We start from the raw sequence: 115,343 nt of genomic DNA on the forward strand, positions 1-115,343 counted from the left end.
CGTCATGCACAGAGCAGACAGACAAGCAAGGCTGATACTGTTGGAAAAGTAGCCCACGCGCGGCAACCGGCAGCACAAACACTGCGCATCCCAAGTACTTTGAAGGCAGCGACCCGAGTGAACATCGACACACGCATCAAATTCCGTCATCTGGTGTGTTTTCTCGAAGTGGCGCGTCAGGGAAGCCTGGCCCGTGCGGCAGACAAATTGGCAATCAGCCAACCAGCGCTTTCCAAGACGCTCAAGGAGTTGGAAACGTTGTTGGCTGCCGTGTTGTTCGAACGAAGCAAGAAAGGGACGACGCTGACGGAAGCCGGCGTAGCTTTTCTGCGATATGCGGGGCCGAGCGTGCAAGCGCTGCGCGAGGGGGTCAATAGCTTGCGCGCAGGTGTCCACGAGCCCGTTGCCCTTAGCGTCGGTGTGCTCTCCACGGTTGAAAGCATGTTGATTCCGGAGGTTGTCTGTCGATTGCATGCTCGACATCCGGCCCTGGTGGTCAGTGTGGTGACTGGCCCCAGTGCATACTTGCTATCGCAACTGCGCGTCGGTGAGCTGGACCTGGTGGTAGGCAGAATGACCGATAGCCCATTGATTCATGGGTTGGCGTTCGAACACCTCTACAGCGAATCCATGACCCTGGTGGTGTGTAACGACCATCCTGTGCTCGCAAATCCACAGGGGCATAAGAGCCTCGAAGACTATCCATGGGTCCTTCCTTTGGCGGGGACGACGATCCGTAAATTCGCCGACGCCCTGTTTGTGCAACACGGCATTAGCCCATCGCGCCAACGCCTGGAAACCTTATCGGTCGCGCTGAGTCGGCGCTACGTACAATGCAGCCAGGCCATTTGGGTAGCGCCTTTCGATGCTGTCAGGCAGGACTTGAGACAAGGCACTTTGGTGGAGCTGGAATTAGGGACGCGCGAACCAGGCGGTTCCGTGGGGCTATGCACAAATCCCGCGTTACCGATAACACCGCAGGCGCAGTGGTGCATGGAGGCACTGCGCGAAGTCGGTCAGGAATACCTCGAAGGAAAATATCCATAACCATTTGGGTATGGATCAAGTCGTTTTTTTCAATTTTGGGTTGGGTCGCGCAAGAGGAAACTGGACTACCAGTCGCTGCCAACGCAGCACTTGCCTCTGACGAACCATAACAATAGGAAAAATCGACATGTCTGATGCGCATGACAGCCGCTTCGTCATTCGTGACCGTAATTGGCACCCCAAAGCCCTGACGCCTGACTACAAGACTTCGATCCTGCGTTCGCCGCGCCAGGCCTTGGTGAGTATTCCCCAGTCTCTATCGGAAACCAGCGGGCCGGATTTTTCCCATCTGAAAATGGGCCAGCACGATAACGATCTGCTGCTCAATTTCAATCACGGAGGCCTGCCCATCGGCGAACGCATCATCGTCGCGGGCCGGGTCTGTGATCAATTCGGTAAACCAATTCCCCATACGTTGGTGGAAATGTGGCAGGCCAATGCGGGTGGCCGTTACCGGCATAAGAAAGACAGTTACCTGGCGCCGCTTGATCCCAATTTCGGCGGGGTCGGCCGTGCGCTGACTGACCGTGACGGCAACTACAGCTTCCGCACGGTCAAGCCCGGCCCCTACCCATGGCGCAACGGCCCCAATGACTGGCGGCCAGCCCACATCCACGTCTCCATCAGCGGCCCATCCATTTCCGCGCGTTTGATTACTCAGTTGTATTTCGAAGGTGATCCGCTCATTCCCATGTGCCCGATTGTCAAGACGATCGCGAATCAGGAGGCGGTGCAAAGTTTGATCGCCAAACTTGATATGAGCATGGCCAATCCGATGGATTGCCTGGCTTATCGCTTTGATATTGTTCTGCGCGGACAGCGCAAGACCCACTTCGAAAACCGCTGAGGAGGCATGCGAATGTCCGTTCAACTTCTGCCTGAAACCCCTTCGCAAACGGCCGGTCCTTATGTGCATATAGGCTTGGCGCTAGAGGCGGCTGGTAATCCGTCGCGGGAACAGGAAATCTGGAATGAAATGGCCAAGCGTGGCGCGCCAGGTGAGCACATCGTACTGATGGGCCACGTTTATGACGGTAACGGCCATTTGATTCGTGATGCATTTCTGGAGTTCTGGCAGGCAAATCCAGAAGGCGTCTATGACCCCGAATACGATCTGGAAAAGCCCTTCAATTGTTTTGGCCGCACGGCCACCGCCGATGACGGAGAATGGATAATCAAGACCGTCAAACCCGGCATAGTGAAAAACACCGCAGGGCTTCCCATGGCCCCGCATATCAACGTTGCCCTGTTTGCTCGTGGGATCAACATTCACTTGCAGACCCGCCTGTATTTCGACGACGAAGCCGAGGCGAACGCCGTGGACCCCATCCTGGGTCTGATCGAGCAACCGCCACGTCGCCAGTCCCTGATGGCCAGGCGTGCCACGCTGGATGGCAAGTTGGTTTATCGGTTCGATATTCATGTGCAAGGTGAATCGGAAACGGTGTTCTTCGATTTTTAATCGCTACTTGCACAGTGCCGGGCATAAGCGCTCGGGATCGATGAAGTTGTCTAGACGCCGGCCTCCCCTAAAACCAGACCCGTCAGGGTCTGGTTTTTTATCGAATTGAGCTTTAAAGACTGACGTTTTTTTGATCGCCATAACAACTCAGGCAACCAACCGCTCCCCCGCCCTTGTCCCTGTACTCACCTACAGTAATACTCTGCGAAGTTCACAATCCCCACGCCTAAGACCATCCAGCTTCCTCACCGAGACGCCCATCATCGCCAGCCCCAGCCTCTCTAGACTGTTTCTTGACCTGTTCTGGCAACTCAGCATCCTGCTGGTGCCGGCCTTTTTCGTCACGCTGCTGCCACTCCACCTGGCTTTATCGGTGGTGCTGTTCTTCGGCCTGCTGATGGGACTTGCCGCGCGTCTGGGCTGGCTATCGATCGGTCGAGGCTGTGCCCGGCTAATGATCGGTGCCGTGTTCGGCCTGGGCTTCAGCCTGGGCAGGGCCCTGCCCGAGTGGTGGGGTATCCTGGTCGCAATCGTCAGCATCATCGGTGGACTCGCGTGCGTCAGTGCATGGGAGCGGCGTCTGGGCCTGGTCGTGGTTTCCGTCAAAGGGCCGAGTGCCTGGGGTGGAAACGAGCCGCTGCTGACCCCGGAAGGCGAGCCGATCCGGGTGTTCAACCACAGTGAAATCGCGATGGGCGGCCCCACCTATTGCGATTATCTGTTTCCCGATGGTGTGCTCCTGCAAGGCCTCGGTTCCTCAGCAGTGTTCTCCAGCGATGGACGTTATTTTGCTGCGCCAGTACCGTCCCGGCAGAATTGGGGCCTGGTGGTCCTTGATCGTCAACAGCGCCAGCTGTACCGCTGTGCCGATAGCGAGCTCTGGGAGCTGGACACGTTTGATCTCGACGTATTGCGCGGTCGCCACAGCCCATTGGTGGACGACAGCGTTCGCGAAACCCGACTCGGTGAGCTGTTGCAAACGGCCAGCGTTTCCAATCTGGTGCCTGTCGCCGATCTCTGGCTGGAACCCGACGGGTATCCGGAGAATATCCCGCACACTTTCGAACGACATTCCGCTGATGGTCTGCAACGCCTGCAAGGCAACATTTCATTGCCCTCGACCTTCCGTGATCTGGCACAGCCACTGGAGCCCCTGCGTTCGCCGCGCTACACCGTCAGCATCAACGGGCAACCATCGGACCTGCTGATGGCGGCCGATGCGCCGTTGGTATGGAGCACTGATCAGCGCGCCCTGGCGTGCCTGGCCCAGGAACATGCCAGTCAGGCAGATGGCGACCAATATTGGTTATGGCACGTTGATGATGGCTGGCGCGTACTGCCCGCGCCTTGGGTGAAGAGCGCCACTGAACCCTCTTTCTATTGGCATGAATTATTGAGCCTCGAGGCGAACCATGTGCGTATCGGGTCGTACCTCGATTATCCGCGACCAAGCTCTGGCCGTTATGGCTACCGCCTGGACAGTATCCATAGCGATACCGAAACCCAGGCCGGTCATGACGCCCAAGGCCGCGTGCAAGTCGCTGAATTCAAATTGACCCGCACCGCCATTGTCATGCCGTTGGACAGCAGGGGCCGGCGAGGTGACTCATACCTCGAGACGCAGCCGATGCAGGGTGGGGTGTGCGCGCAGTTGGCCTGGCTTGCCGACAATAGCGCTGGGCTTGGCGGTTATCGCTGCCAGATCGGTGACTGGCACTTGCCAGGAAGTTGGTTGCTGGACCATCGAGTCTCTGACTGCGGGCGTTATCTGGCGCTGCTACCGTTTGAAGACTCAACGACAGTGACAACCCATGCAGTGATTGCAGATGTGCAAGAACGACGCCTGCTACCAGGGCCCGCTATGTGGGTAGAACGGATACTCGATTTTCGGGATGGCCGGCTGAGTCTCGCGGTGATTGCCGGTCGTCTTGGGCAAGACCTGGAAAGCAGCGCGCTGCAACGCTTCAACATCCCTGCGCCGCAGCCGGGCAGCGACCCTTCGTTCTTTCACGCCTGCGAACAATCCCGACTGTTCTACAACACCGTGGACCTGCAGGTGACAGGCTCACAACTGCACCGCGTTGCCCCTTGGCGCCTGGTGGATCGTGCGCAAGTGGCCAACGCCGACGGTGACTTCATCCTCCCCGCGCCCGGTCATCAGGATGCCGCCTGGTTATTCGGCAGCGAAACGGAATATGCCGACAGTTGGGTACGTGCGCAGACGCCCCGGCTTGGAGGCTGCCTGCTGACGGCGTCAGGCTGCGCTTTGGTCGACCTGGCACCCTCGATGATCTGGTCGGCCGATGGCCGCTATCTGGCGCTGACCTGTATGGCAACGGATGTGACAGAGGTGTGTGGCAGCTATCGTGGCTGGCAGTTGCTACTACTCGATGTTCAGGAGCACACGTTGCGGGTGCATTCGCAATGGCTGGGCAACCGGCCAGTGTTTGAACGTTTCGACGACGAACAGCTGCATGTACGCTGTTTTGAGCGTGATTGGGAAGCAGAAGGCGCTGACGACCCAGGTTCAATCCAGTCGTTCTCACTGGACCTTTTGTTGCAGTTGCCCGCTGAGCAGCTGGTTTGCCAGGATGGTTTCTGGCTCAGGTCTTCGCAGGTGAACTTGGCGCCCCTCTGGCGAGCACTGACTTTACCTGCCATTGACTATTTCCAACCTGAGAGCCTGTAACATGCCCGTCACCGATGCCCGCGCCGGAGCCCACCTTGCCTGACACCCGCCCTCCCGTCCTCGACGAAATCGACCGCCAACTGATCGCGGCGCTGCAAATCAATGCCCGGGAAAGCGTCGCCATGCTCGCCCGGCAGCTAGGCATCGCCCGCACGACCGTGACCTCGCGGTTGGCGCGGCTGGAAAAAACCAAGGTGATTACTGGATACGGCGTGCGCCTGGGGCAGCGGGTGATAGACGGCGGCTTGCAGGCTTATGTCGGCATCAAGGTTCAACCGCGCTCCGGCAAGGACGTACTGCGGCGCTTGAGCGCCATGGCCCAGGTCCAGCAATTGTGCGCGGTCAGCGGTGAGTTCGATTACGTCGCCTGGTTGCGCACAGACTCGCCGGAGCAGTTGGACCAGTTGCTGGACCAGATCGGCAGCGTGGACGGTGTGGAGAAGACCACCACTTCGATCATCCTCAGCAGCAAGATCGATCGGGGCCAGCCGGTCTAGGGCCTGAGACTTACCTTGTGGGAGCGAGCTTGCTCGCGATGGCGTTGATTCAGCCACATCTTCATGACTGACAGGCCGCTATCGCGAGCAAGCTCGCTCCCACAGAGAACCTGCTTCGTCATTACGACTCATCAATACGTCAAAGTGACTTAAAACCACTCAAAACGACGACATATTGTGTCTTATTAACGTGTTACACCCTCCCTAGAATGGCTGGCATCTTTCCTATACTCAGACGCGAACGTCGTGTCGAGTCGCCCATCAAGGTCAGTCATGAACAAGAACAATCGCCACCCAGCAGACGGTAAGAAACCCATCACCATTTTCGGGCCGGACTTTCCCTTCGCCTTTGACGACTGGATCGAGCATCCGGCTGGCCTGGGCAGTATTCCGGCCCACAATCACGGTGCGGAAGTAGCGATTGTCGGTGCCGGTATCGCTGGCCTGGTGGCGGCGTACGAATTAATGAAGTTGGGCCTCAAGCCCGTGGTCTATGAGGCGTCGAAAATGGGCGGGCGCCTGCGCTCGCAAGCGTTCAATGGCGCCGAAGGCGTAATTGCCGAACTAGGCGGCATGCGTTTTCCGGTGTCGTCCACCGCCTTCTATCACTATGTCGACAAGCTGGGCCTGGAGACAAAACCGTTCCCCAACCCACTGACCCCGGCCTCCGGCAGCACCGTCATCGATCTGGAGGGCCAGACCTACTACGCACAGAAATTGGCCGACCTTCCTGCATTGTTCCAAGAGGTTGCCGACGCCTGGGCCGATGCGCTGGAGGACGGTTCGCGTTTTGGTGAGATCCAGCAAGCGATTCGCGACCGCGACGTGCCACGGCTCAAGGCGCTGTGGAACACCCTGGTACCGCTGTGGGACGACCGCACGTTCTACGACTTCGTCGCCACCTCCAAGGCGTTCGCCAAACTCTCGTTCCAGCACCGCGAAGTGTTCGGCCAGGTCGGGTTCGGCACCGGCGGCTGGGATTCGGACTTCCCCAATTCGATGCTGGAGATCTTCCGCGTCGTGATGACCAACTGCGACGATCATCAACACCTGGTGGTCGGCGGCGTCGAACAGGTCCCCCACGGCATCTGGAACCACGTGCCGGAGCGCTGCGCGCACTGGCCGGAAGGTACCAGCCTGAATTCGTTGCACCTGGGCGCCCCGCGCAGCGGCGTGAAGCGCATCGCCCGCGCCGCCGATGGCCGGTTCAGTGTGACGGACGTCTGGGATAACACCCGTGAGTACGCCGCAGTGCTGGTCACCTGCCAGAGCTGGCTGCTGACCACCCAGATCGAATGTGAAGAGGCGCTGTTCTCGCAAAAAATGTGGATGGCCCTGGACCGCACCCGCTACATGCAATCGTCGAAGACGTTCGTAATGGTCGACCGGCCATTCTGGAAGGACAAGGACCCGGAAACCGGCCGCGACCTGATGAGCATGACCCTCACCGACCGCCTTACTCGCGGCACCTATCTGTTCGACAATGGCGACGACAAGCCCGGGGTGATTTGCCTGTCGTACTCCTGGATGAGCGATGCGTTGAAAATGCTGCCGCATCCGGTGGAAAAACGCGTGAAGCTGGCCCTCGACGCCCTGAAAAAAATCTACCCCAAGGTGGACATCGCCGCACGGATCATCGGCGATCCAATCACCGTGTCCTGGGAAGCCGACCCGCATTTCCTCGGTGCATTCAAGGGCGCCCTGCCTGGCCACTATCGCTACAACCAGCGCATGTACGCGCATTTCATGCAGGACGGCATGCCCGCCGAACAACGCGGGATCTTTATTGCCGGCGATGACGTCTCATGGACACCGGCCTGGGTCGAAGGCGCGGTACAGACCTCGCTCAATGCCGTGTGGGGAATCATGAAGCACTTCGGCGGTGAAACTCACGCCGAGAACCCGGGTCCAGGTGATGTGTTCCACGAGATCGGTCCGATCGCCCTGCCCGAATAAAAGGAGTTTTTGATGCGTGTAGCCCTTTACCAATGCCCACCGCTGCCACTGGATCCGGCCGGCAACCTGCAACGCCTGCACCAAGTGGCGCTGGAGGCCAGGGGCGCCGATGTGCTGGTGCTACCCGAGATGTTCATGACAGGCTACAACATCGGCGTCGATGCAGTGAATGTATTGGCCGAGGTCTACAACGGCGAATGGGCGCAGCAGATCGGCCGAATTGCCAAGGCGGCCAGTCTGGCAATTGTCTATGGCTACCCCGAACGCGACGAAGACGGACAGATCTACAACTCGGTGCAACTGATCGATGCCCAGGGCGAACGCCTCGCCAACTACCGCAAGAGCCACCTGTTCGGCGACCTCGATCACGCGATGTTCAGCGCCGGCGACGACTCATTGCCCATCGTGGAACTCAACGGCTGGAAACTCGGTTTCCTAATCTGCTACGACCTGGAGTTCCCGGAAAACGCTCGACGCCTGGCCCTGGCCGGTGCCGAGTTGATCCTGGTACCAACCGCCAACATGCAACCCTACGAGTTCATCGCCGACATCACCGTGCGCGCGCGGGCCATCGAGAACCAATGTTTCGTGGCTTACGCCAATTATTGCGGTCACGAAGGTGAATTGCAGTATTGCGGCCAAAGCAGCATCGCCGCACCGGATGGCAGTCGTCACGCGCTTGCAGGGCTGGACGAGGCCTTGATCGTGGGTGAGCTGGATCGACAGCTGATGGAAGATTCACGTGCGGCCTATAACTACCTGCACGACCGTCGGCCTGAGCTTTACGGCGACTTGCACAAGCACTGACCCTGGCGAATCCGCTAGCATGAGCACTTCTCTGTTTTGGAAACGCTCATGCCGGCCGCCGACTCCCTCCATCCTCATGCTGAAACCCTGGCCAACGGCCTGCGGGTGACAGTGCGTCATATGCCCGGCCTCAAGCGCTGCGCGGCGGTGCTGCGGGTAGCGGCCGGAAGTCATGATGTACCCCTGGCCTGGTCAGGCTTGGCGCACTTTCTCGAGCATCTTTTCTTCCTGGGCACCGAGCAATTTCCCACAGGGGAAAATTTGATGGCCTACGTGCAGAGGCACGGTGGCCAGGTCAATGCGCGCACCAGCGAACGCACCACGGATTTCTTCTTCGAATTGCCACCTACGGCCTTTGCCGGCGGATTGGAGCGGTTGTCGGACATGCTTGCACATCCGTGCCTGGATGAGGCCGATCAGTTGCGCGAACGAGAAGTGCTGCACGCAGAATTCATCGCCTGGTCCCAAGACGCGGCAGCCCAGCGACAGGTTGCCCTGCTCGACGGACTGTCGGCGGCCCATCCGCTGAGAGGTTTTCATGCGGGTAATCGCGACAGCCTTGCGGTGTCGCAGCCCGAATTCCAAACGGCATTGCACGACTTCTATCGACGGTTTTACCAGAGCGCTCAAATGACCCTGAGCCTGGCCGGCCCGCAAAGCGCCGAAACCTTGAAGGCATTGGCCGAGCGATTCGGTGACAACATTGCGCAGGGCGAAGCGGTTGTCAGGGATTTGCCACCCACGCTGATGGAAGCGTCCCCGGCCGTTTATCAACAGCCCCGCGAAGGTTGTCTCGATCTGCTATTGGCTTTCGAAGATTTACCCGTCGCCTCGCCACAAGCCATGGATTTTCTCTGCACGTGGCTGAACTCCAGCAAACCGGGCGGCCTGCTCGCCACGTTGCGCCAGCGCGGCCTGGCTGACAGCCTCAAGGCCACGCCGCTGTATGAGTTTGCCGGGCAGGCGTTGTTGCACATCGAGTTCAAGCTCGACAACGATCAAGCGTCGAACCAAATCCAGCCGTTGCTGCACGATTGGCTGGGTTTTTTCGCCGCCCAGGACGACTGGGCGTTATTGCGCGAGGAATTCACCGCGCTGCTGCAACGTCGATATGAAATGGGAACAGCGCTGCAACTGGCCCGTTGGGACAGTGAGAAACGCAACGGGCCCTTGTCGGAAAATGATCTGGCGAGGCTCAGGGAAATCCTCAAGCAATTGCACCCTGTGGATAACGTCACCGGGCAGTGGCAACTACCCGCGCCCAACCCGTTCCTGCAAACGCCAAGCGAACCACCCCGCGCCGGCTTGATACGCGGGCAGACCAGCGCCCACCGCGGCCTACGAACCTTTGCCCAGGACCGCTCCCGAGGCCGACGGGAACGCTCGCCGATGCAATTTAGCCAGACGCTGGTAGACAACACCCCGCAGGGCGCGGTGTATCTGCGCTGGCGGTTGGCGGCGCCAGCACCGCTCGACCTTCAAACCAGGCTCGACCGGCATCTGCAAGATCTGCGTGAAGAGGCGTGTCAGGCCGGTGTAGACGTCACTTTCGAGCCCTGCGGCAATCATCAATGGCTGCTGAAACTGGTCGGCCTGCAGGCGCCCATACCGTTGGTGCTCGAGCACATCCTGGCGAAACTGGGCCAACCGCTGCCGACGGTCCAGGCCAGGAACGCAATCGCATTGATGCCGATCCGACACCTGCTGAGGGAGTTGCCGAATTATCGTCAGCAACACTTGCAGCCCTCGGCATCGCCACTGGCCGACAACCTGTGGACGACAGCCCAGTGGGACGGCCTGGCCATCGGCCTGTCAGCGGCCACCCAAGGCGCAATCAGCCCAACCCTGGCCCAGGTGCCCGGCATCGCCGCCCAGGAAGTCGAGCCGACGACACCCTCCCGGCAACGTATCTGGCACATGCTCCAACCTCCTGGCGATGAACAGGCCGTGTTGCTGTTTTGCCCCACGCCAACCCCGGCCTTGTCCGATGAAGCGGCGTGGCGGTTGCTGGCGCAGCTGTGCCAGACGCCGTTTTACCAGCGCCTGCGGGTCGAATTGCAGTTGGGCTATGCAGTGTTCAGTGGCTTGAAACAGCTCGATGGGCAAACCGGTGTGTTGTTTGGTGTTCAATCGCCCAGCGCTTCGGCGGGACAGTTGATCGCCCACGTCGAACAATTCCTGAACGAATTACCAGAGCTGATCCAGCAGATCGACGATGCGACCCTGAGCAGCCAGCAGCAGGCCCTCGCCGCCCAGCTTCAAACCACCACCCTGCCGTGCGCCCAGGCTGCAGAACTGCTCTGGCAGGGCAAGCTGGCCGGCCGCCCGTCGGATTATCTCCAGCAGTTATCCGACGCTATCTTGCTACTGGGGCGCGAACAGCTATTGCATGCCGCCAGGCAGTTGGGTGACGCTGAAGGTGGACGGCATTGCCTGGCCAACGGGGCTTGCCCGGGATCCCCCTGGCAAGCGGCAGGATGATCATTGCAGCCACTGCAATGAGCTTTCTTTGAGAATCGCGGCGAACGAACAGGTCAGATTTAGTAACATAGCCACCTAAGCATCTGAACATCTCCGAACGGAGGTGGACTATATGTATAGATCGCACCGTACCATCTAATCAAAGCATCCCAACCAAAGGAGTATTCCCATGTCCTGGTCCAAACCCGCATATATCGACCTGCGTATCGGTTTCGAAGTCACCATGTACTTCGCCAGCCGTTGATTGCTGCAGGCGCTTAAACACGCAGCACAACGCCTCGGTCTACCGGGGCGTTTTTTATTACGGTTTGCAGAGGGAGCGGCCATGTTCGTCCAGATTCTAGGTTCCGCCGCCGGCGGCGGTTTCCCCCAGTGGAACTGCAACTGCGCCAATTGCGCAGGTTTTCGCAATGGCAGCCTGCGGGCCGAGGCGCGCACCCAATCGTCCATCGCCATTTCCGATGACGGTGTGAACTGGGTGTTGTGCAACGCTTCTCCGGACATTCGCGCCCAACTCCAGAGCTTCGCCCCGATGCAGCCTGGCCGGGCGCTACGGGACACCGGCATTGGCGCCATCATCCTGATGGACAGCCAGATCGACCACACCACCGGCCTGCTCAGCTTGCGTGAGGGTTGCCCACATCAAGTCTGGTGCACCGACATGGTCCACGAAGACCTGAGCAGCGGTTTCCCGCTATTCAACATGCTGACCCACTGGAACGGCGGGCTGAGCTGGAACCGCATCGAGCTCGACCAGAGCTTCATCATCCCGGCCTGTCCGAACCTGCGTTTCACGCCGCTGCCATTGCGCAGCGCCGCCCCACCCTATTCCCCGCATCGTTTCGACCCGCACCCGGGCGACAACATCGGCCTGATCGTCGAAGACCTGCGCACCGGCGGCAAACTGTTCTACGCTCCGGGCCTGGGCAAGGTGGACGGACCGTTGCTGGAGATCATGGCCGACAGCGATTGCCTGTTGGTGGACGGCACGATGTGGGACGACGATGAAATGCAGCGTCGTGGCGTCGGTACCCGCACCGGTCGGGAGATGGGCCATCTGGCACAAAACGGTCCCGGCGGGATGATCGAAGTGCTGGAGCAGTTGCCCTTGCCGCGCAAGATCCTCATTCATATCAACAACACCAACCCGATCCTCGACGAAGACTCGCCCGAGCGGGCTGAACTTGTACGCCGAAAGATTGAAGTGTCTTACGACGGAATGAGTATTGAGTTGTAGGAAGAGCGGAACGAGTCTGGGGGCGAGCTTGCGGTGGGTCAGCCAGGATGATGCCTGAAAGGACACTATCGCGAGCAAGCTCGCTCCCACAGAGGTCCGAGTCGTACTGGATATCTGATTCACAGCAAAACCAGTGTGGGAGCGAGCTTGCTCGCGATGGGGCCTGCCCTGACACCACCGACCCCACGGGCATTTCCCGGAGAACCTAAATGACTGACACCCCCCTGTCCCCCACCGAGTTCGAAGCGGCCCTGCGCGCCAAGGGCGCGTATTACCACATCCATCACCCCTATCACGTGGCGATGTATGAAGGCCGCGCGACTCGCGAGCAGATCCAGGGTTGGGTCGCGAACCGGTTTTACTATCAGGTGAACATCCCGCTCAAGGATGCCGCGATCCTGGCCAACTGCCCGGATCGGGAAATCCGCCGTGAGTGGATTCAGCGTCTACTCGACCATGACGGTGCGCCTGGTGAAGACGGTGGCATCGAAGCCTGGCTACGACTGGGCCAAGCCGTGGGCCTGGACCCCGATCAACTGCGCTCCCAGGAATTGGTGCTGCCGGGTGTGCGTTTCGCGGTGGACGCCTATGTCAACTTCGCCCGCCGGGCCTGCTGGCAGGAAGCCGCCAGCAGCTCACTGACCGAACTCTTCGCGCCGCAGATCCACCAGTCGCGCCTGGACAGCTGGCCGCAGCATTACCCGTGGATCGACCCGGCCGGCTACCAATACTTCCGCACTCGTCTGAGCCAGGCCCGGCGTGATGTGGAGCACGGCCTGGCGATTACCTTGCAGCATTACACCACCCGCCAAGGGCAGGAGCGCATGCTGGAAATTCTCCAGTTCAAACTGGACATCCTGTGGAGCATGCTCGACGCCATGAGCATGGCCTATGAATTGAACCGCCCGCCCTACCACAGCGTGACCGCGCAACGGGTGTGGCACAAAGGGATCGCCTTATGAGTTTCGACCGCAGCAAAACCCCGCGCTGGCGCCCCGGCTATCGCTTCCAGTACGAACCGGCACAGAAGGGCCATGTGCTGCTCTATCCTGAAGGCATGATCAAGCTGAACGACAGCGCTGCGCTGATCGGCGGTCTGATCGACGGCGAACGGGATGTCGCGGCCATCATCGACGAGTTGGCCAAGCAATTCCCGGGCGTACCGGAACTCGGTGACGACATCGAGCAATTCATGGAGGTCGCCCGTGCACAGCACTGGATCGAACTTGCCTGACGCTAACGGGCTACCGCCCAAGCCTGAAGTCGGCCTGCCGCTGTGGTTGCTGGCGGAGTTGACCTATCGTTGCCCGCTGCAATGCCCGTATTGCTCCAACCCGTTGGATTTTGCCGAGCAAGGCAAGGAGCTGAGCACCGAGCAGTGGTTCAAGGTCTTTCGCGAAGCCCGAGAGATGGGTGCCGCGCAACTGGGTTTTTCCGGCGGCGAACCGTTGGTGCGCCAGGACCTCGCCGACCTGATCGGCGAGGCACGCAGGCTGGGCTTCTATACCAACCTGATCACCTCCGGCATCGGCTTGACCGAACAGAAAATCAGCGACTTCAAGAAGGCCGGCCTGGACCATATCCAGATCAGTTTCCAGGCCAGCGACGAGCAAGTTAACAACCTGCTGGCCGGCTCGAAAAAAGCCTTCGCGCAAAAACTGGAAATGGCCCGGGCAGTCAAAGCCCACGGTTATCCGATGGTGCTGAACTTCGTGACCCATCGGCACAACATCGACAAGATCGACCGCATCATCGAGTTGTGCATCGCCCTTGAGGCGGATTTCGTCGAACTTGCCACCTGCCAGTTTTACGGCTGGGCGCAACTCAACCGAGTGGGGCTGCTGCCGACCAAGGAACAACTGGTCCGCGCCGAGCGTGTCACCAACGAATACCGCGCCAAACTGGAAGCCGAAGGGCATCCGTGCAAGCTGATTTTCGTGACCCCGGACTATTACGAAGAACGCCCGAAAGCCTGCATGAACGGCTGGGGCAGCATATTCCTGACCGTGACGCCGGACGGCACTGCCCTGCCCTGTCATGGCGCCCGACAAATGCCCGTGCAATTTCCTAACGTGCGCGACCACAGCATGCAGCACATCTGGTACGACTCGTTCGGCTTCAACCGCTTTCGCGGTTACGACTGGATGCCCGAGCCCTGCCGCTCCTGCGATGAAAAAGAAAAGGACTTCGGCGGCTGTCGCTGCCAGGCGTTCATGCTCACGGGCGACGCCAGCAACGCCGACCCGGTGTGCAGCAAGTCGCAACACCACGGTATGATTCTTAAGGCTCGCGAAGAAGCCGAGCACGCCACCCAAACCATTGAGCAACTGGCCTTTCGCAATGAACGAAACTCGCGCCTCATCGCCAAAGGCTGATCCGTTCAGCGCCGCCCAGGCCGTTGCTGCCGGCACCGACTTCGCCGAACTGCAGGTCGGCCCCCTAGGCTTGTTCTGGAATGAATACCGTCCCGAAGACGGCGCCTGCCGGATCTGGCATTGGCAGGATGCCAAGGCCCGTTGCCTGACCCCGGATGGGTTCAGCGCCCGCAGCCGGGTCTACGAATACGGCGGCGGGTCGTTCTGCCTGAGCGATGACGGCGTGCTGTTCGTCAATGAGTCCGACCAGCAGCTGTATCACCAGTCACTGGCCGATTCGCGCCCGGTGAGACTGACCTCGGGAGACTGTCGATACGGTGACCTTCATTTCGTCTGCGGCCAGCTGCTGGCGGTGGAGGAACAGGGTAATCAACATCGGCTGGTGTCGATCGGACTGACGGATCATCAACGGCATCTGCTGGCTGAAGGCGCGGACTTCTATGCTTCACCGACCGTGAGCCCCGATGGTCAGCGGCTCGCCTGGATTGAGTGGAGCCGTCCCCATCAGCCATGGACTGCAACGCGGCTGATGCTGGTCGAGCGCGTAGCTTCGGGGTGGGGTGAGCCGCGCTATGTGGCGGGCAACGGTGAAGAAGAGTCCATCCAACAGCCGCGCTTCGATGGCGCCAATCGCCTTTATTGCCTGACTGATCGCGGTGGCTACTGGCAGCCCTGGGTCGAGTCGGGCCACGGCCTGGAACCGCTGCCCGCCACTGAAGCCGATCATGCCCCGGCACCGTGGCAATTGGGTGGCAGCACTTGGCTGCCATTGGATGAACACGCTTACCTGGCGAGTTGGACCGCGGCGGGTTTCGGCCGTCTGGGCTTATGCCGCAGCAACGGTGGCAACGAGGACTTTACCGGGACCTACAGCCGCTTTCGCAGCCTGGCGCTGGATGAGCAGTTCATTTACGCCGTCGCTGCCTCGCCAACCAGTCCGTCGGCGGTGATTGCGATTGAGCGGCAAAGTCATGAAGTGAGGGTGCTGGCCGGTGGCGTCGCACCGTTGCCCGTCGAGCAAATCAGTCGTCCGCAAACCCTGCGATATCCCTCGGCTTCAGGTGAAGCCCATGGGTTCTTTTATCCAGCCATGAGTGCTGAAGAGAAACCTCCATTGGTGGTGTTCATTCACGGTGGCCCCACCTCAGCCTGTTATCCCCTGTTCGATCCGCGCATCCAGTACTGGACCCAGCGCGGCTTTGCCGTCGCCGACCTCAACTACCGTGGCAGCAGCGGCTATGGTCGGGCTTATCGACAAGCGCTGCATTTGAACTGGGGCGTAGTGGATGTCGAAGATGCCTGCGCAGTGGTAGCGTACCTGGATGAGCAAAACCTGGTCGATGGCCGTCGTGCATTCATTCGCGGCGGCAGTGCCGGTGGATATACGACCCTTTGCGCCTTGGCGTTCCATGACATCTTCCGCGCCGGCGCAAGCCTTTATGGCGTGAGCGACCCGATCGCCCTGGGCCGTGCCACACACAAATTCGAAGCGGATTACCTGGACTGGTTGATTGGCGACCCGCAACGAGATGCCCAACGCTACCGCGCCCGTACGCCACTGCTGCATGCCGATCAAATCCGCGTACCGGTGATCTTTTTCCAGGGCGAACTGGACGCCGTAGTCGTACCGCAGCAGACCCGAGACATGGTCGCCGCTCTAGAAGACAGCGGGGTGATGGTCCAAGCACACTATTACTCGGAAGAGCGCCACGGCTTTCGCAAGGCGGCTAACCAGGCGCATGCGCTGGAGCACGAGTGGTTGTTTTATCGTAGGGTGATGGGTAGCGAGCTGTAGAAAGCCGCAAAAACGGTGGGAGCGAGCTTGCTCGCGATAGCGTCGGTTCAGTCAACATCTCAGTAAACTGATTGACCGCTATCGCGAGCAAGCTCGCTCCCACAGGGTTTTGACTATTCAACTAATCTAGCGCCAGGCCCTTAGCGCTTGGCGATGATGTACACCGCATGCACGATGCCCGGGATGTAACCCAGCAGTGTCAGCAGGATATTCAGCCAGAAAGCCCCGCCAAAACCGACTTGCAGGAACACACCCAACGGCGGCAGCAGAATGGCGATGATGATTCGAATGATATCCATGGATGACTCCTGATTGGCGATGGCTACGTTGCCATATAGCTCATTGACCCACGACCGCTCGTCAGGGTTCAGTGAAAAACATTCAGGATGGGCGGCCGAACGGCCAAATCCACTCACGACAAAAAACGCAGGCAAAAGAAAACCCCGCCGAAGCGGGGTTTTGCAGACTGTTTCCCTGACATCCATTTCACTCCGCCTTCCTGGCAGAATCCTACGTGTCCGTGTTGTTGCTTTGCGCATCCTGCGCGACGTCCATGTGAAGTAGATTAGCCCTGGATCCAATCTGCCGATAGAGGGAAAACGCCAGCACATTGTGTAAGCGTTTGCTTACACAATGTCAGCTTTTAGAACTGTCCGGGCTCCAACAGGAACAGCGACTCGCTGCCCGCTTTCACCGAAGCACTCAAGGAATGAATGCGCGGCAGCAAACGAGCGAAGTAGAACCGCGCCGTGCCCAGTTTGCTCGCGTAGAAATCATCCTGGCTTTCTTTGCCCAAGGCCGCCTTGGCCATCAGCGCCCACATGTAGGCGTAAGCGGTGTAACCAAACGCCTGGAGATACTCCACCGAAGCCGCACCGATTTCATTCGGGTTGGTCTTCGCCCGATCCAGCAGCCATTCAGTCAGCTCGTCCAACGTACCGACCGCATCGTTCAGCGGTTTGGTGAACTCCGCCAGGTCGCTGCTTGCGGTGGCGGTGAAGTGACGGATTTCATCGGCGAACAGTTTGTAGAACGCACCGCCGCTGCCGACGATCTTGCGCCCCACCAGGTCCAGCGCCTGGATGCCGTTGGTGCCTTCGTAGATTTGCGTGATACGCACATCGCGCACCAGTTGCTCCTGACCCCATTCACGAATGTAGCCGTGGCCGCCGAAAATCTGTTGGCCGTGGACCGTAGTTTCCAGGCCCAAGTCAGTCAGGAAGGCCTTCGCCACTGGCGTCAGCAATGCCACCAAGTCTTCGGCGCGTTTGCGGGTGGTCGGCTCCTCGCTGAACTTGGCGGTGTCCAGTTGCATCGCAACGTAGGTGGAAAAGGCCCGGCCACCCTCGTTCGACGCTTTCATGGTCAGCAACATCCGGCGCACATCCGGGTGGACGATGATCGGGTCGGCAACCTTGTCCTTGTTCTGCGCGCCGGTTGGCGAACGGCTTTGCAGGCGGTCACGGGCGTATTCGATGGCGTTCTGGTAGGAGCGCTCACCGGAGGCCAGGCCTTGGATACCGACGCCCAGACGTTCGTAGTTCATCATGGTGAACATTGCCGCCAGGCCTTTGTTCGGCTCGCCTACCAGGTAACCCACGGCTTCGTCGAAGTTCATCACGCAAGTGGCGGATGCCTGGATACCCATCTTGTGCTCGATCGAGCCGCAGTTGGCCGGGTTGCGCGCGCCCAGGCTGCCATCGGCGTTGACCATGAACTTGGGCACCAGGAACAAGGAAATGCCTTTCGGGCCAGCTGGCGCATCCGGCAGTTTCGCCAATACCAAGTGAATGATGTTCTCGGTGAGGTCGTGTTCGCCACCGGTGATGAAAATCTTGGTGCCGCTGACTTTGTAGGAACCGTCGGCCTGGGGTTCAGCCTTGGTGCGAATGATCCCCAAGTCCGTACCGGCGTGAGGTTCGGTCAGGCACATCGAGCCGGCCCAGACACCAGCGTACATGTTCGGCAAATACGCAGCTTTCAGCTCTTCGCTGGCATGGGCATTGATCGACAGGCAAGCCCCAGCGGTCAACATCGGGTACAGACCGAAGGAAAGGCTGGCGGAGTTGACCATTTCCTCGACCTGGGCCGAAACGGCCTTGGGCATGCCCATGCCGCCGTATGCCGGATCACCACCGACACCAACCCAACCGCCTTCAGCGTAAGTCTTGTATGCCTGTGGGAAACCTGCCGGCGTGGTGACGGCTCCGTCAGCCCAGTGGCAACCTTCTTCGTCAGCCGCACGACTGAGGGGGGCGATGCTTTTGCTGGTGACTTTGCCGGCCTCCTCGAGAATCGCCTCGACGGTTTCAGCGTCGACGGTCTCGGCCAGGGCCGGCAGCTCGGCCCAGAGTTTGGCGACCTCGAACACTTCATTGAGGACGAAGCGCATATCGCGCAGGGGCGCTTTGTAGTCAGCCATGGCAAACCTCGCAGGATCTAAACAGTTGGTTCGTAAGAAAACGGTTTTTGCAGTGGTCGGAGTGTACCTCAACAACTTTTGCGACACATAGGGTCAACCAATGACCGTTTTGTTATTTTTGGTCACAAAGGAAGATTAGGTGATTTATCGTGGCGAGGGAGCTTGCTCCGCCGGGATGCGCAGCAGCCCCTCTTTGTGAATGCTGCGCACTCAAGCGGGAGCAAGCTCCCTCGCCACGGTTCAATTGTCAGAGCGCAAACAACTCCGCCGGCAGCTTCATCAGACAATCGCTTCCCGCCTCGACAGCGGCGCGGTGAGCGGCCGTGCGCGGCAGCAGGCGCTTGAAGTAGAACTCGCAAGTCGCCAGTTTGCCCCGGCAGAAATCCCCATCCCCGTTACCGCTGTCGAGTTGCGCCTGGGCCACCAACGCCATACGCAGCCACAGGTAGGCCAGGATGATGTAACCGCTGTACATCAGATAATCCACGGAAGCGGCGCCCACTTCATCCGGGTTCTTCATAGCGGCCATGCCGACGTGGGTAGTCAGTTCGCCCCACTGCTGGTTGAGCCCGTCGAGTTGCGCGATGTAGTCCTTCAGTTGCGGATGTTGCCCGTTGGCAGCGCAGAACTTATGGACGATTTTAGTGAAGCCTCGCAGCAACTTGCCCTGGCTGCCCAGCACCTTGCGTCCCAATAGATCCAGGGCCTGGATGCCGTTGGTACCTTCATAGATCGGCGCGATGCGGCAGTCGCGCACCAACTGTTCCATGCCCCATTCGCGAATGAAACCATGGCCGCCAAACACCTGCATGCCGTGGTTGGTCACCTCCAGCCCGGTGTCGGTCATGAAGGCCTTGCAGATCGGGGTGAGGAACGCCAGCAGGTCCTCGGCGTCCTGGCGAGCGGTTTCGTCTTGACTCAGGTGTGCGGTGTCCAACAGTTGCGCGGTGAAATACGTCAGCGCCCGGTTGCCCTCATTGAAGGCCTTCATGGTCAGCAACATCCTGCGTACATCCGGATGAACGATGATCGGGTCGGCGGCTTTTTCCGGCGCCTTGGGGCCGGTCAGCGCGCGCATCTGCAAACGGTCGTTGGCATATTTGATCGCGCCCTGGAAACTCGCTTCCCCCAGACACAAGCCTTGCATGCCGGTGCCGAGTCGGGCGTGATTCATCATGGTGAACATGCAATTAAGGCCTTTGTTCGGCTCGCCGATCAAAAAACCCTGGGCTCCATCGAAGTTCAGCACGCAGGTGGCCGACGCCTTGATCCCCATTTTGTGCTCGATCGAGCCGCAGGAAACGCCATTGCGCACCCCCGCCTCGCCAGTGGCATCGGGCAGGAATTTAGGCACGATGAACAGCGAGATGCCTTTGGTCCCGGCGGGAGCGTCCGGCAACTTGGCCAGCACCAAATGGATGATGTTATCGCTCATGTCGTGCTCGCCGGCAGAGATGAAAATCTTGCTGCCGGAGATTGCGTAGCTGCCGTCGGCCTGGGGCACGGCGCGGGTCTTGATGATGCCCAGGTCCGTGCCGCAGTGGGCTTCGGTCAGGCACATGGTGCCGGTCCACTGGCCGGCGGTGAGTTTACTCAGGTAGGTCTGTTTCTGTTCTTCGGTGCCGTGGGCATGAATGGCCGACATCGCGCCGTGGGTCAGGCCCGGGTACATGCCCCAGGAAGTGTTGCTGGAGCCAACCATCTCGCTGATGACCAGCCCCAGGGAGCTGGGCAGGCCCTGGCCACCATATGTCGGATCCGCCGCCAGCCCATGCCAGCCACCCTCCACGTATTGTGCGAAAGCCTGTTTGAAGCCCGTAGGCGTAGTCACTACGCCATTGTCGAAATGGCAGCCCTCTTCGTCACCCGAGCGATTGAGTGGCGCCAGCACATTCTCACAAAATTTGGCGCCCTCCTCGAGGATCGCGCTGACCATGTCCGGGCTGGCATCGCTGGCCCCCAGCTCGGCATAACGGCCATGGAAATCGAAGACGTGATCGATCAGAAAGCGCATGTCGCGCAGCGGGGCTTTGTACTCGGGCATGGTGGTTTTCTCCGGTAGCAGATCGTTTCAACCTACTGCCGGCTACCGAGGCCCACAATCACAGTCCAGGCGCTGAATGCGCCGTCATCACTCAACCCGCGGCGGCGTCCATGCGCACCGCGCCGCGCCGGTTCTGCCCATAGGCAATCACACAGTTGCGCCCCGCGCCCTTGGCGTTATAGAGGGCCTGGTCAGCGGACTTGAGCACTTCTTCAGGCGTGCGTTGCTCGAGGCGCTCGGCCACGCCAATGCTGACGGTCACCGATACGCTGGATGCAGCAGACCCGGAGCGACGCTGACGGCCTTGTTGATCGTCCTGGGGACGGCTGTCGGGATTGCGCAACTGAATACTGTACGTTTCGATAGACTGGCGGATGACTTCCAGATGGGGCATGCACTCATCAATGGTTTTGCCTGCAAACACCAGGGCAAACTCCTCGCCGCCGTAGCGATACGCCCTACCACCACCGCCGATCTTCGATAGTTTGCTGGCCACCAGGCGCAGCACCTGGTCGCCCACATCGTGGCCGTGGGTGTCGTTGAATTTCTTGAAGTGGTCTACGTCGCTCATCGCCAGCACATAATTGCGCCCCAGGCGCTGCATGCGCTCATTCAGCGCCCGACGTCCCGGCAAGCCGGTGAGTTCGTCACGGAAGGCCATTTGATAGGCCTCATGGGCGACCGCCGCGGCGATCATCAGCATCACCTGGCTGCACATGATGTTCAGGGTGAACGGCAGGATGAAGGTTTTCGGCAACATCCAGAACAACCCCAGCAACCCCACCAATTGCGCCGCGTGCAATGGCCGAGGGTGACGCCAGTATTGCCAGGCCAACAATAGGAATGCAGCGGCGAACATCGGATACGACAACTGGATCAGGCTCATCCAGGCTCCATGCAACGCGGGCCAGCGGATCTCCGAAAGCCAAAGCAGCAACGCCTGGGGAAAACTTTGCTCCAGGGCCAGCGCCACACTGCCAAACACCAGCAGCACGGCGAACCGCGCCACCATGTCCTGGAACAGGTGGGTGCGCTCCTGCCACGCTGCGAACAACCCGAACAACAGTGGCAACAACAGGCAGACGAGGTGGAACACCACCGCAGCGTCTTCGCGCACCTTGCCGTTATCGCGGTAGAAGTCAGTCTGGGTGTCCAGCAGGAAGTAGGCGATGTACACCGTGACCATCAGAAACAGTTCACGCTGACGTCGGTAGACGGCGCAATACGCCCCCCCCAGCAACAACACCAACGTAGGAAGGACGTTGAACAGCGAGGTGAAGAAAACGTTGAGATCCTTGACGTACGCAGCCGCGAGCCCCGCCAGCAACAGCAGCAAGGACGGTAGGAAATGGCTGAAACGTACAGCGGAAGAACGCGGCAAGGGTAAAGCTCCGACCGGGCTGAGCAAAGATGGCATTGTGCCTGCAACTGAAGCAGTAAGGCACGCGAGATGTGACAGATGTCACACTGCCATCGCTGTAACGGCAGAGGGGGCGGTTTTCTTAGGGTTGAGTTGGATGAATATTGTTTCAGGATCGCCTTTGATGCCCTGTGGGAGTGAGCTTGCTCCCACAGGGGGGCTTCGCCGAGCATGAAAAAGCCGCTGCTCCCAAGGAAGCAGCGGCTTTTCAGAAGAAACGCGTAAGGCTTAGTAGCCCAGCGCGAAGTCCTCTTCTTTCATGTCCATCAGGTTGTTGGCGCCCGACAGCATGGTTGCCACGTGAGTGCGGGTACGCGGCAGGATGCGCTGGAAGTAGAAGCGCGCGGTCTGCAGCTTGGCGGTGTAGAAGGCTTCCTCAGTAGTGCCGGCAGCAAGTTTTTCCGCAGCCAGGCGTGCCATGTCGGCCCAGAAGTAAGCCAGGCAGGCATAACCGGAGTACATCAGGTAGTCCACCGACGCCGCGCCGACTTCTTCACGATCTTTCATCGCCGCCATACCGACCTTCATGGTCAGCTCGCCCCATTCCTTGTTCAACGCAGCCAGAGGTCCTACGAACTCTTTGATCGCTTCATTGCCTTCGTTGCCTTGGCAGAACTTGTGGACAATCTTGGTGAAGCCCTTGAGCGCTTCGCCCTGGGTCATCAGCACTTTACGGCCCAGCAGGTCGAGAGCCTGGATGCCGGTGGTGCCTTCGTACAGCATCGAGATACGGCTGTCGCGCACGTTCTGTTCCATGCCCCACTCGGCGATGAAGCCGTGGCCGCCGTAGATCTGCACGCCATGGTTGGCCGATTCGAAGCCGACTTCGGTCATGAACGCCTTGGCGATCGGCGTCATGAACGCCAACAGCGCATCAGCTTTTTTCTTCTCTTCTTCGTCCACACCGTACTTGACGATGTCGACTTGCTTGGCAGTGAAGTAGACCATCGCCCGGTTACCTTCGGCGAACGCTTTCATGGTCAGCAGCATGCGACGCACGTCAGGGTGCACGATGATCGGGTCGGCCGCCTTGTCCGGCGCTTTCGGGCCAGTCAGGGAGCGCATTTGCAGGCGGTCACGCGCATATTTCAGGCCGCCTTGGAAACCGATCTCGGCGTGGGCCAGGCCTTGCAGCGCGGTGCCCAGGCGTGCGGTGTTCATGAAGGTGAACATGCAGTTCAGGCCTTTGTTCGCTGGGCCGATCAGGAAACCAGTGGCCGCGTCGAAGTTCATCACGCAAGTGGCGTTACCGTGGATACCCATCTTGTGTTCCAGGGAACCGCAGCTAACCGCGTTGCGCTGACCGATGGAGCCGTCGGCGTTAGGCAGGAATTTTGGAACGATGAACAGCGAAATACCCTTGGTACCGGCTGGTGCGTCCGGCAGGCGCGCCAGAACGATGTGGACGATGTTGTCGGCCATGTCGTGTTCGCCGGCCGAAATGAAGATCTTGGTACCACTGACCTTGTAAGTACCGTCGGCCTGTGGCTCGGCCTTGGTGCGCAACATGCCCAGGTCGGTGCCGCAGTGCGGTTCGGTCAGGCACATGGTGCCGGTCCATTCGCCGGAAACCAGCTTGGTCAGGTAGGCCTCTTGCTGCTCGGGCGTGCCGTGTTCGGAAATGGTGTTCATCGCACCATGGGACAGGCCTGGGTACATGCCCCACGACCAGTTGGCTTCGCCGACCATTTCGCTGACCGCCAGGCCCAGGGATTCGGGCAGGCCTTGACCGCCGTGCTCGACGTCGTGGGCCAGGCTTGGCCAGCCACCTTCGACGAATTGTTTGTAGGCTTCCTTGAAACCGGTCGGGGTTTTCACGCCGGACTCGCTCCAGGTGCAGCCTTCGAGGTCGCCCACGCGGTTCAGCGGAGCCAGCACCTGCTCACAAAACTTGGCGCCTTCTTCGAGAATGGCGTCAACCATGTCCGGAGTTGCATCCTGGCAAGCCGGAAGGCTCTGATAATGCGCTTCATAGCCAAGCAGTTCGTCACGAACGAAGCGAATATCACGCAAGGGGGCCTTGTAGTCAGGCATAGCGATAAACCTCTGCTGATGTAACCGGGAATGAGCGACCGCGTGGATTTGTTGTAGCGGTCAAACAGTTGTTTGAAACATACGTTTACGCCCAAATCTTGTCAAGCGCCGATCTTTTGCCATTCGTCATCAGCTAGAGAAAAAAGTCGGACACGGGAAATCCATCGCAGTGAAGGATCCGCGACGCGCGTAAGAAAAGATTAGTTGAGCAAGAAGACGTTAGAGACAAAAACGCCGCGAATAATCGCGGCGTTCTCGCAAAGACGGGAAGACAGATCAGGCGAAGGTATCGATCAACGTCCCGAGCATTTCGTCGGATGCCTTGGCGACATTAACGCCCAGTTGCACCTGGAACTTGCCTTGGGCCATCTCGACCATGTTGCTGGCCAGGTCCGATTGCTGGCTACGGTCTACTGAACGCAGGCGATCTACCTGGACTTCGGACGACTGGCTGGTGACCGATCGCTCGATCGTATTGTTGGCGATCTCGCTGGACGCTTGATCGACACGGTTCTGCCCTGTCTGAATAGTGCTCAGACCGGCATAGAACGCGGTGCTTCCTGAGATTTCCATGGCAGGGCTCGTCTTCTTGAAGGGTCGACAGTGGCCATTGAATCAGAAGCCTGCGGAAAAGGCCCGACAAAAACACTAATGGCACAGTGCCTTGTCATAGCCAAAACCTTCACCGGACTGATTAATCCAGCAGATCCAGGTGCAGATGCTCCGCCACCCTATCGGCGGTGACACCCTTGATCCTCGGTACTCGTCCCAGGCACGGCGCCGGGAGGCGTTCGGCCAGGGTGGCGAGGTTTTCTTCCAGGCGTGACGTCTTGGGGTCGATGATGTTCGCCACCCAACCGGCCAGTTGCAGGCCGTCCCGGGCGATGGCCTCGGCGGTCAGCAACGCATGGCTGATGCAACCCAGGCGCACGCCCACCACCAGGATCACCGGCAGGCCCAGCGCTATCGCCAGGTCCGAGAGGTTGTCCTGGTCGGCCAACGGTACACGCCAACCGCCCGCGCCCTCGATCAGTGTGAAATCGGCCTCCTGGGCCAGCACATTACGCATCGGGCCCAGCAACGATTGCACTGTCAGCGCCACGCCGGCTTCCCGGGCGGCCAGGTGAGGCGCAATGGCCGGCTCGAACGCCACGGGATTGACCTGCGCATACTCAAGCGGCACCGAGCACTCGGCCAACAGCGCCAAGGCGTCGGCGTTGCGCAGGCCCTTGGGCGTTACTTCGCAACCAGAAGCCACGGGTTTGCCCGCTGCGGTGCTCATGCCGGCCTGTCGCGCGGCATGCAGCAGACCGGCCGCAACGGTGGTCTTGCCCACATCGGTGTCGGTGCCGGTAATGAAATAGGCCTGGCTCATAGCGGTTTCTCCAAGACGGCGTAGACCACCTGATAGGTCGCGGGCAACCCCTGCGCCTGCCGAAACTGTTCGTAGGCTTCAACCAACGCCAGGATCCTCGCCCTGCCCGTCAACCCACCGGGCCGGCCAGGGTTCAGATTGTGGGCGCCCAAGGCCTTCAGCTCGTGGGTCAGACTGCGCACATCGGAGTAATGCAACACATGGGGACGATTTTCAAGACTGACAACATGCAACCCGCTGGCTGTGCACAATTGTTGATAGGTTTCGAATGCGCGGAAACGGTTGACGTGCACCAGGCCATCCACCTGACGCCAACTGTCGCGCAACTCGTACAAAGTGCCCACGCAAAGGCTGGTGAAAGCAAACACTCCACCGGGTTTCAATACACGATGGGCCTCGTTCAGTACCCCGGCAAAATCCGCGCACCACTGCACCGCCAGGCTGGAGAACACCAAATCGCAACTCGACGCCTGCAAGGGCAGCCGCTCGGCGTCACCGGCTACAAAATGCGCAGCTCCACCCTGGGGACGAGCGTGGTTGAGCATGCCTTCGGCGATATCCAGCGCTAGGCCGTTTGCCTCACCAAAGCACGCGCCCAAGGCCCGGGTGAAATAACCCGTACCGCAGCCCAGGTCCATCCAGCGTTCCGGTACGAGTGAAGGCGGCACCCGCTGCAGCAATTGCTGGCCGACATCGCGCTGCAGTTCGGCCACGCTGTCATAACTGGTTGCAGCCCGGGAAAACGAGGCCGCCACCTGGCGCTTGTCGGGCAAGGCGCCGGGGAATTTGGGAAGAGACAAATCAGTCATCACCGGACTCATGCAAAAAAGCCTGGATCGCCCCCGCCACACCGTGCGGGTCCTCCAGAAGGAATCCGTGGCCGGCCTGTTCGATCAGGCCGATTTCGACATCCGGCAGCAATACCAGCAACTCACCCGCCGCCTCGGCCGGAACCAGGGCATCGAGCCCGGCAAACAGATGCAGTTGCGGGCCACGAAAGCTTTGCAATGCTTGGCGGGTGTCCAGTTGCGCCAGCAGTTCGAGCCCGGCCATCAAGACCTCTGGCGAAGTACTCGGCGCACCGGCCAGCAGCAACCGTGACAACCCGCGCGGATCGCCGCAGCCCTGGGCGCACAGCAGACTGAAACGCTTGAGGGTCTGGCGAGGGTCGGCGGCACACCCGGCGAGAAAACCATCGAAGGTTTCACCGACCATTGCGTGCGGCCATTGCTCATGGGCGACGAACGAGGGATTGCTCGCCAAGGTCAGCAAGCCGCAGCAGCGCTCGCCCCGACGCGCCGCCAGCGCCGAAGCCAACATGCCACCCAGGGACCAACCGCCCAGCCAGGCATCCTGAGGCACAACGGCATCCAACTCTTCGAGCCATTCATCGGGGTCACTCGATGTCAGGGCCGGCAACGGCTCGATTTCCACCCGCAGATGTTCGTCGAGACCTTGCAACGCCGCCGCCAGCGGCTCCAGCGGTGAAACACCCAGGCCCCAACCGGGCAGCAGTATCAGTCGATCACGCATGGCTTGGCTCCGGTCCCAGTTGGGCAAAACACTCGGCCAGTGCATTCAACAATAGTTGCACCTGGGCTTCGCTGTGGGCGGCGGTCAGGGTCACGCGCAAACGGGCACTGCCGGCCGGTACGGTGGGCGGGCGAATCGCGGTGACCATCAGCCCGCGCTCACGCAGCATCTGCGACAAACGCATCGCCCGCCCCGCATCACCGATCAGGATCGGCTGGATCGGCGTGAAGCTGTCCATCAATTGCAGGCCGATCTGTTCGGCGCCATGACGGAACTGACGGATCAGCACCTGCAAATGCTCACGCCGCCAATGCTCGCTGCGCAACAGCTCAAGGCTCTTGAGCGTCGCACAGGCCAGGGCCGGCGGTTGGCTGGTGGTGTAGATGTAGGGGCGGGCGAACTGGATCAGGCTCTCGATCAGTTCTTCACTGCCGGCGACAAAAGCGCCGGCGGTGCCGAAGGCCTTGCCCAAGGTGCCAACCAGCACCGGCACGTCATCCTGGCTCAAGCCAAAATGCTCGACGATACCGCCGCCATTGGCCCCCAGTGGACCGAAGCCATGGGCATCGTCGACCATCAGCCAGGCGCCCTTGGCCTTGGCCGCACGGGCCAGTGCCGGCAGGTCGGCGATGTCGCCGTCCATGCTGAATACGCCATCGGTGACCACCAAAGTATTGCCGGTGGCTTTCTCCAGGCGGTTGGCCAGGCTTTGGGCATCGTTGTGCAGATAACGATTGAAGCGCGCACCGGACAACAACCCGGCATCGAGCAACGAAGCATGGTTCAGACGATCTTCCAGCACCGTATCGCCCTGCCCCACCAGCGCAGTGACGGCACCGAGGTTGGCCATGTAGCCGGTGGTGAACAGCAGCGCCCGCGGGCGACCGGTCAGGTCGGCCAAGGCTTCTTCCAAGGCATGATGTGGAGCGCTGTGACCGATCACCAGATGAGACGCGCCGCCACCGACGCCCCACCGAGCGGCCCCAGCGCGCCAGGCTTCGATCACTTGCGGGTGATTGGCCAAGCCCAGGTAATCGTTATTGCAGAATGCCAGCAACGGCTGGCCGTCCACCACCACTTCCGGGCCCTGCGGGCTTTCGAGCAACGGGCGCTGGCGATAGAGGTTTTCGGCACGACGGGCAGCCAGGCGTGCGGCGAGATCAAAGGGCATGCAGGCCTCAACTGTTTAAAGACTGGCCAAAGCCCCTTGTGGGAGAGCTTGCTCGCGATAGCGGTGTGCCAGTCAACACAAATGTTGAGGGTTCCATCGCTATCGCGAGCAGGCTCGCTCCCACAGTGCCTTGCATTCCAGTCAGGACATCGGTGAGTGATCAAACAGCCGCGTTATAGAACTGTTCGCTGCTCTTCTGCTCCACCAGCGCCTGTTCAATCGCGGCCTGGTGCACTTCATCGGCATGCTCTTCCCGGGCTTCGGGCTGGATACCCAGGCGGGCGAACAGCTGCATGTCCTTGTCAGCCTGCGGGTTGGCGGTGGTCAGCAGTTTGTCGCCGTAGAAAATCGAGTTGGCACCGGCGAAAAATGCCAGGGCCTGCATCTGTTCGTTCATCGCTTCGCGGCCGGCGGACAGGCGCACGTGGGACTTGGGCATCAGGATCCGCGCCACGGCGAGCATGCGAATGAAATCGAACGGATCGACGTCTTCGGCATTCTCCAGCGGCGTGCCGGCGACTTTGACCAGCATGTTGATCGGTACCGACTCCGGATGCTCCGGCAGGTTCGCCAGCTGGATCAACAGGTTGGCGCGGTCGTCCAGGGATTCGCCCATGCCCAGGATGCCACCGGAGCAGATTTTCATCCCCGAATCACGCACGTAGGCCAGGGTTTGCAAACGCTCGCTGTAGGTACGGGTGGTGATGATGCTGCCGTAGAACTCCGGCGAGGTGTCGAGGTTGTGGTTGTAGTAGTCCAGACCGGCCTGGGCCAGCGCCGCAGTTTGCTCCTGGTCGAGGCGACCCAGGGTCATGCAGGTTTCCAGCCCCATAGCCTTCACACCTTTGACCATCTCCAGCACATACGGCATGTCCTTGGCCGAAGGATGCTTCCAGGCGGCGCCCATGCAGAAACGGGTCGAACCGATGGCCTTGGCCCGCGCGGCCTCTTCGAGGACCTTCTGCACTTCCAGCAACTTTTCTTTTTCCAGCCCGGTGTTGTAGTGACCGGACTGCGGACAATATTTGCAATCTTCCGGGCAGGCGCCGGTCTTGATCGACAGCAGCGTGGAAACCTGGACGCGGTTGGCGTCGAAGTGCGCGCGGTGCACGGTCTGCGCCTGGAACAACAGGTCATTGAATGGCTGAACGAAGAGTGCTTTGACTTCGGCCAAAGACCAGTCATGACGCAGGTTGGCAGTGGTGCTGGCGCTCATGGGCATTTCCTTGATTATGCTTGGCTGGCGCCTGGGGTACGCAATACCCACAGGCGCGACACGGATGTTCGGCATATTTAAGGAAGAGCCATGCGCTGTCAACCACGATACGAAGGACCGGTTTACATCTGGTTAAAAAACAAACAATCATGCTTGCTGTGCGGCGAAACCACCGATACACCGCAACCTATCTGCACGCCATGCGAAAGCGAGCTGCCGTGGCTTGGCGATCAATGCAGCGTCTGCGCCCTGCCGCTGCCCATGGCCGGGCTGCGTTGTGGGCAATGCGCCACGCGGCCGCCGGCCTTCGAGCGGGTCCTGGCGCCCTGGGCCTACGACTTCCCGGTGGACAGCCTGATTACCCGCTTCAAGCACCAGGCGAAATGGCCCCTTGGCCGGTTGCTGGGCGAACTGCTGGCGCAGTCGCTGCAACATCATTTCGACGAAGGGCTGGAGCGACCCGACGCGCTGGTACCGGTACCACTGGCTGCCCGACGCTTGCGCCAGCGGGGGTTCAACCAGGCGACGCTGCTCGCCCGCTGGCTCAGCGGGCAGTTGGGAATCCCCTGCGAGGAACACCTGCTGCGGCGCATCCAGGACACCCCCGCCCAGCAGGCACTCGATGCCAAGGCCCGGCATACAAACTTGCGCCAGGCCTTTGCCATGCTGCCTGGCGTGTTACTGCACAACCGTCACCTGGCACTGGTGGACGACGTGCTCACCACAGGTGCCACCGCCCAGGCGCTGGCGCGCCTGTTGCTCGACGCCGGCGCGGCACGTGTCGATGTGTATTGCCTGGCGCGCACGCCGAAACCCGGTGAGCCGGCTTGACGTGCCGCGCTCCAGGCGCCAACGTCCGTCCATCAATCACTGCGCGCAGTTCTCCGACATGTCATTGCCCACGCTTCTGACCCAGCACATCGTTCGGCGCCCACAACGCATTGCGCTGCTGCAGCACATCGCCGAACAAGGCTCGATCACCCGCGCCGCCAAGAGTGCGGGCCTAAGCTACAAGGCGGCGTGGGACGCCATCGACGAGCTGAACAACCTGGCGGACCAACCATTGGTGGTGCGCAGCGTCGGCGGCAAGGGCGGTGGCGGCGCCAAGCTGTCTGACGAAGGACAACGCGTGCTGCGTCTGTATCTGCGCCTGCAAGCCTTGCAGTCACAGTTGCTGGAAGCCAGCGAAGACGTCGGGGACCTGGGCCTGCTCAGTCGCCTGATGCTGCGCACCAGCGCCCGCAATCAACTGCATGGCAAAGTGCTGGGCATCGAAGCCCAGGGCCACAACGACCGGGTCCGCCTGGAACTGGCCCGGGGCCTGGCCATCGAAGCTCAGATCACCCACGACAGCACACTGCGCCTGGAACTGACGATCGGCACCGAAGTGGTGGCCCTGATCAAGGCCGGCTGGCTGCAATTGCACCCTGTCGGGCCAGCGGAGCAATCGGAAATCAATACACTACGCGGCGTGATCGAGCAGGTTGCCGCCGCCGAAGACGGCCCCAGTGAAGTGCGTATCAGCCTGCCCAATGGCCAGACGCTCTGCGCCCTGGCCGACCCGCTTCAGCTGCAAGAGCAGAACCTGGCAGCCGGTTCACCGGTGCAAGTGGGGTTTTCGCCAACAAATGTGCTGCTCGGCACACCGCTGTAGCGCGCTGCAACAATAGTTTCATCGGCTCGCTTTAAGGTGACTGCCAAAACCAGCAGGGAGCCTTGAGATGAGCCTATTAGAAGAAAACCAATCCACCGACCTGGAAAAGATCGTCGGCCTGAGCCGCCGCAGTTTCATCAGCGCTGGCGCCCTGTGCGGTGCGGCGATGTTTTTGGGCGGTAACCTGCTGAGCCGCAGCGTCCTGGCCGCCGCCGTGAGCGAAGGCAACAGCAAGCTGCTGGGCTTTGCCAGCATTGCCGCCGCCACGAGCGACACCATCACCTTGCCGCCGGGCTACAAGTCCTCGGTGCTGATCAGTTGGGGCCAGCCGCTACAGAAAAATGCACCGGCGTTCGACCCCAGTGGCAACGGCACCGCCCGCGCACAGGAAATGCAGTTCGGCGACAACAATGACGGCATGAGCCTGTTCCCATTCCCCGGCGACAACGACCGGGCACTGATGGCGATCAACAACGAATACACCAACTATCGCTACCTTTTTGCCCACGGCGGCCAGCCGCAGTCGGCCGAAGACGTGCACAAGGCCCAGGCCAGCGAAGGGGTATCGGTAATCGAGGTCCAGCGTCGTCGTGGTCAGTGGCAGTTCGTCCAGGAATCGCGCTACAACCGCCGGATCCACGGCAATACGCCGATTCGCCTGCGCGGCCCGGCCGCCGGCCACGACCTGCTGAAAACCAGCGCCGACAAGAGCGGCAAGAAAGTGCTCGGTACTTTCCAGAACTGCGCCAACGGCATGACGCCGTGGGGCACTTACCTGACTTGCGAAGAAAACTTCACCGACTGCTTCGGCAGCAGCAAATCCGATTTGCAGTTCGATGAAGCGCAAAAGCGCTATGGCGCCACCGTCACCAGTCGCGAGATCAACTGGCACTTGTACGATCCTCGCTTCGACCTGGCGAAGAACCCCAACGAACTCAATCGCCATGGTTGGGTGGTGGAAATCGACCCGTTCGATCCGCAATCCACCCCGGTGAAACGCACCGCCCTGGGTCGTTTCAAACACGAAAACGCTGCCCTGGCGCAGACCAATGACGGTCGCGCAGTGGTGTACATGGGCGACGATGAGCGCGGCGAGTTCATCTACAAGTTCGTCAGCCGCGAGCGCATCAATCCGCGCAATGCCAAGGCCAACCGCAACCTGCTGGACCATGGCACCTTGTACGTGGCGCGCTTCGATGCCGGCGACGGCAACCCGGACCACCCCAAAGGCAAGGGCCAGTGGATCGAGCTGACCCACGGCAAGAACGGCCTCGACGCCAGCAGCGGTTTCGCCGACCAGGCCGAAGTGCTGATCCATGCGCGCCTCGCCGCCAGCGCCGTGGGTGCCACCCGCATGGACCGCCCGGAATGGATCGTGGTCAGCCCGAAAGACGGACAGGTCTATTGCACCCTCACCAACAACTCCAAGCGCGGCGAAGACGGCCAGCCGGTGGACGGGCCGAACCCTCGGGCCAAGAACGTCTATGGCCAGATCCTGCGCTGGAGAACCGAGCGCGACGATCACGCTTCCAAGACTTTCTCCTGGGATCTGTTCGTGGTCGCCGGCAACCCGACGGTTCACGCCGGCACACCGAAAGCCGGTTCGTCCAACATCAACGCGCAGAACATGTTCAACAGCCCCGATGGCCTGGGCTTCGACAAGGCCGGGCGGCTGTGGATCCTCACCGACGGCGACTCCAGCAATGCCGGGGACTTCGCCGGCATGGGCAACAACCAGATGCTCTGTGCCGACCCCAACAGCGGCGAAATCCGCCGTTTCATGGTCGGGCCGGTGGGTTGCGAAGTGACCGGGATCAGTTTTGCACCGGACCAGAAGACCTTGTTCGTCGGGATCCAGCATCCGGGGGAAAACGGCGGCTCGACCTTCCCTGAGCACCTGCCCAACGGCAAGCCGCGGTCTTCGGTGATGGTCATTAGCCGTGAGGATGGCGGAGTGATCGGCGCCTGATTTGGCCTCATCGCGAGCAAGCTCGCCCCCACAGGGATAGGCGGTACGCCGAAGATCCATTGTGGGAGCGAGCTTGCTCGCGATAGCGTCAGCACAGCCGCCACCTATCTGCCTCTGTCTGCGCTACCATGCTGGGCCGGACGCGGCAGCTTTGCCGCTGCGCAGGAGTCAGCATGTCCCATCCGTTTGAAACCCTCACACCCGACCTGGTACTCGACGCCGTTGAAAGCATTGGCTTCCTCAGCGACGCCCGGGTGCTGGCCCTAAACAGCTACGAGAACCGCGTCTATCAGGTGGGCATCGAAGATGCCGAACCGCTGATCGCCAAGTTCTATCGCCCCCAGCGCTGGACCAATGAAGCGATTCTGGAGGAGCACAGCTTCACCTTCGAATTGGCCGAATACGAGGTGCCGGTGGTGGCGCCGCTGATCCACAACGGCGCCAGCCTGCATGAACACGCCGGGTTTCGTTTCACCCTGTTTCCCCGCCGCGGCGGCCGTGCACCGGAGCCGGGCAACCTCGATCAACTCTATCGCCTGGGACAATTGCTCGGGCGCCTGCACGCGGTCGGCGCGACCCGCCCGTTCGAGCATCGCGAAGCCCTGGGCGTGAAAAACTTCGGCCACGACTCGCTGGCCACCGTGCTGGAAAGCGGTTTCGTGCCCCGCAGCCTGCTGCCGGCCTACGAATCGGTCGCCAGAGACCTGCTCAAGCGCGTCGAAGAGGTCTACGCTGCCACGCCCCACAAGAACATCCGCATGCACGGCGACTGCCACCCCGGCAACATGATGTGCCGCGACGAGGTGTTCCACATCGTCGACCTGGACGACTGTCGCATGGGGCCGGCGGTGCAGGACCTGTGGATGATGCTCGCCGGTGATCGCCAGGAATGCCTGGGGCAGTTGTCGGAGTTGATGGACGGCTACCGTGAATTCCACGACTTCGATCCGCGGGAGCTGGCACTGATCGAACCACTGCGTGCCCTGCGCCTGATGCATTACAGCGCCTGGCTGGCGCGGCGCTGGGACGATCCGGCGTTCCCGCGCAGCTTCCCATGGTTCGGCAGCGAACGTTACTGGGGCGACCAGGTATTGGCGTTGCGCGAGCAGTTGGCGGCGCTCAATGAAGAGCCGTTGAAGTTGTTCTGACAGGGCTTGGTCCCAACAATACCCTGGCCCCTGTGGGAGCGAGCCTGCTCGCGATAGCAATTGAACATTCGACACCTCTGTCGGCAGGCATACCGCTATCGCGAGCAAGCTCGCTCCCACAAGGGATTTGCGATTGGAACCCTCACAAAGGCTCCAGCACAACCTGACAAATCTCCTTACAATCACTCTTTTGTTAGCTGCCTAAGCAAGGATTCTGCATGCAAGCCGCCAACCCGCGTCGCGGGTATATCCTGGGCCTGAGTGCCTACATCATCTGGGGTCTGTTCCCGATCTATTTCAAAGCCATCGCCAGCGTGCCGTCCGTGGAAATCATCATCCACCGGGTGCTGTGGTCGGCGCTGTTCGGCGCGGCATTGCTGATGGTCTGGAAACACCCGGGCTGGTGGCGTGAACTGCGGGACAACCCACGTCGGCTGGCGATTCTGGCCCTGAGTGGCACGCTGATCGCGGCCAACTGGCTGACCTACGTGTGGGCGGTGAACAACGAGCGCATGCTTGAGGCGAGCCTGGGTTATTACATCAACCCGCTGGTGAACGTACTGCTGGGCATGTTGATCCTGGGTGAGCGGCTGCGGCGCATGCAGTGGCTGGCGGTGGGGCTGGCAGCGGTCGGTGTGGCGCAGCAGGTCTGGCAAGTGGGCAGCCTGCCGTGGGTGTCTCTGGTGCTGGCGCTGACCTTCGGTTTCTATGGGCTGATCCGCAAGCAGGCGCCCGTCAAGGCCTTGCCGGGCCTGGTGGTGGAAACCTGGATGCTGGTACCGATTGCCATTGCCTGGTTGCTGTTCAACCCGACGGCCACCAGTGCCCAACCAGCATTCTGGACCACCTCCGAAGCCTGGTGGCTGGTAGCGGCCGGCCCTGTGACGCTGGTTCCGCTGGTGTGTTTCAACGCCGCGGCGCGGCATCTGCCCTACACCACGTTGGGATTTCTCCAGTACATCGCGCCGACGCTGGTGCTGTTGCTTGCCGTGACGCTGTTCGGTGAGCACCTGTCGTCCAGCACGCTGGTGGCGTTCCTGTTTATCTGGGCTGGGCTTGCGGTGTACAGCGTCGACGCCGTGATCAGCATGCGTCGGCGCGCCTGATCAAATATTGCACAACTCTCCACAGGCCACGCCTGACGTGGCCTGCACTGATCTTTCCCAAGGTTATCCACAGCGTGATCCCCGCCGTTTGTGCACAAGCCCTTGAAAACTGATGGTTTTTTGATCATTCCCCGTCGAAGCCCGGCAGGCTTGGGCTGGCGCCGGGTCTCTACAGGTTATCCACAGGCAGGCACAACTTTTCCTTGGATAACCCGCCTCACGCTTCGTCGCTGAGTTTGAGCTCTACCATCAATTCATCGGCCAGGGTTTCCAGGCGCTCCTGCAGGGTGTCCAGCGACAGGGTCAACGGCACGCCCAAGATCGCTTCGGCATGGAACAGCAACTCACTGCTCATCGGTGCCGGGCGAACATGGGTCACCAGTCGCTCGACGTTTACGCCCTGCTCGCTCAACAACCGGGTAATGTCGCGCACGATGCCAGGGCGATCATTGCCCACCAGTTCCATGGCGATGGGTTTCCAGCTGCAGGATTCTTCAAGGGCGCTTTCGGCGATCAACACGCGGATACCCTGGGTCGACAGCCCCTGCAAGGCTTCGATCAGTTCTCCCTGGGACTCGGCCGGGACGCTGAGGCGCAGGATCCCGGCAAATTGCCCAGCCAGGTGCGACATGCGGCTTTCCAGCCAGTTACCGCCGTGCGCGGCGATGCAGTCGGCAATGCGCTCGACCTGCCCGGGCTGGTCCGGGGCGAAAACAGTGATGACGAGGTGGTCCATGGCGCAGCCCTCTTGTTGTGGAAGAAACAGTATAGGCAGGTGATCGCGAGCAGACTGTGGGCCTGAGGATTTATACCTCACCCCTGTAGGAGCAAAGCTTGCTCGCGATACAGGCACCTCGGTTCCAGTGGGATCGAGTTACTGTCATCGCGAGCAAGCTTTGCTCCCACAGGATGACAACAGATACATCGTGTACAAACATCAAGATTTATCTGGAACAATCTGTTGGTTTTTTGAGAACATCCCATGCCTCGTCGTGACTGTACTGCTTTAGTCGGTCGCGGAACGACGCAATTAGTCTAATTTTCACAAGCCCAATTGATCATGTAGTATGCCGCAGCGAGCACTACATAACGTTGAAGCGATGTCTGCTTAAGGCCAGTCGCATCCCTGAAAAGCCCCGTCAGCAAGGCTTAACACCCAGCCGCCAGCGATGGCATGTACTGGTTCCGGGGTTTGTGGTTTAAATGTCCCGAGGCTTCATTGTCAAAATCGAAGAGCTGAAAAGCGAAATAGCTGAGCAGAGTGAGGCAAGCAATGACTGAACACGTTCAAGTCGGTGGCCTTAAGGTCGCCAAAGTCCTGTTCGACTTCGTGAATAACGAAGCCATTCCCGGAACCGGCCTCACCGCCGACGCGTTCTGGGCCGGTGCTGACAAGGTCATCCATGACCTGGCGCCGAAGAACAAAGCCCTACTCGCCAAACGCGACGATTTCCAGGCGCGGATCGACGCCTGGCACCAGGCTCGTGCCGGCCAGGCCCACGACGCCGTGGCTTACAAAGCCTTCCTGCAAGACATTGGATACCTGCTGCCAGAAGCGGCGGATTTCCAGGCCACGACGCAAAATGTCGATGACGAAATTGCCCGCATGGCCGGCCCGCAGCTGGTGGTGCCGGTGATGAACGCCCGCTTCGCCCTCAACGCCTCGAACGCCCGTTGGGGTTCGCTGTATGACGCACTGTACGGCACCGACGCCATCAGCGAAGCCGACGGCGCGCAGAAAGGCAAAGGCTACAACAAGGTTCGCGGCGACAAGGTCATCGCCTTTGCCCGCGCCTTCCTCGACGAAGCGGCACCGCTGGCGGCCGGCTCCCATGTCGATGCCACCGGTTACAAGATCGTCGACGGCAAACTGGTAATCGCCCTCAAGGGCGGCAGCAACAGCGGCCTGCGTGACGATGCCCAACTGATTGGCTTCCAGGGCGACGCCGCGGCCCCCACCGCCGTGCTGCTGAAGCACAACGGCCTGCACTTCGAAATCCAGATCGACGCCAGCACTCCGGTTGGCCAGACCGACGCCGCCGGCGTCAAAGACATCCTGATGGAGGCCGCGCTGACCACCATCATGGACTGCGAAGACTCGGTGGCTGCCGTCGATGCCGATGACAAAGTGGTGATCTACCGCAATTGGCTCGGCCTGATGAAAGGCGACCTGGCTGAAGAAGTCGCCAAAGGCGGCCAGACCTTCACCCGCACCATGAACGCCGACCGCGTCTACACCACTGTCGACGGTTCGAGCGTGACCCTGCACGGCCGTTCGCTGTTGTTCGTACGTAACGTCGGCCACCTGATGACCATCGACGCGATCCTGGACCAGCATGGCAACGAAGTGCCGGAAGGCATCCTCGATGGCCTGATCACCAGCCTGGCGGCGATCCACAGCCTCAACGGCAACACGTCGCGGCGCAACAGCCGCACCGGTTCGGTGTACATCGTCAAGCCGAAGATGCACGGTCCGGAAGAAGCGGCGTTCACCAACGAGCTGTTCGGTCGCGTTGAAGACGTGCTGAACCTGCCGCGCAACACCCTCAAGGTCGGGATCATGGACGAGGAGCGCCGGACTACGGTCAACCTCAAGGCCTGCATCAAGGCCGCCAGCGAGCGCGTGGTGTTCATCAACACCGGTTTCCTCGACCGCACCGGCGACGAAATCCACACCTCCATGGAAGCCGGCCCGATGGTGCGCAAGGCTGACATGAAAGCCGAGAAGTGGATCGCCGCGTACGAAAACTGGAACGTCGACATCGGCCTGAGCACCGGACTGCAAGGTCGCGCACAGATCGGCAAGGGCATGTGGGCCATGCCGGACCTGATGGCGGCGATGCTCGAACAGAAAATCGCCCATCCAATGGCCGGCGCCAACACCGCGTGGGTACCGTCGCCGACCGCTGCTGCCCTGCACGCGCTGCATTACCACAAGGTCGATGTGTTCGCTCGCCAGGCCGAACTGGCCAAGCGGGCACGCGCTTCGGTGGACGACATCCTGACCATCCCGCTGGCCGTCAATCCGAGCTGGACGCCGGAGCAGATCAAGAATGAACTGGACAACAACGCCCAGGGCATCCTTGGCTACGTGGTGCGCTGGATCGACCAGGGCGTTGGCTGCTCCAAGGTGCCGGACATCAACGACATCGGCCTGATGGAAGACCGTGCGACGCTGCGTATCTCCAGCCAGCACATCGCCAACTGGCTGCGCCACGGCATCGTCACCCAAGACCAAGTGATGGAAAGCCTCAAGCGCATGGCGCCGGTGGTGGACCGCCAGAATGCCAGCGACCCGTTGTACCGTCCGCTGGCGCCGGACTTCGACAGCAACATCGCTTTCCAGGCGGCGGTCGAACTGGTGATTGAAGGCACGAAGCAGCCTAACGGCTACACCGAGCCGGTGCTGCACCGTCGTCGTCGCGAGTTCAAGGCCGCCAATGGTTTGTGATTGAGCGGCAGTGATGCAATGAAAAAAGCCCTGGTCGAAAGATCAGGGCTTTTTCATTACAAGTGAAGGTATTTGCCAAGCACTGCTTTTGTGGCGGGGGATCTATCCCCGCTGGCTGCGCAGCAACCCAAAAGAGCTGAACTCAGTCAATCTGACACACCGAGCCGGTAGCTTCAGGGTTGCAACGCAACCCAGCGGGGGGGCGACGTTTCGATAAATCCCCTCGCCACTAGGCCCCGATTCGGCAAGTGATTTTAGAGATCCACCCCCAACTCATGCTTGACCAAGCCCAGCAACTTTTCGGTATCGATAGGCTTGAGCAAGAAATCCACCACGCTCAGGTGCATGGCTTCGATGGCGTCCTTCACGTCGGCGTCGCCGGACACGATGATGATCGGCAGCGCTGCCCGCTCCGACTCGCGTACCAGGCGAACCAGTTCAAGGCCATCGACGTTACCCATGCGCAGATCGGTGATCAGCAGCCCTATCGACGGCTTGGTTTCCAGCATCTTGAGTGCCGTCTCGCCACTGGCCGCGGTCATGCAGTGAATCCCGTCCAGCGCCAGAATCTCCGACAGCAACTCGCGAGCGTCCTTGTCGTCATCGACGATCAAGACGCGCTGCGGCGGCAGGTCAGGTTCCAGCATGACGGCACTCAGCGCCTCGCGCTCGTCGTCACTCAAAATATCGTGGTCGGACATGATGCTCTCTAAGTTCTTTAAATCGATCCCCTGGCACAGTGGTCAGACATCGTTCGGCAGCGCTTCAATGTGCACTTCGTCGGATTTTTTTCCAAGAACATTTAATGAAGATTTCTCTGACACCTGGCCTGGGATTTTTCCGTAAGTTCGGCCCCTATTCGGCGACCTAGACTTACGTCCAATGGGCACCCCACGCTGAGGGGCCGACCATGGAGAACAGTTCCGACCACAACAATTCGAAAAAGCTGCGTAACAGTTATGAAAAAAGCGGACGCTTTCATCCAGGCAGGGAAAACCGCGGTGTTGCAAAACATCCAGGGGACACTGCAGTTTCTCCAGCGTTTCCCTCCGTTCAATCAAATGGAAAATGCCCACCTGGCCTACCTGGTGGAGCAATGCCTGCTGCGTTTTTATGCGCCCGGCGAAAGCATCATCAAACCGGCCGACGGGCCAGTGGAGCACTTTTACATCGTCAAGCAGGGCCGGGTGGTGGGCGAACGTCCGCATACGGCCAAGGGCGGGACCGAGACCACCTTCGAAATCACCACCGGCGAATGTTTCCCCCTTGCTGCGCTGCTGGGCGAGCGGGCCACCCGTACCGAGCACCGGGCCGGCGAAGACACGTTCTGCCTGCAATTGAACAAGCAGGCCTTCATCAAGCTGTTCGCCCTGTCCGGCCCGTTTCGCGACTTCGCCCTGCGCGGAGTGAGCAGCCTGCTCGACCAGGTCAACCAGCAGGTCCAGCAAAAGTCCGCGCAAACCCTGGGCACGCAATACTCCCTCAATACACGCTTGGGTGAACTGGCGATGCGTCATCCGGTGAGTTGCAGCCCGGACACACCGCTGCGCGAAGCCGTGAAGTTGATGCACGAGCAACAGGTTGGCAGCATCGTGGTGGTGAATGAGCACAAAGCCCCGCTGGGGATTTTCACTCTGCGCGACCTCAGGCATGTAGTGGCCGACGGTTCTGGGGACTTTTCCCAGCCCATCGCGGCGCACATGACCCAGACACCTTTTTACCTCTCGCCGGACCACAGCGCCTTCGACGCCGCCATCGCCATGACCGAACGGCACATCGCCCATGTCTGCCTGGTCAAGGATCAGCGCCTGTGTGGCGTGGTGTCGGAGCGCGATCTGTTTTCCCTGCAACGGGTTGACCTGGTGCACCTGGCCCGGACCATTCGCAGCGCACCAAAAGTGGAAAACCTGGTGGCCCTGCGCGGCGAAATCGGCCAACTGGTGGAGCGCATGCTGGCCCACGGCGCGTCGTCGACCCAGATCACCCATATCATCACCCTGCTCAACGACCACACCGTGTGCCGAGTCATCGAGTTGACCCTGGCCGACAAGGGCGACCCGGGCGTTGCGTTCAGTTGGTTGTGCTTTGGCAGTGAAGGCCGGCGCGAGCAGACCCTGCACACCGACCAGGACAACGGCATTCTGTTCGAAGCGCGGGACGCGGCCCATGCGGCGCAGATCCGCGGGTTGCTGCTGCCCATCGCCCAGCAGATCAACCAGAGCCTGGCCTTGTGTGGCTTCACCTTGTGCAAGGGCAACATCATGGCCAGCAACCCCGAGCTGTGCCTGTCCCGCGCCGAATGGGCCCGGCGCTTTGCGGCATTCATTCGTGAAGCCACACCGGAAAACCTGCTGGGTTCGAGCATCTATTTCGACTTGCGGGTGGTCTGGGGCGATGAGCAGGGCTGCGAACAACTGCGCCAACAGGTGCTTGCACAAGTAGCCGATAACCGTTTGTTCCAGCGCATGCTGGCCGAGAACGCGCTGCGCCATCGCCCGCCGGTAGGACGCTTCAGGGATTTCGTTCTGAGCCGCAAGAATGGTGAAAAAGCGACCCTCGACTTGAAGGTGCAGGGCCTCACGCCCTTCGTCGACGGCGCCCGTTTGCTCGCGCTGGCCAATGGCATCGAAGCCATCAATACTTTGGAGCGCTTGCGGCAACTGGTCGTCAAGGAAGTGATCGAACCGCTCGATGGCGCGGCTTATGAAGAGGCCTACCACTTCATCCAGCAGACCCGCATGCAACAACATCAATTGCAAACCCGCGAGAACCTGCCCTATTCCAATCGTGTCGACCCTGACAGCCTCAATCACCTGGACCGGCGTATCCTGCGCGAATCCCTGCGCCAGGCCCAACGCCTGCAAAGCAGCCTGGCGGTGAGGTACCAGTTGTGAGCATTTTTTCCTGGCTACGCCCGGCCCAGCCGATGTTGCCGCCGATGTTGCAGCAGCGCCTGGAACGCCTGCCCGCCCCCTCGCCACTGGATGAACGCAGTTTGCGGGAACAGCGCTGGGTGGTGCTGGACCTGGAAACCACCGGCTTGAACCTGAACAAGGACCAGGTGCTGTCCATCGGTGCAGTGGTGATCGAAGACGGCGCTATCGATTTCAGCCAGCAGTTCGAACGCACCTTGCAATGCGACAAGCAGAAGCTCGGGCCGAGCGTGTTGATCCACGGCCTGGCGCCCAGCGCCATTGCCGCCGGCAGCGACCCGGCCGAGGCGCTGCTGGCGTTCATGGAATTCGTCGGCGACAGTCCGCTGCTGGCCTTTCATGCGCCATTCGACTCCCACATGCTCGGGCGGGCCTTGAAGGATTACCTGGGGTATCGCTTGCAGCATGCGTTCCTGGACGTGGCCGACCTGGCGCCGATGCTTTGCCCCCAGGCCAATCTGCGCAAGGCCGGCCTGGATGAGTGGATCGACTGGTTCAAGCTGCAAGTCTTCGACCGCCACAACGCCAGTGCCGACGCCTTGGCCACCGCCGAACTGGCGTTGATCCTGTTCAGCCGTGCCCGCCAACAGCAGATCCAGAGCCCGCTTGACCTGCAACAGCGGTTGGGCCAGTGGAAACGGCGGCAGCAGGCACCTTCGCTTTAGAAGACTTGAGAACACAAAGCCCTCCTGCGGGAGCGAGCTTGCTCGCGATAGCGGTGAATCAGTGGCATTGATGTTGATTGATACTCCGCTATCGCGAGCAAGCTCGCTCCCACATGGGGCTGCGTTGCTTGTCACACTCCCCCGCCACGGCTGCTCCGACCAGTGCCAATTGCTTTCTTTCCCTCGCCTCTGCCACAATCGCGAACAATTCTCGTTACTTAAAACGTCGGTGATGCTCCGTGTCGTCAGTCCCTAGCCCTCACAGCGATCTGGTTGGTGCGTTATACCGTGACCATCGCGGTTGGCTATTGGCATGGTTGCGACGCAATGTCGCCTGTGCGCAACGGGCCGAGGACTTGAGCCAGGACACCTTCGTGCGCCTGCTGGGCCGGGAGGAGTTCAAAGCGCCCCGCGAGCCCCGGGCGTTCCTGGTGGCAATCGCCAAGGGGTTGCTGTTCGATTATTTCCGGCGTGCGGCGGTGGAGCAGGCTTACCTCAGCGAGCTGATGCTGATTCCCGAGGCCGAACAGCCATCCGTGGAAGAACAGCAGATCATCCTCGAAGACCTCAAGCATATCGATCGCCTGCTCGGCCAACTGTCGAGCAAAGCCCGCGCGGCGTTCCTGTATAACCGCCTCGACGGCCTCGGCCACGCCGAAATCGCCGAGCGCCTGGGGGTTTCGGTGCCACGGGTACGGCAGTATCTGGCCCAGGGCATTCGGCAGTGCTATATCGCGCTTTACGGTGAGCCAACATGAGCCCGGCCCATGGCAAACCGGTCTCGGCCAGCGTGCTGGATGCGGCCATAGCCTGGCAGTTGTCGCTGGACTCAGGCAGCGGCAGCGCCCAGGAGCGCGAAGCCTTCGCCCGCTGGCATGCTGCGGACGAAGAACATGCCCGGGCCTGGCGGCAGTTGGGCATGCTCGACCAGCGTTTCAGCGTTGCCAGTGGACCGGCGAGGGCCGCGTTGCTGCAATCACGGGTGAGTATTCGCCGCCGGGTCCGCAAAGTGGGCAGCGGCCTGGCCAGTCTTGTCGCGGTCATCGGCCTGGCGCTGTTTGCCGGGGAGCGTTACCTGCCGCTGGATTACTGGCTGGCCGACCAACGTACCGCCACTGGCGAGCAACGCACCCTGCGCCTGGCAGACGGCACGCTGATCAACCTCAACACCCACAGTGCCCTGGACGTGCGTTTCGATGACAAGCAGCGCCGCATCGTCCTGCAGGAAGGCGAGATCCTGGTGGAAACCGGTCACAACGACCCGCGCCCGTTTATCGTCGAGACCCGCGAAGGCAGCATGCGCGCCCTCGGCACCCGGTTCCTGGTCAAGCGCGAGGACCAAGGCACGCGTCTGAGCGTGTTGAAATCCGCGGTAGCGGCGCATCCACAGACAACGGATGTCGAACAGATCCTGCGCGAAGGCCAGCAGGTGCTGATGCGCCGCGACGGTCTCGGGCCGACGATGGCCCTGAGCCCCGGCGCCGATGCCTGGACTCGCGGCATGCTGGTGGTGGACAACGCCCGCCTCGAAGATCTGGTCCATGAACTGGGGCGCTACCGGCACGGCTATTTGGGCGTAGAGCCACAGGTGGCGGACCTGCGCATCACCGGCAGCTTTCCGTTGCATGACACCGACCTGGCCCTGACCGCGCTGCTGCCGACCTTGCCGGTGCAGGTCGAACATCACACGCGGTGGTGGGTGGTGGTGGGCCCGCGGACCGATACCAAGCCTTGAGGAACCTCGTGTCAGTGATGACGCCATCGCGAGCAAGCTCGCTCTCACAGTAGAGCGCGGCGTACACAAGGCGGGGTTCACTGAAGATCAAATGTGCGAGCGAGCTTGCTCGCGATGGGGCCAACCGCCTCAGCACAAAAACCAGGCTGGACTACCCGCCAGAAAACTGAATCTAAATTATTTTCATCCAGCCTCTATCACTTTTCAATTTTCATCCGGCACTCAGGCAATTGAGAAATATTTCCATTCAGGAGCCGCCGTATGTCCCGCCCGCTAGACACCCTGTTGCGCCCCAGCCTGTTGGCCGTTGCCATTGCCTTTGCCGTTCCTCTCGCCAGCGGCCCGCTGCAGGCCGCCGAACAGGCCACGAGTATGCGCACCTACAACCTGCCCGCCGCGCCATTGGCCAGCACCCTGAACCAGATCGCCAGCCAGGCCGGCCTCGCCCTGAGCCTGAATCCGTCCCTGGCCTCGGGCAAAACTTCAGCGCCGGTCCAAGGCCAGTTCGATGCCACCGGGGCACTGCGTGAGGCCCTGCGTGGTACCGGCCTGCAACTGGAACAAAGCAGCGCCGGCACCTACAGCCTGGTGGCCGTGCCTGAAGGCGTGATGGTCCTGCCGGAAACCAGCGTGATTGGCGCCGGCTTCGGCGAAACCGCGTGGGGCCCGACCGAAGGCTATGTCGCCACCCGCACCGCCGCCGGCACCAAGACCGATACGCCGATTGTCGAACTGCCACGCTCGGTGTCCGTGGTGACACGCCAGCAGATGGAAGATCGCTCCGTGCTCAACCTCAACGACGCCCTGCGCTACACCGCTGGCGTGCAGAGCAGCGGCTACGGCTCGGACTCGCGCAACGACTGGCTGCTGGTGCGTGGCTTCATACCGACCCAGTTCCTCGATGGCCTGCCACTGCCCAAGGGCAACTACATCACGCCGAAGATCGAACCCTGGAACCTTGAACGCATCGCCGTGCTGCGCGGCCCGGCCTCTTCGGTCTACGGCCAGACGCCCCCGGGCGGCATGCTCGATATGGTTAGCCGTCGCCCACAAGCCGAGAGCAGCCACGAAGTCGAGTTGCAGGCCGGCAGCTACGAACACAAGCAGATCAACTTCGACAGCACTGGCAAGGTCGATGACGAAGGCCAGTTCCTTTATCGGGTCAGCGGCACCGTGCGCGACAGCAATTCCCAGGTCGATCACATCCCGGACAAACGCTACAACCTCGCCCCGAGCCTGACCTGGAACATCAACGACGACACGCGCCTGACGTTCCTGTCCCAGTACACCCGCGACGACACTGGCATCACCGGGCAATTCCTGCCATTGCAGGGCACCAAACTGGCCTCGGCGGCGGGCAGGATTTCCCATCACAAGAACCTGGGCGACCCGGACTGGGAATTCTATGACCGCACCTACTACGCCCTAGGCTATGCCTTTGAACATCGCCTGAACGACACCTGGCAGTTCCGCCAGAACCTGCGCTACACCAAGAGCGACCTGGAAACCCAAGGCATCTCCGCCGGTGGGCAATTCTGGCCGGCGGGTCCTGACGAAGCGGTGAGCGCCGATGGCACGGTCAAGCGCAGTGCCAGTGTCGTTGACGAGGACATCAGTCAGTTCGCCGTGGACAACAACTTCCAGGCCGACTTCCAGACTGGCGCGTTGAGCCACACCCTGTTGCTGGGCCTGGATCACCAGCGCGCCAACAGCAATTCGCGCTGGGATTGGGGTTCGACTGGCGTACCGACCAGCAACATCCACAACCCGGTCTACGGACAGGACTTCTCCAACGTCCAGTACTTCACCATGTACGACTACAACCAGAAGACCCACCAGACCGGCCTGTACGTTCAGGACCAGATCGCCCTGGACAATTGGCGCCTGGCATTGGGCGGTCGTGAAGACTGGATTCACACCGGCACCGTTTTCCACAACCTGAACGATGCAACCAACACCCAACGCGACAAGAAATTCAGCGGCAACGCGGCGCTGAGCTACGTCTTCGATAATGGTGTGACGCCATACATTTCCTTCGCCCAGTCTTTCCAGGCAGCAGCGGGTTCAACCGTCAACAGCACCGATGCGTTCAAACCCACCGAAGGTGAACAATACGAAGCCGGCATCAAGTACCAACCACCCGGCACCAAGACACTGCTGACCGCCGCAGTGTTCGACCTGACCCAGAAGAACAACTCCGTGACTGAAAACAACGTCACCCGCCAGGTGGGTGAAGTTCAGGTGCGCGGCCTGGAGCTGGAAGCCTCCGGCGATGTAACCGACAACCTCAAGCTGATCGGCTCCTACACCTACAACGATAGCGAAATCACCAAAGGCACGACGGCTGAAAAAGGCAAGCGCATGGCTCAGGTGCCGCGTAACCAGGCTACCGCGTGGGCCGATTACACCTGGCACAACGGCCCGCTCGACGGTTTTGGCGTCGGCGCCGGTGTGCGTTATGTCGGCGACACCTACGGCAACACCACCAACACCGACTGGGGCCATGTCGGCTCCTACACCGTTTACGACGCGTCGGCCCATTACGACCTGGGTCGCCTGAACAATTCGCTCAAAGGTGTTTCGGTGGCGGTGGATGCGAAGAACATTTTCAACAAAGACTACCTGTCCACCTGCGATGGCTTTTATTGCTACTACGGCGATCAGCGCAACGTCGTCGCCAGTGTGAATTACAAGTGGTAGGCGGTTAGCGCGCGGGAGCAAGGCTTGCCCGCGACGGAGGCGACTCGGTTTCTAAAGGGCCGCATCGCCTGTTTCGCGGGCAAGCCTTGTTTCCACGGATAAATCCCCTCGCCACAGGTGCCCTTTTGCATCCGGATCAATCATGAAAAGCAAAACCATCCGCCGCTGGTCCTTTGTCCACACCTGGACCAGCCTGATCTGCACAGTGTTTCTGCTGATGCTGGCGATCACCGGGCTACCGTTGATCTTCCATCATGAAATCGAACACCTGCTCGGCGATGCTCCCGAGTTTCGGCAAATGCCGACTGACACGCCGCAGTTGGACCTGCAACAACTGGTGGAAAAAGCCAAGGCCCATCGCCCGGGTGAGGTGGTCCAGTATTTTGGCTGGGACGAGGACGAACCCAACGGCGTCATCACCATCATGGCGCCAACACCCGGCACCGAGCCCAATTCGTCCCACACCTTCATGCTCGACGCACGCACCGGCGAGGCCCTGGCAATGCCCTCGGCCAACGGCGGTTTCATGATGGTCATGCTGCGCTTGCACGTGGACATGTTCGCCGGGTTGCCGGGTAAATTGTTGCTGGCGTTCATGGGCCTGCTGTTCGTGATTGCCCTCGTCTCCGGGGTGGTCCTGTACCTGCCGTTCATGCGCCGCTTGAGGTTCGCCACGGTACGCCAAGACAAATCCTCGCGCCTGCGCTGGCTCGACCTGCACAACCTGATCGGCGTGGTGACGCTGGTCTGGGCGCTGACCGTCGGCGTGACCGGCGTCATCGCCGCGTGCGCCGACCTGATCATCGCCGCCTGGCGCAACGACAGCCTCAGCGCCATGGTCGAACCCTACCGCAACTCCCCGCCGCTGACGCAACTGGCACCGGCAAGCCGCTTGCTCGACATCGCCAAGGAGGTCGCTCCGGGCATGGCGCCGAGTTTCATCGCCTTCCCCGGCACCCTGTTTTCCAGTGAGCACCACTACGGCGTATTCATGAAAGGCAGCACCCACCTGACTTCGCATTTGCTGACCCCGGTACTGATCGACGCCAGCACCCTGGACGTCACCGCCGTGGCCGAACGGCCTTGGTACATGGACGTCATGAGCCTGTCGTTGCCGCTGCATTTCGGCGACTACGGTGGCCGGCCGATGCAGATTTTCTGGGCGACCCTCGACGTGCTGACCATCATCGTCCTTGGCAGTGGCGTTTACCTGTGGCTGGTGCGGCGTAAAGCGGCCAAGCGTGCAACCGTCGGTGCGGAGGTCGCCTCGTGAGGCCCCGGCAATCGAGTTTCTGGAAAGTGTTTGGCGTGCCCATGGTGATCGGGGTCCTTTGCGCGGCAGGGCTGTTCAGTGCCTTGTTGGGTGACGGTCTGTGGGACGCCGTCAGTTGGCTGGGGTTGGGTATCCCCTCTGTGGTGGCGGTGTGGGGCTTGATCCCGCGCCGCTGAGTCATTCGGGCGGGCATTGGCCAGACACACGCCCTCCTCTGCTCGTCATACGATAACCGCCGACACCGCCGGTTAATTCAAACCCCACAACCTTCGACATATTTATTGACAAATTAATCCTTGCACTTCTATAAAGGCCAACGTTGTACGACAACTTACAACATGACATGCGGCACCAACTCCAAAAATAATTGATGGTGAAGTGATGAAAATCAGAGGCATCCGCTGGTGGATGGTCGGCCTGGTCACGGCCGGCCTGATGGTCAACTACCTGGCTCGCAATACCCTCTCGGTGGCCGCTCCGACCCTGATGAGCGAAATGAACATCTCCACCGAGCAGTATTCCCACATCGTCGTGGCCTGGCAGATCTGCTACGCATTGATGCAACCGGTGGCCGGCTACATCATCGATGCCATCGGTACCAAGATGGGTTTCGCCATTTTCGCCTTCGCCTGGTCCATCGCCTGTGCCGCAGCAGCCATGGCCTCGGGCTGGCAAGGCCTGGCGTTTTTCCGTGGTTTGCTCGGCCTGACGGAAGCCGCCGGGCTGCCGGCTGCAGTAAAGACCTCTACCGAATGGTTCCCGGCCAAGGAACGCTCGGTGGCCATCGGCTGGTTCAACATCGGTTCCTCGATCGGCGCCGTACTGGCTCCGCCACTCGTGGTCTGGGCGATCCTGAACAGTGGCTGGGAGCTGGCGTTCCTGATCGTTGGCGGCCTGGGTGTGGCCTGGACGTTCCTCTGGCTGATCTTTTACAAGCATCCACGCGACCAAAAGCTCTTGGGCGACACCGAGCGCGATTACATCCTCTGCGGCCAGGAAGCCCACTTCCAAGATCCGACGCCGAAGAAAGGCAGCTGGAAACGCATCATCGCCAGCCGCAACTTCTACGCCATCGCCAGTGCCCGGATTCTCTCCGAGCCGGCTTGGCAAACGTTCAACGCCTGGATCCCGCTGTACCTGATGACCGAGCGGCACATGAACATCAAGGAGATCGCGATGTTCGCCTGGCTGCCGTTCCTGGCTGCCGACCTGGGTTGCGTGTTGGGCGGTTACCTGAGCCCGTTCTTCCACAAGTATTGCAAGGTGTCGCTGTTCACCTCGCGCAAAATGGTCCTGCTGTTCGGTGCCTCCTGCATGATCGGCCCGGCGTGCATAGGCCTGGTCGCCAGCCCGTACACGGCGATCGCCCTGCTGTGCATCGGCGGTTTTGCCCACCAGACCCTGTCCGGCGCGCTGTACGCCATCACGTCCGATTCCTTCGGCAAGAATGAAGTCGCCACTGCCACCGGCATGGGCGGGATGTTCGGCTATCTGGGCGCGGCGGCCTTCACCCTGTTGTTTGGCGTGATGGTGACCAAGATCGGCTACAGCCCACTGTTCGTGCTGTTGGCGATCTTCGATGTGGTCGCGGCCTTTATCGTCTGGACCGTCGCCCGGGAACTCAAGCAACAACCGACGACATCGGCACCAGCGCCGCAGGCCCTTCAACCAGCCGCCTGATGCATGGCGCGACCGGGACTCATCGCCCAGGTCGCGCCTGCCTTGTACACGGCTGAACGCGCTATGCTGCGCAACAAGTCCCACTGATCGAGACGCTGCCATGTCCACCCCCAGCATGACGCTGTTCCACAACCCCGCTTCCCCTTTCGTTCGCAAGGTCCTGGTGCTGCTGCACGAAACCGGTCAGCAAGACCGCGTGGCGTTGCAGCTCAGCCAGCTCACGCCGGTCAAGCCGGACCGGGTCCTGATCGATGACAACCCATTGAGCAAGATCCCGGCCCTGCGCCTGGCCAACGGCAGCGTGATCCATGACAGTCGCGTCATCCTCGACTACCTCGACCACCAGCACGTCGGCAACCCGCTGATCCCCCGGGATGGCGCAGCCCGCTGGCGGCGCTTGACCCTGGCCTCCCTGGCCGATGGGATCATGGATGCAGCCGTGATGATCCGTTACGAAACCGCCCTGCGCCCTGCGGAAAAACACTGGGACGAATGGCTCGATGCCCAACGGGACAAGATTCGCCGCGCCCTGGCCATGCTCGAAGCCGAGGCGATTGCCGAACTGGCCTGTCATTTCGACGTGGCGTCCATCAGCGTGGCCTGCGCCCTGGGCTACCTGGACCTGCGCCATCCTGACCTGGAATGGCGCAAGGCCAATCCGCAACTGGCGGCGTGGTTTGCCGAAGTCAGTTTGCGGCCTTCGATGGTTGAGACGGTGCCCAGGGTTTAGCTTGCATTGACCGTTCCGCCCTCATCGCGAGCAAGCTCGCTCCCACATTGGGTTGCTTTGTCTGGACGACCGGGATCCCCTTTGGGAGCGAGCTTGCTCGCGATGAGCGGCACACTGGCTCCAAAGGAAACAACTCAGCAACCTGCATCACTAACACTTCTCGCCATTGCCGATCCTCACGCAACCCCAACGACCGGCTCATTTCACCTCTCCCAGATCAAAGCTCATGGCAGCGGCCGGCTTGGACCCAACCCCGTACCAATCCAACTTACGGGTCAGCACCATGAACACGCCCAACAGGCTGAACAGCAACAGCGAGCCCATCAACAGCGCGTAATCCTCAGCGCTCAACAAGCCATAGAGCAAGCCGTACAACCCCGCCAACCCCACCGAGAACCCCAGGCCGTGGCTCACGCTGCGCAGCACATGGCAGACATAAAACCCGATCAGCAACACACAGGCACTGGCCGACACCAGGTACGCCGGGGCAAAGCCGATGTGCTCCGACAGCGACAACAGCAGCAGGTAGAAGAACGCCAACGCCACGCCCACCAAGGCGTACTGGACCGGGTGCACCGCCAGGCTCTTGAGCACTTCGAAGAGGAAGAAACCGGCGAAGGTCAGCGCGACGAACAGCAGCGCGTATTTGATCGCCCGGTCGCTCTTGAGGTATTGGTCCACCGGGTCGATGAAGCTCACACCGAAGGCGCGACTGCGGAACGCTTCACAACTGTCGCTTGGTTCGCAGGCTTGCAACGTTTCCAGCAGGTTGGTGGAGAAAAACGACGTCTGCCAGTCAGCACTGAAGCCCTGCTCATTAATGTCGCGATTGGTGGGTAGGTAGTTGCCGATGAAGCTGGGGTGCGGCCAGTCGGCGGACAAGTGCACCTTGGTGGATTTGCCCACCGGCAGAATCTGCAGCTCGCCGGTGCCCTGCAGGCGCAGGTCGAAGCCGAAGGTCAGCTCCGGGCTGCCCTGGGCAGTGATCATCGGCAGCGGCACATGCACACCCTGCCCCAGCCAGCCAAGTCGCGAACCGGGCAAAAAGTCGACGGTCTGCTGGTTCAGTGTCAGGGTCAGCGCATTCTCGATGCCACGAATATCGCTGATACCTACGCTCAGGTACGGTTCGTCGAAGCGGTAATCGGCAAAATCCTTGGCCGCCACACCGTAGCGCTCAGGCACCTTGAAGCGGCCATCGATCCGGTTATCGGCGTGGAACAACCGCGCTTCGTAGATCCCCCGGGCACGGGTTTCAGTGCGGACCTGGCCGTCGAGCTCGAACTCTTCCGGCAAAAAATACAACTCGCCCGTCCGCTCGACGGTTTCCAGGAAACGCACACCGGTCTTCTCGTTGGTATTCCAGACCTTCACCTCCTTGCGAAACGGCACCACGATCATCGGCCCGATCAGTTGCTGGCTGTAGCTGGAGCTGCGGGCGATGTCCTGCAACACACCGTCGCGCAGCTCCTGGCGCTCGTCGATGAGGCCATTGATCATCAACAGCGGGATCATCAGTAACAGAATCAGTAGGGCAATCATGCCCAGTTTTATGGCGAGGCTGCGGTTCATGTGGGGCTCTCCCTGTTCGTATGGGGGAGAGTCTGGGGGGGCTGTGTGAGGCGTTTATGGGGAGAGTGTGGAGATTGTGTGGAAACTGACAGCCAAAAACTGTGGGAGCGAGCTCGCGAGGGCGGTAGATCAGTGCCAGCTATGCTGGCTGACACTGCGCTATCGCGAGCAAGCTCGCTCCCACAAAGGGTAGGCGTTATCGAATAGCAGATGCGGTTTCAGGGCAACCGCAACACCACTTCAACCCCTCCCTCGACATTGCCAATCTGGAATGCCCCTCCATGCAACTGCACCACTTCCTCCACAAAGTTGAGCCCCAGGCCGGTACTCTTGCGGCCGCTGTCCGGGCGCGGCAGGGAGTAGAAGCGTTCGCTCAGGCGCGGCAGGGCGTAGTCAGGAATCGCTTCGGCCTGATTGAACAAGTGGATCTGCACACAATCGCCGATGCGCTCGGCACTGACGCGCAGCAGTCCGTTAACGGGGGTGAAGTCCAGGGCATTGTCCAGCAGATTGCCCAAGGCCTGATGCAACAGAAACGCCTCGCCCGTCAGCACCAGGTCGGCGGCGATGTGTTGCTCGATCCGCAACTGCCGACTCTCGATCCAGCCACCACGAGCCTCCAGCAGCTCCTCCATCAACGCCGCCAGCGGCACCGCGACTTTTTCCTCCAGCCCCTGGCGCTGCTCGATCTGGGCCAGGTTGAGCAACCGTTCGATCAGTCGCTGCATGCGCACGCTTTCACTGTCGATATTGCTGACAAAGCGCTGGTGCTGGGCCGCAGGCATATCGCTCTGCAGCAGCTCGGCGGCACCGCGAATCGCCGCCAGCGGGCTCTTGAGTTCGTGGGTCAACGTATGCACGTAGCGCTCAACGTAAGCCTTGCCTTCGAGCTGGGTGCGCATGTGTTCCACCGCACCCGCCAATTGCTCGAACTCGCCGCCGCGATAATGCGGCACTTCCACCCGACGGCCCTGGCTGACCGCCTGGGCGTAGCTCGTCAAGCGCCGCAATGCCGCGCTGAGCCACCACGACAGCAAGCCGCCCAGCAGCAAGCCCAAGGCGACCAACCCGGCGCCATACGCCAGCAGACGCCGCTCCGTGCGATCGATATAAGGCTGCAGCGAGCTGTTGGGCTTGGCCACGGTGACCACACCGATGATCCGGCCGTTGTCGCGGATCGGCGCGCCGACGTGCATCACCGAAGACGTCGGGTCGTCGGCAACGCTGCGGGTCGAACGAGCGCCGTAGTGGCCGCGCAACGTCAGGTAGACGTCGTTCCAACGCGAATAATCCTGACCCACCGCCGCGCCGCTGGAGTCGAGCACCACGATGCCCTTGGCGTCCGTGACATAGATGCGGTGGCTGACCTGGTTCTTCGGCAAGCCCCAGATCGTCGCCGCCGGCTGGCGCTCGCCGTAGGCCTTGAGCAACTGCGGCCAACGATTCTGGTTGAGGGTGCCGGCCTTGAAATCGTCCCGCAGGATCTCGGCCATCAGGTTGGCCGTGTCCACCAGGGTTTCTTCGGTGGACTGGCGCACGCCAGGGCGGATTTCCTCCATGACCGTGTTGAGCACGAAATAGCCGGTCAAACCGATGAACAGCACATACACCAGGAAAATCCGGATTCCCAGCGACATCAGCTGTGCCCCGGGCTGTAGCTGTAGCCCAGGCCCCGATGGGTCTGGATCGGCTCGGCCTCGGCCCGGACCAGGCGCAACTTGGCGCGCACGCTCTTGATGTGGCTGTCGATGCTGCGTTCATAGCCTGCATCACTGGCCACGCCCAGGGCGTCGAGCAGTTGTTCGCGGCTGAAGACCCGTTCGGGTTGTTCCAACAGACAGTTGAGCAGGCGGAATTCATGGCGGGTGAGGTTCAGCGGTTTGCCGCGATAGCTGATTTGCACGCGATCGGCATCGACCTGAAACAGCGCCATGCCTGGCTCCATCACCGGTCGCGGCGCCACGCGCTTGAGAATCGCCCGGACCCTGGCCGCCACCTCGCGGGGGCTGAAAGGCTTGACCACATAATCGTCGGCACCGATTTCCAGGCCCACGACCCGGTCGATCTCAGCATCCCGGGCTGTAAGAAAGATGACCGGAACGTCGCTGAAACGTCTGAGACTTTTACAAGTCTCGAATCCGCTGATATCCGGCAGGCCCACATCGAGGATGATCAGGTCCGCCGGGGTGCTTTTCTGGTGATCGAGGGCGGCCGCGCCGAGGCTCAGCCAAGTGGTGTCGAATCCCTCCCCTTGCAGGGCAAACACCAGCGTATCGGCGATGGCGGCTTCGTCTTCGACAATCAGGATATGAGGCATGGCTTGCGAGCCCGGCAGTAAAGTTGCCGGAACGGTGCCCCAAGCCTCGGGGCACGTCAATCGGCAGTCGAGTTTGTCGGTGGCTGGCCGTCATTCCTAACAGTTCTGATAGTAGGCAAGCGCTGAAAAACAGCTGATGCTGAGGGCTGGATTTCTTGGATCTTACGTGGAGTTCAGCCGATGCCTATCGCTCCTAACGAATCCACATTGTGCCGTTATCACTACGACCCGCTCGATCGTTTGACCGATTGCGCGCCCATCGACGAGGCCGCCATTCAGCATTTTTATTGCAAAAACCGATTGGCCACTGAAATACAGGGTGCGGTGCAACGTAGTGTTTTCCAGTACGACGACCAGCTATTGGCGCAGCAACAGCGACAGAGGACCGTCGTAAATACCACCCTGCTGGCCACCGATCTGCAACGCTCGGTGTTACACACGCTCAATGCTCAAGTACACCAGCCACTGGTTTATACGCCCTACGGCCATCTACCGGCAGAAAGCGGCCTGACCAGCCTGCTGGGGTTTAATGGCGAGCGCCGTGCTCCGGTGACTGGGCACTATCTATTGGGCAATGGTTATCGGGCGTTTAACCCAGTATTGATGCGATTCAACAGCCCGGACAGTTTGAGTCCGTTTGGTAAGGGCGGGTTGAACGCTTATGTATATTGCGGGGGGGATCCGGTCAATTTTGAAGATCAAACGGGTCATATGCCCTTTGGAAGGCCTGCTCCTATAGCCCGGCCTCTCAAGGTCAATACAGGAATACCTCGTATCCCAAGAGTTACACAGAACTATCAACCTCGACCACCTGGAGCATCAAGCACCAGCACCAGCACCAGCACCAGCACCAGCACCACACCGAGAGTGAGGCCTGGAAGCTCTAAACCATCCAACGCAGCTAACGAAAGAATGTTGCAAGTACCCACTGGAAGTTCTCAACCACCCATCGACACATCGAACCCATATCCACTCTACCCGGAAGCAGCTGTCGATGCCTGGAAGTCGCAAGACGCATTTAATATTCAGGTTTTTAATCGGGAAACACACGAACTCTTAAAAATCATACCAATCACCCACACCCAGAGAGTCGATTATGACAACCAGCTCTACAGCGACCGTATGAATATACACGAGCTATCAAATAAAATACGCCACGACCTAGGGAAAAAAGATAATTTTCTCTATATGCTTTCGTTAGAAAATATACGCCCCATAACGGACTTTATGTCCGGACTTAGCAGACAATAGAGAAAGGTAAGCCTGAAGTACCCGCCTATTTTTACCCAAGCGACACGCGCCCCTGGAAGACATCATGGCTCCGCCATGAATTTAACAACGCTAAAGTTCCGACGCTATAAGCCCTAGCGGGCGCTGGAAATTTTACACTCAAGTAAGGTCGGAAATAGACACTGATAGTGATGATCTCCGGCCGGGTAAATTTCTACTGTGTCCCAAAAATCAGCCCCTTATTCGGAACATCGGAACATCGGAACAAAGAACCATCCGGACATGGCGTCCAAGCGCAACGCTGCTGGACGCCTTAGCGCTCATCCCTCAGCAATCCGGCTTATCCGCCGTAAACCTCCGGGCCGGGTTCACCGCTGCGCCGAACTCACGCAATGCCTTGGCACCAATCAACAACGGGTAATTGAAACTACTGCGGTCGGTCAGGTTGACCTCGACCGTGCGCTTGACGTTGCCCAGGCACAACTCCAGATCGACCACCGGACGCTTGGTGGGGGCGATTTTTTCGTCGTCGTCCTCATCCTCTTCGGAACGGGTCTTGATCTTGCTGATACGCGCGATCTTGTGCTCGTAGACCTTGTTGCTCGCATCCTTAGTCGCCAGGCGGAACCGTACCCAGTCATCACCGTCGCGGGTGAAGGTTTCGATGTCCTTGGCCGACAGCGAGGCGGTCAGCGCGCCAGTGTCCATCTTGGCCTTGAGCACCTCGCCGCCGATTTCCGGCAACGCGATGTATTCGTAGCGCCCGTACAGGGTCGGCTCGGCGGCCAGCACTGGAAGGGCCACCAGGGAAAGCAGGGCGAGAAAGGATTTCATGCAAGAGGGCTTCCTGTGTGGGTGGGATTTTAGACCGTGGCCGATGGATTCGTTCGGTTGATCGCGCACCTGTGGCCTGGGATTGCTCCCTGGCCACAAAAGCGGGTCCAGCCTACCCGAACCAACGTGAAACTTTCGTCCACGCGATTTGGCCTGCCGCCCGAAGCTGCTTATCATGGCCCGCCCATCTGTTTGCAAGAGTCATGTATGCGCCGCCTGCTCACCGGCTGTTTCGTCACCCTGCTGCTGTTACTCAACACCCTGGTGCTGTTCGGCCCGCTGATGGTGTTTGCGCTACTCAAACTGGTCCTGCCCGGGCGCTTTCGCGACTACGCCTCGTGGGCGGTGATGTGGATCGCCGAGACCTGGGCCGAGATCGACAAACTGATCTTTGCCCTGTGCATCCCCACCCGCTGGGACATCCGCGGCGGCGCCGACCTGCGCGGCGACACGTCCTACCTGGTGATCAGCAATCACCAATCCTGGGTCGACATCCCCGCCCTGGTCCAGGCCCTCAACCGGCGCACGCCATTCTTCAAGTTCTTCCTCAAGAAAGAACTGATCTGGGTACCCTTCCTGGGACTCGCCTGGTGGGCGCTGGACTATCCGTTCATGAAGCGCTACACCAAGCCCTTCCTGGCGAAGAACCCGGAACTGGCTGGCAAGGACCTGGAAATCACCAGGGCCGCCTGCGAGCTGTTCAAGCGCCAACCGGTCACCGTGGTGAACTACCTCGAAGGCACGCGCTTCACCACCGCCAAAAGCCAACAGCAACAGTCACCCTTCACCCACCTGCTCAAGCCCAAGGCCGGCGGCGTGGCGTTCGTGCTGGCGGCGATGGGTGAACAACTGGACGCGGTGCTGGACGTCACGGTGGTGTACCCGCAAGAGCGGATTCCCGGGTTCTGGGATTTGATCAGCGGCGCGGTACCCCGGGTCATCATCGACATCCAGACCCGGGAGTTGGACCCGGCGCTGTGGCGGGGCGATTACGAAAATGATCCGGTGTTTCGCCAGTTTGTACAGGATTGGGTTAATCAGCTTTGGATGGAGAAGGATCGGCGTATTGCGGCTTTGCGCAGCGAAGGTAAGGACACCTAACAGTTCTGATAGTAGGCCGCGGTTGGAAAACCTCCGATATTGAACGTCTGGTTTAGGACCTCGTACGGAGCCCGGTATGCCTGCTATCCTTCGTAAGACCGTATTGTGTCGCTACCACTACGATCCGCTGGATCGCCTGGTCGATTGCACACCCTCTGCTGAGGTCGGCATTCAGCGTTTTTATTGCAAGAGTCGATTGGCTACCGAGATACAGGGCGCGGTGCAACGTAGCGTCTTCCAACACGACGACCAGTTATTGGCCCAACTGCGCCACGAGGGTTCAAAGGTCGAAACCACCCTGCTAGCGACCGATCAACAGCGTTCGGTATTGTCTGCGCTTGACGCCACCCGGCCTCATCCCATCGCCTATACACCCTACGGCCATCGTCCGGCGGAAAATGGTTTGCTCAGTTTGCTTGGGTTTAACGGCGAACGGCCGGATCCGGTGACGGGGCATTATTTGTTGGGGAATGGGTATCGGGCTTTTAATCCGGTGTTGATGCGGTTTAACAGCCCGGACAGTTGGAGTCCGTTTGGGGAGAGGGGATTGAATGCGTATGGCTATGGTATAGGGGACCCTATTAATCGGAGCGATCCGACAGGGCACACTCCAGTTCGACCCTTTCTTAAGCCTCAAACTCAACAACCGTTTACACCCCGGGCAACTACCTCCACTTCTAGCAGAGCGCGGCGTATACGCCCCCCACTAGCAGAAAAAAGAGCCATGGTCCAAATCGCAAAAGATAAGGAGGCGGCATTAGGGGAGCACAAATACTTTACCGTTAACCGTCCCTTAGACGACGTGATAGAAGCTTGGAATCAATATGAATTCCTTAGAATGTTACGTGGATTTGATAAACATCAGAAAATTTTCAATAAGTGGGCTTTTCCACAACCTGATGGGACCGAATTAATTAACACCATAGCTTTCGATACAAGGATCGACCTTGCGAGACTTTTAAGAGATACAGAAAATCTCGAAAAGTTAAACGATGCTTTATCCAGTCGAGGATCACCTACAGTAAATTTGACTACATCGATGGAGATCATCGACGCAGAAATAGCTCGTTACAGACATTTACAACGATTTACCGGAATCCAATTTATACAAGACATCCGTCAACCTCAAGCGCGTTAAACATCAGAAAGTTATACGCAAGACTACAAAAAAACCGAGCCGCCCAGGTCCCCGACAAACAGCTCCTACCTTTTCGGGGCCTTGATCGGCATATCTGAACACCCCCATCAGCAGTCCGGCTTATCCGCCGTAAACCGCCGCGCCGGGTTCACCGCCGCGCACCCTGGTGCTGTTCGGTCCGCTGATGGTGTTCGCGCTGCTCAAACTGGTCCTGCCCGGGCGGTTTCGCGACTACGCCTCGTGGGCGGTGATGTGGATCGCCGAGACCTGGGCCGAGATCGACAAACTGATCTTTGCCCTGTGCATCCCCACCCGCTGGGACATTCGCGGCGGCGGTAACTTGCGGCGCGACACCTCCTACCTGGTGATCAGCAATCACCAATCCTGGGTCGACATCCCCGCCCTGGTCCAGGCCCTCAACCGGCGCACGCCATTCTTCAAGTTTTTCCTCAAGAAAGAACTGATCTGGGTGCCCTTCCTGGGACTGGCCTGGTGGGCGCTGGATTACCCATTCATGAAACGCTATACCAAGGCGTTCCTGGCGAAGAACCCGGAGCTGGCCGGCAAGGATCTGGAAATCACCAGGGCCGCCTGCGAGCTGTTCAAGCGCCAACCGGTCACCGTGGTGAACTACCTCGAAGGCACGCGCTTCACCGCCGCCAAAAGCCAACAGCAACAGTCACCCTTCACCCACCTGCTCAAGCCCAAGGCCGGCGGCGTGGCGTTCGTGCTGGCGGCGATGGGTGAACAACTGGACGCGGTACTGGACGTGACCGTGGTCTATCCGCAAGACCGTACTCCCGGGTTCTGGGACTTGATCAGCGGCGCGGTACCCCGGGTCATCATCGACATCCAGACCCGCGAGCTGGACCCGGCGCTGTGGCAGGGCGATTACGAAAACGATCCGGTGTTTCGCCAGTTTGTACAGGATTGGGTCAATCAGCTGTGGACTGAGAAGGATCGGCGTATTGCGGCTTTGCGCAGCGAGCGTGGCTGATCAGATACCTGCGCCCCAAATACCCCCCAGGCTCTGCAGCAACGAACTACCCACACCCTGCTGGCCTAGGTACTGGAGGATAACCGGGGCAAACTGCCCGATCATGCCGCTGTCCATGCCCAGCGCACTGAAGGCAGTGGTCAGGTCGTTGGTGTCCTTGACGTTCCCCAGCAATCCGTCGAGTAACGCGTTTTTATCCGATCCGCCACCGAGCAAACCGCCCAGGCCATTGAGCCCGCCGATGGCGCTGTTGCCGGCGATCTGATCAAGGCCCGGCACGCTTTTGCTCAATTCGGAAAACTGCGGCTCGCTGAGCCGGTTCTTTGCCAGCCCCAGCATCGCACCGGCACCGCCGATGGCCTGTTCCGGCGTGATCTTGAGTTCCGACCCCAGGGTATTGAGCAACCCGGCGGCTTTCGGCGCGGCGGCCACGGCGCCCTCTGCCTGCTCGCCTTGATTACCTTGCATCGCCGACACCATATTGGCCGCATCACTGAGGCTGAACTGCGCGAAGGCCGGGCCGGCTGCCAGCGATAGCAGGCAGGACAGTGCAAAACCGCGTGAAACCTTCATTCCGAACACCCTCTTGAACCTGAAAAAACCGCCCATGAGGGGCGGCGCAAAATCGAGCGTTGGACTGGGGTGGACGAGGATTGTTCCACCATGCGACTGACTTCTGAATCCGATCCGTTTTCACGAAACACTGGGTGTGTTATCGCCAAGTGCGATTAAATCACGGTCAGTTGATTCCAAATCAACATAGACAACTGTCAGCACTGACAGTAGCCCTCACCCAGACATAGCCGCAAACATGTCGCCGATAGAAAAAATCGGGGGATAGGCAAATGCGAAACAACTTAATGACTGGCGGCGGCGCCGGAATATTCCTGCTGATGATCGGCCATGTCCACGCCGGTGAAATAACCTGTCCGGCCGTGACACAAATTCATCACAACACCGAATCGGTGGAAGTTCAGGATCATCGCGAGTGGCAGAGCCAGAGCCTGGTAGAAGTGGTCGACCCAGCGCGGTGGCAATTCAACGGAGCCGAGTTCGCGGTCCATGAACCTGACGGTGACGGCCAGGCGCCGACCAGGGCGACCATTACTTGCAAGTACGGTGAACTGAATCTCACACTGGAATATCTCCAGGTCCAAGAAACGACATCATTGCCGTGGGCGGACAATCGTTGCGAAAGCCCGGACCCCCATATGTGCAGACTCATCAATGCCGACTATTTCAGCTTGAGTTTCTGACCCTGAAAAACCATGGATCTACCTGCGCCCACGCGCCTCTGTTCAAAGGCCCCTGCCCTTGGCTGATCAGGTACCGTACAGTGCGGCTACTTCCAGCAGAGCTTGCCTATGAATGTAAAGATCGGCGGAGCGACCCTCGCGGTCATCCTGACGGGCATGCTCATTGCCCTGGGCGTCAACGAATGCCAGCGTGGCCCTTTGAACCCAGAGCTTGCCGACGGTACCAGCGAAGAACAAAAGACTTGGCTGACCATCGAGCACCGCATCAAGCGCTCCGATCCGGCCCTGACCGAGGTGAGCCGCGAGCAGCAAGCGCTGACCGTGCTTTACCGTCCAAGTGCTTGCGCGGATGACTGCGAGCCCTGGGTTCCGCACATGCTGCGTGTTGTCGGCCACGGCCTGGCAGCGCTCAATGGCGCGCCAGGGGGCAAGCAATACACGCAAGTGACGGTCAAGGCGCGACTGCTGGCCGATGATGACGTGGAACTGGTCTACGACATGCAGGGCTTCGACGCGATCAAGACGCAGCAGTATGGCTACGTCACCTTTGCCAGCATGCCCCGCAACCTGAACTTCAGCGGCGACGCCCTGGCCCAAGCGCGGGACTATTGCCAAGGCCCTAGCGCCCAGGGTTTCTACCCTGAATTCTGCGAGCGGGTCAGGACCGCTACTGCACATAACTAACCGTGGCGAGGGGATTTTTGATCGTTCCCACGCTCTGCGTGGGAATGCATCCCGTGACGCTCTGCGTCACCTTCCAGAAGCGGAACGCGGAGCGTCCCTGGCGACATTTCCACGCAGGAGCGTGGGAACGATCGATGAACTCAATCTTCCTGGCACACCGAGTTGCCTGGTTTGGGGCCGCTACGCAGCCCAGCGGGGCGGTGCGACCTTTCGCTGAATCCCCTCGCCACAATCGGCGGTGTTCCGGCCCGAATATTCGCGACCAAAAATCTTACAACTACTTGGGAAATCACCCGCAGTGGCGAGCCTTGCGCCGTCCAATGTGCGCTGCCTATAGTTCTTCCCGTCGTCCACATGGCGACTCGGAAAACCACGGTCAGAAGTCCTATTTTTTAATCAATTGAGGCTCTAGCCATGAACCGATATATCCCCATCACCGGCGTCGACTGCACCCCCGCCACCCTGCTCATCGACACCCAAGCCCCCCTCGACGTCCTCTACGAAACCGCTGCCTACCGCATCCGCGCCGTCACCCAGGTGCTGGAAAACATCGCTTTTCGCGAGGAGATCAGTTCCGACGCCGTAGTCCTCCACGACTTCGCCCTGCTCCTGGCGATTCCGTTGCGCGATGGCTGTGACGTACTGGACGTGATCGGCCGACGCTTGCAGGCGCAAGTCATGGCATGACCGCCCCTGGCAGTCATCTGAATATCACCTGCGGTCAGTTATTTCCTCTCGGTATTGCCTACTGTCAACTTTGACAGTAGGCAATCGTTTGGGCCGACCCTAAGCTCCAGCTATGACAACGAAAACAAGGCCACGGGCGACCCACGCGCCCAGGGCCTTTATTCATTCGGGCAGGCAGGACAATAAAAATGAGCGACCGAATTCAAGGAACCGTTAAATGGTTCAACGATGCAAAGGGCTATGGCTTTATCACGTGCGGCACGGGAGGCGAGGAGCTGTTCGTTCATTTCTCGGCGATAGCCGGCGAGGGTTATAAAACGCTGAAAGAAAGACAGCCCGTTTCCTTTGAAGTGGAGAAAGGGCCCAAGGGGTTGCAGGCCACACGGGTGACGCCGGAGTGAAAACAGTCCATCAGGGGCAGTCTATGTTGGCGTATCGTGAAACGCCGCTCTGTCTCTACCGTTACGACCCATTGGATCGCCTGACCGATTGCACGCCATCGGCCCAGGCCAGCACCCAGCGCTTTTATCTGAAAAGCCGACTGACCACCGAAATCCAAGGATCTATACGGCGCTCGGTTTTCCAGCAGGAAGATCAACTCCTGGCGCAACAACAGCGCCAGGATAGCGCCGTCGAAACCACGCTGCTCGCCGCCGATCAACAACGCTCGGTATTGCATGCACTCGATGCAAGGCAGCCTCGCCCCCTCGCCTACACGCCTTACGGCCACCACTCCAGAGAAAGCGCTTTGCTTAGCCTGCTCGGCTTCAATGGTGAACGCCCCGACCCGGTGACAGGGCACTACTTGTTGGGCAATGGTTATCGGGCGTTCAACCCGGTGTTGATGCGGTTCAATAGCCCCGACAATTTGAGTCCGTTTGGGGAGGGTGGGTTAAATGCGTATGTGTATTGCGCAGCAGATCCGGTGAATCGGAGCGATCCGACGGGCCATGTTTGGCGCCCACTCATGGCGCGATACAGGTTCAGACCCCCATCGACTCGTCCCACGGTGGATATAATAGGAAGTTCCAAAAATCTTGGCCAGAACGTCCCAACAAAACAAAGCCCCATGGATTCAAATGAGCGCGTTTCTTATGTAAAAAATCCAAAAATGGCTCAAACAAAACACAGTAAAAGAAACACTCAGCGCTGGATTGCCGCAAAATCAAAAAACCCAAACAGAACGACTAGAAAAGACATTCAGAACTGGGTTGAAAACGGCTCTTACATGCCCAACCAAGAGTTAGAAAGTTACACCACACTACCACTTAAATTCAGCGACGAAGTGCATTTACTAAAATACAGGAAGCGCCAAGCACTGGCGCGTGCCGGCAGAAAAGTCAACTTAAACATACAAACCAACTTACCCATATACGGCCGCGGACGAATTCCTTTTGACCTGGAGGCATTACGCACCTATCACATCAAAATATATCCTTTTAAGCCTTCAGACATTCGAGATAATTAAAAACACCTTATCCACAAAAACGGCGCTTCATGCGGACTGCATTTTCACACAGACTGTCAAGGTCGTCGTTTATCGTTGTCTGTTAAAAAAAGGGCGACATCACTGTCGCCCTTCTTCCGTCTTGCCTACCGCTTTACGCCGCACTAAACATCTTATGCGGATCAATCACAAACTTCTTCGGCACGCCCGCATCGAACTCGCCGTAGCCTTTCGGCGCGTCATCCAGGCTGATCACCTGCACGCCAACGATTTCGGCTATGTTGATGCGGTCCCACATGATCGCTTGCATCAGTTGGCGGTTGTACTTCATTACCGGGGTCTGGCCGGTGTGGAAGCTGTGGGATTTGGCCCAGCCCAGGCCGAAGCGGATGCTCAGGCTGCCCATTTTTGCCGCGGCATCGACGGCGCCCGGGTCTTCGGTGACGTAGAGGCCGGGGATGCCGATCTTGCCGGCCACGCGAACCACGCCCATCAACGAGTTGAGCACGGTGGCCGGGGCTTCGTGCTTGACGCCTTCATGGCCGTGACCACGGGCTTCGAAGCCCACGGCGTCGACGGCGCAGTCGACTTCCGGTTCGCCCAGCAGCGCGGCGATCTGTTCGTGCAGCGGGGTGTCCTTGGAGAGGTCGGCGATTTCAAAACCCTGGGCCTTGGCGTGGGCCAGGCGGATCGGGTTGACGTCACCGATGATGACCACGGCGGCACCCAGCAAGCGCGCGGAAGCGGCGGCCGCCAGGCCAACCGGGCCGGCACCGGCGATGTAGACGGAGCTGCCAGGGCCAACGCCGGCGGTGACGGCGCCGTGGTAGCCGGTCGGCAGAATGTCGGACAGGCAGGTCAGGTCGCGGATTTTCTCCATGGCCTTGTCGCGGTCCGGCAGTTTCAGCAGGTTGAAGTCGGCGTACGGCACCAGCACGTATTCGGCCTGGCCGCCGGTCCAATCGCCCATGTCCACGTAACCGTAGGCACCGCCGGCACGGGCCGGGTTGACGGTCAGGCAGACACCGGTGTGTTGCTCTTTGCAGGAACGGCAGCGCCCGCAAGCCACGTTGAACGGCACCGACACCAGGTCGCCGATTTTCAGGTTCTCGACGTCGTTGCCCTTTTCGATCACTTCACCAGTGATTTCGTGACCCAGGACCAGTCCGGTCTGGGCAGTGGTACGGCCGCGCACCATGTGTTGGTCGGAGCCGCAGATGTTGGTGGAGACCACGCGCAGGATGACACCGTGCTCAATCTTCCTGCCGCGCGGGTCCTGCATTTTTGGATAGTCGATTTTCTGTACTTCGACCTTACCGTTGCCGAGATACACGACACCACGATTGCCAGACATGCTTTCACCTCGCTGTTGTTTTTATGAAACTGCGTTGCCCAGGCAGGCAGCGCGTTGATTGCTCGGGTTAGTGCTTGTGTCTTGTTTCATTGTTATCTGTAAGGGCCTCATCGCGAGCAAGCTCGCTCCCACAGTGGATGGTGGGTGTCATCAGAATCTGTAGAACGACGCAGATCCTGTGGGAGCGAGCTTGCTCGCGAATGGGCTGCGAAGCGGCCCCAAAAAACTAAAGAACGACAGTTCTGTTGGCGTTGAGAAACACTCTTCGCTCGATGTGATACCCCACGGCCCGGGCCAGGGTCAGCCCTTCGATGTCCCGGCCCTTGGCAATCAAATCCTCGGGATAGTGGCTGTGGTCCACCACTTCCACGCCCTGGGCGATGATCGGGCCTTCGTCCAGGTCGTTGTTGATATAGTGCGCCGTGGCACCGACCAGTTTCACGCCTTTGTTGTAGGCCTGGTGATACGGCTTGGCGCCCTTGAAGCCCGGCAGCAGCGAGTGATGGATGTTGATCGCCTTGCCGTCGAGCTTGCGACACAGCTCCGGCGACAGCACTTGCATGTAGCGGGCAAGGATCACCAGCTCGGCGCCGGTGTCTTCGATCACCTGCCACACCTGCCGCTCCTGGGAGGGCTTGTCGTTCGGGTCCAGGGGGAAATGGTAGTAGGGAATCTGGTGCCAGTCGGCCAACGGCTTGAGGTCGGGGTGGTTGGAGACCACGGCCACCACGTCCATGGACAATTGGCCGATGCGCTGGCGGTAGAGCAAGTCGTTGAGGCAGTGATCGGCCTTGGAGACCATGATCACCACTTTAGGCCGGTAGTTGGGCGGCGTCAGTTCGAAGACCATGCCGAAGGCTTGCGCGCGCTCGGCCAGGCCGCTGCGAAAGCTCTGCTCGTCAAAGCCATCGGGCTGGCGGAACTCCACACGAATGAAGAAACGCGCCGAGAGCCGGTCGTCGAAGGAATGGTGCTCGGTGACGTAGCAGCCCTGCTCGAACAGAAAGCGGGTCACCGCGTCCACCGTGCCGAGCACGCTGGGGCAGTCGGCGGTCAAGATCCATGTGTCTGGGGCGCGGCTCATTCGTGATACTCCTCTGATCGTTCCCATGCGCTGCGTGGGAATGCCGCCATGGACGCTCTGCGTCCGATTTTTGGGACGCAGAGCGTCCCGGGATGCATTCCCACGCAGAGCGTGGGAACGATCATGGTTATGCCTGCACGCTCAAGCCATACTCAGCCGCCGCATCCTGCAACCACAACCACCAGTAATCGGAGAAGCTGCGGCGGATCACCAGTTCCCAGGTGTCTTCGCCGGTATGGCGGATCACCAGTTGCGACTTGGCGAACACCGTGCCCACGGCCTTGCCCACCGGGAAGTTGCTGGGGTGTACATCGTAGCTGGTGGATTTCATCAGCACGTCGCGCACGTTCGGGCCGGACAGCTCGAGGATCTGCTGGCCGCCGCTGACGTTGACGATCTGGATATGCAGATCCCCGAGCGCTTCGCGCAGTTTTTTCTCGGCGGCGAACTCTTCGCCACTCGGCACCACCAGCAGCCACTCGTCCGGGCCGAGCCATTGCAGGCTGGTTTCACCCTTGACGATGACGGTCAGCGCACCGGGCAATTCCAGGCCCAGGGCCTTGTGCACGCCGGCGGCGAACGCCGGGTCGTGGCCATCGCCACGAATGGTCAGGTGGCCCAGGAGTTTTTTCTCGCGCACGGTCACGCCGGCGTTCTTGCGGCCCTTGCCCACCAGGCTGGCGAGGTCGGCATGGTGCAGCGACGACTCGGCCTTGGCCCCGGTGGTTGGGCGTTGTTGGTACACGTTGACTGCGGTCATATGGAGCACCTGTCTGAATACTGTTGAGTCAAACCCTTGTGGTGGCTGTCAGGCCTTCATCGCGAGCAAGCTCGCTCCCACAAGGGTTACGCGATCTACTGTGGGAGCGAGCTTGCTCGCGATGATGCCGACGCGGTATCGCCGCTCTCCCACAGGACCTCAAGCCACTAGATATTCTGCCGATCTCCCTTCGGATCGAAGAACACCGAAGAAACAATCTCAGCCTCGATCACGCTGCCGTCGGCCAATGGCGCGAACACGCGTTCACCCAGGCGCTTGAGGCCGCCCTTGACCACGCCCATGGCAAACGAATAGCCGAGGGAGTTGTGCGCGTAACTGGAGGTCACGTGACCAACCATGGTCATCGGGATCGCCTGCTTGGTGTTGAACACCAGTTGCGCGCCTTCCGGCAGCCAGACATTCGGGTCTATCGGCTTGAGGCCCACCAGTTGCTTGCGGTCCTCGCGCACACAGTCTTCGCGATTCATGCCACGCCAGCCGATCCACGAGAACGGTTTGGTCCGGCCAACGCACCAGCCCATGTTCAGGTCATCCGGGGTCATCGAGCCATCGGTGTCCTGGCCGACGATGATGAAGCCCTTCTCGGCCCGCAGCACGTGCATGGTTTCGGTGCCGTACGGGGTCAGGTTGTACTTCTTGCCGGCCTCGACGATCTGCTCGAGCACGCCCATGGCGTAGTCGGCCTGCACGTTGATTTCGTACGACAGCTCACCGGTGAACGAGATCCGGAACACCCGCGCCGGCACGCCGCCCACCAGGCCTTCTTTCCAGGTCATGAACGGGAAGCCGTCCTTGTCCAGGTCGATGTCAGTGACTTCGCTCAGCAGCTTGCGGCTGTTGGGCCCCGACAGGGTCATGGTCGCCCAGTGGTCGGTCACCGAGGTGAAGTACACCTTCAGGTCCGGCCATTCGGTCTGCTGGTAGATCTCCAGCCATTGCAGCACACGGGCCGCACCGCCAGTGGTGGTGGTCATCAGGAAGTGGTTGTCCGCCAGACAGGCTGTCACGCCGTCGTCGAAGACCATGCCGTCTTCCTTGCACATCAAACCGTAGCGGGCCTTGCCCACGTCGAGCTTGGTCCAGGCGTTGGTGTAGATGCGGTTGAGGAACTCGCGTGCGTCCGGGCCCTGGATGTCGATCTTGCCCAGGGTCGAGGCGTCCAGCAGGCCGACGCTGTCGCGCACGGCTTTGCATTCGCGCTTCACGGCGGCATGCATGTCTTCGCCGTTCTTCGGGAAGTACCAAGGGCGTTTCCACTGGCCGACGTCTTCGAATTCGGCACCGTTCTTCACATGCCAGGCATGCAGCGCGGTGAAACGCACCGGCTCGAAGATGTGCCCGCAGTGCCGGCCGGCTACCGCGCCGAAAGTCACCGGCGTGTAGTTCGGGCGGAACATGGTGGTGCCCATCTGCGGGATGCTCACGTTCAGCGAACGGGCCGCGATGGCCAGGCCGTTGACGTTGCCCAGCTTGCCCTGGTCAGTACCGAAGCCCAGTGCGGTGTAGCGCTTGACGTGTTCCACCGACTCGAAACCTTCGCGGGTGGCGAGTTCGATGGCGGCGGCCGTGACGTCGTTCTGCAGGTCGACGAATTGCTTCGGCGCCCGTGCGGTGGCTTTTTCGTGGGGCACCTGGAACAGCGCCAGGGTTGGCTCTTCGTGACGGCTCAAGGCCTTTGGCAATACACCCTCGACTGCTTTGAAGCCGGCTTCGCTGGCCGCGCGCACGCCGCCTTCAAAACCGTCAGCCAGGGTATCGCCGAGGCTGTAGACGCCATTCACGCCGCCGACACACACACGCTTCTGCGGTGCTTCGCCCGGTACGAAACCGAGGATGTCTTCGCGCCAGATCGGCTTGCCACCCAGGTGCGAAGCCAGGTGAACCACTGGGCTGTAGCCGCCGGAGCTGGCCACCAGGTCGCAGTCCAACCACTCGCCGGGGCTGGTGACTTTGTGGGCGCGGACGTCGATCGCGGCAACACGTGCAGCCGTGACGCGCTTGCTGCCGCGGGCCTCGATCACGGCACTGCCGGTGAGAATGCGGATGCCCTTGGCACGCGCCTCTTCCACCAGCGCACCACGTGGGTTGCTGCGGGCATCGGCGACGGCCACCACTTGCAGGCCAGCGTCGAACCAGTCCAGGGCCACGCGATAAGCGTGGTCGTTGTTGGTGCTCAGCACCAGTTTCTTGCCCGGTGCCACGCCGTAGCGGCGCACGTAGGTGGAAACCGCGCCGGCCAGCATGTTGCCCGGCACGTCGTTGTTGCCGTAGACCAGTGGCCGCTCACAAGCACCGGTGGCCAGCACCACGCGCTTGGCGCGGACGCGGTTGATGCGCTGGCGGACCTGGCCAATCGGCGCACGGTCACCCAGGTGGTCGGTGAGGCGCTCGTGAATGGTCAGGAAGTTATGGTCGTGGTAGCCGTTGACCGTGGCGCGCGGCAGCAGCACCACGTCCGGCATCGATTTGAGTTCAGCGACAACAGCGGCGACCCATTCGGTCGCTGGCTTGCCGTCCAGGCTTTCGCGGGAATCGAGCAGGCTACCGCCGAACTCTTCCTGCTCGTCGGCCAGGATCACTCGCGCACCGCTGCGGGCCGCAGCCAATGCCGCAGCCAGGCCAGCTGGGCCGGCGCCGACAATCAGCACGTCGCAGTGACGGTTCATGTAGTCGTAGGTGTCCGGATCGTTCTCGGTCGGCGAGCGACCTAACCCTGCAGCCTTGCGGATGTACTTCTCGTAAGTCATCCAGAACGATTGCGGGTACATGAAGGTTTTGTAGTAGAAACCCGGCGGCATCAGCTTGCCGCCGACCTTGCCGAGAATGCCCATCATGTCGTTGTTCACGTTCGGCCAGCCGTTGGTGCTGGTGGCGACCAAACCTTGGTACAGCGCCTGTTGCGTGGCGCGTACGTTAGGGATTTGCGTGGCTTCGGTGGCGCCGATCTGCAGCACCGCGTTCGGCTCTTCGGCACCGGCGGCGAAGATGCCGCGCGGGCGGGAATACTTGAAGCTGCGGCCAATGATGTCGACGCCGTTGGCCAGCAGTGCAGCGGCCAGGGAATCGCCTTCGAAACCTTTGTAGACCTGGCCGTTGAAGGTGAAGCTCAGCACTTTGTTGCGGTCGATCCGTCCGCCGTTGGACAGGCGATTGATCTGGCTCATACCTTCTCTCCCAGAGCCTGTGCGGCCGCTTTCGGACTGTCAGCCTTGTCGGTGAATTGCGGCTTTTGGCCGATCTTGTAAGTTTCGAGAATCTCGTAGGTCACGGTGTCGCGGGTCGCGTTGAAGTACTGGCGGCAACCGGCCGCGTGGATCCACAGCTCGTGGTGCAGGCCGCGAGGGTTATCGCGGAAGAACATGTAGTCACCCCACTGCTCGTCGGTGCAGGCATTCGGGTCCAGCGGACGCGGGATGTGCGCCTGGCCGGATGCATGGAATTCCTCTTCGGAGCGCAGTTCGCCGCAGTGAGGACAGAAGATGTGCAACATAGGGATTTCTCCTGTTAGTGGGCGACGGCAGCAGCGCCGTGTTCGTCGATCAGTGCACCGTTGTGGAAACGGTCGATGGAAAACGGCGCGGCCAGTGGGTGCATTTCACCCTTGGCCAGGCTTGCAGCGAATACGTTGCCCGAGCCCGGGGTGGCCTTGAAGCCGCCGGTGCCCCAACCGCAGTTGAAGAACATGTTCGGCACCGGAGTCTTGGAGATGATCGGGCAGGCGTCCGGCGTGGTGTCGACGATGCCGCCCCACTGGCGGTTCATGCGCACCCGCGACAGCACCGGGAACATCTCGACGATGGCCTGGATGGTGTGTTCGATCACCGGGTACGAACCACGCTGGCCGTAGCCGTTGTAGCCGTCGATACCGGCACCGATCACCAGGTCGCCCTTGTCGGACTGGCTGATGTAGCCGTGCACGGCGTTGGACATGATCACGCTGTCGATGATCGGCTTGATCGGCTCCGACACCAGTGCTTGCAGCGGGTGGGATTCGATCGGCAGGCGGAAGCCCGCGAGCTTGGCCATGTGCCCGGAGTTACCGGCGGTCACCACGCCGACGCGCTTGGCGCCGATGAAGCCTTTGTTGGTTTCCACACCGATGCACACACCGTTTTCCTTGCGGAAACCGATCACTTCGGTCTGCTGGATCAGGTCCACGCCCAACGCGTCCGCCGCCCGGGCAAAGCCCCAGGCCACGGCATCGTGACGGGCCACGCCGCCGCGACGCTGGACGGTGGCGCCCATCACCGGGTAGCGGGTGTTTTTCGAGCAATCCAGGTACGGGATCTCGTCGGCCACTTGCTTGGCGGTGAGCAGTTCGCCGTCCACGCCGTTGAGGCGGTTGGCACTGACCCGGCGCTCGGAATCACGGATGTCCTGCAGGGTGTGGCACAGGTTGTAGACGCCACGCTGGGAGAACATCACGTTGTAGTTCAGGTCCTGGGACAGGCCTTCCCAGAGTTTCATCGCGTGCTCATACAGGTGGGCCGATTCGTCCCACAGGTAGTTGGAGCGCACGATGGTGGTGTTGCGCGCGGTGTTACCGCCGCCCAGCCAGCCTTTCTCGACCACGGCGACATTGGTGATGCCGTGCTCTTTAGCCAAGTAGTAGGCGGTCGCCAGGCCATGCCCGCCACCGCCGACAATGACCACGTCGTAGACTTTTTTCGGGGTCGGCGTGCGCCACATCCGCTGCCAGTTTTCGTGATGGCTGAGAGAGTGTTTGAAGAGGCCGAAGCCCGAATAGCGTTGCATAGTCATTACTCCAAAACCGACTCAGCGATAAACCGGGAAGTCCGCGCACAGGGCCGCCACTTGCTGGGCAACATTGGCCTCGACATCGGCATCGCCGAGGTTGTCGAGGATGTCGCAGATCCAGCCGGCCAACGTGACGCACTGGGTAACCTTGAAGCCGCGAGTGGTCACCGCCGGGGTGCCGATGCGCAGGCCCGAGGTCACGAACGGCGACTGCGGGTCGTTCGGCACGGCGTTCTTGTTGACGGTGATGTGGGCGCGGCCCAGGGCAGCATCGGCGTCCTTGCCGGTCAGGCCCTGACGGATCAGGCTGACCAGGAACAGGTGGTTATCGGTGCCGCCGGACACTACATCGTAGCCGCGCTTGATGAACACGCCAGCCATGGCCTGGGCGTTATCGATCACTTGCTGCTGATAAGCCTTGAAACCAGGCTCCGCCGCTTCCTTGAAGCACACCGCCTTGCCGGCGATCACATGCATCAGCGGACCGCCCTGGGCGCCAGGGAATACAGCGGCGTTGAGTTTTTTCTCGATCTCTTCGTTGGCCTTGGCCAGGATCAGGCCGCCACGTGGACCGCGCAGGGTCTTGTGGGTGGTGGTGGTGACCACGTCGGCGTACGGCAGTGGGTTCGGATACAGACCGGCGGCGACCAGGCCGGCGACGTGAGCCATGTCGACGAACAGCAGCGCACCAACTTTGTCGGCGATCTGACGGAAGCGTGGGAAGTCGAGGGTCTTGGAATAGGCAGAGAAGCCGGCCACGATCATTTTCGGCTTGTGCTCCACCGCCAGGCGCTCGACTTCGTCGTAGTCGATCAGGCCGGTGGTGGTGTCGATGCCGTATTGCACCGCGTTGTAGAGCTTGCCCGAGGACGACACCTTGGCGCCGTGGGTCAGGTGACCGCCGTGGGCCAGGCTCATGCCCAGGATGGTGTCACCGGCCTGCAGCAAGGCCAGGTACACGGCGCTGTTGGCCGAAGAACCGGAGTGCGGCTGGACGTTGGCGTAATCGGCACCGAACAGTTGCTTGGCGCGCTCGATGGCCAGGGCTTCGACTTTATCGACATGCTCGCAGCCGCCGTAGTAGCGCTTGCCTGGATAACCTTCGGCGTACTTGTTGGTCAGGCCACTGCCCTGGGCCTGCATCACGCGCTTGCTGGTGTAGTTCTCTGACGCGATCAGCTCGATGTGATCTTCCTGGCGTTGCTCTTCGGCATTCATCGCCGCCAGCAGTGCATCGTCATAACCTTGAATCTGGTCTTGCTTGCTGAACATCGCATCTCTCCCAGCGGCGGCGGTGCGCCTTTCGTCTCGGTGAGGCACTGACCACCGTTCGGTCGTGCCCTTTGGATGCGATGGTATGGCTGGCGCAGGCAGGTCAAATGCCTATGGACGCCACGCAAAGGTGCGTTTACGACATGTGTTCAAAGAGTCGGGGAGCAAGGCCTGTGGGATAGCACTGTGGGAGCAAAGCTTGCTCGCGATCCAGGCACCTCGGTTCATGGGAGACCGCGTCGTTTTCATCGCGGGCAAGCCTTGCTCCCACAGGGTTATGCGGCGACTTGGCGAACCGCGAGCAAGATCAGAAAGTGCGCGGGATACAGCGCATACGCCCAACGCCGCATCGCAGGCGGATGAATGCGACCCGCCTGGCGCAAAAGCACCAGCCCAAGCCATGGCGCAAACAGACACGCCAGTAAGCCGCCGATCGCCACCGCATCCCCCAGCCACGCCGCGCCATACAGCACCCGCCATTGATTGGCCGCCAGGCACACCAACCCCGGCAACACCGCGAAATACCAGGGCCGACGAAACACCAGCAGCAACACCAGCGGCAGCAGCACACCAAAGAAACCGAACATCAGCCGCGACGAAAACAGCGCCGCCAGCAGCAACGCCCCCACCGCCAGGCACCGCGCCTCCCATGTCGGCGTCTGCCAACTGCGCGCCACCAACAACCCCAGGACCAGGGTCGGCAACACATTCAGGGTGGCTGGATCGGGAAAGAACAGCCGGTAGGGTATTTCGCTCACGGCGCTGAACAGCAGCAACCAGCCCAGGTACCGCCACGGGCTCGCACCGGCCCCGGTGCGCGCCAGGTTCGCCGCCATCGCCAGGCAGAACCAGGGGAACGCCAGGCGCCCCGGCACGTACAACCAGTCGATGGAGAAACCGACATATCGCAGATGATCGAGCACCATCGCCAGCAATGCCGACCATTTGAGCAGATCCAAAGCCCCGTCACGCCGACTCACGTGTACAGCGACCTGATGACTTTATGATTTTCTGACAGAAACATCCGGTGTGTTCCCCCGCTAATCTTGGGTAAAGTGCGCACCAACATGGCCACGGCGATACGCCCCCCAAGCGCGCCGAACCATGATCGACCACGGCGCTGTGGACTCAAGCACGCCGAAAACCAGGGAACGCCCCACCCGGGAATTCCGCCAGGGATCTTTACCCAGGACTCTCTATCTCAGGAGCAAGGCCATGACCGACAAGAGTCAACAGTTTGCCAGCGACAACTATTCCGGCATTTGCCCCGAAGCCTGGGCGGCCATGGAAGAAGCCAATCAGGGCCACCAGCGCGCCTACGGCGATGATGAGTGGACTCACCGCGCGGCGGATGATTTCCGAGCCTTGTTCGAAACCGACTGCGAGGTGTTCTTTGCCTTCAACGGCACGGCAGCCAACTCCCTGGCGCTGTCCTCGCTGTGCCAGAGTTACCACAGCGTGATCTGTTCGGAAACCGCCCACGTCGAAACCGACGAATGTGGCGCGCCGGAGTTCTTCTCCAACGGTTCCAAGCTGCTGCTGGCACGTACTGAAAACGGCAAGCTGACCCCCGAGGCGATCCGCGAGATCGCCCTTAAGCGCCAGGACATCCATTACCCCAAGCCACGGGTCGTTACCCTGACCCAGGCGACGGAAGTCGGCAGCGTCTACACCCCGGATGAAATCCGCGCCATCAGCGTCACCTGCAAGGAACTGGGGTTGAACCTGCACATGGACGGCGCGCGGTTCTCCAACGCCTGCGCCTTCCTCGGCTGTTCACCGGCAGACCTGACCTGGAAGGTCGGTGTGGACGTGTTGTGCTTCGGCGGCACGAAAAACGGCATGGCGGTGGGTGAGGCAATCCTGTTCTTCAACCACGACCTGGCCGTGGACTTCGACTACCGCTGCAAACAGGCCGGGCAACTGGCCTCGAAGATGCGCTTCCTCTCCGCCCCCTGGGTCGGCCTGCTGCAAAACGACGCCTGGCTCAAGCACGCCCGCCACGCCAACCACTGCGCCCAATTGCTGGCGCAACTGGTCAGCGACATTCCCGGCGTGGAACTGATGTTCCCGGTCCAGGCCAACGGCGTGTTCCTGCAACTCTCGGAACCGGCCATCGCCGCCCTCACCGCCCGGGGCTGGCGTTTCTACACCTTCATCGGCAAGGGCGGCGCACGGTTCATGTGCTCGTGGGATACGGAAGAGGCGCGGGTGCGGGAATTGGCGGCGGCTATTCGGGAAGTGATGTCCATCTGACGATCGTTCCCACGCTCCGCGTGGGAACGCCTCCACGGACGCTCCGCGTTCGGCTCTTGGGGACGCAGAGCGTCCCGGGCTGCATTCCCACGCAGAGCGTGAGGAACGATCGATTTCACAGCTCTCGCGACCTGATCGTTCCCAGGCTCCTGCGTGGGAATGCCTCCACGGACGCTCCGCGTTCCCCCTGCACCAAGCAGGTGTCAGAACTCGATCCGCACATCCCCTTTCGGCACGCTGCAGCACGACAGGATGTAGCCCTCGGCTTCGTCGTCCTCGGTGATCCCGCCGTTGTGATCCATCTCCACTTCCCCGCCCAGCTTCAACACCTTGCAGGTGCCGCAGATACCCATGCCGCAGGCCTTGGGGATCATCATGCCGAGCTTGGCGGCAGCGGCGTGTACGGTTTCTCCCGGCCCCACGCGAATGCTCTTGCCAGAAGCCGTGAATTCCACCAGATGCAGGTCCGCGACATCGACTTCCGGTGCGTCGGCGGCCTGTTCGGCCTGCTCCACGGCATCGGCTCGGGCTTCCGGTGGCGTGGCGCCGAAGGACTCCTCGTGATAACGCTTCATGTCGAAGCCAGCGGCTTCCAGCAGACGCTTGACCGCATTCATGTACGGCGTCGGGCCACAGCAGAACACTTCGCGCTCCAGGAAGTCCGGCGCCATCAGCTCCAGCATCTTATGGTTCAGGTAGCCGCGATAACCGGCCCAAGGCTCGCCCAGGCCATGCTTTTCACAGATCAGGTGCAAGCTGAAGTTGTCGATCCGCGACGCCATGTGTTCCAGCTCGCGGTGGTAGATGATGTCCTTGGGCGAGCGGGCGCTGTGGATAAAGGTCATGTCGACATTGGCGTTGGTGTCGTAGAACCAGCGCGCCATGGACATGCACGGCGTGATCCCCACACCACCGCTCAGGTACAGAACTTTCGGGCTCGGGAAGTCGATAGCGTTGAACAACCCCACCGGCCCGTGCACCGCCAGCTCCTGGCCTTCGTGCAGAGTATCGTGCAGCCAATTGGAAACCTTGCCCCCCGGTACGCGCTTGATGGTCACCGAGAAACTGTAGGGCACCGACGGCGAACTGGAGATGGTGTAGGAGCGCATGACCGGTTGGCCTTCGATTTCCAGCTCCAGGGTGACAAACTGCCCCGGCTTGAAAAAGAACAGGATCGGCTGGTCGGCCATGAAGCAGAAGGTGCGCACATCCCAGGTTTCCTGGATGACTTTGACGCAACGTACGATATGTCGGCCATTGGCCCAGGTCTGGGTGGTGACCGGGTTCAGGAAGTTATTGGACATGCTGATCTCCACGGCCGACTGTCGGCCTTCATGAGGGCGATTGTGCGCAGGCGCCTGGGCGACCATTTACCTATCTGCGACATTCACATACTTATCGCGACCAGCCCCCAACTACCGGGGCTTGCGCGTCGGGAACAGATTGGGCCATGTCGCCCATGGATAAGGTTCGGCCCCTGCGCGGCCCCACACTCGCCTCAACAGATAAACAAAGTTTTCTGCCTTGCGTAGCACAACCGATTAGTCATTTTCACCGGCTCCGCTTAGAGGGCCACGAGGATAAAACGATGGACACCACTACCCTGAGCCTGGGCGATCCGCTGGAACCCGCACGCAAGGCCACCGCGCAAATGCTGCAAGAGCGCGAGCGCACCTTTTCGCTACCGCAGCCGTTCTACTCCGATGAGCGTCTGTTTGATATCGACATGCAGGAAATCTTCCAGAAAGAGTGGTTGATCGCCGGCATGACTTGCGAAATCCCGGCCAAGGGCAACTACCTGACCCTGCAAGTCGGCAAGAATCCGATCATCGTGATTCGCGGCGCCGATGGCGTGGTGCATGCCTTCCATAACGTCTGCCGTCACCGTGGTTCGCGGCTGTGCACCAGCGACAAAGGCAAGGTCGCCAAGCTGGTTTGCCATTACCATCAGTGGACCTACGAGCTGGACGGTCGCTTACTGTTCGCCGGCACCGAGATGGGCGCCGACTTCGACATGAAACAGTACGGCCTCAAGCCTGTGAACGTGAAGACCGCCGGTGGCTACATCTTCATCAGCCTGGCGGAAAACCCGCCAGCCATTGACGATTTCCTGTCGACCCTGTCCCATTACATGGAACCCTACGACATGGAAAACACCAAGGTGGCGGTGCAAACCACCTTGATGGAAAAAGCCAACTGGAAGCTGGTACTGGAAAACAACCGCGAGTGCTACCACTGTGGCGGTTCGCACCCGGAATTGCTCAAGACCCTGCTGGAGTGGGACGACGTCACCGACCCGCGCGCCGACCAGGCGTTCAAGGACCACGTGGCCGCCTCCGCCGCCGCCTGGGAAGCCGAGAAGATCCCTTACGCCCACGCCAGTTTCGGCCTGCGTAACCGTATCGTGCGCATGCCGCTGCTCAAGGGCACCGTGTCGATGACCATGGACGGCAAGCAGGGCTGCGCCAAGCTGATGGGCCGCATCAAGAACCCAGACCTGGGTTCGATGCGCATCCTGCACCTGCCGCACTCGTGGAACCACTGCATGGGCGACCACATCATCGTGTTCACCGTGTGGCCGATCAGCGCCCAGGAAACCATGGTCACTACCAAGTGGCTGGTGCACAAGGACGCAGTCGAAGGGGTGGACTACGACGTCGAGCGCATGCGCCAGGTCTGGGACGCCACCAACGACCAGGACCGTCGCCTGGCTGAAGAAAACCAGCGCGGTATCAACTCCACCGCCTACCAGCCTGGCCCATACTCCAAGACCTATGAGTTCGGCGTGGTGAACTTCGTCGACTGGTACAGCGAGCGCATGCTCAACAACCTGGGGGCCGAGCCGGCACCGTACCTCAAGGGCGTTCCGGTCCAGGGCTAGGATCAAAAGCATCGCGAGCAAGCTCGCTCCCACAAGGGATCTTCTGCGCACCGAAGACCCAATGTGGGAGCGAGCTTGCTCGCGATAGCGGTCTAATATTCACCGACTACTTGGAAGACCACCGCACACTGCCATCCTCCCCATAAAACGTCTCGACAATCTCCTCCCCCTTCAACTGCACCTTCACATAACCGTTCAATACCCGCTCCGGATACGCCTCGTCCCCCGCCAACTGAGTCTCCGACCACAACACCCGGGCATGCCCGTTCAGCTCACTGGTGGTGCCATAGGGAATCGCCCCGTGCCCGGCGCAGCGCGCGTGCAATCCGCCTTGCGGCGCGTAGCAGATACCGTTGTGCAAATGCCCCCAATACCAGTAATCCGGCTCACGCCCAAGGGCATCGCACACCGGTTGGTAAAGCGCGGTCTTGTTGTGCCCGGAAATGTCGAAGCCCTGGTGATGACTGAGCACCATGAGCTTCTTGCGCTTGGGCAGGGTTTTCATCCACTCGATCTGCTGTGTATTGAGGGTGCCGTCCATGTACAGGTTCATGGCGTCCGAGGCATAGGCACTGTCCAGGCCGACCACCAGCCAGTCGTCGTTGTACAAGGCAAAGTAACTGGTGCCTTGCTGCACCGGGAAACGCTTGGCCAGCTCCTTGAAATAGCCATGGGCGCCACTGTACATCTCGTGGTTGGAATTGAGGGTGAACGAGCCACGCTTGCCCTGGGGCCAGCCGACCATGTCGACGTCTTCCTGGGAATGGGTCCCGGCGTAATACACATCGCCCAGATGGATGGTGAAATCGGCCTGGGCCAATTGCATCTGATTGGCCACGGCCACCGCCGGTGCATGGCTGTCGAACGGCCCGGTGCCCCAGTCGCCGGCGATGGCCAGCACCACGTCGCTGTCCATCTTCACCAACGCCGGGTTGGTGGCGAACGTCGCGTGGTGACGCAGGTTCTCGATCCACTTGAGCAGCGCCTCGCTCCACAGCAGGTCCAGCAGTTCCCATTTGCGGCAGCCGAGCAAGGTGCCGTCCTTGAGTACCCGGGTCGGCAGTTCGTCCTCGCTTTGTGGCAAGGGCGTGGCGTTGCCGATCTTCAGGATCGACAGACCGTGGGCCAGCTCCCAGGGCACGGCGGGCTCGTCGTCCGGCAAATCGCCGTGTTCAATGACGTGTTGGGCTTGATCGTGGCCTCGCTGCAGCAGCTTGACGATGGCCTGGAACTCCTCGGGCTCCAAGTCATTGACCAGTTTTTTCCAGGACATCTCCAGCCGCGTGACCAACCCGTGCAGGCGGACTTTGACCTTGTCGAACTCATGTTCCCAATGGTGCAGTAATGACATGTGAACGCTCCTTCGCAATGCCCTGGGCTACAGGGTTTTCATGAATTCGATCAGGGCCCGTTTGTCGACGTCCGACAGCTGGGTGCCATACAGGTGGCCGCCGTTGTGGTTGCCTTCCAGGCGGGTGTCGTATTTGAAATCCGCCGACGCCTTCATCTGCGCGCCGCTGGTGATGAAGCCGACCTTCTCCGGGTCGTAGATGTCGGAGCCGGTGTAGAACACCTGCGGACGTTGCTCCGGCGGTTGCAGCAAATCCCACAGGGTTGGCACCGAACCGTTGTGCAGGTATGGCGCGCGCAGCCAGACGCCGTCGGTGGGCGTGTTGCTGTAACTCTGGGTCTTGCGGTAGGCGCCGAAGTCGAACGGTGGTTTCTTGAAGCCGTGGAACGCCGTCACCAGGCCCGTGGTAAAGGAGTTCAGGCGATGAGGGTCGGTGCCCAACTGGTCGATGTTGGTGGTGACCTGGCCAGTGTCGCTGCGGCCGAAGTCATGGCAACCGGCGCAGTTCTTCTCCCAGATCGGTTTGCCCTGGGCGACTTTCGCCTGGTCCAGGGCGAACGGCCAGGCGGGTGCCTTGTGGCCCAACAGCCAATTGGTCACCCGATTGAAACTCGGCGGCAGCACCGATTGCGGGGTCGCGCCCACGGCCATGGCCGCGGCGTAATTGCGCTCGTGGATCTTGTTGTTATTGCCGTCCCAATGCAGATACATCGACTCGCGAGGTTTCTGGTTCCAGACCTGCGGCAAATCCACGGTGCCGATGGTGGAATCATCCGGGAAGCCGAACACCACCATTTTGGTCGGGTTGAAGGTGTCGGTCCGCCCAGGCCCCTGGGCCGGACGCAGTTTTTGCCAGGCGTACGCCTGCTTCTGCTTGAGCAGCGCACTCTTGGCCATCGGGATGATCAGGTAACGGTTGTACAGCTTTTCGAAAAAGCCCAGCTGGAACTTGCTGTTGATCGCCGCCATCACCGCATCTGGAGTGAATTTCGGGTCGCTGGCGCAATCGTAGGCAAACCACTGGAAGGCTTGCAGTTGCAAGGTATTGGCCGGCGCGGTGGCGACCGGAATCGCTACGTCGCTGGCATTGGCCCGGTAGGAGCCGGTGTGACACAGGGCACAGTTGGGCTCCACGGTGGGGTAACCGAGCTGCCGCTTGGCCATGCCGATGGGCAGGTCGTTACCATTCTCATAGAGGAACCCGAACACCTCGTAGCCGCCCGGCTTGGGCAGCTTTTCCGGGCACATCTGCGGCAGTACGGCGAACAGGTAATAGGGGATTCGCGCCTCGATGCCCAGGCCAATGGCGGCATATTTGTAATGGTCCTCGTCGGAGGCGAAGTCCGGCTGCGGCACTTCCCGGATCATCTGGTACCAGGTCTGGTAGCCGATGAAGCCCAACAGCAACAGCACCACCAACGTGCCGACCTTGAAAGCGTGGCTCTGCCAGCGCCGTGCCCAACCGGCGCGCCATTCCCGCCACCCGGCGCAGAGCAAGGCCAGCGGACGATTGGCCACCGGGCTGCCCAGGTATAGCAACACGCCCAGGATCAGGAACATGCTCAGGTCGCCCATCAACATCGGCACGAACAATGGGCCCTGGTTGTTGGTGTTGATCAAGTAGATCCAGAACACCACCGCCACCAGCCGTGACAGCACGCACAACCACGAATGCACCACGAAACGCGGCGCGTTGAACCCCGAGGGCATGTAGAACAGGCTGATCCCCACCAGCAACATGCCGGTGTTTTCCAGCCAGGGATCGGACAGCACGGGGGGCAGGCCGAGCATGGACGTCAGCAACGCCGGCGCGAACAGCGCCGGGATCGCGAAGAACATGTTCATGACAATCCCGATCCAGATGACGCGTTGGAACCAGCGGATGTAAGTATTCATGGGCATCCTTTTTCCTTATTCCTGACTCACGAGATACGGCGTTCTGGTGATTGCCATCGCGAGCAAGCTCGCTCCCACACTGGATGTGTGGCGTGCCAAATTCAGCGGCACATACCCCCCTGTGGGAGCGAGCTTGCTCGCGATGCAGTCGACTCGGTCTTGAGTCAACCGAGCGCCGTCTTCTCCAGGTGTTCAAGGATGAGCGGATACACATCCACCACCGCATCCTTGCCGAAGATGCAGTCGATGTGGCCGTAGCCCGGCACCTCGTGGCGGCTGAACAACTGCGGGCCGTGCATATCGCAGAGTCGCTCGTAGGTCTTGAGGGTGCTTTGCGGCAGGTAGCACTGGTTGTCGGCGCCGCTGATGAAGCAGATCGGCAACTTCAGCCGATCGAAATGCGGCATGTAGACGTCGTTGCCCTTGAAGTCCACCAGGTGCCCCTTGCGCACGATCAGCGCCAGGTGTTCGAAGGTGTGCATGTTCGACTCGCCGAACAATTCATGCAGGTTGTCGTGCAGGGTTTCATTGAGGGTGTCGTGGCGATACAGCGAGGCATACATGAACGTGATGCGGTGGCAGACCGGGTTGGTGCAGTAGCCCTGGGCCTCGATCCGGGCATACCCATTGAGAGCCTTGTCGTAGAGCTTGTTGAACCAGTTTTCCTTGGTGTCGGCGTACGCCGTGAGGGATTTGATGCCGATGGCGTCGAGCATTCCTGGCAAGTGCAGGCCGGCTTTCAAACCGGTCGCCGTGGCGACCACCGTATCGGCGGCGATCTGTGAGCAGACCACCGAGCGTACCCCTTGCAACCCCGCCAGCATCGACATGAAGAAGGTCGTCGCGCCATAGCAATGCACCACGCACTGCACGTCACGGGCCAGGGTCGCTTGCTGGATCTGCTCGATGGCTGCCTTGAAGTCGTACTGGGCCACCTGGTCGCCGTTCCATTCATGCTTGCTGGCCGGCAGCAGGATGCTCACCCGCAGGTCCAGCAACCAGACGTCGTACTCGTGCTTGCACAGGTACTCCAGCAAGTTGGTCTGGATAGTGTCGGTGGAGAAGATATTCGACCCCACGCCCAAGCCGTGAACCAACATCACCGGGCCCTTGGTGCCCGCCTGGTACCGGGTCAGGCGCAGCTCGACGTTGTCTTCGGTCTGGAAAAAATGCACGGTCGGCGCCGGTGCGTCCAGCGGCCGTTTGAGCCGCGGTGGCGCGTCGGGGTTGAAGTAGATATCGCCAGCGAACACCCCGCCATAGCTCTCCCACAAGATCCCGGCGAAGAACTTGCCGAACCGCGCCAATGCTTCCACGCGCTCGCGCTCGTTGCGGGCGTTGAGCACTTTCATGGTGGTCATCTGCTTGGCGAAGTCGGCCGGCAGGATGTGCATCACCCCCGAGCCGATCACCGCACCGCTCTTGTCCGGCCCGCGATACAGCGTGACATACAGGGTACTGGTGTCAGGCCAGATGTTCAGCACGCCGTCATCCTCGGGCACGGTCTTGAAGGCGCTGAAGTAGTAGTCGCTGCCGTCTTCGGCGGTCAGTTTCATGTCGTAGTTCATGTGCCGCACGCCGACCTGTTCCTGGTATTGCTCGAACAGGTTGAACACCCCATTGCTGGCGACCAGCGGCTTGGGCGAAAGCAGTGGCGCATCCAGCGTGCCCACCAGGGTCGCGGCGTGCTCCGGCTCCTTGATCAGGCGATTGAGGTCGGCGGCAGTAATGGTCAGGGTGAACTCGATGGACGAGTTGTCGGCCTTGCCGCGCTTGGCCGCCGCTTCATAGACCTTGAGGTCGGTGCCCTGGGGCTGGGTGAAGGCTGTGGAAAAGTAGCCCTTCATGGTTTCGGTGAACTGCACGCCGAGGGTCGGTGCCGCCACCGGTTTGCGCGGGGCCGAAGGCAGCGTGTAGTCGATGATCCAGCCCCGGTCAGCCGCCAGCAGCCCCATGTTGCGCTCGCTCACCGCCGAGATGGTCAACAACGGATTGACCGCCAGGGACGTCGGGATCACCGCACCGTCGGACACATACAGGCCGGGGTAGACATCCGTGCCGCTGGCGCCGCTGAACACCTGGCCTTTGTGGTTGACCACGCCTTGCGTCGCGTCTTCACCCATCACGCAGCCGCCCAGTGGGTGCACCGATACAATGCTGTGCTTGAGCAGCTTGGTCCAGATCGGGTTCTCGACCCAGATCCCACCCAAGGCCTTGGTGCACTGGTGCAGGCGCTCATTGCCGAGGGTAACGTTTTCCTGTTCGCCGACGCCGGGCCAGTCGATGCGCAATTGGTCCTTGTTGTCGAGCACCATGCGCCCCTCGCCGTTGTCATGGCTCATGATCAGGTAGGTCTGCATGTTATGCAGCGCGCCGTGATAGGGCCCGCGCAGGAAGCTTTCGGCCTCCCGGCCTTTGTATTTGAGGCTGGCCCCGAAACCGGTGTCGGTGGGCACGCCGATCATCTCGGCGAACGCTGCCATGCTCGGCACCATGGGCCGGCCGAGCGCGCCGGGGATCGAGCCTTCCTCGATGACCATGCGGCTGCGCCGGTCGCCCTCGGTGCGCATGTCGATGATCGACGTGATGCAGGGCCCCACTGGCTCCAGTTCCTTGGCCGAGTGAGCGCCGAAGCCAATACCGTTGATGGTCTGGTCGCAGTTGTGGCCGAAGCCGAGGATGTCGCCGTTGCCACTCATGTTCTCGCCCAATTGGCTGGACATCGCCAGCCCTTTATCCCGGGAACGCAACATGATCTCGGTGGAACCCAGAGTTCCGGCGGACACCACCACGATGTCGGCCCGCACGAACAACGTCGGCGCCGAGAACATCTCGCGACCGCTGTCCAGGTACTGGAAGTGCACGATCCAGCCGTCACCGTCACGCTCCAGGTGCCGCACCTCGGCCTGGCAGAAAATTTCCGCACCGTGGTTCCAGGCATCTGGCAGGTAATTCATCAACGTGGTGTTCTTGGCCTTGTTGTTACAGCCCGAGACGCAATCACCACAGCCGTTGCACGGCAACTGCTCGACACCAACGTGGTTGAGGTTGTTGGGCAGCTTGTCGAAGGTCACGTTGATCGGCGGCTTGTAGAAATGCGCGCCTTGCTTGAGGTAATCGGCCGACTTCTTGTGGGCGTCGAGCTTGGGCAACTTCGGCGACGAATCCGGATACGGATTGGGCTTGAGCATCTCCCGGGCCCGCGCATAGCCCTCCTTGAGCAACGTATCGCGGTGTTCACGCACCGCCAACGGCCAGCGCGGATCATCGAACACACCAGGTTCCGGCTCCAGCGAAACGTTGGCATTGATCAGCGAAGTGCCACCCAGGCCACAACCGACCACCACGTTCTGCTGGGCGTTGACGTGCAGGTCGAACAGCCCGGTGCGCGAACCGATGTGACCCTCCGGATCATGCACCTGCAGCTCCTCAGTAGCCGCAAGCATGGTGTTGGGGTATTCGCCGGGCTGGATCTCCCGGCCACGCTCCAGCAGGCACACCTTGCGCCCTGCTCGGGACAGGCGTGAGGCGGCAATACCGCCGCCATAGCCCGAACCAATGACGATAACGTCGTAATGCTCCTGGATGTCGCTGATGGGGGTCGAGATCCGTGTCATGTTCAAGTCCTCTCAGGCAGATGGGGCAACTCTGCGGTTGCCTGCAAATTGACAGGCGCACGAACGCCTGGCCGCTATCCCTCGGGGGCGAGCGGCAGTAAGCGGTATTACGGAGGAAACTCAGGTATTGATCAGGGCGCTATAGCCGCGCACGCTGGTTGACGGCGCGTCGGCGAGGGCGCTTGGGCAGCGAGGTGGGACGCGTCGGAACGCACGTCATAGGAGAAAACAAATAGGTGCGGGGGGGCTGGCTATCCATCATGCGTTCTCCCTGAACCTGATATGGATAAAATCGCGTTGTGTCCTTGTGCCATGAGTGAAGACAGATGACAGACCCACGTCAAGGCAGCCACTTAGAAGTGTATGAAATTTGATCTATCGCGTTTTGAACTAAGCCCGCCGGGGCCTACAGCCTTTCGCAAACAAGTTATCCACATGGCCACCCACAGCAAATGGGGACAAGTGCCTCGACCGTCGGATTTTTCTTTCGATAAAGCCAAGAAAAACCGTGACTTATGAACAATGACGGTTTTTACGGCGCGCAGGTCAATTATTGATCAGATGCCTGAAAGGCTTGCCAGGACTGGGTTGTGGAGGACAGCGAACACCTTATCCACAGAAGCGCCAACAGTGTTTGGGGGTAATTCTGATGATTCTGTGGAAAACCGCTTTAACGGCTTATAAATCGGGGTTCCGCTAGCATTTCTCGGGTAAAAACAAGGAATTGATCATTTAATGATCAACTCCTTGAAAGCCTCGCTCCGTATGGCTTGTAGAGGACAGCGAACATCTTATCCACAGAAGCGCCAACAGAGATTGGGGGCAAGTATGGGGCTGCGCCCAAGCTTATTCACAAATAAAACCCAGGAAAAACCGTGGGTTAGGCTGGTTGTTTTTTAAGCGCTCGCTTGGAGGGCCTGATCTGCGTGGGATGTGGCGAGGGGCGAACAGGTTATCCACAGAGGCGCACACAGGGAATGTGGGTAAACACCCCGTGTGGGAGCGAGCTTGCTCGCGATGACCGACTAGCCGTCACCCTCATCGTTACCTGACAGACCGCTATCGCGAGCAAGCTCGCTCCCACAGGAGTCTCTTGGCTCCAGAACAACCCGCCGTGACGGTTAAGGCCGATGCATCAGATACGCCTCCCCCGTCACCCGAATCATCGGATGCGGGACAACCTGGCAGGTTTTGACGATGCCAAAGCCATGGCGCTCATAAAAGCGTCGGGCACCGGTGTTCGCGGCATAGTCGATCAGGCTCAGGCCATTGAGTGCCAGTTGATCGGCACGCTGTTGCGCCCGCTCGAGAAAGCGCACGCCGAGCCCCTCGTTACGCCAGCCTTCATGCAGGGCCAGGCTCGATATATAGAGGGTATCGGGGACCTCCATGTCGGCGTAGGGCGCCAGGATCGGATCAGTGACGGGAGCCGCCAGCGGATCCTCACGCGTCACGTAACAGTGCATCATGCCGATGACCCGGCCATCGGCCTGGGCAACAAGACAATTCTGGTAGGAAAAATCGACATTTTCTCGGGCGTAACGAGCAGCCCCCACCTCCAGGAGGTCCTGCCCCGGCTCCGCCAACTGGCTCCAGATGTAATCCGACGCGCCCTCTGAGGAAATCCGGAATAGACGAGCGATCTCGCGGGTATCCGTGGGCAAGGCCGGGCGAAATTCAACTTCCATCGATGTAGCTCCGTTAGCGATCAAAGGCATTTTTTACGCGCAGATCTGAGGCCCGACAACACGCCGGACCAGCGGTTTTATGGCCGGATGTTGCAGCAGGTCAGACTGATCATTTTTTGAACGCGGCCTTGAAAGGCCTGATTGGCGCGGTGTCCGGACAGGGCCGAACAGGTTATCCACAGAGGCGCGCACAGCGATTGTGAATAAACCTGAATGCCCCTGTGGGGGCAAGCTTGCTCGCGATGACGGACCAGCAGTCGCCATCATCGCCAACCGACAGACCGCTATCGCGAGCAAGCTCGCCCCCACAGGGATTCAAGGTGATTCTGGACTCAGCGAACCACCCCTTCCTCAACCAGCAACTTGAGAATCGCCTCGGCGCCCGCCTCCGGGCTCAGGCCCTTGAGCACTTGCCCGCCTCCACCGCTGGCCTTGGCCGTGGCAGCCTTCATGCGGTCCGCGCCGCTCTTGGCCTTGATCACTTTCAGGCGTTTGGGACGTGGCTTGGCCGGTTGCAGGGTCGCCACTGCCAACAAGGTGTCATCGACAACCTCAACCTCTTCAGCGTGCAAGGCGCCGCGCCGCGCCGGGCCGTAGGCACTTTGCCGAGGTTTCGGTGCGGCGTTATCCACAGTGGCCAGGAATGGCAGGCGTACTTTGAGACGGCGCCGTTGGCCACGGGGCAAGGCTTGCAGCACCAAGGCCACGCCGTTGTCGATGGATTCGACCTGAGCCAACCCCACCACCAGCGGCCAGCCAAGGTTTTCCGCCAACAGAAATGGGAGCATGCCCGAGCCTTCACCGGTTTCCGCCTGGCTGCCGGTGAGCACCACTTGGGCGCCAACGTCGCGCAGGTAATCGGTCAGGGCCGGCAGTGCGTCGGCGCCCGCAGGGTTTTCCAACACATGGAGTTCGTCCAGGCCCATGCCCAAATAGGCGCGCAGGGCCGGTTCGGCCACGTCGCCGGCGTGCAGCACTTGCAGGTCATTGCCGGCCAGTTGCAGGCCCAGTTCCACAGCCCGGGCATCCTGCTCGGCACGGCGGGGCCGACCGGAGGTGGGGTGGGCGCCGATGGATACGAGGCTGATCACTTGGATACTCATCAACTTGTCCTTCTTAAGCCGCATCGCGCTTGGCTTCGTTGCGGTAAGCCTCTACCGCCGCGATCAAGGCCTGGAGAATCGCCGCACTGTCGCCGATCACCGACAGGTCTGCCCGTTTGATCATGTCGCAGCCCGGGTCGAGGTTGATCGCCACCACCTTGTCGCAGGCACCGATGCCTTGCAGGTGCTGGATCGCCCCGGAAATCCCTACGGCCACGTAGACCCGCGCCGTGACCCAGGTGCCGGACGCGCCGACCTGACGGTCGCGGGCCATGAAACCATCGTCCACCGCCACCCGCGAAGCGCCTTCGGTGGCGCCCAGGGCCGCAGCGGTTTTGTGGAAAAGATCCCAGTCCTTGACTCCGTTACCGCCGGAGAAAATGAATTCGGCTTCGGCCATCGGGATCGCCCCCGGGTCCACCGCCACCGCGCCAAGATCCTCGATGCGCGACAAACTGCGCGCCACACTTGTGGATAACTCCACCGGCAGGGCTTCGTGACGGGTTTCGCTGACCGGCTCGGCACATTCGGCCGCCGCCAGGATCAAGCGCGCCAATGGCCGGGCCAGGTCTTGCAGGCCGGCACCGGCACGGCCAATGCATTCCTCGCCCTTGACCTGCCAGACCCGCGTCGCCGGGCGTTCGCCCAGAGCCGCAGCCAGGCGCCGACCCAGCTCACCGCCACCGGTGCGGCTGTCGGGCAGCAGCCAATGGCGTGGATTGAATTGGTTATCCACAGCCCTCAGGCCCTGCACCCGTTGTTCCGGCGCATAACCGCTGAATTCCTCGCCCGCCAATACCAGCAAGCGGTCGACACCGGCGGTGGCGAAAGCGTTTTCCTTGTGCTCACCGAAGACCACTGCCAGGACCGCACCGTCGGCACCGGCCAATTGATGGGCCAGGCCTAGCAGATCGCGGTCGTGACTGCTGAGGCGGCCACCAACCATGTCCGGCACCACACTGATGTAGAACGCTGGTTGTGGCACTTGATGCAGTGGCAGTTGCACCTCCGCGGCGGCGGTACGCTTGCTCGCGCCACCCTGCTGGGCACCGCTGCGGTCGATGCGTTTGATGCCGTTGGGGCCGATGAAACCCACACCGTGGACATTCTTGCGGATGACGCCGTTGGGCCCCATCCAGCTGTGTTGCACCGGCTGCATGGCTGCGTGCAGCGGGTGCAGGCGGTTGCGGGCGATCCACTCGGCGCGAGGGTCGCGGCGGATGATGTCGCTCATTAATGCACCTCCGCAGGTTCACGTTTGGCCGGGGTCACAGGCTTGCTCGGTGCCGCGTCTTCGAGCAGGGCGTCGGCCACCAGTTCGGCGATGTCCTTGATCATCGGCCGTGGCTCGACCACGCCTTCGAGCATCGCGGTGCATTGTGGACAACCCACGGCCACCAGCTCGGCGCCGGTTTCGCGGATGTCTTCCATGCGCATGTCGGGAATCCGCTGCTTGCCCGGGATGTCGGTGATCGGCGCACCGCCGCCACCGCCGCAGCAACGCGAGCGGAAACCGGAACGCTGCATTTCCTTGACCTCGATACCCAGCGCACGCAGCACTTGGCGTGGCGCCTCGTATTCGCCGTTGTAGCGGCCCAGGTAGCACGGGTCGTGATAGGTCACGCTGTCGCCCTTGTGCTGGCCGAGGCTGAGGGCACCAGCGTCGATGATCTCCGCCAGGTAGGTGCTGTGGTGCTGCACCAGGTAGTTGCCATCGAAAGCGCCGTATTCGTTTTTCAGCACGTGGAAGCTATGGGGGTCGCAGGTGACGATGCGATTGAAACTGTACTTGGCCAGGGTCTGGATGTTGCGTTTGGCCAACAGCTGGAAGGTCGCTTCATCGCCCAGGCGCCGGGCCACATCGCCGCTGTCGCGCTCTTCGAGGCCGAGCACGGCGAAGTCGACTTTTGCGGCCTTGAGCACTTTGACGAAGGCACGCAGGGTGCGTTGGTTGCGCATGTCGAAAGCACCGTCGCCAACCCAGAACAGCACGTCGGTGGACTTCTTCTCGCTGAGCAGATTGAGGTTCAGGTCCGCCGCCCAGTTCATCCGCCCACCCGGGGCGAAACCACCCGGGTTGTCGGTGGCGATGAGGTTTTCCAGGACCTCGGCGCCCTTGTTCGGCGTGGCGCCCTTTTCCAGGGTCAGGTGCCTGCGCATGTCGACGATGGCATCGACATGCTCGATCATCATCGGGCATTCCTCGACACAGGCCCGGCAAGTGGTGCACGACCATAGTGTCTCGGCGTCCACCAGGCCGTTGACGATTGGCTGATGGGGATTGCCAGCGTGTTCGCCCACCGGTTTACCGGGGTACGGGCTACCGGCGAATTTCGCATCGGTGCCGCCGGCCAGGCCGACGACCATGTCCTGGATGAGTTTCTTCGGGTTCAGCGGCTGGCCGGCGGCAAAGGCCGGGCAGGCGGCTTCGCACTTGCCGCATTGCACGCAGGCATCGAAACCGAGCAATTGATTCCAAGTGAAATCCTTGGGTTTCTCGACGCCCAGCGGCGCAGCGGGGTCGCTCAGGTCCAGCGGCTTGAGACCGGTGGAACGGCCACCGCCAAAGCGCTCGGCACGACGGTGCCAGGCCAGGTGCAGCGCACCGGCGAAGGCGTGTTTCATCGGCCCGCCCCAGGTCATGCCGAAGAACATCTCCGACACGCCCCAAAGCACGCCCAGGCCCAGCAATACCACCAACACCCAGCCACCGAAGTCCGCCGGCAGGATCCCGGCCACCGGCAAGGTCACCAGGAAGAAGCTGATGGAAAACGCGAACAGGCTTTTCGGCAGGCGCATCCATGGGCCTTTCGACAGCCGTGACGGCGGGTTGCGCCGGCGCAGGGCGACGAAAATCGCGCCGCTGAACATCAGCAGCGTGGCGAACAGCAAGGCATAGCCAAGGATGCGGTTTTGCAGGCCGAAGCCGTGCACCACAATCGCCAGTACCGCCGCCAGCACAAAGCCGCCCGCCGTGGCGACGTGGGTGTTGGCGATGTATTTGTCCCGCGCCACTACGTGGTGCAAGTCCACCATGTAGCGCTTGGGCATGGCGAAGAGACCGCCGATCAGGTCGACCTTGGACGGTCGGCCCCGGCGCCACATGTTCACCCGCCGCAAGGCGCCAAGGACCGCGAGGCCCAGAGCAGCGAACAGCAGGATGGGGAGAAGGGTGTTCAACATAGGTGTTGCTCCCAAAGACCTCAGGGTCTTGCAGGTCGAGATGCCTTACTCGGTGCCTGTGGGAGCGAGCTTGCTCGCGATTGCATTCTGTCAGTCCCATTTGCATTGACTGACCCACCGCTTTCGCGAGCAAGCTCGCTCTCACAGGATCATGTGCAAGCCGTTAGAAATCCTTGCACAGCCGCAAAGCGTCGTAGATGGCGGCGTGGGTATTACGCTGGGCCACACAGTCGCCGATGCGGAACAGCAGGTAGCCCTCGCCGCTCTGCTCCAGGCACGGTTGCGGCTTGATCGCGAACAGGGCTTCGACGTCGATCTGGCCCTTGTTGCGCGAACCTTCCTTGAGCGCGTAGTAGATTTCCTCGTCCGGCCGCACGCCGTTCTCCACCACCACCTGGTCCACCACGCGCTCTTCCTTGGCACCGGTGTATTCGTTCTCCAGCACCGCCACCAGCTTGTCGCCTTCGCGGTAGACCTTCTCCAGCATCATGTCCCCGGTCATGATCACTTCCTTGGGGTACATGCTGCGGTAGTAGGTAGGGAACGACGTCCCGCCAATCGCCACGCCCGGCTTGATGTCGTCGGTGACGATCTCGACCTGGCTGCCCTTGTCGGCGAGGAAGTCGGCCACCGACATGCCGGTGAATTCGCAAATGGTGTCGTAGACCAGCACGTTCTTGCCCGGTGCAACCTTGCCGTCGAGCACGTCCCAGCTGCTGACCACCAACCCTTCGGCGGCGCCCCAATGCTCGTTCTGCTCCAGGTTCGGATGCCCGCCGACGGCCAGCACCACCACGTCCGGACGCAAGTCCATGATGGTCGCCGCATCAGCCGCCACGCCCAGGCGCAAGTCGACTTTCAGCCGCGCCAGTTCCAGTTGGAACCAGCGGGTGATACCGGCGATCTGGTCCCGTTGCGGGGCTTTCGAAGCGGTGGTGATCTGTCCACCGATGAATTCCTTCTTCTCGAACAGGGTCACGTCATGCCCGCGCTCGGCGGCGACGCGCGCCGCTTCCATCCCGGCCGGGCCGGCACCGACCACCACCACCTTGCGTTTCGGCCCGGTGGACTTCTCGATGATGTGCGGCACGCCCATGTATTCACGGGAGGTCGCGGCGTTCTGGATGCACAGCACATCCAGGCCCTGGTACTGACGGTCGATGCAGTAGTTGGCACCGACGCATTGCTTGATCTGATCGATCTGGCCCATCTTGATCTTGGCGATCAGGTGCGGGTCGGCGATATGGGCGCGGGTCATGCCGACCATGTCGACATAACCGCCCTCCAGAATCCGCGTGGCCTGGTTCGGGTCCTTGATGTTCTGTGCGTGCAGCACCGGGACCTTGACCACTTCCTTGATACCGGCGGCCAGGTGCAGGAACGGCTCCGGTGGATAACTCATGTTCGGGATGACGTTGGCCAGGGTGTTGTGGGTGTCGCAGCCCGAGCCCACCACGCCGATGAAGTCCAGCATGCCGGTGTCATCGTAGTACTTGGCGATTTGCTTCATGTCCTCATGGGACAGACCGTCCGGGTGGAATTCGTCACCGCAGATACGCATGCCCACGCAGAAGTCGTCACCGACCTCGGCGCGCACGGCTTTCAACACTTCCAGGCCGAACTTCATCCGGCCTTCGAAAGTGCCGCCCCATTCGTCGGTACGCTTGTTGACCCGTGGGCTCCAGAACTGGTCGATCATGTGCTGGTGCACGGCCGACAGCTCGACGCCGTCCAGACCACCGGCCTTGGCGCGCTTGGCGGCGCTGGCGTAGTTGCCGATCACCCGCCAGATTTCTTCCGGCTCAATGGTCTTGCAGGTGGCGCGGTGCACCGGCTCACGGACGCCGGACGGCGACATCAGGGTCGGCCAGTTGAAACCGTCCCAGCGCGAACGCCGGCCCATGTGGGTAATCTGGATCATGATCTTGGCGCCATGCTTGTGCATGGCGTCGGCCAGGTTCTGGAAATGCGGGATGATGCGGTCGGTGGACAGGTTCACCGAACTCCACCATTCCTGCGGGCTGTCGATGGCAACCACCGAGGAGCCCCCGCAGATCGCCAGGCCGATACCGCCCTTGGCCTTCTCTTCGTAATACTTCACGTACCGATCGGTGGTCATGCCGCCGTCGGTGGCGTAGACCTCGGCGTGGGCGGTGCTGAGCACGCGGTTGCGGATGGTCAGTTTGCCGATCTGGATCGGCTGGAACATTGCTTCAAAGGCCATGGTGCGATCCTCGACTTACAACGGCTTGACGATGAACAGGCCGTCGTCGTGGCCTTCTTCGGAACCGCCGTAGACCTGCTCGGCCACGGTGCGGATCGAACTGCCACGGGCGGCGAGGATCTGGTCCATGGCGCCGGCGAACCAGCCGGTGAACATGTAGTCGACCTTGCGTCCGACCTTGCCGTACACATAGACGAACGCCGAGTGTTCGAGCTTGACGCTAGCGGTGCCTTTGTCGAGGTCGATGTCCTGGATCTTGAACAGGCCCCAACCACGCTGGGACAAGCGCTTCATGTAGTGCTCGAATACCGCGACGCCTTCCAGGCCGTGGCATTCGGCTTCTTTTTCACACCAATGCCAGGCGGACTTGTAGCCGGCCTTGTAGAGAATCTCGGCGTAGGCTTCGGCACCCAGCACTTCTTCGATGCCCATGTGGTTATTGACGAAGAAGTGACGCGGCACGTAGAGCATCGGCAGGGCGTCGGAGGTCCAGACACCGGTTTCACTGTCGACTTCGATAGGCAGTTGGGGGGCGATTTTGGCCATGAAAACTTGACTCCGGAAATGCGTGGTGTGCCTGCGGCGCTGAGGGCCGCAGGTAAAGGATTCGGCGGTGCGGTGGCGGTTATTCGCCCCAGACGTCCTTCAGGACGTTGACCCAGTTCTCGCCCATGATCTTGCGTACCACCCGCTCAGGATGGCCGCGCTTGAGCAGCGTCTCGGTGAGGTTCGGGAACTCGCCCACGGTACGGATACCCAGCGGGTTGATGATCTTGCCGAAGCTGGTCAGACGACGGGCGTAGCCCTTGTCGTGGGTCAGCATTTCGAAGAAGTCCTGGCCATGGCCCTGAGTGAAGTCGGTGCCGATGCCGATGGCGTCTTCGCCGACGATGTTCATGGTGTATTCGATGGCTTCGGCGTAGTCGTCGATGGTCGAATCGATGCCTTTGGCCAGGAACGGCGCGAACATGGTTACGCCAACGAAGCCGCCGTGGTCGGCGATGAACTTCAGTTCTTCATCGGACTTGTTGCGCGGGTGCTCTTTCAGGCCGGACGGCAGGCAGTGGGAATAGCACACTGGCTTCTTCGATTCGAGGATGACTTCCTCGGAAGTCTTGGAACCGACGTGGGACAGGTCACACATGATGCCGACCCGGTTCATCTCGGCGACGATTTCGCGACCGAAGCCCGACAGGCCGCCGTCACGCTCGTAGCAGCCAGTGCCGACCAGGTTCTGGGTGTTGTAGCACATCTGCACCACACCCACGCCCAACTGCTTGAAGATCTCGACGTAGCCGAGCTGGTCTTCGAAAGCGTGTGCGTTCTGGAAACCGAAGATGATGCCGGTCTTGCCTTGCTCCTTGGCGCGACGGATGTCGGCGGTGGTTTTCACCGGGATCACCAGGTCGCTGTTCTCGCGGATCAGTTTCTGGCTGGCGACGATGTTGTTGATGGTGGCCTGGAAACCTTCCCACACCGACACGGTGCAGTTGGCCGCGGTCAGGCCGCCCTTGCGCATGTCTTCGAACAGGTCGCGGTTCCACTTGGCAATGATCAGCCCGTCGATAACGATGCTGTCGGCGTGCAATTCGGCTGGGCTCATCAGGCAGTCCCCTTTTGTCAGCGATTCATGCGCCGAATCGTGTGCCGGCGCTTTGGGGCCAGCATATGCCTGAGGGCCGTGGCGACCGGGTGCAAAAACGACAGGGGAATTGCCGAAAGCGTCAATCTGCGACAAAGGGCTATGACCGACCCACCCTGCCCGTCTGTTCTTTACCCGAGGCTTGCGCCAGAATCCGCTGCATCACTGGCTTTCACTGGACTCGAGCGGCGACGCAATGAAATCAATCTTTCTGGCTTTGGCACTGATCAGCACCGTCGCACACGCGACCGAAGACACCGAACCAAACCCTTGCGACGCCGTGGAAAACGACGTCCAGACCCTGGCCTGTTCGGCCTACGGCAAGACCGCCGCCGAACAACTGCTCAATGAAAACCTGCAGGGCCTCTTTGAGCGTCTGCAAACCCGCTACGCCAGCGACAAGGCCCAGCTCAGCGACATCACCGCCAAGATCAAGGCCGCCCAACAGCTGTGGCAAAAACAGCGCGACGCCGACTGCGCCATCGCCGCCTTTCCAGCCAAACCCGGCAGCGAAGCGTACAAAATCGCCGAAAACGACTGCATGGCCCAGGTGAGCGATGATCGGTCGGAGTTTTTGGAGTCGATTGGGCAGGAGTAAGGGGTTATCCACGGAGCAATTGTGGTCATCCCCTATGCACAATACGTTGCGCAGAAGCTGGAACCCGATCTGATTCCCCATGAAGTGGTCAGCCGTATCGTCGACGGCGCCACGCCCATCCGCGCCTGGCGCGAACATCTGAGCCTGACCCAGGATGAGGTCGCCAGACGCCTGGGCATCTCTCAACCGGCGTTTGCGCAGCAGGAATCAGTCGCCAGACCTCGCCGGGCGACACGCGAAAAAATTGCCGCGGCCTTTGGTATCCATCCCGATCAGCTGGAGCTGTAGGCTGCACCTCACCACCTGGTAAAAGGACTCCCATGAAAACCTGCGGCATCGAAATCAAAGGCAGCGAAGCGATCATCGCCGTTGCCTCGCTGGATCTACAGACGCTGACCCATATCGCCCTCAACACCAAGAAAATCGCCCTGGACGACGATGACGAAGCCGCCAACGTCAAGGCCTTCGCCGCTCAGGTGCGGGCGTTCGTGGTGGATAACGGTATCGAACGCATCGCCATCAAGAAGCGCAGCAAGAAAGGTGAGTTCGCCGGAGGGCCGACGACGTTCAAGATCGAAGGAGTGTTCCAGTTGCTGGAAGGTTGCGAGGTGACACTACTGTCGCCGCAGACCATCAATGCGCAGAGCAAAAAGCATGACTTCGCCCTGCCGGCGACGCTGAACAAGTATCAGCATGAGGCTTATAAGGCGGCGTGTTCGGCGTTGATGAAGAAATAGATTTTCTACCGATGCCCAACCAGACACCGCCGCTGTGGCGAGGGGATTTATCCCCTTGCCACAGGTTCTTTGCGTGGCAGTTTGCCGGGCAGGATTAGCCATGCCGCTTGCGATAGCCCTTCAACCAATCCGCAAACGCCTTGTCCTCCAGCGCATAACCACCCCGATTGGATTTCCACACCAGTTCCTTGTCACGCAAAGCGTCGATGCAGGATTGGATGGTCTGGGTGCCGGGCACGACCTCGCTTCCCATGGTTTTGAGCACTTTGCCCACAGCTTCCAGCGTTGAATCCGTGAAGGGCGCAAAAGGTTCGTTGTTTTGCGAGCGTTCGGCCATGACCTGCAACACTGCCCGTTGTGGCACCGTCAGGGCATTCCAGGCGCTTTCAAACTCAGTCCAGACGCCGGCGCGCAACATCTCGGCGCTGTTGCGCAGCAATTCGCCCAGGTGGCTCGCCTCACCCAGCTCCAAGGCAATTTCACCGATGACGCTGCGCAACATTTCAGGGCGGCGCCCTACCAGCTCGAATGCCTGGTCGAGGTCATCGGCATTGAACTGGTTGGTTTGGGCCAGATGCGCGTTCAAATGAGTGGCATAAGCCTTGGTGAACTCTTTGCCCAGCAAGGGGAACGGCGTGATGCTGGATCCATAGAAAGGCTGGTTGCGGCTGAGCACCAAGTGCGCGAGTTTGTCTCGGTTGGAGCCGGTAAACACCAGGCGCAGGCCGCTGGTAGCGTCTTCCCGCCCCTGGTTGAGCTGATCACGGGCGGCCTTGAGGGCGAACATTGCGTTGACCCCGGCCTCAGTGGTCAACGCATGCTGGGCTTCGTCGATCACCAGCACCACGGTTTTAGCGGCAGCGCTGTGCAACAACTCCAGCGCTTGGGTCAGCGTCGCCCCTTCGGGCAATTGCGGCACGCTGAAATCCCATGACAGCGTGCGCAAGAAGCTGAGTTTGTCGATCCCCATGGACTTGGCAAGCTTGCGGATGCCCTTTTCATAAGGCACCAATGCCGCGGCGATGGCCGAGGCGATCAACTCGGCGGGATCTTTTTCCTTGTTGGCCCACAGGTCGACGTAAACCGCGAGCCAGCCACGGCTTTCACATTCGGGAATCAAGTCTTCGCGCAGGAACGTACTTTTCCCGGTACGTCTCGGAGCGGCCAGGAACAGGCCTGAGGTGTAATCCTGAATCCCGGCGCCCACCAGCCCATCGACAATATTGCGGGCCAGATCGGGGCGCCGGAAGACAAAACCTTGGTGCTTGGACATGGTTTTATACTCAATTATGGCGACAGGTATAATTTATAGTCGCAAGTATAATTGGGTATAAAAGCCTGTCAAACCAGCTCCCGCCCATCCCCCTGGCGCCGCCGATCCTCCCGCGGACAGCGGGCAAACCGTGCCCGGTAGCTGCGAGTGAAGTACGACGGTGATTCAAAACCGCAGGCAATGCTCACTTCCAGCACGCTCATGTCGGTCTGGCGCAGCAATTGCCGGGCCTTTTCCAGGCGCAAGCGCAGGTAGAAGTTGCTCGGGGTGTCGTTCAGGTGCAGGCGGAACAGGCGCTCGAGCTGGCGGCGGGTAACGCCAATGGACTCGGCCAGTTCAAGGGTGCTCAAGGGCGGTTCGCTATGGGTCTCCATCTCACCGATGACGTGCACCAGCTTCTTGTTGCGAATGCCGTAGCGGCTGGCGATCTCCATGCGCTGGTGGTCTTTGCGCGGGCGGATGCGCCCGAGTACGAACTGTTCGCTGACCTGAATCGCCAACTCGGCGCCGTGGGCCTGGCCGATCAGATCCAGCATCAGATCGATGGAAGCGGTACCGCCGGCGCAGGTGATGCGACGACGGTCGATTTCGAACAGTTCCTGGGTCACGCTGAGCTGTGGATAAGACTCCTTGAACGCCTCGATCGCTTCCCAGTGCAGGGTCACGCGATGCCCTTCCAGCAGGCCCGCCTCGGCCAGGACCACGCTACCGGTGTCGATGCCGCCCAGGGTCACGCCTTCGCTGTCCAGCCGATGTAGCCAGCGCTCCAACGCCGGCGTCACGAACTTGAGCGGTTCGAACCCGGCCACCACCCAAAGGGTCGCGCCCTTCTTCAGCGGCTCCAGCGCGGCATCGGCGTTGACCGACATGCCATTGCTCGCCAGCACCGCTCCACCGTCGACACTCAACACATGCCAGCGATACAGCTCGCCGCGAAAACGATTGGCGACCCGCAACGGCTCGATGGCCGAAATGAAACCGATGGCCGAGAAACCCGGCATCAGCAAGAAATAGAAATCCTGGGACATGGCGCGCACTCGGTTGGCGGGTAGCGTGCGGATCTTGATACGCCAGTTGCAAGGGCTGTTCAAGCGCTGGAGCCCCCTATTCGTGAAACAGGACACCAGGTCGCCGCAGTGCAAGTGCACGTCGCCGCTGTGCGTTTTGCCGGGCGTGGGGCTGCGTAACTTGGCATCACCGGCGCGCAGATGCCGGGCCCCATAACAATAAGCTGCCGAGGAACCCGACATGAAACGACTGATCAGCTCCTGCGTTCTTGCACTTTGCGGTACCACCATCCTCAATGGCGCCGCCATGGCGGCCGAGCCCGCCGCGTGCCAGAACGTGCGCCTGGGCGTGGTCAATTGGACCGACGTCATCGCCACCAGCGCCCTGACCCAGGTGATGCTCGACGGCCTCGGCTACAAGACCAAGCAAACCAGCGCCTCCCAGCAAATCATCTTCGCCGGCATCCGCGACCAGCGCCTGGACCTGTTCCTGGGCTACTGGAACCCGCTGATGACTCAGACCATCACCCCGTTCGTCGAGGCCAAGCAGGTCAAGGTGCTGGAGCAACCCAGCCTCAAGGATGCCCGCGCGACCCTGGCCGTGCCGACGTATCTGGCCGACAAGGGCCTGAAGACCTTCGCCGACATCGCCAAGTTCGAGAAGGAACTGGGCGGCAAGATCTACGGCATCGAACCGGGCTCCGGCGCCAATACCCAGATCAAGGCCATGATCACCAAGAACCAGTTCGGCCTGGGCAAATTCCAATTGGTCGAGTCCAGCGAAGCCGGCATGCTCGCCGCCGTGGATCGCGCCGTACGACGCAAGGAAGCCGTGGTGTTCTTTGGCTGGGCGCCGCACCCGATGAACGTCAACGTGCAAATGACCTACCTCACCGGCAGTGACGACGCCCTCGGCCCGAACGAAGGCATGGCCACCGTGTGGACCGTCACCGCGCCGGACTACGCCCAGCAATGCCCGAACGTCGGACGCTTGCTGAGCAACCTGACATTCACTGCCGAGGATGAGAGCCGGATGATGCAGCCGCTGCTGGACCACAAGGATCCGCTCGAATCGGCCCGGCAATGGCTCAAGGATCACCCGCAAGACAAGCAACGCTGGCTCGAAGGCGTGACCACCTTCGACGGCAAGCCCGCTGCCGACAACCTGAAACTGACCAGCAACTGAATAACCGCTATCCATCTGCGCAGCACCAAGCGGCTGCGCAGTGACTTACCACGCCTGAAGGAATCCGCACCATGAACCACGACGTCATCATCACCTGCGCACTCACCGGTGCTGGCGACACGACCGCCAAGAGCCCTCACGTACCGGTCACTCCGAAACAGATCGCTGCCGCCGCCGTCGAGGCGGCGAAGGCCGGGGCCACGGTGGTCCACTGCCACGTTCGCGACCCACAGACCGGCAAGTTCAGCCGTGACGTGGCGCTGTACCGTGAAGTGATGGAGCGCATCCGTGAAGCGGACGTCGACATCATCGTCAACCTCACCGCCGGCATGGGCGGCGACCTGGAAATCGGTGCAGGTGAGCGGCCGATGGAGTTCGGTCCCAACACCGACCTGGTGGGCCCACTGACCCGCCTGGCCCACGTCGAGGAGCTGTTGCCGGAAATCTGCACCCTGGATTGCGGCACCCTGAACTTCGGCGACGGTGACACCATTTACGTCTCCACCCCAGCGCAACTGCGGGCCGGAGCCAAACGCATCACCGAGCTGGGGGTCAAGGCCGAGCTGGAAATCTTCGACACCGGCCACCTGTGGTTCGCCAAGCAACTGATCAAGGAAGGCCTGCTGGACAACCCGCTGTTCCAGCTCTGCCTGGGCATCCCGTGGGGCGCGCCGGCCGACACCACCACCATGAAAGCCATGGTCGACAACCTGCCGGCAGACGCCGTGTGGGCCGGCTTCGGCATCGGCCGCATGCAAATGCCGATGGCGGCCCAGGCCGTACTGCTGGGCGGTAACGTGCGGGTCGGACTGGAAGACAACCTCTGGCTGGACAAAGGCGTACTCGCCACCAACGGCCAACTGGTGGAGCGCGCCGGCGAAATCCTCAGCCGCCTCGGGGCGCGCGTGCTCACGCCGGCTGAGGGGCGCAAGAAGATGGGCTTGACCCAACGCGGCTAAGCCCAACCGGCACCTTTCCCTGTGGGAGCGAGCCTGCTCGCGATAGCGGTGCAACAGGCGACTGATGTGCCGACTGACATTGCGCCATCGCGAGCAGGCTCGCTCCCACATTTGAATCACCGAATCATTCAGGAAATCACCCATGAGTTTCATCACCGACATCAAAACCTTCGCCGCCCTGGGCAGCGGTGTGATCGGCAGCGGCTGGGTCAGCCGCGCCCTGGCCCACGGCCTGGACGTCGTCGCCTGGGACCCGGCCCCCGGTGCCGAAGCGGCGCTGCGCAAACGCGTCGCAAACGCCTGGGGGGCGCTGGAAAAACAGGGCCTGGCGCCCGGTGCCTCGCAAGATCGGCTGCGCTTTGTCGCGACCATCGAAGAATGCGTGCGCGACGCCGACTTCATCCAGGAAAGCGCTCCCGAACGCCTGGAATTGAAACTCGAACTGCACGCTCGGATCAGTGCCGCCGCCAAGCCGAACGCGCTGATCGGCTCCAGCACTTCGGGGCTGCTGCCAAGTGAATTCTACGAAGGCTCCACCCACCCGGAACGCTGCGTGGTCGGGCACCCGTTCAACCCGGTCTACCTGTTGCCACTGGTAGAAGTGGTCGGCGGCAAAAATACTGCACCCGAAGCGGTACAGGCGGCGATGCAGGTGTATGAGTCCCTCGGCATGCGGCCACTGCATGTGCGCAAGGAAGTACCCGGTTTCATCGCCGACCGCCTGCTCGAAGCGCTGTGGCGCGAAGCCCTGCACCTGGTCAACGACGGTGTGGCCACCACCGGGGAAATCGATGACGCGATCCGTTTCGGTGCCGGGTTGCGCTGGTCGTTCATGGGCACGTTCCTGACCTACACCCTGGCCGGCGGCGATGCCGGAATGCGCCATTTCATGGCCCAGTTCGGCCCGGCATTGCAGTTGCCGTGGACTTACCTGCCGGCACCGGAACTGACGGAAAAGCTGATCGACGATGTGGTGGACGGGACCAGCGCGCAACTGGGCAGCCACAGCATTTCGGCCCTGGAGCGCTATCGTGATGATTGCCTGCTGGCGGTACTGGAGGCGGTGAAGACCACCAAGCAAAAGCATGGGATGGCCTTCAGCGAGTAAACCCGGGCTTGTTGGGCCAGCAGGTCTGGCCCCATCGCGAGCAAGCTCGCTCCCACAAGGATTTCGCGGTGTGAATACTATTTTATTTCACTCAGAAGATCCCCTGTGGGAGCGAGCTTGCTCGCGATAGCGCCAGCCCAGTCACCACAACTGTCGGAACCCGGATCATGCCCACCCTCACCACCTACCAAACCCGCATCCTCCCGGAATGGGTCGATTACAACGGCCACCTGCGCGATGCCTTCTATCTGCTGATTTTCAGCTACGCCACCGACGCGCTGATGGACAGCCTCGGCATGGACAGCCAGAACCGCGAGGCCAGTGGCCACTCGCTGTTCACCCTGGAACTGCACCTCAATTACCTGCACGAAGTGAAACTCGATGCCGAGGTGCAGGTGCGCACGCAAATCATCGGCCACGACGCCAAGCGCCTGCACCTCTACCACAGCCTGCACCTGGCCGGCGGCGACAAAGAGCTGGCCGGCAATGAGCAAATGCTGCTGCACGTCGACCTGGCCGGACCGCGCTCGGCGCCCTTCACGGAACCGACGCTGGACCGTCTCAAAGCCCTGCTCGACCAACAATCGGACCTGCCACCTCCAGCGTACATCGGCCGGGTCATCGCACTGCCGCCCGCCCGATAGCCTCGAACAGGAGACCGCCATGAACACCGCCGCCGCTTTTGCCGATTTCCGCCGTTATCCCCTGGTCTGCGCGCTGAGTGCTGTAACGTCCCTGGCCGACCGATTGCAAGTGACCTGGGCCGATGGTCGAATCAGCCCCTTTCATCACCCGTGGCTGCGGGACAACTGCCCTTGCCCGCAGTGCGTCTACACCGTCACCCGCGAACAAGTGCTGGAAATCATCGACGTACCTGAAGACCTGGCGCCTCGCGCAACCTACCTCGACGAAGAAGGCTGCCTTTGCGTGGATTGGCAGGACGGCCACAACAGTCGTTTCGACCCGGGCTGGTTGCGCGCCCATGCCTACGACGACCAATCCCGGGCCGAACGCTTGGCGAACAAGCCCAAAAGCCAACTATGGCGACACGATCTGCAATTACCGGTGTTCGATTACCAGGCGCTGATGGACGATGCCGATGCGCTGCTGCAATGGCTGCTGGCGGTACGCGACATCGGCTTGACCCAGGTGCGCGGCGTTCCCACCGAGCCGGGCTCGCTGAAACAGATTGCCCAGCGCATTTCCTTCATTCGCGAGAGCAACTTTGGCGTGCTGTTCAACGTGCAATCCAAAGCCGATGCCGATAGCAACGCCTACACCGCGTTCAACTTGCCGTTGCACACCGACTTGCCGACTCGGGAGCTGCAACCGGGGCTGCAGTTCCTGCATTGCCTGGTGAACGACGCCGACGGTGGAGAGAGCATTTTTGTCGACGGCTTCGCCATCGCCGAAGCGCTGCGCCAGGAAGATCCCGAGGCCTTTGCCGCGCTGTGTGAAATCCCGGTGGAATTTCGCAACAAGGACCGCCACAGCGATTACCGCTGCCTGGCGCCGATCATCGCCCTGGATGCCCTGAGACAGGTCGCGGAAATTCGCCTGGCAAACTTTCTGCGCGGGCCATTCGACACCTCGGTCGAGCAGATGCCCAGGCTTTACCGCGCCTACCGGCGCTTCATCGCCTTGACCCGCGAGGCACAATTTCGTTTGGTACAGCGCCTCGAACCCGGCCAGCTCTGGTGTTTCGACAACCGCCGCACGCTCCATGCACGCAACGCTTTCGACCCGGCTACCGGGGCCCGGCATTTCCAGGGGTGTTATGTGGATCGGGATGAATTGTTGTCGCGGATTCTGGTGTTGCAAAGGTAGACCGCGTCATCGTTCATCGCGAGCAAGCTCGCTCCCACAGTGGTTCTGTGTCGTTCACAAAACCTGTGGGAGCGAGCTTGCTCGCGATAGCGGTCTGCCCAACACCCCATCGCCACCGGATTCACCCAGGCAAAAAAATCCCCGATCAAGCCGTGACAGGATCGGGGCAGGTTGCGTTACTGGAGGAGCTGTCGCGCGAGGGTGACCAAACCATCGTGATTCAGCTTGGGATCAGTGTGCCCAGTCCAGGCCCGTGCAAGTTAGCCGAAAACGACGCCTCCATAGTCATTCATGACATAGCGACCATTTGCCCTTGCCGCCGCTTCGGGCGGCTACCAGAATCGAGTCACGACCCCAATCCCTGAATAAGGAAAAGCGTCATGATGCACGCCGATTTGATCGACCAGGAAGACCTGCTGGGCCAGCTCAAGGCCCTGGGACTGCAAATACCCAGCGGCTCCACCGCCGAACAAGCGTGCGAGTGCGCGGTACGTGGACTGGACAGGGCCCGCGCCAATGAACTGCGCAAGATGGTCAAGGACATGTATACCAGCGGTGCCACCGTCCTGCCGGCCGTGCGCCAGGCGATCAATGAGCAGCTGTTGCCGGCGTTGACGCAATATCAGCAGACCCATAGCGGCTGATAAAACCAAATCGCGAACAAGCTCGCTCCCACAAGGGTTCTGTGTCGATCACAAAACCTGTGGGAGCGAGCCTGCTCGCGATGAAGGCGCCTCGGTCTAGAGCCTTACACTGGCAAACGTCGACTCATTGCGCGCCTGGCTCAACGCCGACAGCGGGCCGGACAGTGGCGACAGCACCAGCGCCTGGGGCAGCGGCATCATCGCCACCTGTTGCGTGGTGTTGGAGCCTACGCGCTCGTCGCGCGGTGGAATGCCGAAGTATTCGCGGTAGCACTTGGAGAAGTGCGGGGTGGAGACGAAACCGCACACCGAGGCCACCTCGATGATCGACATCGGCGTCTGCTTGAGCAGTTGCCGGGCACGAATCAGCCGCAGCTTGAGGTAATAGCGCGACGGCGAGCAGTGCAGGTATTTCTGGAACAACCGCTCCAGCTGCCGGCGGGATACGGCGACGTACACCGCCAGTTCATCCAGGTCGATCGGCTCTTCGAGGTTGGCCTCCATCAGCGCGACGATTTCCTGCAACTTCGGCTGGTTGGTGCCGAGCATGTGCTTGAGCGGCACACGCTGGTGATCCTGCTCGTTGCGGATGCGCTCGTAGACAAACATTTCCGAGATCGCGGCCGACAATTCACGACCGTGATCGCGGCTGATCAGGTGCAGCATCATGTCCAGCGGCGCGGTGCCGCCAGAGCTGGTGAAGCGGTTGCGGTCGAGGGTGAACAGGCGGGTGCTCATCGACACCCGCGGGAAAGCTTCCTGCATCGCGGCCAGGCATTCCCAGTGCACGCTGCAATCGAACCCGTCGAGCAGGCCGGCGCACGCCAGGGCCCAACTGCCGGTGCAGACCGCACCGAGGCGACGGGATTGACGGGCCTGGCCTTGCAGCCAGGATACGTGTTCACGGGTGACGGTGCGCTGGATGCCGATGCCGCCACAAACGATGACGGTGTCCAGTGCCGGCGCTTTGTGCATGGAAGCATCCGGGGTGATCTGCAAACCGTCACTGGCCCAGACTTGCCCGCCATCGACGGTGAGCGTGGTCCAGCGATACAGCTCGCGACCGGACAGCTGGTTGGCCATGCGCAGCGGTTCTACCGCGGACGCCAGGGAAATCAGCGTGAAATTGTCCAGCAGCAAAAAGCCGATGGATTGAGGCGCACGGTTCTGGGGTTGGGCCCCTGAGTTGGACGTCGTCATCGCGGTATCTCCTCACACAAAGCGGGTGATGGCCTCAGGCGGAGGCTCTTTTTATTGGTTATTGCCATCGTTCTCACGAGGGAGACGGGCTTTACAGCGATAGAGCAATTGCCATGCCTAAATTGAATGCGCGTTCAATAAATCCTGAAAACGACATCGCGGCCTGTCTATATAAGGCGCGCGGCGAGTGCGGTTATAAGCGCCATCAATGGCGGCAGACACCTGCCACAGCGAGCTGTGAGCAGATCGGTAGCACTTGTGGGAACAGGGCTGCGGGGCTTGCGCAACGGGTATCACCACAGGCGCGGATGACGGACGGTCGAGCGGCATGCCGAGGCGAACGCGACAATAGGCGTCTTATCTGTTTGCGACGCGCTAAAAGGTGGCGCGTTTACGGACCGGTGTGCATTTTATGAGCAATATGCGAGCCCTTGTGGCGAGGGAATTTATCCCCTCGCCGCTAGGATCAGCATTCCACCGCACTGACCGCCAAGCCACCGCGCGAAGTCTCTTTATATTTGTCATGCATATCGGCACCGGTATCGCGCATGGTACGAATCACCCGGTCCAGGGAGATGAAATGCTGGCCGTCACCGCGCAGCGCCATTTGCGCGGCATTGATGGCTTTCACCGCGGCAATGGCGTTGCGTTCGATGCAAGGCACCTGCACCAGGCCGCCTACCGGGTCGCAGGTCAGGCCGAGGTTGTGTTCCAGGCCGATTTCCGCCGCGTTGCACAGTTGCTCCGGCGTGGCACCGAGGATTTCCGCCAAGCCCGCCGCCGCCATGGCGCAAGCCGAACCCACCTCGCCCTGGCAACCGACTTCGGCACCGGAGATCGAAGCGTTTTTCTTGCACAGGATCCCCACCGCCGCCGCGCCAAGGAAATAATCCACGACGTTGGCGTCGGTGACCGCCTCGCTGAATTTCATGAAGTAATGCAGCACCGCCGGAATGATCCCCGCCGCGCCGTTGGTCGGCGCCGTGACCATGCGCCCGCCGGCGGCGTTTTCTTCATTGACCGCCAGGGCATACAGGTTGACCCACTCCATGGCGCTGAGGGTCGAGCCGATGACATTCGGCTTGTTCAACTCCTGCAGGCTGCGGTGCAATTTGGCCGCACGCCGACGTACATTCAAACCGCCAGGCAGGATGCCTTCGTGCTTGAGGCCCTGCTCGACGCAATCCTGCATGGCCCGCCAGAGCTTCATCAGGCCGCTGCGAATCTCGTCTTCCGAACGCCAGACCTTTTCGTTGGCCATCATCAACTCGGCCACCCGCAGGTTGTGGCTGCGGCACAGCTCAAGCAGTTCTTCGGCGCTGGAAAAATCGTAGGGCAGCTCGGTGCGGTCCAGGTCTACCACGCCGCTGGAGGCCTGGGCCTGGTCGACGACGAAACCACCGCCGACTGAATAATAGGTATCACGGTGCAGCTCGCCGCTGGCGCCCTCAGCCACCAGCGTCATGGCGTTGGGGTGGAACGGCAGGTTTTCGTCGATCAGGCGCATGTCCCGGGACCAGACGAAAGGCACCGGCAAGCGACCGTCCAGCAGCAGGGTCTGGCTCTCACGCAGTTGTTCGATGCGCGAACCAATCTGCGACGGATCGATAGCGTCCGGCCACTCGCCCATCAAGCCCATGATCACCGCATTGTCACTGCCATGGCCGATGCCTGTGGCCGACAGTGAGCCGAACAATTGCACCTCGACTCGCCGCACGTCGTGCAGCAGTGCTTTGGCACGCAACGCTTCAACAAACAGCGCCGCGGCGCGCATGGGCCCCACGGTGTGGGAACTGGACGGACCGATACCGATTTTGAACAGGTCGAACACGCTGATTGCCATTGCCGAAAATCTCCAGAACGAGCACATCCGGGCGCAGGAGCGCCCGGTGACGGAGCTGCTACGCTCAACGCCGGGATGGCCGCATCATCCGGCTTTTACCTTGGGGGGCGACGTCTGACACCGACGCAATCATGCCCAGCAACGTCGCCCAGCTTTTGCCCAGGTTTTACGCCGTTTTTTTGCAGATCAGGGGCCTGCCGAGGGCGGAAAAAATCTATAAACGACGTCACCGACACTGGATGCGACCCTCCCTGTACTGGATACGACTCACCCTGTAGGCGTCAGATTTGCACTGGTACATGATCGGTTACGGCTCGTTTGCAAGGCCGCGTGTCTGAGAGTGCCCACGCGCCACCAACCGCAACATCCATAAGCGCGGTTGTCCCGACCGGACACTGCCAATAAAACACCAGGAGTCCACCCATGAAAGGTTCCACGCCGTTGTTGTTGGCCGCCATGCTGAGTCTTCCAATGCTGGCCAACGCTGCAGAACCCGCACAATGCAGCACCGTTAACTTCTCCGACGTCGGCTGGACCGACATCACCGTGACCACCGCCACCACCAGCGTGGTACTCGACGCCCTGGGCTACAAGACCAAGACCACGATGATTTCCGTGCCGGTGACCTACAAGTCCCTGGCCGACGGCAAGAACATGGATGTGTTCCTCGGCAACTGGATGCCGACCATGGAAAACGACATCAAAGCCTACCGTGAGGCTGGCACCGTGGAGACCGTGCGTACCAACCTCAAGGGCGCCAAGTACACCCTCGCGGTGCCTCAGGCCCTGTACGACAAAGGCCTGCACGACTTCGCCGACATCCCCAAATTCAAGAAAGAACTGGACGGCAAGATCTACGGGATCGAGCCCGGCAACGACGGCAACCGCCTGATCCAGAGCATGATCGAAAAGAACGCCTTCGGCCTGAAGGACGCCGGCTTCAAGGTCGTCGAGTCGAGTGAAGCGGGCATGCTCTCGCAGGTCGATCGCGCAGCGAAACGCGGCACCGACGTGGTGTTCCTCGGCTGGGCGCCACATCCAATGAATACCCGTTTCAAGATTCAGTACCTGACCGGCGGCGACGACTTCTTCGGCCCGGACTTCGGCGCTGCAACCGTGGCCACCAACACCCGCAAGGGCTACAGCCAGGAATGCAGCAACGTCGGCCAACTGTTGAAAAACCTTGAGTTCACCGTCGACATGGAAAGCTCGCTGATGGGTAACGTGCTCGACGACAAGATGAAACCTGAAGCCGCCGCCAAGGCCTGGCTGAAGAAGAACCCACAGGTGCTCGATACCTGGCTCGCTGGCGTGACCACCATTGACGGTAAACCAGGCCTGGAGGCCGTGAAAGCCAAACTCGCGCAATAACTGCTTATGTTATGCCGGGCGGGTTCGCTCGCCCGGGCTGTTTATCCCTTGCATGCGGACGTTCACTACCATGCTCATTGATCAGAAAATACCCTTGGGCCAGTACATCGCGGGCTTCGTCGAATGGTTGACGCAACACGGCGCCAACACCTTCGATGCAATCGCGCTGTTTCTGGAAACGATGATTCACGGCGTGACGTTTGCGCTGACCTGGTTCAACCCGCTGGCCTTGATCGGCCTCATCGCCTTGCTGGCGCACTTCATCCAGCGCAAATGGGGCCTGACCGTATTCGTCATCGCGTCCTTCCTGCTGATCCTTAACCTGGGTTACTGGCAGGAAACCATGGAAACCCTGGCCCAGGTGCTGTTCGCGACCCTGGTTTGCGTACTGATCGGCGTGCCGCTGGGCATTGTTGCCGCGCACAAGCCGATGTTCTACACCCTGATGCGTCCGGTACTCGATCTGATGCAGACCGTACCGACCTTCGTGTACCTCATTCCTACCCTGACCCTTTTCGGTCTGGGTGTGGTCCCAGGCCTGATCTCCACGGTGGTGTTCGCGATTGCCGCGCCCATCCGCCTGACTTACCTGGGCATCCGCGACGTTCCGGACGAACTGATGGACGCTGGCAAAGCCTTCGGCTGCTCCCGTCGCCAGCTCCTGTCGCGCATTGAACTGCCCCATGCGATGCCGAGCATCGCGGCCGGTATCACCCAGTGCATCATGCTGTCGTTGTCGATGGTGGTGATCGCCGCACTGGTGGGTGCCGATGGCCTGGGCAAACCCGTGGTCAACGCACTGAACACCGCCGATATCGCCCTGGGCTTCGAAGCTGGCCTGGCAATCGTACTGCTGGCGATCATGCTCGACCGAATCTGCAAGCAACCCGACGCCAAAGTAGGGGGTGACGCATGAGCATAATCCGCTTCGACCAGGTCGACGTGATCTTCTCCAGGGATCCACGTGAGGCCCTCAAACTGCTCGACCAGGGCATGACCCGCAACGAAATCCTGAAGAAGACCGGGCAAATCGTCGGCGTTGAAAAAGCCAGCCTGGACATCGAAAAAGGCGAAATCTGCGTGTTGATGGGCCTGTCCGGCTCCGGCAAATCCAGCCTGCTGCGTTGCATCAACGGCTTGAACACCGTGAGTCGCGGCAAGCTGTTCGTCGAACACGACGGCCGGCAGATCGACATCGCCTCTTGCACCCCCGCCGAACTGAAGATGATGCGCACCAAACGCATCGCCATGGTGTTCCAGAAGTTCGCCCTGATGCCTTGGCTGACGGTGCGCGAGAACATCAGCTTCGGCCTGGAAATGCAGGGTCGACCGGAAAAGGAACGCCGCAAGCTGGTGGACGAAAAGCTTGAGTTGGTGGGCCTGACCCAATGGCGCAACAAGAAACCCGACGAGTTGTCCGGCGGCATGCAACAACGGGTCGGCCTGGCCCGCGCCCTGGCGATGGACGCCGACATCCTGCTGATGGACGAACCCTTTTCGGCCCTCGACCCGCTGATCCGCCAGGGCCTGCAAGACGAACTGCTGGAGCTGCAACGCAAACTGAGCAAGACCATCGTGTTCGTCAGCCATGACCTGGACGAAGCCCTGAAGCTGGGCAGCCGCATCGCGATCATGAAAGACGGCCGGATCATCCAGTACAGCAAGCCGGAAGAAATCGTATTGAACCCGGCGGACGATTACGTACGTACCTTCGTCGCCCACACCAATCCGCTCAACGTCCTCTGCGGTCGCAGCCTGATGCGCACCCTGGACAACTGCAAGCGCATCAACGGTTCGGTGTGCCTGGACCCAGGCGGCGATTCCTGGCTCGACCTGGCCGAAGGCAACACCATCAAGGGCGCCCGGCAGAACGGCGCGGCGCTGGACCTGCAAAACTGGGTACCGGGCCAAGCCGTCGAAGACCTGGGCCGCCGCCCGACCTTGGTGGACTCCAACATCGGCATGCGCGACGCCTTGCAGATCCGCTACCAGACCGGCAACAAACTGGTGCTTCACGATAACCAGAAAGTCGTCGGGATCCTGGGCGACAGCGAGCTGTACCACGCATTGCTCGGCAAGAACCTGGGCTGAGCCAACACCAGCAAAAACGCCGCGAGATGAACGCGGCGTTTTTGTTTGGGCCTATCTCAAGCCCATAAAGCCCCCGTGGCACCTCGCCCCATTTCAGTCAATCGATCAGTGGGCACCCCATCAACGGGTGTTATAAAGACATCCCGAAAAACCTCGCCCTACGCAGCGAGGTCACGCTTTCTCAGGTGCCACATGCCCATTTGCGCATAGGAGTTTCGGCAAACAGCGACGAGTCGTCGCAGAACTTATTTTTTGTTGATTGAACGTTCAATCAAAACAAAATAGACTGGCTTTCGTTCCGGCAGACGACATTCGTGCGCCGGATGGCCTAAGGAGATGTGCTAGATGCCCAAGGTCGGTATGCAACCCATCCGCCGCCAACAACTGATCGAAGCCACGTTGCAAGCGGTCGATCAGGTCGGAATGGGGGACGCCAGCATTGCGCTGATCGCCCGTTTGGCCGGTGTCTCCAACGGCATCATCAGTCACTACTTTCAGGACAAGAACGGCCTGATCGCGGCCACGGCCCAGTACCTGATGACTGTCCTGAGCGAGAACGTCACCGCGCGCCGCCAGGCGCTCGAGGATTCGAGCCCACGGGCGCACCTCAAGGTGATCATCGAAGGCAACTTCGACGCCAGCCAGGTCAATGGCCCGGCAATGAAAACCTGGCTGGCCTTCTGGGCCACCAGCATGCACCACCCGTCACTGCACAGGTTGCAGCGGATCAACGATCACCGTCTGTATTCCAACCTGTGTTGCCAGTTCCGCCGCGTGCTGCCCCTCGATGAGGCCCGCAGCGCAGCTCGGGGCCTGGCCGCTCTGATTGACGGTTTATGGTTGCGCGGGGCGCTGTCGGGAGACGCGTTCGATACCGCCCAGGCGCACCGGATCGCTTACGAATACATGGATTTCCAACTGGCTAAAGCAGGGGTACCAGAGCCCACAGAACCGCTCGATTCCTGAACCGCCGCCGAACCGCGTAGTCAGCTATAGACGACACGCCCGGTGGTCAGCCAACCACTTATGCACTTGCGAGGACTTTATGGCCCGTTTCGAACTGCAAAAACTCTACATCGATGGCGCGTACAGCGATGCCAGCGGCGACGCCACTTTCGAAGCCATCAACCCTGCCAACGGTGAAGTTCTTGCCCAAGTGCAGCGTGCAACGTTCGAGGACGTCGAGCGTGCCGTGGTCAGCGCCGAGAAGGGCCAGAAAGTCTGGGCCGCCATGACCGCCATGCAGCGCTCGCGCATCCTGCGCCGTGCCGTGGAGATCCTGCGCGAGCGCAACGATGAGCTGGCTGCCCTGGAAACCCTCGACACCGGCAAGGCCTACTCCGAAACCCGCTACGTCGACATCGTCACCGGTGCCGACGTGCTGGAATACTACGCCGGCCTGGTGCCGGCCATCGAAGGCGAACAGGTTCCGCTGCGCACCACTTCGTTCGTCTACACCCGCCGCGAGCCGCTGGGCGTGGTGGCCGGTATCGGCGCGTGGAACTACCCGATCCAGATCGCCCTATGGAAATCCGCCCCGGCCCTGGCAGCCGGTAACGCGATGATCTTCAAGCCAAGCGAAGTCACCTCGCTGACCACCTTGAAACTGGCCGAGATCTACACCGAGGCCGGCGTCCCGGCAGGTGTGTTCAACGTACTGACCGGCAGTGGCCGCGAAGTCGGCACCTGGCTGACCGAGCACCCGCGCATCGAGAAAATTTCCTTCACCGGTGGCACCGACACCGGCAAGAAAGTCATGGCCAGCGCCTCGAGTTCTTCGCTCAAGGACGTGACCATGGAACTGGGCGGCAAGTCGCCGCTGATCATCTTCGATGACGCCGACCTGGATCGCGCCGCCGACACCGCGATGATGGCCAACTTCTACAGCTCCGGCCAGGTCTGCACCAACGGCACCCGCGTGTTCGTACCGAGCCATCTCAAGGCGGCGTTCGAAGCCAAGATCGCCGAACGCGTGGCGCGCATCCGCATCGGAAATCCAGAAGACGAAAACACCAACTTCGGCCCACTGGTGAGCTTCGCCCACATGGAAAGCGTGTTGGGCTACATCGAGAAAGGCAAGGCCGAGAGCGCGCGCCTGCTGTGCGGCGGCGGGCGCTTGACCGACGGCGAATTGGCCAAGGGCGCGTTCGTCGCCCCGACCGTGTTCACCGACTGCACCGACGAGATGACCATCGTGCGTGAGGAAATCTTCGGCCCGGTGATGAGCATCCTCACCTACGAAACCGAAGAAGAAGTGATCCGCCGCGCCAACGATACCGACTTCGGCCTGGCCGCCGGCGTCGTCACCCGCGACCTGAACCGCGCCCACCGCGTGATCCACCAGCTCGAGGCCGGCATCTGCTGGATCAATGCCTGGGGTGAATCCGCCGCTGAAATGCCAGTCGGCGGCTACAAGCAATCGGGCGTAGGCCGTGAGAACGGCATCAGCTCGCTGAACAATTTCACACGTATCAAATCGGTGCAGGTCGAACTGGGCGATTACGCGTCGGTGTTCTGATCCAGCGTCGTCTCTGAGACCGCCATCGCGAGCAGGCTCGCTCCCACAGGAGCCCGCATTCCAATGTGGGAGCGAGCCCTGCTCGCGATCGAGTGTGAAGCACTCGCAAGGTCTGACCTGAACCCAATTCAACAAGAGGGTGCATTTCATGTCCCAAGAATTCGATTACATCATCATCGGTGCCGGTTCGGCCGGTAACACCCTGGCCACTCGCCTGACCGAAGATGAAGGCGTCACCGTCCTGTTGCTCGAAGCCGGCGGTCCGGACTACCGCCTGGACTTCCGCACACAAATGCCCGCCGCCCTGGCGTTCCCGTTGCAGGGCCGGCGCTACAACTGGGCCTACGAGACCGACCCGGAGCCGCACATGAACGGCCGTCGCATGGAGTGCGGTCGCGGCAAGGGCCTGGGCGGCTCTTCGCTGATCAACGGCATGTGCTACATCCGCGGCAACGCCCTGGACTATGACAACTGGGCCAAGCTACCGGGCCTGGAAGACTGGACCTACCTGGACTGCCTGCCGTACTTCCGCAAAGCCGAAACCCGCGACATCGGCCCGAACGACTACCACGGCGGTGATGGCCCGGTCAGCGTGACCACACCCAAGGCTGGCAACAACCCGCTGTTCCACGCCATGGTCGAAGCCGGCGTGCAGGCCGGTTACCCACGTACCGAAGACCTCAACGGCTATCAGCAGGAAGGTTTTGGCCCGATGGACCGTACCGTCACGCCGAACGGTCGTCGGGCCAGTACCGCGCGCGGTTACCTGGACATCGCCAAGAAGCGTTCGACACTGACCATCATCACCCACGCCCTGACCGACAAGATCATCTTCGAAGGCAAACGGGCAGTGGGCGTGCGTTACCTGGTAGGCGCCGCCGAGGAGCGCGTCGAGGCCCGGGCGCGCAAGGAAGTGCTGCTGTGCTCTGGCGCCATCGCCTCGCCGCAGATCCTGCAACGTTCCGGCGTCGGTCCGGCCAAACTGCTGGAAAGCCTCGACATCCCAGTGGTCCATGATCTGCCGGGCGTTGGTGAAAACCTGCAGGATCACCTCGAGCTGTACCTGCAATACGCCTGCACTCAACCGGTTTCGCTGTACCCATCGCTGCTCTGGTACAACCAGCCGGCCATCGGCGCCGAATGGCTGTTCAACGGCACGGGCATCGGCGCCAGCAACCAATTCGAGGCCGGCGGTTTCATCCGCACCCGCCCGGATTTCGATTGGCCGAATATTCAGTATCACTTCCTGCCGGTGGCGATTAACTACAACGGCAGCAACGGTGTGAAGGAGCACGGTTTCCAGGCACACATGGGCTCCATGCGTTCGCCAAGCCGTGGCCGGATCCAGGCCAAGTCCAAGGACCCGCGCCAGCACCCAAGCATCCTGTTCAACTACATGGCCACCGAGCAGGACTGGCAGGAGTTTCGCGACGGCATCCGCCTGACCCGAGAGATCATGCAGCAGCCGGCGCTGGACCAATTCCGCGGTCGCGAGATCAGCCCCGGCATCGACGTGCAGACCGACGAGCAACTGGACCAGTTCATCCGCGAACATGCCGAAACCGCATTCCACCCGTCCTGCTCGTGCAAGATGGGCACTGACGACATGGCGGTGGTGGACGGCGAAGGTCGCGTGCATGGCATGCAAGGGCTGCGGGTGGTCGACGCCTCGATCATGCCAATCATCACCACTGGCAACCTGAACGCACCAACGATCATGATCGCCGAGAAAATCGCCGACAAGATCCGCGGGCGCCAACCATTGCCACGCAGCACCGCGCCGTACTACGTGGCCGGTGACGCGCCGGTGCGTGGTAAGCCAATGCGCGAAGTGGGGCCTATGGCGCAGTAAGAACCTCTACCGCTATCGCGAGCAAGCTCGCTCCCACAGGGATCTGCGACGAGCACAGACTTTGGTGTCCGACAGCCGTCAACTGCGGGAGCGAGCTTGCTCGCGATGGCGTCCGACCTGACACCCTAAATCCTCATCTACCTTGATCCCGCCCCCGCCCCAGGCCTAATC

The 115,343-nt window shown here is 60.8% G+C and carries 96 protein-coding genes; 55 read left to right on the forward strand and 41 right to left on the reverse strand.

Annotated elements, in window-relative coordinates; all coding sequences use genetic code 11:
• Positions 1 to 117 precede the first annotated feature (117 nt).
• From pcaQ to SGN16_RS26830, 14 genes are all read left to right on the forward strand, one after another.
• Entirely contained in the window at positions 118 to 1,047 is a 930-nt protein-coding gene (pcaQ, locus tag SGN16_RS26765) for a pca operon transcription factor PcaQ (protein WP_335945440.1), read from the forward strand.
• Between the two features lie 127 nt (positions 1,048 to 1,174).
• A complete protein-coding gene (gene pcaH / locus SGN16_RS26770; protein WP_335945439.1) occupies positions 1,175 to 1,894 on the forward strand; it encodes a protocatechuate 3,4-dioxygenase subunit beta in 720 nt (239 codons plus the stop codon).
• Positions 1,895 to 1,906: 12 nt separating this feature from the next.
• Positions 1,907 to 2,509 carry a protocatechuate 3,4-dioxygenase subunit alpha gene (gene pcaG, locus SGN16_RS26775; protein WP_335945438.1) on the forward strand — a complete coding sequence of 201 codons (603 nt, stop codon included), beginning with the start codon at positions 1,907 to 1,909 and terminating at the stop codon, positions 2,507 to 2,509.
• 325 nt (positions 2,510 to 2,834) lie between these two features.
• Entirely contained in the window at positions 2,835 to 5,198 is a 2,364-nt protein-coding gene (locus SGN16_RS26780) for a hypothetical protein (RefSeq protein WP_335945437.1), read from the forward strand.
• 35 nt (positions 5,199 to 5,233) lie between these two features.
• On the forward strand, positions 5,234 to 5,695 hold the full coding sequence (locus SGN16_RS26785; protein WP_060743121.1) for an Lrp/AsnC family transcriptional regulator: 462 nt from the start codon (positions 5,234 to 5,236) through the stop codon (positions 5,693 to 5,695).
• A 273-nt stretch (positions 5,696 to 5,968) separates the two neighbouring features.
• Entirely contained in the window at positions 5,969 to 7,651 is a 1,683-nt protein-coding gene (locus tag SGN16_RS26790; protein ID WP_210641511.1) for an NAD(P)/FAD-dependent oxidoreductase, read from the forward strand.
• Between the two features lie 12 nt (positions 7,652 to 7,663).
• Positions 7,664 to 8,458 (forward strand): carbon-nitrogen hydrolase family protein, encoded by a 795-nt coding sequence (locus tag SGN16_RS26795; protein WP_335945436.1) that lies wholly within the window; start codon positions 7,664 to 7,666, stop codon positions 8,456 to 8,458.
• A 48-nt stretch (positions 8,459 to 8,506) separates the two neighbouring features.
• Positions 8,507 to 10,939 (forward strand): pyrroloquinoline quinone biosynthesis protein PqqF, encoded by a 2,433-nt coding sequence (pqqF, locus tag SGN16_RS26800; RefSeq protein WP_335945435.1) that lies wholly within the window; start codon positions 8,507 to 8,509, stop codon positions 10,937 to 10,939.
• A 169-nt stretch (positions 10,940 to 11,108) separates the two neighbouring features.
• Positions 11,109 to 11,183 carry a pyrroloquinoline quinone precursor peptide PqqA gene (gene pqqA, locus SGN16_RS26805; RefSeq protein WP_003177660.1) on the forward strand — a complete coding sequence of 25 codons (75 nt, stop codon included), beginning with the start codon at positions 11,109 to 11,111 and terminating at the stop codon, positions 11,181 to 11,183.
• Positions 11,184 to 11,264: 81 nt separating this feature from the next.
• Entirely contained in the window at positions 11,265 to 12,176 is a 912-nt protein-coding gene (pqqB, locus tag SGN16_RS26810; protein ID WP_335945434.1) for a pyrroloquinoline quinone biosynthesis protein PqqB, read from the forward strand.
• A gap of 209 nt (positions 12,177 to 12,385) precedes the next feature.
• On the forward strand, positions 12,386 to 13,138 hold the full coding sequence (gene pqqC, locus SGN16_RS26815) for a pyrroloquinoline-quinone synthase PqqC (RefSeq protein ID WP_210641519.1): 753 nt from the start codon (positions 12,386 to 12,388) through the stop codon (positions 13,136 to 13,138).
• Positions 13,135 to 13,410 (forward strand): pyrroloquinoline quinone biosynthesis peptide chaperone PqqD, encoded by a 276-nt coding sequence (pqqD, locus tag SGN16_RS26820; protein ID WP_018607357.1) that lies wholly within the window; start codon positions 13,135 to 13,137, stop codon positions 13,408 to 13,410. Before pqqC ends, pqqD begins: the two co-directional genes overlap by 4 nt.
• Positions 13,382 to 14,551 carry a pyrroloquinoline quinone biosynthesis protein PqqE gene (gene pqqE / locus SGN16_RS26825; RefSeq protein ID WP_335945433.1) on the forward strand — a complete coding sequence of 390 codons (1,170 nt, stop codon included), beginning with the start codon at positions 13,382 to 13,384 and terminating at the stop codon, positions 14,549 to 14,551. Before pqqD ends, pqqE begins: the two co-directional genes overlap by 29 nt.
• Positions 14,517 to 16,346, forward strand: coding sequence for a S9 family peptidase (locus tag SGN16_RS26830; RefSeq protein ID WP_335945432.1), 1,830 nt, complete (start codon positions 14,517 to 14,519; stop codon positions 16,344 to 16,346). Before pqqE ends, SGN16_RS26830 begins: the two co-directional genes overlap by 35 nt.
• A 140-nt stretch (positions 16,347 to 16,486) precedes the next feature.
• On the opposite strand, the gene SGN16_RS26835 is transcribed toward SGN16_RS26830, so the two are convergent.
• The 11 genes from SGN16_RS26835 to bioB form a co-directional block, all read right to left on the reverse strand.
• The gene (locus SGN16_RS26835) at positions 16,487 to 16,645 is read right to left on the reverse strand and encodes a YqaE/Pmp3 family membrane protein (RefSeq protein WP_038436734.1); all 159 of its coding nucleotides are present in this window, start codon (positions 16,643 to 16,645) and stop codon (positions 16,487 to 16,489) included.
• Between the two features lie 344 nt (positions 16,646 to 16,989).
• Complete coding sequence (locus tag SGN16_RS26840) at positions 16,990 to 18,768, reverse strand: acyl-CoA dehydrogenase C-terminal domain-containing protein (protein WP_210641525.1); 1,779 nt, start codon at positions 18,766 to 18,768, stop codon at positions 16,990 to 16,992.
• Between the two features lie 247 nt (positions 18,769 to 19,015).
• Positions 19,016 to 20,812: an acyl-CoA dehydrogenase C-terminal domain-containing protein gene (locus tag SGN16_RS26845; protein WP_210641527.1), complete on the reverse strand. Its 1,797-nt coding sequence runs from the start codon at positions 20,810 to 20,812 to the stop codon at positions 19,016 to 19,018.
• Between the two features lie 91 nt (positions 20,813 to 20,903).
• Positions 20,904 to 22,193, reverse strand: a complete 1,290-nt coding sequence (locus SGN16_RS26850; protein WP_210641529.1) for a GGDEF domain-containing protein — start codon at positions 22,191 to 22,193, stop codon at positions 20,904 to 20,906.
• A 267-nt stretch (positions 22,194 to 22,460) separates the two neighbouring features.
• Positions 22,461 to 24,266: a phenylacyl-CoA dehydrogenase gene (locus tag SGN16_RS26855; protein ID WP_210641531.1), complete on the reverse strand. Its 1,806-nt coding sequence runs from the start codon at positions 24,264 to 24,266 to the stop codon at positions 22,461 to 22,463.
• A gap of 276 nt (positions 24,267 to 24,542) precedes the next feature.
• Positions 24,543 to 24,839, reverse strand: a complete 297-nt coding sequence (locus SGN16_RS26860) for a pyrroloquinoline quinone biosynthesis protein PqqE (protein WP_210641533.1) — start codon at positions 24,837 to 24,839, stop codon at positions 24,543 to 24,545.
• 121 nt (positions 24,840 to 24,960) lie between these two features.
• Complete coding sequence (gene bioD, locus SGN16_RS26865; RefSeq protein ID WP_210641534.1) at positions 24,961 to 25,641, reverse strand: dethiobiotin synthase; 681 nt, start codon at positions 25,639 to 25,641, stop codon at positions 24,961 to 24,963.
• Positions 25,638 to 26,450 (reverse strand): malonyl-ACP O-methyltransferase BioC, encoded by an 813-nt coding sequence (gene bioC / locus SGN16_RS26870; protein ID WP_335945431.1) that lies wholly within the window; start codon positions 26,448 to 26,450, stop codon positions 25,638 to 25,640. Before bioC ends, bioD begins: the two co-directional genes overlap by 4 nt.
• Complete coding sequence (locus SGN16_RS26875; protein WP_210641538.1) at positions 26,443 to 27,174, reverse strand: alpha/beta fold hydrolase; 732 nt, start codon at positions 27,172 to 27,174, stop codon at positions 26,443 to 26,445. The genes bioC and SGN16_RS26875 overlap by 8 nt, the downstream gene beginning before the upstream one ends.
• Positions 27,167 to 28,345 carry an 8-amino-7-oxononanoate synthase gene (gene bioF, locus SGN16_RS26880; RefSeq protein ID WP_210641539.1) on the reverse strand — a complete coding sequence of 393 codons (1,179 nt, stop codon included), beginning with the start codon at positions 28,343 to 28,345 and terminating at the stop codon, positions 27,167 to 27,169. The genes SGN16_RS26875 and bioF overlap by 8 nt, the downstream gene beginning before the upstream one ends.
• Positions 28,346 to 28,505: 160 nt before the next feature.
• Positions 28,506 to 29,561, reverse strand: a complete 1,056-nt coding sequence (bioB, locus tag SGN16_RS26885) for a biotin synthase BioB (protein ID WP_210641541.1) — start codon at positions 29,559 to 29,561, stop codon at positions 28,506 to 28,508.
• 90 nt (positions 29,562 to 29,651) lie between these two features.
• On the opposite strand from bioB, the gene SGN16_RS26890 reads away from it, so the two are divergent.
• The 5 genes from SGN16_RS26890 (at position 29,652) to rarD (ending at position 35,438) form a co-directional block, all read left to right on the forward strand.
• On the forward strand, positions 29,652 to 30,392 hold the full coding sequence (locus SGN16_RS26890) for a ComF family protein (protein ID WP_210641543.1): 741 nt from the start codon (positions 29,652 to 29,654) through the stop codon (positions 30,390 to 30,392).
• A gap of 58 nt (positions 30,393 to 30,450) precedes the next feature.
• Positions 30,451 to 31,215, forward strand: coding sequence for a TOBE domain-containing protein (locus SGN16_RS26895; RefSeq protein ID WP_210645438.1), 765 nt, complete (start codon positions 30,451 to 30,453; stop codon positions 31,213 to 31,215).
• Positions 31,216 to 31,282: 67 nt separating this feature from the next.
• On the forward strand, positions 31,283 to 33,184 hold the full coding sequence (locus SGN16_RS26900; RefSeq protein WP_210641545.1) for a PhoX family phosphatase: 1,902 nt from the start codon (positions 31,283 to 31,285) through the stop codon (positions 33,182 to 33,184).
• Between the two features lie 173 nt (positions 33,185 to 33,357).
• Positions 33,358 to 34,332, forward strand: coding sequence for a serine/threonine protein kinase (locus tag SGN16_RS26905; RefSeq protein WP_210641547.1), 975 nt, complete (start codon positions 33,358 to 33,360; stop codon positions 34,330 to 34,332).
• Between the two features lie 218 nt (positions 34,333 to 34,550).
• Positions 34,551 to 35,438, forward strand: coding sequence for an EamA family transporter RarD (rarD, locus tag SGN16_RS26910; protein ID WP_135847503.1), 888 nt, complete (start codon positions 34,551 to 34,553; stop codon positions 35,436 to 35,438).
• A 217-nt stretch (positions 35,439 to 35,655) separates the two neighbouring features.
• Here the strand turns inward: rarD and SGN16_RS26915 are convergent, their stop codons facing one another.
• The gene (locus SGN16_RS26915) at positions 35,656 to 36,174 is read right to left on the reverse strand and encodes an ACT domain-containing protein (RefSeq protein ID WP_210641549.1); all 519 of its coding nucleotides are present in this window, start codon (positions 36,172 to 36,174) and stop codon (positions 35,656 to 35,658) included.
• 537 nt (positions 36,175 to 36,711) lie between these two features.
• On the opposite strand from SGN16_RS26915, the gene SGN16_RS26920 reads away from it, so the two are divergent.
• The gene (locus SGN16_RS26920; RefSeq protein WP_210641551.1) at positions 36,712 to 38,889 is read left to right on the forward strand and encodes a malate synthase G; all 2,178 of its coding nucleotides are present in this window, start codon (positions 36,712 to 36,714) and stop codon (positions 38,887 to 38,889) included.
• Positions 38,890 to 39,143: 254 nt separating this feature from the next.
• Here SGN16_RS26920 and SGN16_RS26925 read toward each other — a convergent pair whose 3' ends face one another.
• Positions 39,144 to 39,590 (reverse strand): response regulator, encoded by a 447-nt coding sequence (locus tag SGN16_RS26925; protein WP_210641553.1) that lies wholly within the window; start codon positions 39,588 to 39,590, stop codon positions 39,144 to 39,146.
• A gap of 258 nt (positions 39,591 to 39,848) precedes the next feature.
• Here SGN16_RS26925 and SGN16_RS26930 point away from each other — a divergent pair, with 258 nt between their 5' ends.
• The 9 genes from SGN16_RS26930 (at position 39,849) to SGN16_RS26970 (ending at position 50,605) form a co-directional block, all read left to right on the forward strand.
• Entirely contained in the window at positions 39,849 to 41,783 is a 1,935-nt protein-coding gene (locus tag SGN16_RS26930) for a putative nucleotidyltransferase substrate binding domain-containing protein (protein WP_335945430.1), read from the forward strand.
• The gene (locus SGN16_RS26935; protein ID WP_335945429.1) at positions 41,780 to 42,487 is read left to right on the forward strand and encodes a 3'-5' exonuclease; all 708 of its coding nucleotides are present in this window, start codon (positions 41,780 to 41,782) and stop codon (positions 42,485 to 42,487) included. Before SGN16_RS26930 ends, SGN16_RS26935 begins: the two co-directional genes overlap by 4 nt.
• Before the next feature lie 239 nt (positions 42,488 to 42,726).
• Positions 42,727 to 43,245 (forward strand): RNA polymerase sigma factor, encoded by a 519-nt coding sequence (locus tag SGN16_RS26940; protein WP_335945428.1) that lies wholly within the window; start codon positions 42,727 to 42,729, stop codon positions 43,243 to 43,245.
• Positions 43,242 to 44,222 (forward strand): FecR family protein, encoded by a 981-nt coding sequence (locus SGN16_RS26945; protein WP_335945427.1) that lies wholly within the window; start codon positions 43,242 to 43,244, stop codon positions 44,220 to 44,222. Before SGN16_RS26940 ends, SGN16_RS26945 begins: the two co-directional genes overlap by 4 nt.
• Before the next feature lie 261 nt (positions 44,223 to 44,483).
• The gene (locus SGN16_RS26950) at positions 44,484 to 46,922 is read left to right on the forward strand and encodes a TonB-dependent siderophore receptor (RefSeq protein ID WP_335945426.1); all 2,439 of its coding nucleotides are present in this window, start codon (positions 44,484 to 44,486) and stop codon (positions 46,920 to 46,922) included.
• A 142-nt stretch (positions 46,923 to 47,064) separates the two neighbouring features.
• Positions 47,065 to 48,195 carry a PepSY-associated TM helix domain-containing protein gene (locus SGN16_RS26955; RefSeq protein WP_335945425.1) on the forward strand — a complete coding sequence of 377 codons (1,131 nt, stop codon included), beginning with the start codon at positions 47,065 to 47,067 and terminating at the stop codon, positions 48,193 to 48,195.
• Positions 48,192 to 48,371, forward strand: coding sequence for a hypothetical protein (locus SGN16_RS26960; RefSeq protein ID WP_210641569.1), 180 nt, complete (start codon positions 48,192 to 48,194; stop codon positions 48,369 to 48,371). The genes SGN16_RS26955 and SGN16_RS26960 overlap by 4 nt, the downstream gene beginning before the upstream one ends.
• Positions 48,372 to 48,576: 205 nt before the next feature.
• Entirely contained in the window at positions 48,577 to 49,875 is a 1,299-nt protein-coding gene (locus SGN16_RS26965; RefSeq protein WP_335945424.1) for an MFS transporter, read from the forward strand.
• A 100-nt stretch (positions 49,876 to 49,975) separates the two neighbouring features.
• The gene (locus tag SGN16_RS26970; RefSeq protein ID WP_307576307.1) at positions 49,976 to 50,605 is read left to right on the forward strand and encodes a glutathione S-transferase; all 630 of its coding nucleotides are present in this window, start codon (positions 49,976 to 49,978) and stop codon (positions 50,603 to 50,605) included.
• 198 nt (positions 50,606 to 50,803) lie between these two features.
• On the opposite strand, the gene creD is transcribed toward SGN16_RS26970, so the two are convergent.
• The 3 genes from creD to creB all read right to left on the reverse strand — a co-directional run bounded on the left by creD (position 50,804) and on the right by creB (position 54,494).
• Positions 50,804 to 52,177, reverse strand: coding sequence for a cell envelope integrity protein CreD (gene creD / locus SGN16_RS26975; RefSeq protein WP_335945423.1), 1,374 nt, complete (start codon positions 52,175 to 52,177; stop codon positions 50,804 to 50,806).
• Positions 52,178 to 52,395: 218 nt separating this feature from the next.
• On the reverse strand, positions 52,396 to 53,814 hold the full coding sequence (gene creC / locus SGN16_RS26980) for a two-component system sensor histidine kinase CreC (RefSeq protein WP_335945422.1): 1,419 nt from the start codon (positions 53,812 to 53,814) through the stop codon (positions 52,396 to 52,398).
• Positions 53,814 to 54,494, reverse strand: a complete 681-nt coding sequence (gene creB, locus SGN16_RS26985) for a two-component system response regulator CreB (RefSeq protein ID WP_335945421.1) — start codon at positions 54,492 to 54,494, stop codon at positions 53,814 to 53,816. The genes creC and creB overlap by 1 nt, the downstream gene beginning before the upstream one ends.
• 180 nt (positions 54,495 to 54,674) lie before the next feature.
• Here creB and SGN16_RS26990 point away from each other — a divergent pair, with 180 nt between their 5' ends.
• Positions 54,675 to 55,745 carry an RHS repeat-associated core domain-containing protein gene (locus SGN16_RS26990; RefSeq protein WP_335945420.1) on the forward strand — a complete coding sequence of 357 codons (1,071 nt, stop codon included), beginning with the start codon at positions 54,675 to 54,677 and terminating at the stop codon, positions 55,743 to 55,745.
• 306 nt (positions 55,746 to 56,051) lie between these two features.
• Here SGN16_RS26990 and SGN16_RS26995 read toward each other — a convergent pair whose 3' ends face one another.
• On the reverse strand, positions 56,052 to 56,558 hold the full coding sequence (locus SGN16_RS26995; protein ID WP_058543389.1) for an ATP-dependent zinc protease: 507 nt from the start codon (positions 56,556 to 56,558) through the stop codon (positions 56,052 to 56,054).
• Between the two features lie 207 nt (positions 56,559 to 56,765).
• On the opposite strand from SGN16_RS26995, the gene SGN16_RS27000 reads away from it, so the two are divergent.
• From SGN16_RS27000 to SGN16_RS27010, 3 genes are all read left to right on the forward strand, one after another.
• Positions 56,766 to 57,659 carry an acyltransferase gene (locus tag SGN16_RS27000; protein WP_335945419.1) on the forward strand — a complete coding sequence of 298 codons (894 nt, stop codon included), beginning with the start codon at positions 56,766 to 56,768 and terminating at the stop codon, positions 57,657 to 57,659.
• A 76-nt stretch (positions 57,660 to 57,735) separates the two neighbouring features.
• Positions 57,736 to 58,797 (forward strand): RHS repeat-associated core domain-containing protein, encoded by a 1,062-nt coding sequence (locus SGN16_RS27005; protein ID WP_335945418.1) that lies wholly within the window; start codon positions 57,736 to 57,738, stop codon positions 58,795 to 58,797.
• 163 nt (positions 58,798 to 58,960) lie between these two features.
• Entirely contained in the window at positions 58,961 to 59,794 is an 834-nt protein-coding gene (locus tag SGN16_RS27010) for an acyltransferase (RefSeq protein WP_335945460.1), read from the forward strand.
• Here SGN16_RS27010 and SGN16_RS27015 read toward each other — a convergent pair whose 3' ends face one another.
• Positions 59,795 to 60,367: a DUF2780 domain-containing protein gene (locus tag SGN16_RS27015; RefSeq protein WP_335945417.1), complete on the reverse strand. Its 573-nt coding sequence runs from the start codon at positions 60,365 to 60,367 to the stop codon at positions 59,795 to 59,797.
• A gap of 272 nt (positions 60,368 to 60,639) precedes the next feature.
• Between SGN16_RS27015 and SGN16_RS27020 the strand changes: the two genes are divergently transcribed.
• The 5 genes from SGN16_RS27020 (at position 60,640) to SGN16_RS27040 (ending at position 63,889) form a co-directional block, all read left to right on the forward strand.
• Positions 60,640 to 61,050 carry a DUF3757 domain-containing protein gene (locus SGN16_RS27020; protein ID WP_335945416.1) on the forward strand — a complete coding sequence of 137 codons (411 nt, stop codon included), beginning with the start codon at positions 60,640 to 60,642 and terminating at the stop codon, positions 61,048 to 61,050.
• A gap of 108 nt (positions 61,051 to 61,158) precedes the next feature.
• Entirely contained in the window at positions 61,159 to 61,734 is a 576-nt protein-coding gene (locus SGN16_RS27025) for a hypothetical protein (protein WP_335945415.1), read from the forward strand.
• Positions 61,735 to 62,148: 414 nt separating this feature from the next.
• On the forward strand, positions 62,149 to 62,421 hold the full coding sequence (locus tag SGN16_RS27030) for a hypothetical protein (RefSeq protein ID WP_335945414.1): 273 nt from the start codon (positions 62,149 to 62,151) through the stop codon (positions 62,419 to 62,421).
• 188 nt (positions 62,422 to 62,609) lie between these two features.
• Positions 62,610 to 62,822: a cold-shock protein gene (locus SGN16_RS27035; protein WP_335945413.1), complete on the forward strand. Its 213-nt coding sequence runs from the start codon at positions 62,610 to 62,612 to the stop codon at positions 62,820 to 62,822.
• Between the two features lie 23 nt (positions 62,823 to 62,845).
• Positions 62,846 to 63,889, forward strand: coding sequence for an RHS repeat-associated core domain-containing protein (locus SGN16_RS27040; protein WP_335945412.1), 1,044 nt, complete (start codon positions 62,846 to 62,848; stop codon positions 63,887 to 63,889).
• Positions 63,890 to 64,022: 133 nt separating this feature from the next.
• Here SGN16_RS27040 and fdhA read toward each other — a convergent pair whose 3' ends face one another.
• From fdhA to SGN16_RS27080, 8 genes are all read right to left on the reverse strand, one after another.
• The gene (gene fdhA, locus SGN16_RS27045; RefSeq protein WP_047228141.1) at positions 64,023 to 65,222 is read right to left on the reverse strand and encodes a formaldehyde dehydrogenase, glutathione-independent; all 1,200 of its coding nucleotides are present in this window, start codon (positions 65,220 to 65,222) and stop codon (positions 64,023 to 64,025) included.
• Between the two features lie 226 nt (positions 65,223 to 65,448).
• Positions 65,449 to 66,306, reverse strand: coding sequence for a formyltetrahydrofolate deformylase (gene purU, locus SGN16_RS27050; RefSeq protein ID WP_135847526.1), 858 nt, complete (start codon positions 66,304 to 66,306; stop codon positions 65,449 to 65,451).
• 127 nt (positions 66,307 to 66,433) lie between these two features.
• Positions 66,434 to 67,066: a sarcosine oxidase subunit gamma family protein gene (soxG, locus tag SGN16_RS27055; protein WP_210641602.1), complete on the reverse strand. Its 633-nt coding sequence runs from the start codon at positions 67,064 to 67,066 to the stop codon at positions 66,434 to 66,436.
• A gap of 167 nt (positions 67,067 to 67,233) precedes the next feature.
• Positions 67,234 to 70,251: a sarcosine oxidase subunit alpha gene (locus tag SGN16_RS27060; protein ID WP_335945411.1), complete on the reverse strand. Its 3,018-nt coding sequence runs from the start codon at positions 70,249 to 70,251 to the stop codon at positions 67,234 to 67,236.
• A complete protein-coding gene (locus tag SGN16_RS27065) occupies positions 70,248 to 70,577 on the reverse strand; it encodes a sarcosine oxidase subunit delta (protein ID WP_109755033.1) in 330 nt (109 codons plus the stop codon). The genes SGN16_RS27060 and SGN16_RS27065 overlap by 4 nt, the downstream gene beginning before the upstream one ends.
• Before the next feature lie 14 nt (positions 70,578 to 70,591).
• Positions 70,592 to 71,842 carry a sarcosine oxidase subunit beta gene (locus SGN16_RS27070; RefSeq protein WP_109755034.1) on the reverse strand — a complete coding sequence of 417 codons (1,251 nt, stop codon included), beginning with the start codon at positions 71,840 to 71,842 and terminating at the stop codon, positions 70,592 to 70,594.
• Between the two features lie 21 nt (positions 71,843 to 71,863).
• Positions 71,864 to 73,117, reverse strand: coding sequence for a serine hydroxymethyltransferase (gene glyA, locus SGN16_RS27075; protein WP_047228145.1), 1,254 nt, complete (start codon positions 73,115 to 73,117; stop codon positions 71,864 to 71,866).
• 275 nt (positions 73,118 to 73,392) lie between these two features.
• A complete protein-coding gene (locus SGN16_RS27080; RefSeq protein WP_335945410.1) occupies positions 73,393 to 74,097 on the reverse strand; it encodes a TraX family protein in 705 nt (234 codons plus the stop codon).
• 235 nt (positions 74,098 to 74,332) lie between these two features.
• Between SGN16_RS27080 and SGN16_RS27085 the strand changes: the two genes are divergently transcribed.
• Positions 74,333 to 75,373 carry a low specificity L-threonine aldolase gene (locus tag SGN16_RS27085; protein ID WP_335945409.1) on the forward strand — a complete coding sequence of 347 codons (1,041 nt, stop codon included), beginning with the start codon at positions 74,333 to 74,335 and terminating at the stop codon, positions 75,371 to 75,373.
• Between the two features lie 203 nt (positions 75,374 to 75,576).
• On the opposite strand, the gene gbcB is transcribed toward SGN16_RS27085, so the two are convergent.
• Entirely contained in the window at positions 75,577 to 76,677 is a 1,101-nt protein-coding gene (gene gbcB, locus SGN16_RS27090; protein ID WP_210641609.1) for a glycine-betaine demethylase subunit GbcB, read from the reverse strand.
• A 284-nt stretch (positions 76,678 to 76,961) separates the two neighbouring features.
• Here gbcB and gbcA point away from each other — a divergent pair, with 284 nt between their 5' ends.
• Entirely contained in the window at positions 76,962 to 78,254 is a 1,293-nt protein-coding gene (gene gbcA / locus SGN16_RS27095; protein ID WP_210641611.1) for a glycine-betaine demethylase subunit GbcA, read from the forward strand.
• A gap of 106 nt (positions 78,255 to 78,360) precedes the next feature.
• On the opposite strand, the gene SGN16_RS27100 is transcribed toward gbcA, so the two are convergent.
• The 10 genes from SGN16_RS27100 to SGN16_RS27145 form a co-directional block, all read right to left on the reverse strand.
• Positions 78,361 to 79,605 (reverse strand): metallophosphoesterase, encoded by a 1,245-nt coding sequence (locus SGN16_RS27100; RefSeq protein WP_335945408.1) that lies wholly within the window; start codon positions 79,603 to 79,605, stop codon positions 78,361 to 78,363.
• A 27-nt stretch (positions 79,606 to 79,632) separates the two neighbouring features.
• A complete protein-coding gene (locus tag SGN16_RS27105) occupies positions 79,633 to 81,501 on the reverse strand; it encodes a hypothetical protein (protein WP_210641615.1) in 1,869 nt (622 codons plus the stop codon).
• Positions 81,502 to 81,665: 164 nt separating this feature from the next.
• Positions 81,666 to 85,118: a GMC oxidoreductase gene (locus tag SGN16_RS27110; protein ID WP_210641617.1), complete on the reverse strand. Its 3,453-nt coding sequence runs from the start codon at positions 85,116 to 85,118 to the stop codon at positions 81,666 to 81,668.
• Positions 85,119 to 86,239: 1,121 nt separating this feature from the next.
• Positions 86,240 to 86,806, reverse strand: a complete 567-nt coding sequence (locus SGN16_RS27115) for a GNAT family N-acetyltransferase (RefSeq protein ID WP_335945407.1) — start codon at positions 86,804 to 86,806, stop codon at positions 86,240 to 86,242.
• Between the two features lie 332 nt (positions 86,807 to 87,138).
• Complete coding sequence (locus tag SGN16_RS27120) at positions 87,139 to 87,912, reverse strand: electron transfer flavoprotein subunit beta (protein ID WP_335945459.1); 774 nt, start codon at positions 87,910 to 87,912, stop codon at positions 87,139 to 87,141.
• Between the two features lie 10 nt (positions 87,913 to 87,922).
• Positions 87,923 to 89,143: an electron transfer flavoprotein subunit alpha/FixB family protein gene (locus SGN16_RS27125; protein ID WP_335945406.1), complete on the reverse strand. Its 1,221-nt coding sequence runs from the start codon at positions 89,141 to 89,143 to the stop codon at positions 87,923 to 87,925.
• Positions 89,143 to 91,092: a dimethylglycine demethylation protein DgcB gene (gene dgcB / locus SGN16_RS27130; RefSeq protein WP_335945405.1), complete on the reverse strand. Its 1,950-nt coding sequence runs from the start codon at positions 91,090 to 91,092 to the stop codon at positions 89,143 to 89,145. Before dgcB ends, SGN16_RS27125 begins: the two co-directional genes overlap by 1 nt.
• Positions 91,093 to 91,255: 163 nt before the next feature.
• Positions 91,256 to 93,316 (reverse strand): dimethylglycine demethylation protein DgcA, encoded by a 2,061-nt coding sequence (gene dgcA, locus SGN16_RS27135; RefSeq protein ID WP_135847539.1) that lies wholly within the window; start codon positions 93,314 to 93,316, stop codon positions 91,256 to 91,258.
• A 15-nt stretch (positions 93,317 to 93,331) separates the two neighbouring features.
• Positions 93,332 to 93,862 carry a DUF5943 domain-containing protein gene (locus SGN16_RS27140; RefSeq protein ID WP_053156148.1) on the reverse strand — a complete coding sequence of 177 codons (531 nt, stop codon included), beginning with the start codon at positions 93,860 to 93,862 and terminating at the stop codon, positions 93,332 to 93,334.
• Positions 93,863 to 93,941: 79 nt separating this feature from the next.
• Entirely contained in the window at positions 93,942 to 94,919 is a 978-nt protein-coding gene (locus SGN16_RS27145) for a dipeptidase (RefSeq protein ID WP_030139307.1), read from the reverse strand.
• A gap of 235 nt (positions 94,920 to 95,154) precedes the next feature.
• Between SGN16_RS27145 and SGN16_RS27150 the strand changes: the two genes are divergently transcribed.
• The 3 genes from SGN16_RS27150 to SGN16_RS27160 are packed head-to-tail and all read left to right on the forward strand — an operon-like array spanning position 95,155 to position 96,293.
• Positions 95,155 to 95,556: a lysozyme inhibitor LprI family protein gene (locus SGN16_RS27150; RefSeq protein WP_210641626.1), complete on the forward strand. Its 402-nt coding sequence runs from the start codon at positions 95,155 to 95,157 to the stop codon at positions 95,554 to 95,556.
• Between the two features lie 18 nt (positions 95,557 to 95,574).
• A complete protein-coding gene (locus tag SGN16_RS27155) occupies positions 95,575 to 95,844 on the forward strand; it encodes a helix-turn-helix transcriptional regulator (RefSeq protein WP_335945458.1) in 270 nt (89 codons plus the stop codon).
• A gap of 32 nt (positions 95,845 to 95,876) precedes the next feature.
• Complete coding sequence (locus SGN16_RS27160) at positions 95,877 to 96,293, forward strand: DUF3010 family protein (protein WP_335945404.1); 417 nt, start codon at positions 95,877 to 95,879, stop codon at positions 96,291 to 96,293.
• Positions 96,294 to 96,387: 94 nt separating this feature from the next.
• Here SGN16_RS27160 and SGN16_RS27165 read toward each other — a convergent pair whose 3' ends face one another.
• Positions 96,388 to 97,566 carry an AAA family ATPase gene (locus SGN16_RS27165; protein WP_210641630.1) on the reverse strand — a complete coding sequence of 393 codons (1,179 nt, stop codon included), beginning with the start codon at positions 97,564 to 97,566 and terminating at the stop codon, positions 96,388 to 96,390.
• A 68-nt stretch (positions 97,567 to 97,634) separates the two neighbouring features.
• Positions 97,635 to 98,594, reverse strand: coding sequence for a GlxA family transcriptional regulator (locus SGN16_RS27170; RefSeq protein ID WP_210645442.1), 960 nt, complete (start codon positions 98,592 to 98,594; stop codon positions 97,635 to 97,637).
• A gap of 220 nt (positions 98,595 to 98,814) precedes the next feature.
• On the opposite strand from SGN16_RS27170, the gene SGN16_RS27175 reads away from it, so the two are divergent.
• From SGN16_RS27175 to SGN16_RS27200, 6 genes are all read left to right on the forward strand, one after another.
• Positions 98,815 to 99,759, forward strand: a complete 945-nt coding sequence (locus SGN16_RS27175; RefSeq protein WP_210641632.1) for a choline ABC transporter substrate-binding protein — start codon at positions 98,815 to 98,817, stop codon at positions 99,757 to 99,759.
• Between the two features lie 71 nt (positions 99,760 to 99,830).
• On the forward strand, positions 99,831 to 100,718 hold the full coding sequence (locus SGN16_RS27180) for a 3-keto-5-aminohexanoate cleavage protein (RefSeq protein WP_014340599.1): 888 nt from the start codon (positions 99,831 to 99,833) through the stop codon (positions 100,716 to 100,718).
• A 142-nt stretch (positions 100,719 to 100,860) separates the two neighbouring features.
• Positions 100,861 to 101,826 (forward strand): L-carnitine dehydrogenase, encoded by a 966-nt coding sequence (locus tag SGN16_RS27185; RefSeq protein WP_335945403.1) that lies wholly within the window; start codon positions 100,861 to 100,863, stop codon positions 101,824 to 101,826.
• Between the two features lie 167 nt (positions 101,827 to 101,993).
• Entirely contained in the window at positions 101,994 to 102,470 is a 477-nt protein-coding gene (locus tag SGN16_RS27190) for a thioesterase family protein (RefSeq protein WP_210641636.1), read from the forward strand.
• Positions 102,471 to 102,489: 19 nt separating this feature from the next.
• On the forward strand, positions 102,490 to 103,653 hold the full coding sequence (locus SGN16_RS27195) for a gamma-butyrobetaine dioxygenase (protein WP_335945402.1): 1,164 nt from the start codon (positions 102,490 to 102,492) through the stop codon (positions 103,651 to 103,653).
• A 380-nt stretch (positions 103,654 to 104,033) separates the two neighbouring features.
• The gene (locus tag SGN16_RS27200; protein ID WP_134926159.1) at positions 104,034 to 104,297 is read left to right on the forward strand and encodes a hypothetical protein; all 264 of its coding nucleotides are present in this window, start codon (positions 104,034 to 104,036) and stop codon (positions 104,295 to 104,297) included.
• 96 nt (positions 104,298 to 104,393) lie between these two features.
• On the opposite strand, the gene SGN16_RS27205 is transcribed toward SGN16_RS27200, so the two are convergent.
• Entirely contained in the window at positions 104,394 to 105,497 is a 1,104-nt protein-coding gene (locus SGN16_RS27205; protein WP_013694424.1) for a GlxA family transcriptional regulator, read from the reverse strand.
• Between the two features lie 466 nt (positions 105,498 to 105,963).
• The gene (locus SGN16_RS27210) at positions 105,964 to 107,340 is read right to left on the reverse strand and encodes an L-serine ammonia-lyase (RefSeq protein WP_210641640.1); all 1,377 of its coding nucleotides are present in this window, start codon (positions 107,338 to 107,340) and stop codon (positions 105,964 to 105,966) included.
• A 423-nt stretch (positions 107,341 to 107,763) separates the two neighbouring features.
• On the opposite strand from SGN16_RS27210, the gene SGN16_RS27215 reads away from it, so the two are divergent.
• From SGN16_RS27215 to betA, 6 genes are all read left to right on the forward strand, one after another.
• Positions 107,764 to 108,711: a choline ABC transporter substrate-binding protein gene (locus SGN16_RS27215; RefSeq protein ID WP_210641641.1), complete on the forward strand. Its 948-nt coding sequence runs from the start codon at positions 107,764 to 107,766 to the stop codon at positions 108,709 to 108,711.
• A 70-nt stretch (positions 108,712 to 108,781) separates the two neighbouring features.
• Positions 108,782 to 109,627, forward strand: a complete 846-nt coding sequence (gene choW, locus SGN16_RS27220) for a choline ABC transporter permease subunit (RefSeq protein ID WP_092333375.1) — start codon at positions 108,782 to 108,784, stop codon at positions 109,625 to 109,627.
• Entirely contained in the window at positions 109,624 to 110,802 is a 1,179-nt protein-coding gene (gene choV / locus SGN16_RS27225) for a choline ABC transporter ATP-binding protein (protein WP_210641645.1), read from the forward strand. Before choW ends, choV begins: the two co-directional genes overlap by 4 nt.
• Positions 110,803 to 111,147: 345 nt before the next feature.
• Positions 111,148 to 111,768 (forward strand): transcriptional regulator BetI, encoded by a 621-nt coding sequence (gene betI, locus SGN16_RS27230; RefSeq protein ID WP_210641647.1) that lies wholly within the window; start codon positions 111,148 to 111,150, stop codon positions 111,766 to 111,768.
• Between the two features lie 79 nt (positions 111,769 to 111,847).
• Positions 111,848 to 113,320 (forward strand): betaine-aldehyde dehydrogenase, encoded by a 1,473-nt coding sequence (gene betB / locus SGN16_RS27235; protein ID WP_335944572.1) that lies wholly within the window; start codon positions 111,848 to 111,850, stop codon positions 113,318 to 113,320.
• A gap of 148 nt (positions 113,321 to 113,468) precedes the next feature.
• Positions 113,469 to 115,172, forward strand: a complete 1,704-nt coding sequence (gene betA / locus SGN16_RS27240) for a choline dehydrogenase (RefSeq protein ID WP_210641655.1) — start codon at positions 113,469 to 113,471, stop codon at positions 115,170 to 115,172.
• Positions 115,173 to 115,343: the final 171 nt, after the last annotated feature.

Origin of the sequence: Pseudomonas sp. G166, assembly GCF_037027455.2 — a bacterium.
In the GTDB taxonomy this organism is placed as follows: domain Bacteria; phylum Pseudomonadota; class Gammaproteobacteria; order Pseudomonadales; family Pseudomonadaceae; genus Aquipseudomonas.

What these genes read in the sequence shown, in the direction of transcription:
- SGN16_RS27190 (WP_210641636.1), top strand. Translation starts at nt 101,994, where the DNA reads ATGCCCACCCTCACCACCTACCAAACCCGCATCCTCCCGGAATGGGTC.
- creD (WP_335945423.1), bottom strand. Translation starts at nt 52,177, where the DNA reads ATGAACCGCAGCCTCGCCATAAAACTGGGCATGATTGCCCTACTGATT.
- purU (WP_135847526.1), bottom strand. Translation starts at nt 66,306, where the DNA reads ATGAGCCGCGCCCCAGACACATGGATCTTGACCGCCGACTGCCCCAGC.
- SGN16_RS26990 (WP_335945420.1), top strand. Translation starts at nt 54,675, where the DNA reads ATGCCTATCGCTCCTAACGAATCCACATTGTGCCGTTATCACTACGAC.
- bioD (WP_210641534.1), bottom strand. Translation starts at nt 25,641, where the DNA reads ATGAGCCAGGCCTATTTCATTACCGGCACCGACACCGATGTGGGCAAG.
- gbcB (WP_210641609.1), bottom strand. Translation starts at nt 76,677, where the DNA reads ATGTCCAATAACTTCCTGAACCCGGTCACCACCCAGACCTGGGCCAAT.
- betA (WP_210641655.1), top strand. Translation starts at nt 113,469, where the DNA reads ATGTCCCAAGAATTCGATTACATCATCATCGGTGCCGGTTCGGCCGGT.
- SGN16_RS27065 (WP_109755033.1), bottom strand. Translation starts at nt 70,577, where the DNA reads ATGTTGCACATCTTCTGTCCTCACTGCGGCGAACTGCGCTCCGAAGAG.
- SGN16_RS27160 (WP_335945404.1), top strand. Translation starts at nt 95,877, where the DNA reads ATGAAAACCTGCGGCATCGAAATCAAAGGCAGCGAAGCGATCATCGCC.
- SGN16_RS27185 (WP_335945403.1), top strand. Translation starts at nt 100,861, where the DNA reads ATGAGTTTCATCACCGACATCAAAACCTTCGCCGCCCTGGGCAGCGGT.
- SGN16_RS26835 (WP_038436734.1), bottom strand. Translation starts at nt 16,645, where the DNA reads ATGGATATCATTCGAATCATCATCGCCATTCTGCTGCCGCCGTTGGGT.
- SGN16_RS26950 (WP_335945426.1), top strand. Translation starts at nt 44,484, where the DNA reads ATGTCCCGCCCGCTAGACACCCTGTTGCGCCCCAGCCTGTTGGCCGTT.
- SGN16_RS26900 (WP_210641545.1), top strand. Translation starts at nt 31,283, where the DNA reads ATGAGCCTATTAGAAGAAAACCAATCCACCGACCTGGAAAAGATCGTC.
- choW (WP_092333375.1), top strand. Translation starts at nt 108,782, where the DNA reads ATGCTCATTGATCAGAAAATACCCTTGGGCCAGTACATCGCGGGCTTC.
- SGN16_RS26855 (WP_210641531.1), bottom strand. Translation starts at nt 24,266, where the DNA reads ATGCCTGACTACAAGGCCCCCTTGCGTGATATTCGCTTCGTTCGTGAC.
- SGN16_RS26860 (WP_210641533.1), bottom strand. Translation starts at nt 24,839, where the DNA reads ATGGAAATCTCAGGAAGCACCGCGTTCTATGCCGGTCTGAGCACTATT.
- SGN16_RS26925 (WP_210641553.1), bottom strand. Translation starts at nt 39,590, where the DNA reads ATGTCCGACCACGATATTTTGAGTGACGACGAGCGCGAGGCGCTGAGT.
- SGN16_RS27210 (WP_210641640.1), bottom strand. Translation starts at nt 107,340, where the DNA reads ATGGCAATCAGCGTGTTCGACCTGTTCAAAATCGGTATCGGTCCGTCC.
- SGN16_RS26875 (WP_210641538.1), bottom strand. Translation starts at nt 27,174, where the DNA reads ATGCGTGATCGACTGATACTGCTGCCCGGTTGGGGCCTGGGTGTTTCA.
- SGN16_RS26905 (WP_210641547.1), top strand. Translation starts at nt 33,358, where the DNA reads ATGTCCCATCCGTTTGAAACCCTCACACCCGACCTGGTACTCGACGCC.
- SGN16_RS27150 (WP_210641626.1), top strand. Translation starts at nt 95,155, where the DNA reads ATGAAATCAATCTTTCTGGCTTTGGCACTGATCAGCACCGTCGCACAC.
- SGN16_RS27200 (WP_134926159.1), top strand. Translation starts at nt 104,034, where the DNA reads ATGATGCACGCCGATTTGATCGACCAGGAAGACCTGCTGGGCCAGCTC.
- pqqF (WP_335945435.1), top strand. Translation starts at nt 8,507, where the DNA reads ATGCCGGCCGCCGACTCCCTCCATCCTCATGCTGAAACCCTGGCCAAC.
- pcaH (WP_335945439.1), top strand. Translation starts at nt 1,175, where the DNA reads ATGTCTGATGCGCATGACAGCCGCTTCGTCATTCGTGACCGTAATTGG.
- SGN16_RS27105 (WP_210641615.1), bottom strand. Translation starts at nt 81,501, where the DNA reads ATGAATACTTACATCCGCTGGTTCCAACGCGTCATCTGGATCGGGATT.
- SGN16_RS26845 (WP_210641527.1), bottom strand. Translation starts at nt 20,812, where the DNA reads ATGCCCGAGTACAAAGCCCCGCTGCGCGACATGCGCTTTCTGATCGAT.
- SGN16_RS27215 (WP_210641641.1), top strand. Translation starts at nt 107,764, where the DNA reads ATGAAAGGTTCCACGCCGTTGTTGTTGGCCGCCATGCTGAGTCTTCCA.
- dgcA (WP_135847539.1), bottom strand. Translation starts at nt 93,316, where the DNA reads ATGGCCTTTGAAGCAATGTTCCAGCCGATCCAGATCGGCAAACTGACC.
- SGN16_RS26795 (WP_335945436.1), top strand. Translation starts at nt 7,664, where the DNA reads ATGCGTGTAGCCCTTTACCAATGCCCACCGCTGCCACTGGATCCGGCC.
- SGN16_RS27035 (WP_335945413.1), top strand. Translation starts at nt 62,610, where the DNA reads ATGAGCGACCGAATTCAAGGAACCGTTAAATGGTTCAACGATGCAAAG.
- SGN16_RS27170 (WP_210645442.1), bottom strand. Translation starts at nt 98,594, where the DNA reads ATGTCCCAGGATTTCTATTTCTTGCTGATGCCGGGTTTCTCGGCCATC.
- betI (WP_210641647.1), top strand. Translation starts at nt 111,148, where the DNA reads ATGCCCAAGGTCGGTATGCAACCCATCCGCCGCCAACAACTGATCGAA.
- rarD (WP_135847503.1), top strand. Translation starts at nt 34,551, where the DNA reads ATGCAAGCCGCCAACCCGCGTCGCGGGTATATCCTGGGCCTGAGTGCC.
- SGN16_RS27195 (WP_335945402.1), top strand. Translation starts at nt 102,490, where the DNA reads ATGAACACCGCCGCCGCTTTTGCCGATTTCCGCCGTTATCCCCTGGTC.
- SGN16_RS26995 (WP_058543389.1), bottom strand. Translation starts at nt 56,558, where the DNA reads ATGAAATCCTTTCTCGCCCTGCTTTCCCTGGTGGCCCTTCCAGTGCTG.
- SGN16_RS27100 (WP_335945408.1), bottom strand. Translation starts at nt 79,605, where the DNA reads ATGTCATTACTGCACCATTGGGAACATGAGTTCGACAAGGTCAAAGTC.
- betB (WP_335944572.1), top strand. Translation starts at nt 111,848, where the DNA reads ATGGCCCGTTTCGAACTGCAAAAACTCTACATCGATGGCGCGTACAGC.
- SGN16_RS26790 (WP_210641511.1), top strand. Translation starts at nt 5,969, where the DNA reads ATGAACAAGAACAATCGCCACCCAGCAGACGGTAAGAAACCCATCACC.
- SGN16_RS26920 (WP_210641551.1), top strand. Translation starts at nt 36,712, where the DNA reads ATGACTGAACACGTTCAAGTCGGTGGCCTTAAGGTCGCCAAAGTCCTG.
- pqqC (WP_210641519.1), top strand. Translation starts at nt 12,386, where the DNA reads ATGACTGACACCCCCCTGTCCCCCACCGAGTTCGAAGCGGCCCTGCGC.
- SGN16_RS27040 (WP_335945412.1), top strand. Translation starts at nt 62,846, where the DNA reads ATGTTGGCGTATCGTGAAACGCCGCTCTGTCTCTACCGTTACGACCCA.
- SGN16_RS27000 (WP_335945419.1), top strand. Translation starts at nt 56,766, where the DNA reads ATGCGCCGCCTGCTCACCGGCTGTTTCGTCACCCTGCTGCTGTTACTC.
- SGN16_RS26965 (WP_335945424.1), top strand. Translation starts at nt 48,577, where the DNA reads ATGAAAATCAGAGGCATCCGCTGGTGGATGGTCGGCCTGGTCACGGCC.
- bioB (WP_210641541.1), bottom strand. Translation starts at nt 29,561, where the DNA reads ATGAGCGCCAGCACCACTGCCAACCTGCGTCATGACTGGTCTTTGGCC.
- SGN16_RS27070 (WP_109755034.1), bottom strand. Translation starts at nt 71,842, where the DNA reads ATGCAACGCTATTCGGGCTTCGGCCTCTTCAAACACTCTCTCAGCCAT.
- SGN16_RS27145 (WP_030139307.1), bottom strand. Translation starts at nt 94,919, where the DNA reads ATGAGCCCAGCCGAATTGCACGCCGACAGCATCGTTATCGACGGGCTG.
- dgcB (WP_335945405.1), bottom strand. Translation starts at nt 91,092, where the DNA reads ATGTTGAACACCCTTCTCCCCATCCTGCTGTTCGCTGCTCTGGGCCTC.
- SGN16_RS26955 (WP_335945425.1), top strand. Translation starts at nt 47,065, where the DNA reads ATGAAAAGCAAAACCATCCGCCGCTGGTCCTTTGTCCACACCTGGACC.
- SGN16_RS27165 (WP_210641630.1), bottom strand. Translation starts at nt 97,566, where the DNA reads ATGTCCAAGCACCAAGGTTTTGTCTTCCGGCGCCCCGATCTGGCCCGC.
- SGN16_RS26840 (WP_210641525.1), bottom strand. Translation starts at nt 18,768, where the DNA reads ATGGCTGACTACAAAGCGCCCCTGCGCGATATGCGCTTCGTCCTCAAT.
- SGN16_RS26945 (WP_335945427.1), top strand. Translation starts at nt 43,242, where the DNA reads ATGAGCCCGGCCCATGGCAAACCGGTCTCGGCCAGCGTGCTGGATGCG.
- SGN16_RS27085 (WP_335945409.1), top strand. Translation starts at nt 74,333, where the DNA reads ATGACCGACAAGAGTCAACAGTTTGCCAGCGACAACTATTCCGGCATT.
- SGN16_RS26830 (WP_335945432.1), top strand. Translation starts at nt 14,517, where the DNA reads ATGAACGAAACTCGCGCCTCATCGCCAAAGGCTGATCCGTTCAGCGCC.
- SGN16_RS27025 (WP_335945415.1), top strand. Translation starts at nt 61,159, where the DNA reads ATGAATGTAAAGATCGGCGGAGCGACCCTCGCGGTCATCCTGACGGGC.
- SGN16_RS27015 (WP_335945417.1), bottom strand. Translation starts at nt 60,367, where the DNA reads ATGAAGGTTTCACGCGGTTTTGCACTGTCCTGCCTGCTATCGCTGGCA.
- pcaG (WP_335945438.1), top strand. Translation starts at nt 1,907, where the DNA reads ATGTCCGTTCAACTTCTGCCTGAAACCCCTTCGCAAACGGCCGGTCCT.
- SGN16_RS27175 (WP_210641632.1), top strand. Translation starts at nt 98,815, where the DNA reads ATGAAACGACTGATCAGCTCCTGCGTTCTTGCACTTTGCGGTACCACC.
- SGN16_RS27140 (WP_053156148.1), bottom strand. Translation starts at nt 93,862, where the DNA reads ATGGCCAAAATCGCCCCCCAACTGCCTATCGAAGTCGACAGTGAAACC.
- soxG (WP_210641602.1), bottom strand. Translation starts at nt 67,066, where the DNA reads ATGACCGCAGTCAACGTGTACCAACAACGCCCAACCACCGGGGCCAAG.
- SGN16_RS27005 (WP_335945418.1), top strand. Translation starts at nt 57,736, where the DNA reads ATGCCTGCTATCCTTCGTAAGACCGTATTGTGTCGCTACCACTACGAT.
- fdhA (WP_047228141.1), bottom strand. Translation starts at nt 65,222, where the DNA reads ATGTCTGGCAATCGTGGTGTCGTGTATCTCGGCAACGGTAAGGTCGAA.
- glyA (WP_047228145.1), bottom strand. Translation starts at nt 73,117, where the DNA reads ATGTTCAGCAAGCAAGACCAGATTCAAGGTTATGACGATGCACTGCTG.
- bioF (WP_210641539.1), bottom strand. Translation starts at nt 28,345, where the DNA reads ATGCCCTTTGATCTCGCCGCACGCCTGGCTGCCCGTCGTGCCGAAAAC.
- pqqB (WP_335945434.1), top strand. Translation starts at nt 11,265, where the DNA reads ATGTTCGTCCAGATTCTAGGTTCCGCCGCCGGCGGCGGTTTCCCCCAG.
- SGN16_RS27180 (WP_014340599.1), top strand. Translation starts at nt 99,831, where the DNA reads ATGAACCACGACGTCATCATCACCTGCGCACTCACCGGTGCTGGCGAC.
- SGN16_RS26970 (WP_307576307.1), top strand. Translation starts at nt 49,976, where the DNA reads ATGTCCACCCCCAGCATGACGCTGTTCCACAACCCCGCTTCCCCTTTC.
- SGN16_RS26915 (WP_210641549.1), bottom strand. Translation starts at nt 36,174, where the DNA reads ATGGACCACCTCGTCATCACTGTTTTCGCCCCGGACCAGCCCGGGCAG.
- SGN16_RS27125 (WP_335945406.1), bottom strand. Translation starts at nt 89,143, where the DNA reads ATGAGCGACATCATCCGCCGCGACCCTCGCGCCGAGTGGATCGCCCGC.
- SGN16_RS27110 (WP_210641617.1), bottom strand. Translation starts at nt 85,118, where the DNA reads ATGACACGGATCTCGACCCCCATCAGCGACATCCAGGAGCATTACGAC.
- choV (WP_210641645.1), top strand. Translation starts at nt 109,624, where the DNA reads ATGAGCATAATCCGCTTCGACCAGGTCGACGTGATCTTCTCCAGGGAT.
- gbcA (WP_210641611.1), top strand. Translation starts at nt 76,962, where the DNA reads ATGGACACCACTACCCTGAGCCTGGGCGATCCGCTGGAACCCGCACGC.
- SGN16_RS26930 (WP_335945430.1), top strand. Translation starts at nt 39,849, where the DNA reads ATGAAAAAAGCGGACGCTTTCATCCAGGCAGGGAAAACCGCGGTGTTG.
- creC (WP_335945422.1), bottom strand. Translation starts at nt 53,814, where the DNA reads ATGTCGCTGGGAATCCGGATTTTCCTGGTGTATGTGCTGTTCATCGGT.
- SGN16_RS26895 (WP_210645438.1), top strand. Translation starts at nt 30,451, where the DNA reads ATGTCATTGCCCACGCTTCTGACCCAGCACATCGTTCGGCGCCCACAA.
- SGN16_RS27030 (WP_335945414.1), top strand. Translation starts at nt 62,149, where the DNA reads ATGAACCGATATATCCCCATCACCGGCGTCGACTGCACCCCCGCCACC.
- SGN16_RS27020 (WP_335945416.1), top strand. Translation starts at nt 60,640, where the DNA reads ATGCGAAACAACTTAATGACTGGCGGCGGCGCCGGAATATTCCTGCTG.
- SGN16_RS27060 (WP_335945411.1), bottom strand. Translation starts at nt 70,251, where the DNA reads ATGAGCCAGATCAATCGCCTGTCCAACGGCGGACGGATCGACCGCAAC.
- SGN16_RS26890 (WP_210641543.1), top strand. Translation starts at nt 29,652, where the DNA reads ATGCGCTGTCAACCACGATACGAAGGACCGGTTTACATCTGGTTAAAA.
- pqqD (WP_018607357.1), top strand. Translation starts at nt 13,135, where the DNA reads ATGAGTTTCGACCGCAGCAAAACCCCGCGCTGGCGCCCCGGCTATCGC.
- creB (WP_335945421.1), bottom strand. Translation starts at nt 54,494, where the DNA reads ATGCCTCATATCCTGATTGTCGAAGACGAAGCCGCCATCGCCGATACG.
- SGN16_RS27115 (WP_335945407.1), bottom strand. Translation starts at nt 86,806, where the DNA reads ATGGAAGTTGAATTTCGCCCGGCCTTGCCCACGGATACCCGCGAGATC.
- bioC (WP_335945431.1), bottom strand. Translation starts at nt 26,450, where the DNA reads ATGACTGATTTGTCTCTTCCCAAATTCCCCGGCGCCTTGCCCGACAAG.
- SGN16_RS27205 (WP_013694424.1), bottom strand. Translation starts at nt 105,497, where the DNA reads ATGACGACGTCCAACTCAGGGGCCCAACCCCAGAACCGTGCGCCTCAA.